Consider the following 113,223-nt stretch of genomic DNA (forward strand, 5'->3'; position numbering starts at 1 on the left):
TAGCGGCCGGCGCGCGAGGTGTCCCGGACACCTCTGGCGGCGGCGATGCCGTGGACTGCCTCGTGGAGCAGTCGCTCGAAGGAGAGTTCGGCGCCGCAGGCGGACGAGGACTCTCCGATCAGGGACTCGGGTGCGGCCAGATCGGGCAGCTCGGGGTGGTACCGCTGAATGTCGGCCCACGCCTGCGCCAGCTCTGCGGCAAGTACAGGTGGTGTCGTGCTCACGTCGTGACCAACGAGCGCGGGGCCCTCGGTGTTCCGATTCCGGGCCATCCCAAATATTTTGCACGTACCAGTCAGTCGCCGTTGATGCGTCGCGACGAGGGCGGGTGCGCTGATCTGCGGAGAAGCCGCACAGCTCGCACCAAGCCGGTACGTAGCGTCGCGTACGCCCGAGCGCGCGGAAATGGCGTACGCCCCCCGCGAACCCCCGCGCCTCCGGCGCCCGGGGGCCTCGGGGGCCCGTCGCCGGGAAGGGCCACGACCCTACCCCCGGTACGGAACGCCCGACGTGCCCGCCCGGCCGGACCGGGTGAGACTGGGACCGCGGAGCGGGGCGGCCCGACTCCGCGTACCCCTGTCCCGGCGGCGCTCCCGCACGGCGCGCTCCCACCGGCGCCCCCGCGGGCAAGCACCTCCCGCAGACCCCTGGACGCGGCGCCGGATGCGCAGTTCCCTGGCATACGGGGGAACGCAGGACGGGGAGAGAAAGGCGCGGAGCAGGACAGCGGGGGCGACTTCCGGACAGGCGGACCGGCCGGCACGACCCGGCGGACCGGCCCGCAGGACCGACCGGCACGACCGGCATCTCGGCGGATTGGGGCGCATTCCATGACACGAACGCTCGTCCGGCACCACCCTCGGACGGAGCCCTCCGCGACCGCGGACAGCGGCTCCCGGGCCCGCGACTGGGCCGAGATCCAGGAACGGATGCTGGCCCCGCTCTACGAGGCGGTGTACGCGCGCCTCGATGTGGGACCCAGCACCCGGATGCTTTCCCTGGGCTGCGGCTCCGGGCTCGCGCTGCTCATCGCGGCCGGCCGCGGGGCCCAGGTCACCGGCGTCGACACCGACCATGAACGCCTCGCCCTCGCCCGGACGCGGCTGCTGCCCGCCCCGGACGCACCGCGGTCCCCGGTGTCCTGCGCCCCACTGCTGCGGGAGTCCGTGCCCGCTCCGGACACCGTCCCGGAACCGTACGGCCTGATCACCGCCTTCACCCCGATCGGCTGCGCCGAGGGCGACGACGACGCGCTGGTGCGGGCGCTCGACGCGGCCGTGCCCTCGGCGGGCCGGCGCTCCTCCGTCGTCCTGACCGGCTGGGGGCCGCCCGAACGCTGCGCGACCGAGGCGGTCCTGCGCGTCGCCGGCCGGCTCGCCGGGCGGCCGGGAACCCCCCGGGGCGCGCGGCGGGACGATCTGGAGAACGTGGCCTCCCGGGCCGGGCTGAAGCCGGACGGTTCGGGACGGGTGGCCTGCCCCTTCGGCTACGCGGACCTGGACAGCGCCGTCCGGGGTCTGCTCTCGACCCGTCTCTTCGACGCGGCCGTGCACGCCACGGACCGCACCCAGGTCGAGAAGGAGGTCGCGGAGGCCCTGCATCCGCATCTGCGCGACGACGGCACGGTGTGGATGCCCAACGTGTTCCGCTACCTCGTCTGCACGACGTAGCCCCGGCCGAGCCCCACGGCGGCGGACGGGCGGTCCCGGCTCCGTGTCACGTCGGCGGGCCGGCGGTCCCGCCCTGCCTCACGGCGGCGGACCGGCGGTCCCGGCCGCGCCTCATTTCGACAGACGGGTGATCCCGGCCGCCCGGTAGGCCTCCGCCTCGTCGAGCGTCTCGTTCGCGAGGAGCGCCGAGGCCAGGGCGTCCAGGCGGTCCCGGTTCTCCCGCAGCAGCCGGCACGCCTCCTCGTAGCACTCGTCCACGATCCGGCGCATCTCGCCGTCCACCGCGTCCAGCGTCGCGGGCGCCGCCGACAGGCCGTAGGCCTGCTGGGCGTCGCCCGGGATCGCCGTAAGACGGCCCACCCGCTCGCTCATGCCCCAGCGGCCGACCATGCCGCGGGCCATCTGGGTCACCTGTTCCAGATCGCTCTCCGCGCCCGTGGTGATCACCCCGAAGACCACCTGCTCGGCCGCCATTCCGCCGAGCGCCCCGATGATCCGCCCGCGCAGGTACTCCTCGGTGTAGGCGTACTTGTCGGCGTCCGGCGTCGAGAGGGTGACGCCCAGCGCCCGGCCGCGCGGGACGATGGTCACCTTGCGGACCGGGTCCGCGCCGGGCTGGACCATGCCCAGCAGGGCGTGACCGCTCTCGTGGTACGCCGTCCTGCGGCGCTCCTCGTCCGACATGACCAGCGCGCGCTCCGCGCCCAGCTGCACCTTCTCCAGGGCGTCCGAGAAATCGGCGGCGTCCACCTGCGACTGCCCGCGCTTCACCGCGAGCAGCGCGGCCTCGTTGGCGAGGTTGGACAGGTCGGCGCCGGTCATCCCCGGGGTCGTCCGCGCCACCTGGGCCAGGTCCACGTCGCCGGCCATCGGGATCCGGCGGGTGTGGATCTCCAGGATCGCCTCGCGGCCGCTCCGGTCCGGCGGGCTGACCTGCACGATCCGGTCGAAACGGCCGGGCCGGGTGAGGGCCGGGTCCAGCACGTCGGCCCGGTTGGTCGCCGCGAGGACCACCACCCCCTCCGAGCCGGAGAAGCCGTCCATCTCGGTCAGGATCTGGTTGAGCGTCTGCTCGCGCTCGTCGTGTCCGCCCATGCCGGAGCCGCCGCCGCGCGCCCGGCCGATGGTGTCGATCTCGTCGATGAACACGATCGCGGGGGCCACCTTGCGCGCCTCGGCGAACAGCTCCCGCACCCGGCCCGCGCCGACCCCGACGATCATCTCGATGAACTCCGAGGCGGAGGCCGAGAAGAACGGCACCCCCGCCTCCCCCGCCACCGCCCGTGCCAACAGCGTCTTCCCGGTGCCGGGCGGCCCGGCGAGCAGCACCCCGCCCGGCATGCGGGCGCCCATCTTCCGGTAGGCGTCGGGGTTCTTCAGGAAGTCGACCACGTCGTTGAGCTCGCCCTCGACCTCGTCGATGCCTGCCACGTCCTTGAACGTGGTCCGCTTGGCGCCCTCCAGTTCCACCGGTTTCGGAGGCGCCTTCCGTCCGAAACCGCCCATCCCGCCGCCCATCCCGCCGCGCGCCATCCGCCGGGCGATGAACACCCACAGCAGGACCAGCAGCAGCATCGGTGCCAGCGAGATCAGCAGATTGGCCAGGAAGCTGCGTTCCTTGACGACCGGCTCGGCGGTGACGGTGACATCGTCCTTGACCAGCTCGGCCCAGAGGTTGTCGTCGGCGAAGGCGGGCCGCTGGGTGACGAACTTGGTGTACGTGTCGTCGGTGCCGGGCGCCTTCGCCTTCTTCTTCAGCTGCCCCTGGATGGCATCGCCCTTGGAGTAGATCTTGGAGACATTGCCCGAGGTCACCTGCTTGCTGAACTCGGTGTACGCGATCGTCCGCTCCTCGTCCCCGTTGAAGAACGAGAGCACCAGGTTGGCGATCACATAGACGGCCAGCGCGGTCAGCAGGAGCCCGCCCCAGCCGCCGGGCATCTTGCGGCCGGGGCTCGGGGGCGGCGGGGCTCCCTCGGAGCGCCAGGGCTGGTCCGTACGGTCGCGGGGAGGTACGGGATTGGTCACTCGCGACTCCTCTGCCGACGGCCTTTCAGCCGACATTAGGGGAGAAATACGGGCGAAGCCCTGCTCAGGGGCGGTCCGCTGGGCCCATGGAGGGACGTCCGGGTCTCGGCACGCCCGAGGGGGCGCCCGCCGTACGACGGACGCCCCCTCGGGGCCGGACGGGCGGGCCGCGGTCAGCCCATGAACTTCTTGAACTCGTCGGGCAGCTCGAAGTTCTGGCCGTTGCCGCCCGCCGGGAGGCCCGGAACGCCGCCCTGGGCCGCCTGCTCACGGCGGGCCGCCTCGGCCGCTTCCTCGGCCTTGCGCTTCATCGGGTTGCCGCTCTTGCGCTTGCCCTTGGCCTGCTTGACCTGCTTCTTCTGCCGGCCGGGACCACCGCCCATGCCCGGCATCCCGGGCATCCCCGGCATCCCGCCGCCCTGGGCCATCTTCGACATCATCTTGCGGGCCTCGAAGAACCGCTCGACCAGGTTCTTCACGGCGCTGACCTCGACACCGGAACCCTTGGCGATACGGGCCCGCCGGGAGCCGTTGATGATCGTCGGCTCGGCACGCTCCTTGGGAGTCATCGACTTGATGATCGCCGCGGTGCGGTCGACGTCGCGCTCGTCGATGTTGTTGATCTGGTCCTTGATCTGCCCCATGCCGGGCAGCATCCCGAGCAGCTTGGAGATGGAGCCCATCTTCCGGACCTGTTCCATCTGGGCCAGGAAGTCGTCGAGCGTGAAGTCCTTGCCCTTGCTGGACGCCAGCTTGGAGGCCATCTTGGCGGCCTCTTCCTGGCTGAAGGTCTTCTCCGCCTGCTCGATCAGGGTGAGCAGGTCACCCATGTCGAGGATCCGGGACGCCATGCGGTCCGGGTGGAAGGCGTCGAACTCGTCGAGCTTCTCACCGTTCGACGCGAACATGATCTGCTTGCCCGTGACATGGGCGATCGACAGGGCCGCACCACCGCGGGCGTCACCGTCGAGCTTGGAGAGCACCACGCCGTCGAAGCCGACGCCGTCGCGGAAGGCTTCGGCGGTGTTGACCGCGTCCTGACCGATCATGGCGTCGACGACGAAGAGGATCTCGTCCGGGCTCACGGCGTCGCGGATGTCCGCGGCCTGCTGCATCAGCTCCTGGTCGATGCCGAGACGGCCGGCGGTGTCGACGACGACGACGTCGTACTGCTTGGACCGGGCGTACTCGACCGAGTCCTTGGCGACCTGGACCGGGTCGCCCACCCCGTTGCCCGGCTGCGGCGCGTAGACCGCGACACCGGCGCGGTCGGCGACGACGCTCAGCTGGTTCACGGCGTTGGGGCGCTGGAGGTCGCAGGCGACGAGCAGCGGGGAGTGGCCCTGGCCCTTCAGCCAGAGGCCGAGCTTTCCGGCGAGCGTCGTCTTACCGGCACCCTGGAGACCGGCCAGCATGATCACGGTGGGGGCGGTCTTGGCGAACCGCAGCCGCCGGGTCTCGCCGCCGAGGATGGCGATCAGTTCCTCGTTGACGATCTTGACGACCTGCTGCGCCGGGTTCAGCGCCTGGGAGACCTCGGCGCCGCGCGCCCGCTCCTTGACCTTGGCGATGAAGGACCGGACGACGGGCAGGGCGACATCCGCTTCGAGCAGGGCGATACGGATCTCGCGCGCCGTGGCGTCGATGTCGGCCTCGGACAAGCGGCCCTTGCCCCGGAGGTTCTTGAAAGTCGCGGCAAGGCGGTCGGAGAGAGTATCGAACACGGCGCTCGTCGGTCCTCAGGGTCGGGGGCGGTCGGACAGTCCTCCCCAGGGTATCCGGACGCCGGGGAAGGCATAGCCCTCGCCCGGTTCTCGTGACGGACGTCCTCGGGGGCGGCCGGGGTCAGCCGAGCGCCTTCTCGACCTCCTGGGCCAGCTCCGCCGCCCGTTCCGGCGACAGCGGCGCCCCCTCGGCGTCCGTGACGTAGAAGGCGTCCACGGCGTTCGCCCCGAGCGTCGAGACGTGGGCGCTGCGGACCCGTACGCCGCTGCCCTCCAGCGCGTGGCCGATCCGGTGCAGCAGACCGGGGGCGTCCTGTGCGCGGACCTCGATCACGGTGGCCAGGCGGGAACCGGCGGCGGCGACGGTCACCCGGGGCGGTGGGGCCTTCATCCCGCGGCGGCGCGGATAGGCGGCCTCGCGTTCGGCCAGGCGCGCGCGGATGTCCAGGGAGCCGTCGAGGGCGCGGACGAGGTCGGCGCGCAGCCGGGCGGCCTGGGGCAGCGAGCCGTACTCGGCCGCGACCCGCCAGCTGAGCAGCAGCACCTCGCCCGGTCCGCCGAGTTCGGCGGGGAGTTCCACTGCCCGCAGATCGGCGGCGCGGACGGTGAGCCGGTGCAGGGCGAGGACGCCCGCGGCGGCGGGCAGGACGCCGGGGCGGTCCGGGAGCGCGATGAGGAGTTCGACGCCGACGGGTTCGGGGGCGCCGTCCTCGGTGGGGGTCTCCGGCCGGGTGTGCAGGGCGAGGACGGGTTCGCCGGTGCGCAGGGATTCCACGGCCAGGCGCTCGTGCTCGGCACCGGGCTCGGTGGGGCCGGGCTCCTCGGGGGCCTCCCCCGCCAGGACGGCCGCGACGCGTGCGACCAGGTCCGCGACGAGCGAGGCGCGCCAGGCGGACCAGGCGGCGGGTCCGGTGGCCAGGGCGTCGGCCTCGGTGAGGGCGTGCAGCAGCTCCAGGGTGGTGGTGCTGCCGACGGCGTCCGCCACGGAGCGGACGGTGGCCGGATCGTCGAGATCGCGGCGGGTGGCGGTCTCGACGAGCAGCAGATGGTGGCGTACGAGGGTGGCGACGACGCCCACGTCGTGCTGGTCGAAGCCGATGCGGGCGGCCATGTCGCGGGCGATGACCTCGCCGGCGACGGAGTGGTCGCCGGGCCAGCCCTTGCCGATGTCGTGGAGCAGGGCGGCGATCAGCAGGAGGTCGGGGCGGCCGACGCGGCGGGTGAGGGCACAGGCGCGGACGGCGGTCTCGACGAGGTGGCGGTCGACGGTCCAGGTGTGGACGGGGTTGCGCTGGGGGCGGCAGTGCACGCGTTCCCAGTCGGGGAGCAGCCGGGTGATCAGCCCCTCGGCCTCCAGTGCCTCCCAGACGGGGACGGTGGCCTCGCCCGCGCCGAGCAGGGTGACGAGCTCCTCGCGGGCCTCGGCCGGCCAGGGCACCGGGAGCGGGGCCGCGACGGTGGCGAGACGGCGGACGACGTGGCGGGAGAGCGGCAGCTCGGACTGGGCGGCCGCGGCGGCGGCGCGCAGGACGAGGACCGGATCGCGTTCGGGACGGGCGGTGCGGGCGAGGACGGCCTCGCCGTCGGACTCGACGACCCCGTCGGCGAGCGGGGTGCGGTCGGTGGCCGGGGCCGCCCGTCCGCCGAGCATGGCGCGCAGCCGGGGCCTCACGGAGCGGGCGCGCAGCACCCGGTTGACCTCGCGCCAGGTGACGTCGGTGGCGTACGAGACGGTGCGGGCGGCCTCGTAGACCTGACGCAACAGGGCGTCGGCGTCGAGGAGGCCGAGTGCCTCGGCGACCTGGTCCTGTTCCTGGAGGGCGAGGCGGTCGGTGGCGCGGCCGGTGCTGAGGTGGAGGGCGTCGCGGGTGTCGAGGAGGACCCGGCGGGCCTCGGCGAGTCCTTCGCGGGGGGCGTCGGCGACCCAGGAGGCGGCGACGGCGCGCAGGGCGGTGGCGTCGCGCAGTCCGCCCCGGGCCTCCTTGAGGTCGGGTTCCAGGAGGAAGCGCAGCTCGCCCTGGCGTTCGGCCCGTTCGCGGCAGAGTTCGTCGAGGGCGGGGAGGCGTTTGGGGGCCTGGTTGCGCCAGTCGGCGAGGATCGCGGTGCGCAGCGAGGCGACGAGGCCGAGGTCTCCGGCGACGGGCCTGGCGTCGAGCAGTCCGAGCTGGACCTTGAGGTCGTCGGCCGCGGCGCGGCGGGCCTCGGCCGGGGTGCGGACGGAGTGGTCGAGGGCGAGTCCGAGGTCCCAGACGGGGTACCAGATGCGGTCGGCGAGGGCGGCGACGGCCGCGGGGTCGGCGTGGCCGTCGTGCAGGAGCAGGAGGTCGAGGTCGCTGCGCGGGGAGAGTTCGCCGCGTCCGTAGCCGCCGACGGCGACCAGGGCGGCGCCCCGGACGCCGGCGTGTTCGGCCGCGGCGGCGAACAGGCCGGTCAGCCAGGTGTCGGTGAGGGAGGCGAGGGCCGCACGGCGCGGCGGCCCGGACCGCTCCTCCTGCTGGAGGAGGAGCAGCCGGGCCGCCGCGTAGCCGCTGGGTCCCGATTCCCCGGATTCGGTGGTCGTTTCGGTGCTCGTCACCCAGCTGCCCTTCCGTGTGCGGTTCAGTCGGTCAGAGTGCGTCGGGGCCGCGTTCGCCGGTGCGGACCCTGATCGCGGTCTCCACCGGGACGCTCCAGACCTTGCCGTCGCCGATCTTGCCGGTCCGGGCCGCCTTGACGACGACGTCGATCAGCTGGTCGGCGTCCTCGTCCTCGACGAGGACCTCGATGCGGATCTTGGGGACGAGGTCGACGGTGTACTCGGCGCCCCGGTAGACCTCGGTGTGGCCGCGCTGGCGCCCGTAACCGCTGGCTTCCGTGACCGTGAGGCCCTGGACGCCGAAGGCCTGGAGGGCCTCCTTGATCTCGTCGAGCCGGTGCGGCTTCACGACGGCGGTGATGAGCTTCATGCGTCCACCTTCTTGTTGGTCGGGGCGGTGGTGCCGGGGGCGGGGGACGCGGTGCGGGACGCCGCGCCACCGCCGGCGCCGCTGAAGTCGTACGCCGTCTCGGCGTGCTCGACCTGGTCGATACCGGAGATCTCGTCGTCCTCGTCGACGCGCATCCCGATCGTCCGGTCGAGCAGGAAGGCGAGGACGGCGGAGACGACGAGGGAGTAGGCGAGGACCGCGACGACACCGACGGCCTGCTTGCCGAGCTGGTCGAGGCCGCCGCCGTAGAAGAGGCCCTTGGCGTCGGACTGGACCCCGCCGGTGGCGAAGAAGCCGATGAGCAGGGACCCGGCGATACCGCCGACGAGGTGGACGCCGACCACGTCGAGGGAGTCGTCGTAGCCGAACTTGTACTTCAGGCCGACGGCCATGGCGCACAGCACACCCGCGACGGCTCCGACCGCGATCGCGCCGAGCGGGCTGACCGCGCCGCCGGCCGGGGTGATGGCGACGAGTCCGGCGACGGCGCCGGAGGCGGCGCCGAGCGTGGTGAACGAGCCGTGGCGGAGCTTCTCGTAACCGAGCCAGGCGAGCATCGCGGCGGCGGTGGCGACCTGGGTGTTGACGAACATGACCGCGCCGACGCCGTCGTCGTTGCCGAGCCAGGATCCGGCGTTGAAGCCGAACCAGCCGAACCACAGCAGACCGGCGCCGAGCATGACCAGCGGCAGGCTGTGCGGCCGCATCGGGTCCTTCTTGAAGCCGACGCGCTTGCCGATGACGAGGATCACGCCGAGGGCCGCGGCTCCGGCGTTGATGTGGACGGCGGTGCCGCCGGCGAAGTCGATGACGCCCAGCTCGAAGAGCCAGCCGCCCGCGCCCCAGACCCAGTGGGCGACCGGGAAGTAGACGACGGTGACCCAGAGCGTGATGAACAGCGCCCAGGAGGTGAACTTGACCCGGTCGGCGAGGGCACCGCTTATCAGGGCCGGGGTGAGCACGGCGAACATCAGCTGGAAGACCGCGAAGACGTAGACCGGGATGGTGTAGCCGTCCCAGAGTTCCGTCACACCGATGCCGCTGAGGCCGACGAAGTCCTGGCTCCAGCCGATGAGGGAACCGGCGTCGGTGCCGAAGGCGAGGCTGAATCCGTAGAGCACCCACAGGATCGTCACGATCCCGAGGCTGATGAAGCTCATCATCAGCATGTTGAGCGTGCTCTTGACGCGGACCATGCCTCCGTAGAAGAAGGCCAGGGCCGGGGTCATGAGCATCACCAGGGCCGAGCAGATGAGCATGAACCCGGTGTTGGCGGCGGACAGCGTCGGGGCGTCTGCTGCAAGCGTCGTGATGCCTGGGGGCATCGGCGTCTCCTCGTCGTCGGTGCGGCCGCGTGCGGGCGATGGGGGGCACATCCACGTGCGGGACCACTGGGGAAAAGGTGCGGGCCGTTATGAGCCATGAGGTTCGCCCAGCGCCGTTTCCACCGATGCCGCACGGTGTTTCGCGGCAGTGACCAAGAGGACCGGTGTGTTACGTCCCCATGAACCGCCCGTGCCGGGTCCGCGCTCGGGCCCACTCTGCGGCCCGGGCCGCATACGGTGCGGTTACGACGCACCCGTGAGGGAACGACCACACGAACCGGCCACGGCGACCACCCGCTGACCTGGCAATCGGGGGAGCCGAAGTCGGTCCGTGCGGGGTGGCCGTCGTGGCCGGGGCTGTGGTGCCGCTCAGACCGCTTCGGCGGTCTCGGGCAGCTGTTCGGTGAGGAGATCGGTGAGCCGGGCGACCTCGGGGATGTCCCCGAAGTCCCTGGCGGCGGTGTCGACGGTCTTGCGCAGCCGGGTGTTGACGCGCTCGGAGCGGACCTTCTTGGCGACGCGCAGCGCCTGCTCGGCGAGGAGGGTGGACTCCTCGGGCTCGCGCTTGAGCAGGTGCACGGTGGCGAGGCCGATCAGGTTGAGCGCGTAGGAGCGCTGGTGCTCCTCGTCCTCCTCGAAGAGCTCGACGGCCCGGCGCATCGCCGGTTCGGCGAGGGAGGCGTAGCTGGGGCTGCGGCCGGCGACATAGGCGAGGTCGCGGAAGGAGTGGGAGTTCTCCCCGTTGAGCTCGGCCTCCGAGAAGAAGCGGATCCAGTCGGGCTCGGGCTCGCCGTCGAGACCGGCGTCGAGGAAGGTGTCCTCGGCCATCCGGACGGCCCGCTTGCACTTGCTGGGCTGGCCCATGTTGGCGTAAGCGCGGGCCTCCATCGCATAGAGCATGGCCTGGGTGCGCGGGGTGGCGCAGTCGCGGCTGCCGTACTGCGCGAGGTGGATCAGTTCGAGCGCGTCGTCGGGGCGGCCGAGGTGGATCATCTGGCGGCTCATGCTGGAGAGCACGTACGAGCCGAGCGGTTTGTCGCCGGCCTCCTTGGAGGCGTGCAGGGCGAGCACGAAGTACTTCTGGGCGGTGGGCTGGAGGCCGACGTCGTAGCTCATCCAGCCCGCCAGCTCGGCCAGTTCGGCGGCGCAGCGGAAGAGGCGGGTGGCCGTGGCGGCCGGCTGCGGCTCCTGGAGCAGGTCGGTGACCTCGTGGAGCTGGCCGACGACCGCCTTGCGGCGCAGTCCGCCGCCGCACTGGGCGTCCCACTGGCGGAACATGGCGGTGGTGGATTCCAGGAGGTCCAGCTCGGGGGCGGAGAGCCGGGAGGGGCGGCGGGCGGCGGCGGGCGATTCGGCCTCGACGGCGCCGGCCCCGGCGACGGGGACCAGCCAGCGCTGCATGGGTTCGATGAGGGCGGGGCCGGCAGCGAGGGTGAGGGAGCTGCCGAGGAAGCCCCGGCGGGCCAGCATCAGATCGCTGCGGGAGAACTCGCTGAGCAGCGCGACGGCCTGCGGTCCGGCCCAGGGCAGGTCGACCCCGGCGACGGACGGGGCCTGGTGGGCGGTGCGCAGCCCCAGGTCCTCGACGGCGACGACGGAGCCGAAGCGCTCGGAGAACAGCTCCGACAGGATGCGCGGGATCGGCTCGCGCGGCTGCTCGCCGTCGAGCCAGCGCCTCACCCGGGAGGTGTCGGTGCTGATGTGGTGGGCGCCCATCTGCCGTGCTCTGCGGTTGACCTGGCGGGCCAGCTCGCCCTTGGACCAGCCGCTGCGCACGAACCATGACCCCAACAGCTCGTTCGGGCGCTTGCCTGCATTCGCATTGCCTGCGCCGCTGCCACTCACTGGAACGCCCCCATCCCGCCGAATACCTTCGCGCGAACCTCTATCAGAATGCCGTGAACCGGCGCTGCCCGTATGCAGGTTGACCGTCATCGAACAGAAATCCGGGTTGCCTCCGGCATACCCGTGGGCGCACATACTTCCATGGTTCGTGTACCGACGGTAATCCTACGATCACCCCCTCGGCGAGGGCGTCTACGGAAACGCCACCATTCGCCACCCCTTCGGATGAACGCCACCCGGGCGGGCCGCGATTCACTTGACGCAGAGCGATTGACGGTGGGCGCAGGGGTGCGCCCGGGGGCGCGCGAGTCGTCGTGCACGCCCCGGCCCGCCCCGGCCCACCCGGACCGCCACGACGGAGGAGCGTCGGACCGCGCTCCGCCTCGTAACCACCGGCGCGCCGGACCCGTTGGAGGGGGCATGGGCTTCACGATCGGCGGCATCCGTGAGATGCGATCAGGCTCACGGCGCCGCGGCCGTGCGGCCGAGGGCACCGCGGTGGCCGAGTACACCGGCCTGTGGGGCTGGGCGGTCGTCCCCGGCGCCCGCGCGGCCGGCGGGGTCTGCTCGTGCGGGGAGTCCCGCTGCCCCTCCCCCGGGGCGCATCCCCTGGAGTTCGCCCGGGAGGTCCCGGCCGGGACCACGCTGGACGCGGCGGCGCGGGCCTGGGCCGAGGTGCCCGGGGCCTCGATGCTGCTGCCGGTGGGGCGGACCTTCGACGTGCTGGACGTCGCCGAGGCGGCCGGACGGCGGGCGCTGGTCCGGATGGAGCGGATGGGACTGCCCCCGGGGCCGGTCGCGGTGACGCCGGCGGGCCGGGCGCAGTTCCTGGTGGCCCCGGGCGCCGCCGCCGAGCTGCCCCGGCTGCTGTACCGGATGGGGTGGGACGACGCGGACCTGGACCTGAGGGCCCTCGGCTCCGGCGCGCACATCACGGCGCCGCCGTCCGACCAGGGCGGCCTCGGCCCGGCCCGCTGGCTGCGTCCGCCGTCGCTGGACACGGCCTCGGCGCCGCCCGAGGCCCGGCTGCTGCTGGGCACCCTGGCGTACATCTGCCACCGTCTGGCGCCCTGCGCCTGACCGCGCCCCCACCCGGCCCGTGTCCGGCGGGACGGAACGGGAGAATCCGGGACGGCCCGGGACGGCGAGGAGCCCGGCCGCACCACCGGTGCTGCCGGGCTCCTCGTGGTGGCCGCGGGGGTCAGTCCCCGATCAGGGCGTCCACGAACGCCGCCGGCTCGAAGGGGGCCAGGTCGTCCGGCCCCTCGCCGAGGCCGATGAGCTTGACCGGCACACCCAGCTCGCGCTGGACGGCGATCACGATGCCGCCCTTGGCGGTGCCGTCGAGCTTGGTCAGGACGATGCCCGTGATGTCGACGACCTCCGCGAAGACCCGCGCCTGCACGAGGCCGTTCTGTCCGGTGGTGGCGTCCAGGACGAGCAGGACCTCGTCGAGCGGTCCGTGCTTCTCGACGACCCGCTTGACCTTGCCCAGCTCGTCCATGAGGCCGGTCTTGGTGTGCAGCCGGCCGGCCGTGTCGATGAGGACCACGTCGGCGCCCTCGGCGATGCCCTCCTTGACGGCGTCGAAGGCGATGGAGGCCGGGTCCCCGCCCTCGGGTCCGCGCACGGTGCGGGCGCCCACGCGCTCGCCCCAGGTCTGGAGCTGGTCGGCGGCGGCGGCGCGGAAGGTGTCGGCCGCGCCGAGGACCACGCTGCGGCCGTCGGCCACGAGCACCCGGGCGAGCTTGCCCGTGGTGGTGGTCTTGCCGGTGCCGTTGACCCCGACGACCATCACGACACCGGGGGTGTCCAGGCCGCTCTCGGTCTTCACGGCACGGTCGAAGTCGGTGCCGAGGAGGGTGATGAGTTCCTCGCGCAGCAGGGCGCGCAGGTCCTCGGGGGTACGGGTGCCGAGGACGCGGACGCGCTCGCGGAGCCGTTCGACCAGTTCCTGGGTGGGGGCGACGCCGACGTCGGCGGTGAGGAGGGTGTCCTCGATCTCCTCCCAGGTGTCCTCGTCGAGGTTGTCCCGGGACAGGAGCGTGAGGAGCCCCTTGCCCAGGGAGTTCTGCGAGCGGGCGAGCCGGGCCCGCAGCCGGACGAGCCGGCCGGCGGTGGGCTCGGGGACGTCGAGCGCCGGGGCGGCGGGCACCTCCTCCGGCTCGACGGTCCCGGGGGCGGCCTCGGCCGGCGGGGCCGCGACGTCCTCGATGGTGCGGCGCGGTTCCTCGCGCGGCTCTTCGGCCTCCTCGCCGACGTGAGGCTCGGCGGGAGGAGTGAGGGTCGGCGTGCTCGACGGTGCCGGGGGCAGCTGCTTCTTCTTGCGGCTGCTGACCACGAGCCCGCTGATCACGCCGACCGCGACCAGGGCGATGACTACAGCAAGGATGACGAATTCCATAACCCACCCAGTATCGGTCACGGGCGGCGGCGTGCGGGGACCGCGCGGTCCGGTCGCGCTGTGCCGCCCGGGGGACGGGCGGAGCCCTCGGCCCGTCCGGGCGGTATGAGCGCTATGCCCTGAAGGTACGCTTCCGGCCGTGGAGACCCGTGGGCTGGAGCCCGTGCCCGACAGCGAGCGCACCGGCCGGGTGCGGGCGCTCTTCCCCACCTGGGTGGCGGCCAATATGACCGTGCTGCTGCTCACCATCGGCGCCGGGTTCGTCGTGCTGGACGGACTGGCCCTCTGGCAGGTCCTGGTGGTCTCCGCGGTGGCACCGCTGGTCTCCTTCGGGCTGGTCGCCTGGATCTCGGCCGCCGGGCGCGACGGCGGGGCCCCGGGGATGGCGCTCTCCCGGGCGGTGTTCGGGCAGCGGGGCAATCTGGCGCCGGGGGCGCTGATCTGGGTGGCGCGCTGGGGCTGGGAGACGGTGAACGCGGTCACGGGGGCGTACGCGCTGCTGGCGGTGGCCGCCGTGCTCTTCGGGGTGCGCGGCACGACGACGCTGACCGTGGCGACCCTGCTCGCCTTCGTGGCGGGCAGCTTTCTGCTGTCGGGGCTGGGAGCGCGGGCGCTGCGGCTGTGCTGCACCTGGTCGGCGTACCTCTTCGGCGCGTTCAGCGTGCTGGTCCTCGCGCATCTGGCGGAGACGACGGCGTGGACGAGCGTGCTGGACCGCCCGTCGGGCCCGGTCTCGCTGATGGTCGCGGGGGTCGGCACCCTGGCGGCCGGCGGGATGAGCTGGGCGCCCACCGGGCCGGACTTCACCCGCTATCTGCCCCGGACCGCGTCCGGGCGGGCGATGGGGGCGGCGACGGTGGGCGGGGCCGGGCTGGTGATCGTGCCGATGGTGCTGATGGGGGCGGTGATGGGGGTGGGGACGCCGGGGCTCGCCCTGACCCGGGATCCGGTCGCGTTCATCGGGGAGCTGCTGCCACGCTGGCTCGCGGTCCCCTATCTGGTCATCGCCGTACTGGGCATGGTGATGATCAACGCGATGTCGATGTACTCTGCGGGCTTCACCGCGCAGACGCTCGGATTCACGGTTCCGCGCGCCTGGGCGGTCGGGGTGAACGCCGCGATCAGCCTGTTCCTGGGGGCGCTGCTGATGCTCGTGGCGAGCAGTTTCCTGGGCTCGTTCATCTCCTTCCTGCAGGTGCTGGCGGTGACGTTCGCCGCCTGGATCGGGGTCTTCGGCGTGGACCGGCTGCGGGGGCGCGTCTACGATCCGGTGGCGCTGATGGACACGACGCCGTCCGGCGCCTACTGGTACACGGGCGGCTTCGCGGGGACGGCGGTGGCCGCGTGGGCCGCGGGGCTGGTGGCGGGGCTGCTGTTCACGGGGGTGGAGTGGTTCACCGGTCCGTTCGCCACCACCTGGCCGGGCCGCAACGGGCTGGGCTGGACGGTCACGATCCTGGTCTCCGGCGGGGTGTACGCCCTGCTCCCCCGGGCCCGCCCGGCGGATCGGGCCGCACCCCTACACTTCTGACGCTGCGTCAGTTATGGTCCCCGCCCAGCCCGGCGTAAGGGGACAGCGTCATGGCCTTCACCGTCGTCCGGTTCAATCTCGTCGAGCCCGACGCCTCACCGGCGTCGCTCTCCGCCCGTTACCGCGCGGCCCTGGACATGGCCGCGTACGCGGACGAGCACGGCATCGACACCATCCAGACCGAGGAGCACCACGGGGTCGCCGATTCCTGGCTGCCCTCGCCCTTCGTCTTCGCCGGGAGCGTGTTCGGGGCCACCCGGCGGATCGCGGTCACGGTCTCCGCGATCATCGGTCCGCTGCACGATCCGCTGCGGCTGGCCGAGGACATCGCGGTCCTCGATCTGCTGAGCGGGGGCCGGCTGGTGACGGTCGCGGGGATCGGCTACCGCCAGGAGGAGTACGCGCGGGCGGGCGTCGAATGGCGTCGGCGCGGCCGGCTCCAGGACGAGCTGCTGGAGACGCTGCTGAAGGCGTGGACCGGGGAGCCGTTCGGCTACCGGGGCCGTACGGTCACGGTCACGCCGAGGCCGTACACCCGGCCGCATCCGCTGCTGCTGGTGGGCGGCAGTTCGCGGGCGGCGGCGCGGCGGGCGGCCCGGCTCGGGCTGCCGCTGTTCCCGAGCGCGCATCTGCCGGAACTGGAGGCGTACTACGACGAGCGGCGGGCGGTGCACGGCACGGAGGGCTTCTGCATGATGCCCGCGGCCGAGACCCCGCTGCTGCACGTCTCCGAGGACCCGGACCGGGCGTGGGAGACGTACGGGAAGCACTTCCTGCACGAGGCGCGCCGGTACGCCTCGTGGCAGTCGCCGGACATCCGCTCGGCCGTCCGCTCGGCGGCGACGACGGTGGACGGGCTCCGCGAGGAGGGCGTCTACCGGATCGTCACCCCGGACGAGTGCGCGGAGCTGGCCGGCCGGCTCGACAGTCTGGTGCTGCATCCGCTGTGCGGCGGAATGCCGCTGGAGGAGGGCCGGCGCAGTCTGCGGCTGTTCTGCGAGGCGGTGAAGGGCTGACCGTCCGGACCGGGCTCAGCCCATCTCCTCCAGCGCCTTGCCCTTGGTCTCCTTGACGAAGAGGAGGACGAAGGGGATCGAGAGCGTCGCGAAGCAGGCGTAGATGATGTACGTGCCCGAGAGGTTCCAGTCGGAGAGGCTCGGGAAGCTCGCGGTGATCGCCCAGTTGGCGATCCACTGGGCGGAGGCGGCGACGCCGAGCGCCGCGGCGCGGATGCGGTTGGGGAACATCTCGCCCAGGAACACCCAGACGACGACACCCCACGAGAGGGCGAAGAAGAGCACGAAGACATGGGCCGCGACGAGCGCGACCGCGCCCTCGGTGGTGGGGAGCTTGCCGTCGACGAGGTCCGCGGAGAAGGCCCACGCCTCGAAGGCGAGCGCGACCGCCATGCCGCAGGAGCCGACGAGGGCCAGCGGACGGCGGCCGACCCGGTCGACGAGGACCATCGCGATGACCGTACCGATGATGTTGATGATCGACGTCGTGAACGAGTAGAAGAACGAGTCGGTCGGGTCGATGCCGACGGACTGCCAGAGCGTCGCCGAGTAGTAGAAGGCCACGTTGATGCCGACGAGCTGCTGGAAGACCGAGAGGCCGATGCCGACCCAGACGATGGGCAGGAAGCCGAAGCGGCTGCCGAGCAGGTCGCGGAAGGTCGACTTGTGCTCGCGGCGCATCGCGGTCTCGATCTCGTCGACCCGGGCATCCAGGTCGACGTGTCGGCCCTCGACCTCCTCCAGGATCTGACGGGCCCTCTCCCGCTTGCCGACGGAGAGCAGGAAGCGCGGCGACTCGGGGATGGCGAACGACAGCACCCCGTACAGGACGGCGGGCACGACCATCACGCCGAGCATCCACTGCCAGGCCTCCAGACCGCCGATCTTTCCGCGCTGGTCGCCGTCGGCGATCTGGAGGATGCCGTAGTTGACGAGCTGGGAGATGGCGATGCCGATGACGATGGCGGCCTGCTGGAAGGAGCCGAGCCGGCCGCGGTAGGCGGGCGGCGAGACCTCGGCGATGTACGCCGGGCCGATCACGGAGGCCATGCCGATGGCGAAGCCGCCGATGATGCGCCACATCGCCAGGTCCCAGAGCGCGAACGGGAGGGCCGATCCCACGGCGCTGATGGTGAACAGCACGGAGGAGATCTGCATGCAGCGGATGCGGCCGATGCGGTCGGCGATCCGTCCGGCGGTGGCGGCGCCGATCGCGCAGCCGATCAGGGCGATGGCGATGACCTGGGCCAGCGTGCCGGAGCCGATGTCGTACCGGTCCCGGATCGCCTCGACGGCGCCGTTGATGACGGAACTGTCGTAGCCGAACAGGAAACCGCCCATCGCGGCGGCCGCCGTGATGAAGATGACGTGGCCGATGTGGTCCGGATGGGCCGAACGCGCCCCTGACGCCGGACCCTGCGGGGTGCTGGACACGTGAGGACTCCCTGGGGCCGGGCCGCGACGTCGGGCGTGGGGTGAGCTGCTCTCCAGTGGCGCACACCTTCGGCCGCCCCACCACTCGGGAACGGCCGCGCTCAGCGCAGCCGCTGACTGATCACCTTGGAGACCCCGTCGCCCTGCATCGAGACGCCGTACAGCGCGTCGGCGACCTCCATCGTCCGCTTCTGGTGGGTGATCACGATGAGCTGGGAGCTCTCCTGGAGCTCCTCCATGATCCGGATCAGCCGCTGGAGATTGGTGTCGTCGAGCGCCGCCTCGACCTCGTCCATCACATAGAACGGACTCGGCCGGGCCTTGAAGATCGAGACCAGCAGCGCCACGGCGGTCAGGGACCGCTCCCCGCCGGACAGCAGGGAGAGCCGCTTGACCTTCTTGCCCGGCGGCCGGGCCTCCACGTCCACCCCGGTGGCGAGCATGTTGTCGGGGTCGGTCAGGATCAGCCGCCCCTCGCCGCCCGGGAAGAGCCGGGAAAAAACGCCCTCGAACTCCCGGGCGGTGTCGCGGTAGGCCTCGGTGAAGACCTGCTCGACCCGTTCGTCGACCTCCTTGACGACCTGGAGCAGATCGGCCCGGGTCTTCTTCAGGTCCTCCAGCTGCTCGGAGAGGAACTTGTGCCGCTCCTCCAGCGCCGAGAACTCCTCCAGGGCGAGCGGATTCACCTTCCCGAGTTGCTGGTACGCCCGTTCGGCCGACCGGAGCCGTTTCTCCTGCTCGGCCCGCACGAACGGCCTCGGCAGGTTGCGCGGATGCTCCGGATCCTCCGGCAGCTCCTCCCCCTGCGCGGCGGGCGACGGCGGGACGAGCTGGTCGGGGCCGTACTCCGCCGTCAGACCGGCCGGTTCGACGCCCAGCTCCTCCAGCGCCTTCGTCTCCAGCTGCTCGATCCGCAGCCGCTTCTCGGCGCCCAGCACCTCGCCCCGGTGGACCGAGTCGGTCAGCTTGTCCAGCTCGCCCTTCAGCTCCCGCCCCCGGGCGCGCTCGGCGGCCAGCTCCCGTTCCCGTCCCGCCTTCGAGGCGTCCGCGGCCTGCCGCTCCTCCTCGGCCCGTACGACGGAGACCTCGACGTGCGCGAGGAGCTGCCGGGCCCCGGAAGCGACGGCGGTGGCCACCGCGGCCTCGTGGCGCAGCCGGGCGCGGCGGCGCTCGACGCGGGCGCGCGCCTCGCGTTCGGCGCGGGCGCCGCGGTCCAGGGAGTCGGCCCGCCCGGCGAGCGCCTTGACGCGTTCCTCGTGGGTACGGAGCTGGAGGCGGGCCTCCATCTCGGTCTGGCGGGCGTTGGCGCCGTCGGCGGCGAGCCGGTCGCGTACCGAGGCGTCCGGCTCCTCGTCCGCCCCGTCCCCGGCCGCCTCCTCGGCGACCAGCAGCCGTTCGGCGAGTTCCCCGGCCTCCTCCGTGGCCCGTTCCAGGGCCTCCTGGGCACGCGCGGCGGAGGCGGTCATCCGCTCGGCCTCGCCCGCCGCGCCCCGGGCCTGCCCGGCCAGCCGGCCGAGCTGCTGGGCCACGCCGGACTTCTCCCGTTCGGCGGCCCGGCGGCGCTCCCCCAGCTCCTCGACGAGCGCGGCGCGGTCCGTGCGCAGCCCGGCCGCCCGCCGCTGCGCCTCGGCCAGTTCCTCGCACCGCACGGCGAGTTCGGCCAGCTCGGCCGCCGCCTCGTCCACGGAGGCCTGGACCTCCAGCAGGCTGGGCGCGCCGGCCGAACCGCCGTGCGCGAAGTGGGCGGAGAGCACATCGCCCTCACCGGTGACGGCGGTCAGCTCCGGACGGGCGGCGACCAGGTCCTCGGCGTCCTCCAGCGTCCCGACCACGACCATGTCCCGGACCAGCCTGCGGACGGCGGCCATCAGTTCGACGGGCCCGGTGACGAGATCGGCGACGGCGAGCGCGGCCGCGGCCCCCGTGGGCCCGGTGGCACCCACCGCTGCGGCGGTGGGCGTACCGGCGGGGTGTCCCTGGGCCGCGAGGGCGGCGACGGGCCGCGCGGGGCCGCCGCCGGTCCCGGCGGTCCCGTCCGAATCCGCGCCCGGCTCCCGCTGGGGGTCGGTGGCCTGCCCGGGAAACGGCCCGGCGGGTCCGGGCCGGGGAGCGCCCTGCCCGGGGACGTGCGGTTCCGCCGAGGAACCGGGCACGCCCTGTTCCGGTACGTGCGGCTCGGCGCCGGGGCCGTCCGGGGCTCCGCCGTCATGGAGTCCGGTGGACCCGTGCCCGTCCCCGGCGCCGGGAACGCCGCCATGCCCCCTCGGGCCGCCGAGGAGCAGTGCGGCGCGGCCCGCGTCCTGCTTGCGGAGCAGCCGGATCGCCTCGGCCGCGGCGGCCGGGTCCGTCACGGCGACGGCGTCCGCCGCCGCCCCCAGGGCGGCCGCCACCGCGATCTCGTAGCCGGGGGCGACCGTGAGCAGTTCGGCGGCGGGGCCGAGCAGTCCGGTCAGCCGGTCCCGGGCGCCGAGCAGCGCCTCCGTCCCGTCCTTGCGGCGCAGCCCGAGGGCCAGGGCGTCGTGCCGGGCCGCGACCGCCGCGCGTCTGCGTTCGGCGGCGGTGACCTCCTCGCGGGCGGCGGACAGGGCCCGTTCGGCCTCCTTCAGCTCGCCGCGCGCGGTCTCGTGACGCTCGCCCAGCTCCGTGTCGTCGGCGTCCAGGCCGTCGACCTCGGCCTTCAGCTGCTCGTACTCCTCCTGGGCCGCGACCGCCCGTTCCTGGGCCTCGTCGCGGGCCTCGGCCAGCCGGTCGATCTCCGCCTGCGCGGAAGCGGCCCGGCCGCGCGCGGCGTTGACCTGGCCGTTCAGCCGGGCGAGCCCTTCGCGGCGGTCGGCCAGGGCGCGGGCGGCGTCCTTGAGGCGGCGCTCCTCGGCTGCCAGTTCCCGCTCCAGCTCCGCGCGGTGGGCGGCGGTGTCCTCCAGGGCGTGCTCGGCCGCCTCCAGCGCGGCGGTGAGCTCGGCCTCCTGCTCGCGGATGCGGGCCGCCTCGCGCTCCATGTCCTCGGGGTCGCGCCCGCGGCGCTCCTCCTCCTGGGGCGCGGTGGCGCTCTTCACCCGGGCGTCGGCCAGCGAGATCGTGCCGCGTACCCGCTCGGCGAGCTGCGACAGCTCGTACCAGGTCTGCTGGGCCCGCTGGAGCCTCGGCGTCAGCCTCCGTACCTCGTCCTCCAGTTCGGCCTCGCGCGCCAGGGCGGCGCCGAGCTCCGCCTCGGCCGCCTCGCGGCGCTGCTTGAGCGCGGCCTCGTCCGCGATCTCGCCCTGGAGCGCGGTGCGCAGGGTGACCAGGTCGTCGGCGAGGAGGCGGAGCCGGGCGTCGCGGAGGTCGGCCTGGATGACGGCGGCCCGGCGGGCCACCGCCGCCTGCCGGCCGAGTGGCTTGAGCTGCCTCCTCAGTTCGTCGGTGAGGTCCTGGACCCTGGCCAGATTGGCGCCCATCGCGTCGAGCTTCCGCAGCGCCTTCTCCTTGCGCTTGCGGTGCTTGAGGACGCCCGCGGCCTCCTCGATGAACGCGCGACGGCCCGTCGGGTCGGCGTGCAGGACGGAGTCCAGCTGGCCCTGGCCGACGATGACGTGCATCTCCCTGCCGATCCCGGAGTCGGAGAGGAGTTCCTGGATGTCGAGCAGCCGGCAGGTGTCCCCGTTGATCTGGTACTCGCTGCCGCCGTTGCGGAACATGATCCGGGTGATCGTCACCTCGGCGTACTCGATGGGCAGCGCCCCGTCGGAGTTGTCGATCGTCAGCGAGACCTCGGCCCGGCCGAGCGGCGGACGCCCGGTGGTGCCGGCGAAGATGACGTCCTCCATCTTGCCGCCGCGCAGGGATTTGGCGCCCTGCTCCCCCATGACCCAGGAGAGCGCGTCCACCACATTGGACTTGCCCGACCCGTTGGGGCCGACGACACAGGTGATACCGGGTTCGAACCGCAGGGTGGTGGCGGACGCGAACGATTTGAAACCACGCAGGGTCAGGGCCTTGAGGTGCACGCCGCCGGACTCTACCTTTCACGCTCGGTTTCGCTGATGAAGGTGCAGGGCACATCAGACGGTAAGGGAAGGGGTGTACGCCCGGGGCGGGACCTGCGCGGGCCGGAGGGGAAAAGAAAGAAGGGACGCCGAAGCGTCCCCAATGATTTCGTGTGCGGTGCCGCGTCGACCGATCCGTCGCCCCCGTTGAAGGCGTGCGTACCGGATCAATGACGCGGCGGACGAAGAAGCAGATCAGCGGCCGTGGAGCACACGTGATGCAGGTGATTCCGGCAATTGATCTTCAATGATCCGGTGACGTTCCGGCGATGATTCCCGTGCGGTTGACGCGTATGACCCGACCGGCCCCGGAAAGAAGGGGCCCTGCGGTCAGGTCAGCGCCGGCTCCGCCTGGGGTACGTCGATGTCGATGCTTTCGAGCAGCGACTGCTGGTGCTGGGCGGCGGCGTTGAGCGCGTCGTTCTCGTCCTGAATCCGTACGAGCTCGGACTCAAGATCCTGGACGCGCTGCTGGAGCCGTCGCATCTCGGCGAGAAGTCGCGGGTCGGAACCGCCGACGTAACCGAGAAGCGCCTTTGCCATGATGGATGGTCCTCCACACTGAGTGACCGACCGATGCGGTGTGGGTCGTGAGGGATTCGCACCCGCGGTGCTCGGCAGTGCTCTGTGTGCACTGCTGTTCTGCTGCCAAACAGCCCTGCCGAACAGCTGAGGTGCGCGGGGATTTCAGCGTCTCACCAAAAAGTTTGACGGTCAACACGATCACACCCCGTAGAGGCGGGCGGCCCGGGGGCGCGCGGCGGTGACGATCATGCGGCGCGACTCTCCTGCGGGGCCCTCGGGGGTCCTGGGATCATCCTTGTCGCCGCAGCCTGGCACGGCAACCGAATCTTGGCAACCATCAGGACATTCCGCAGGTCATTTCATGTGTACGCGGGGCCGGCGCCCCCGCCGTCACCCCGCGACACACGCCGGACACGGTACGGACACGAGCCCCCTGCACACCCTCCCGGGGAGCATGATCAGCGGATCGCGAAGCCCTCGTATCCACCGCGCGGCGTGTCCCAGATCTCAGTGACTCCGTCGACCCGGCCGGGAGTGTCGTCCGAGCGGAGCCAGTCGAGCAGGCGGTGGCAATTCTCACGCCGACCCTCCGCCACGACCTGCACCCGGCCGTCGTCGAGATTCAGGGCGAATCCGGTGAGGCCACCGATCTCCAAAGCGTTTGCCCTGGTGAACCAGCGGAACCCTACTTGCTGTACTCGGCCGCGTACCCATGCGGTGAGGCGCACATCTTCGTTCATGCCCGAACGCTAACCGGCCAATTGCTTTCGGAGCACTTCCCTCCGATTCCTCATGGCGTACAGTCCCCTCGCAATAGCTTCACTCGTTCGGGTGAGCAAAGGTGCGCCGACAACGGCGTCCAGATCGTCAGAAGGGCACAGCAGATGGGACGCCATCGACGCTCCGCGGCAGCTCCCGCCGCTGAACAGTCCACCGACGGGGCCGCGGGCCACGACCGGACCGCGCGCCGGGGAAAGCTCGGCGGCCTGCCGATGCGCACCGGGCTGCTCGGGGTCTCCGCCGCCGTGGCCGTCGGCGCCGTCGCCGTGGCCACCGGCCTGATACCCGGTAGCGACAGCTCCGTCGTGAGCGGTGGCCCGGCCACCGACCGGGTCCGCTCCGAGGCCGCCCCGAATCTGCTGTCGCAGGACGGGGGCCGGACCGCGCCGGCCGACCGCGCGACCTCCTCCGCCCCGGCCAGCCGGGGTACGGCGCGCGCCGAGGCGCCCGCCCGGACGGTCTCGCCCAAGGCCGCGACCAGCTCCGCGGCCCCGTCCACGAGCGCCTCCGCGAGCCCGTCGAAGAGCGCGTCCCCGACCCGGACACCCGCCGCGACCAGGCAGGCCGAGCGGTCCGCCGCCGCGACGAAGACCTCGTCCGCCCCGGCCGCGAAGAAGCCGACGGCCTCCGCCCCGGCGACGAGGAGCGCGGCACCCGCCGCCGCGCCCAGCCCGTCCACGGCCGTCAAGGCCGCCACCGCTCCGGCCTCCCCGGGCACCGCCGCCTCGGCCGAGGCCGCCGTGCTCGCCCTCGTCAACCAGGAGCGCGCCAAGGTCGGCTGCACCCCGGTCAAGGCGAACAACTCGCTCGCCTCGCTGGCCCAGAACTTCAGCGACGACATGGCCGCCCGCGGGTTCTTCGACCACACGGACCCCGACGGCAAAACCCCCTGGGACCGCGCCTCCGCGGCCGGTGTCTCGGGGCTCGGCGGTGAGAACATCGCCCGCGGCCAGGCCGACGCCCAGGCCGTGATGGACGCCTGGATGGCCAGCGAGGGCCACCGGGCAAACATTCTCAACTGCGATTACACGACCCTCGGCGTCGGCGTCCACTTCGGTGCCGGCGGCCCGTGGTGGACCCAGGACTTCGGTTTCTGAGGACGGCCGGGACCGCCCGCCGGCCCCGCCGCCCGCACCACCGGGCACGGATTCCCCGTACGCCCCACAGCCTTTCCCGCGGTTTGCGCAAACCCGTGGAAAGCGCTGTGGGGCGTACGCTGTCTCCATGCACGAGAACCCCGGCGACGAGAACGACGGAGCGGTCGACGCGCTCCTCTTCGACGTGTTCTCCCGGCGGTGCCCTTCCCGCTCCACACTGGAGCACGCCACGGGCCGCTGGGGCAGTCTGACGCTCGGCGCGCTGTACGAGGGAAGCCTCCGGTTCAACGCGCTGCGCCGCCGGGTCGACGGGGTGAGCGAGAAGATGCTCTCCCAGACCCTGCACGCCCTGGAGCGCGACGGGCTGGTCCACCGCGAGGCGCAGCCCACCAATCCGCCCCGGGTCGACTACGAGCTGACCCCGCTCGGGCGTGAGGTCACCGCCCGGCTGCTGGCCCTCATCGAGCTGGTCGAGGGCCGGATGTCCGAGGTGCTCGACGCCCGCGCGCGCTACGACACGGCGCACAGGGCACCGGCCGACGCCTCCTAGGACACGGCTCCGGGACGCGGCGGGCGCTGGCAGCGGGGGCAGAAGTAGCTCGACCGGTTCATCCAGGGGCGCCGTCGCATCGCCGTACCGCAGCGGTGGCAGGGCTCGTCCTCGCGGCCGTAGGCGTCGAGCGAGCGGTCGAAGTAGCCCGACTCCCCGTTCACGTTCACATAGAGGCTGTCGAAACTGGTGCCGCCCTGTGCGAGCGCCGCGTTCATCACGTCCCGGACGTGACCCAGCAGCTCGGCCGTCCTCGGCCTGGTCAGCGTGGCGGTCGCCCGGTCGTAGTGCAGCCGGGAGCGCCAGAGCGCCTCGTCCGCGTAGATGTTGCCGACCCCGCTGATCAGCGACTGGTCGAGCAGGGCGCGTTTGACGGTGGTGCGGCGCAGGCGGAGCGCGGTGTGGAAGGCGGCGTCGTCGAAGGCCGGGTCCAGGGGGTCGCGGGCGATGTGCGCGATGGTGTCGGGCAGTCCGTCGGGGGTGTTCTCGTGGAGCGAGAGCCCGCCGAAGGTGCGCTGGTCGACGAAGCGGAGTTCGGTGCCGGTGCTGTCGGCGAAGCGGACCCTGACCCTCAGGTGCTTCTCGTCGGGTGCGTCCTCGGGCTGGACGAGGAGCTGGCCGCTCATGCCGAGGTGGCCGAGGAGCGAGGTGTCGGCGTCGTCGAGGGGTACCCAGAGGTATTTGCCGCGCCGCATCGCCGTGCCGAGGCGCGCTCCGGCGAGCCGGGCCGCGAAGTCGGGGCCTCCGGCGAGATGGCGGCGGACCGCGCGCGGGTGCAGGACCTCCACGTCCTCGACCCTGCGGCCGGTGACCCAGCGTTCGAGACCGCGCCGGACTACTTCGACCTCGGGCAGCTCGGGCACGGTCCGGTTCTCCTGGATCAGGTGGGGCGGTGGGATTCGGGCACGGAGAACCCCCGGTGCGCGGGCGCACCGGGGGTCTCGTGGATCAGGCCGGAGCGGCGTCCGTGGACGACGGGGCGGCAGGGGTGTCGGCGGCCCCTCCGTCGGCGGCGGCCTTGGCCTCCGCCTCCCGTGCTTCCGCGGCGGCGCTGATCTCGCGCCAGGCGGACTCGGCCGCCTGCTGCTCCGCTTCCTTCTTGCTACGGCCGGTGCCGGTGCCGTACGAGACACCACCGACGCGGGCGGCAGCAGTAAAGGTCTTCTCGTGGTCGGGGCCGGTCTCCGTGACGAGGTACTCGGGGACTCCGAGGCTCTCGCTCGCGGTCAGCTCCTGGAGGCTGGTCTTCCAGTCCAGGCCGGCACCGAGGTTCGAGGACCGGTCGATCAGCGGATCGAAGAGCCGGTGGACCAGCTCCGATGCCGCGTCGAGGCCCTGATCGAGATAGACCGCGCCGATCACCGCTTCGAGGGTGTCGGCGAGGATGGAGGCCTTGTCCCGGCCGCCCGTGCCCTCTTCGCCCCGGCCGAGCCGGATGAAGGAGCCGAGTTCGAGGCCGCGGCCCACTTCCGCCAGCGCACGAGAGTTGACCACCGCGGCCCGCAACTTGGCCAGTTGGCCTTCGGGCAGGTCGGGGTGGGTGCGGTACAGCGTGTCGGTGACCACCAGACCGAGCACCGAGTCCCCGAGGAACTCGAGCCGTTCGTTGGTGGGCAGACCGCCGTTCTCGTACGCGTACGAACGATGGGTCAGCGCACGCACCAGAAGGGCGGACTCGAGGTGATACCCGAGCCGCCCTTCCAGAAGCGTGTGGGACGAGGCTGTGTTGACGTTGTCTGCCTGCTTCTTGGCGTGGGACAACTCAGACATCGGGCCTCTCACCAGCCGCTCAGACCTCGAGGACCTGGCGCTTGTTGTACGTGCCGCAGCTGGGGCACGCGATGTGCTGCAGCTTCGGCTCCTGGCAACGCTCGCACGAAACCAGGGTGGGGACCGCAGCCTTCCACTGCGACCGGCGGTGGCGCGTGTTGCTGCGCGACATCTTCCGCTTCGGAACAGCCACGGCTACTTCTCCTGCTTCTCGTCGACGCCGGTGCCGGCGCCGCCCATGTTGTCCTTCTCGCCGTCCTGAATGGTCTCGGCGAGTCCTTGCAGTGCCGCCCAACGAGCGTCGACGGCATCGTGGTGGTGACCGGGATTCTCGTCCAGCCTGACTCCGCACTCGGAGCACAGACCGGCGCAGGTCTCCCGGCACACCGGCTGCATCGGCAGTGCGAGCACCACCGCATCACGCAGCACCGACTCGAGGTCGAGCAAGCCGTCCTCGAGGAAGAACCTGTCCTCGTCGTCCTCGGCGTCGTCGACCGGGGCGGCGGACTTGCCACCGTTCCGGTCATCGGCGTCAGGGTACGAGAACATTTCCTGGAAGTCCGCCTCGACCTCAAGGCTCAGCGGCTCCAGACACCTTACGCACTCCCCCTCGGCGGCCGCACGGGCGGTGCCGGTGACGAGCACACCCTCCATGACGGATTCGAGGCGGAGCTCCAGCTCCACCGGCGCGCCCTCCGGCACACCGATGACCCCGTCGATCCCGAAGTCCTTCGGGGCGTCCACCGTGCGGGTCAGCCGCTTCATGGCACCAGGACGCCGGCCCAGCTCGTGCGTATCGAACACGAGGGGGTTGCGGTGGTCGAGGTTGCCGTTCAGGGGTCTTCCTGCTTTCGGATCGTGCGCGTCAGGGGGGTGGGGGCCGACCGGTCCGGAGTCGAAGCGGGCAGCCGGGATCGCGGACATACGCGCGACCGAAGAGCCAGGATACTGGACACACCGCCCAGCTCCCAATCCGGCCCCGTTCCCCGCCCCCGTCCCGCTCCCGGGCGCCGGGGAGCGGTCAGCGCCCCTGTTCGTACCGGCGGAGCTGGTCCAGGTCGATCATGCTGGTGTCGAAGAGGCTGGTCTCGTCCAGCGCGCCCTCGCCCTGGGGCGGGAGCTGCTGCCCGCCCTGGACCGGCTGCTGCCAGGCGTCGTAGCCGCCCTGGGCCACGGCCTGGCCCTGGTTCGGGTCGTAGCCCTGCTGCTGGTAGGCCGCATAGGGATCGGGCTGCTGCGGGTAGCCGTAGACGTCCTGCCGCACGGGCTCCTGGTAGGCGTCCTGCCGCTGGTCCCCGTAGATGTCCTGGGACTGCTGGTCCCCGTAGGCGTCCTGCCGCTGGTCCTGGTAGCCGTACGTTTGCGCGTACTGCGGCTCCGGCTGCGCCCCGTACGCGGGCTCGCCCTGCCGGGGCTGCGGGAGCGGCTGCGGGGCGGCGATCTCGGCCAGTCCGGCCCAGTGGTCCTCGTCGCTGGTGCGGCCCTGGTCGCCCGCCGCGTCCTGGGCGGCGATGTGGGCGCCCAGCTCGTCCGTGGCGACCCGGCCGTGCAACTTCTGCCGGCCCCGGCCGACGGCCTCCAGGGTCTTGGCGAGCACGGCCTCGAAGGCGCCGAGCTTGGTGTCCACGTACTCGTCGGCGCGGCGCCGGAGCGTCTCCGGGTCGGCGCTGCGCTCGGGCGCCTCGGTGAAATCGGGGTCCTCGTAGCCGTGCTCGTCGATGCCCTGGCCCCGGCCGAGCAGCTTCTCGCGGCCCCGGTCGACGGAACCGATGGTCTTGGTGAGGACGACCTCGAAGTTGGCGAGCTTGCTGTCGACGTACTCGTCCGCCTCGGAGCGGACCTCGTCGGCCTCCTGGCGGGCCTCGCCGAGGATCCGGTCGGCCTCCGCCTGCGCGCGGCGGGCGACCTCGGTGTCGGAGACGAGGGAGCCGCGCTCGGCGTGGGCGGACTCGATGATCCGTCCGGCCTCCTGGCGGGCCTGCTCGACGAGCTGCTCGTGGCCACCGATGACCTCGGCCGCCTGGGCGAGCGAGCCGGGCAGGGCCTCGCGCACCTCTTCGAGCATCGCGAGCAGGTCGGCGCGGTTGACCACGCAGGACGCCGACATGGGCATCGACCGGGCGTTCCCGACCGCTTCGACGATCTCGTCGAGCTTCTTCTGCACGTCCACCGTGTGCTCGCCACTCTCTACTGCGGATTGGAGACGGACGGGACGACTGTACGGCCAGTCGGTGCCCGCCCGACACCTGGTGACGTGCCGTCAGCGGCTCAGCGCTGGGCGAGGCGCTCGGTCAGGGCGGCATGGACCGGGGGCGGCAGCAGGTGCGAGACGTCGCCGCCCCAGGTCGCCACCTCCTTGACCAGCGAGGACGACAGGAAGCTGTAGGTCGGATTGGTCGGCACGAAGAGCGTTTCGACGCCCGAGAGCCCGTTGTTCATCTGGGCCATCTGGAGTTCGTAGTCGAAGTCGCTGACGGCCCGCAGGCCCTTCACGATCGCCGGGATGTCGCGCTGCTTGCAGAAGTCGACCAGCAGTCCGTGGAAGGACTCGACCTGGACGTTGCCGAAGTCCGAGGTGACCTGGCGGATCAGGTCGATCCGCTCGTCGACCGTGAACAGACCCTTTTTGGACTGGTTGATCATCACCGCGACATGTACGACGTCGTACAGCTTCGAGGCGCGGCCGATGATGTCGAGATGTCCGTTGGTGATGGGGTCGAACGACCCCGGGCAGACGGCGCGGCGCAACTTGGTTCCCTCGCTCTCCGGTCCGGTCATCGTGCGTCTTCGCACGGAGCGGCGGCGCGACCGTACCAAAGCGTTCCCTCGCCGTAGCGGCGGGCCCGCAGTGGTTCGAAGCCGTCCGGCCAGCCGAATTCTCCGCCTCTGGTGCTGCGTTCCACGGTGACGAGCGCATCGTCCGCGAGCCACCCCTGGGCACGGAGTGTGAGCAGGATCTCGCCAAGATCGTCGTCCGTGACGGCGTAGGGCGGGTCGAGGAAGACGATGTCGTACGGGTCGGCCGGGGGCGGTCCTGTCACGATCTGTTCGGCTTTGCCCGCCCGGACCTCGGCGCCGGGCAGGCCCAGGGTGCGGACGTTGTCGCGGACGGTGCGGACGGCCCCGGCGTCGGCCTCCACGAGCAGGGCGTGGGCGGCGCCCCGGGAGAGCGCTTCGAGGCCGACGGCCCCCGAACCGGCGTAGAGGTCGGCGATCCGCATGCCGTCGAGGGTGCCGAGGAGCGCCTGCCAGGTGGAGAACAGGCCTTCCCGCGCGCGGTCGGAGGTGGGGCGGGTGCCGGTGCCGGGCGGGACGGCCAGGCGGCGTCCGCCGGCCACGCCTGCGATCACGCGGGTCATGGGTGTCTGGTCCTCGGTTCGGGGCGGCGGGCAGGGTGCTGCGGACGCCGTGCACCCCACGATATGGCGTCGGCGGAGGCCGGGCGCCCCGGGGCGTCTCCCCGGCCCGGAGCCGTGCCGGCGGGCCTCGTCCGGACCCCTCGGGCCCGGACGGGGATCCGCCGGCGCGCGCTCAGCCCTTGTCGAGGTACTCCTCGCGCTCCTTGTCGACCAGCGCGTCGAGCGCGGTGCGCAGCTCCGGCAGGTGCTCCAGCTCCGGGTCGGCGGCGACGACGGCGGCGGCCTCCTGGCGGGCGGCTGCGATGACCTCCTCGTCGTCGATGACGCTGAGGACCCGCAGCGAGGACCGCACGCCGGACTGGGCCTGGCCGAGGACGTCGCCCTCGCGGCGCTGTTCGAGGTCGATGCGGGAGAGCTCGAAGCCGTCGAGGGTGGCGGCGACAGCGGAGAGCCGGGCGCGGGCGGGGCTCGCCTCGTGGGCCTCGCTGACCAGCAGGCAGAGCCCGGGGGCGGAGCCGCGGCCGACCCGGCCGCGCAGCTGGTGGAGCTGGGAGACGCCGAAGCGGTCGGCGTCCATGATCACCATGGCGGTGGCGTTGGGGACGTTGACGCCGACCTCGATGACGGTGGTGGCGACGAGGACGTCGACGTCGCCGGCGGCGAAGCGGCGCATCACGTCGTCCTTGTCGTCCGGCTGCATCCTGCCGTGCAGCACCTCGACGCGCAGACCGTGCAGGGGGCCCTTGGCGAGCTGCTCGGCGATGTCCAGGACGGCGAGCGGCGGGCGCTTGTCCGCCGCGGCCTCCTCCTCGGCGGACTTCTTCCCCTTCTTCTTCGCCGGGTCGTCCTCGTCGTCGCCGATGCGGGGGCAGACGACATAGGCCTGGTGGCCGTTCTCCACCTCCTCGCGGACCCGTTCCCAGGCGCGGCTGAGGAAGTGGGGCTTGTCCTTGGCGGGGACGACATGGCTGGCGATGGGTGAGCGGCCGGCCGGGAGCTGGTCGAGGACGGAGGTCTCCAGGTCCCCGAAGACGGTCATGGCGACCGTCCGGGGGATGGGGGTCGCGGTCATGACGAGCAGGTGCGGGGACCTCTTCTCCCCCTGGGAGTGCGCCTTGGAGCGAAGGGCGTCGCGCTGTTCGACCCCGAAGCGGTGCTGCTCGTCCACGACGACCAGGCCGAGGTCGTGGAACTTGACCTTGTCCTCGATCAGCGCGTGCGTCCCGATGACGATGCCGGCCTCGCCGGTGACCAGGTCGAGCAGGGCCTGCCGGCGGGCGGCGGTCCCCATCGATCCGGTGAGCAGTACGACCTTCGTACCCAGCTCGGCACCGCCCAACATGCCGCCTTCGGCCAGCTCCCCCATCATCTCGGTGACCGAGCGGTGGTGCTGCTGGGCGAGGACCTCGGTGGGGGCGAGCATCGCGGCCTGGCCGCCGGCGTCCACGACCGCGAGCATGGCGCGCAGGGCCACCATGGTCTTCCCGGATCCGACCTCCCCCTGGAGGAGGCGGTGCATGGGGTGCTCGGTGGCGAGGTCGTCGAAGATCTCCTCTGAGACCTTCCGCTGGCCGTCGGTGAGGGTGAAGGGGAGCTTGGCGTCGAAGGCGTCGAGGAGTCCGTCCGGGGCGGGCCGGCGGGCGGTGGCGGGCAGCTGGGTCTCCGTGTGCCTCCGGCGGGCCAGGGCGACCTGGAGGACGAAGGCCTCGTCCCATTTCAGCCGCTCCCTGGCCTCCGCGATGTCGGCCTTGGTCTGCGGCCGGTGGATCTTCAGCAGGGCCTCGGGCAGCGCGGCGAAGCCGCGGCCCTCGCGCAGCGCCGGGGGCAGCGGGTCGACGGCCTCCCGGGCGCTGGGCAGCACGGCGTCGACCGCCTTGGCGATCCGCCAGGAGTCGAGCTGCTTGCAGGCGGGGTAGATCGGCAGCAGCCGGCCCGCGAAGGCGTCCACGGCCTCGGCGGCGCCGCTCTCGTCGGCCGGGTCGGCGTCGAGCAGCTGGTAGGTGGGGTGGGCGAGCTGTGTCTTGCGGTTGAAGACGGAGACCTTGCCGGCGAACATGGCGCGCCGGCCCGGCAGCAGCTCCTTGTGCGGTTTGTGGACGCCGTGGCCGAAGAAGACGAGCTGGAGCCGGCCGTGGCCGTCGGTGAGCGTGACTTCGAGGCGCCTGCCGCTGCCCCGGCCTCCGTTGAACGTCAGCACCCGGGCGTCGGCGACCTGGGCGACGACCGTCACGTGCTCGTCGAGCGGGAGATCGGTCAGCGCCGTGAGCCGCCCCCGCTCCTCGTACCGCCGCGGGTAGTGGTGCAGCAGATCACCGACCGTGTGCAGGTCGAGGTGGTCGGCCATCACCTTCGCGGTGGCACCGCCAAGGAGCTTCTTGAGGGGTTCGTCGAACGCAGACACGCGATCCATTGCACACCACTCCACTGACAGACGTGCCGGGGACGCCGCCAGAACCCTGCGAAACCGCTGGTCAGATTTGTCGCCCGACCCCTAGGATCGGCTCCCACGCTCTCGTTCGCGATCGCCCCGCGGGGGATCGCCCGACCCGCGCTGTCGCAAGTCCCCCCACCGGCGCTGCGACGAATGACATCTGAGAACTCAGCGAATTCCGCGTCCTTCGACCCCGCCGCCCGGCAGCCGCACACCTTCCAGGTGGATCTGCGCGGTCTGGTCGACCTTCTCTCCCACCATCTCTACTCCTCGCCGCGCGTCTATCTGCGCGAGCTGCTGCAGAACGCCGTGGACGCCCTCACGGCCCGGCGCGCAGAACAGCCGGACGCCCCCGCGCTGGTGCGGCTGTACGCCGGGGAGGGCCGGCTGCGCGTCGAGGACAGCGGCATCGGGCTGACCGAGTCCGATGTGCACAGCCTGCTCGCGACGATCGGGCGCAGTTCCAAACGGGACGGTGCCGAGGGGCTGGCCTCGGCACGGGCGGAGTTCCTGGGCCAGTTCGGGATCGGGCTGCTCGCCTGTTTCGTGGTCGCCGCGGAGATCCGGGTGGTGAGCCGCTCGGCGCGGACGCCCGGTGCGCCGCCGGTGGAGTGGTGCGCCCGCGACGACGGTTCGTACACCGTGCGTACGCTGCCCGACGAGGCGCGTCCGGAGCCGGGCACGACGGTGCATCTGACGGCCCGGCCGGGCTCCGGCGACTGGCTGTCCGAGGAGCGGGTGCGCGCGCTGGCCCGGGACTTCGGTTCGCTGCTGCCGTACGACGTGCGGGTCGGCGACACGGCCGTCACCGAGCTGCCGGCCCCGTGGGACCGCGCGCATCCGAGCCCGGCGGCGCGGCGGGTGGCGCTCGCCCGCCACTGCCACGAGCTGTTCGGCTTCTCGCCGCTCGACACCGTCGACCTGGACCTTCCGCTCGCCGGGATCCGCGGGGTGGCGTACGTGCTGCCGTCGGCGGTGAGTCCGGCGCAGCGCGCGGGCCACCGGGTCCATCTCAAGGGCATGCTGCTCACGGACCGGGCGGACGAGCTGCTGCCGGAGTGGGCGTTCTTCGTGCGGTGCGTCGTCGACACGGACACCCTGCGGCCCACGGCCTCGCGGGAGGCGCTGTACGCGGACGAGACGCTGGCCGCGGTCCGCGAGGCGCTGGGCGAACGGATCAGGGACTGGCTGACGGGTCTGGCCGCGGGCGATCCGGAACGGCTCGCGGAGTTCCTGTCCGTGCACCATCTGGGCGTGAAGTCGCTGGCCCGGCACGACGGGGCGATGTTGCGCACGATGCTGCCGTGGCTGCCGTTCGAGACGACGGACGGCCGGCTGTCGCTGGAGGAGTTCGCCCGGCGCCATCCGGTGGTGCACTTCACCCGCTCCGTGGAGGAGTTCCGCCAGGTCGCGCCGATCGCGTCGGCTCAGGGCATCGGGGTGGTCAACGGCGGCTACACGTACGACACCGAGCTGGTGGAGGCGCTGCCCTCGGCCCGGCCGGGGACGGTGGTGGCGGAGCTGGACGCGGACACCGTCACCGCGCATCTGGACGCGGTCGATCCGCAGGAGGAGCTGGCGCTGGCGCCGTTCCTGGCGGCGGCGCGGGCCCGGCTGGATCCGCTGGGCTGCGACGTGGCGCTGCGCGCGTTCCATCCGCTGACGGTGCCGGCGCTGCATCTGGACGACCGTTCGGCCCGTCACGAGCAGGCGCGGGCGGAGGCCGAGGAGCAGGCGGACGAGCTGTGGGCGGGCATTCTCGGCTCGTTGCGGGGTTCGGCGCCGCGGGCCCGGCTGGTCCTGAACCATCTCAATCCGCTGATCCGCCGGATCGGTGCGTTGGACTCCCCGGAGCTGGCGGCGACCGCCACGGAGGCGCTGTACGGGCAGGCGCTGCTGATGGCCCAGCGGCCGCTGCGGCCCGCCGACTCGGCGCTGCTGAACCGGGCCTTCGCCGGACTGCTGGAGTGGGCCGCACCCGTCGTACCGGGGAACTCCCCCGCACACCCCCAGGAGGACGGCCGATGAGCGCCGGCACCGCGACGATCCGCCAGTCCCTGCGGGAGTTGCTGGACGAGCCCGAGGGGCCCGCCCGCAACGCCCGCGCGGAGCGGCTGCTGGCCGAGGCCGAGCAGAGCGGGGACGCCCCGCTGCTGGTGGAGGCGCTGGTCCACCAGCTGCAGGTCTACAACTACAGCTCCGAGAAGGACAAGATGTTCGTCCCGTTCGCGCGGCTGCTGCGGATGTGGGACGAACGGCCGGACGATTTCGACGCGTTCATGACCCACCATCTGTTCTGGATGTTCAAGTGGGTCTCCAGTTCCATGGTCGACCAGCCGCACATCCCGCTGGCCGCCATCGAGAAGTGGCAGGCGGAGATGGCGCACCGCTACCGCCTCGCGGGCCATTCGACACGGGCGGTGCACCAGGGCGAGCTGGAGATCGCCCGGCATCTGGGCGACATGGAGCGGGCCGGGCGGGCGTACGCCGCGTGGCAGGCCGCCGAACGCGACCGGATGGCCAACTGCCACGCGTGCGAACTGCACGAGCAGGGCGGCTGGCACGTGCTGCGGGACCGGGACGAGGAGGGGCTGGCCGCCTGGGCGCCGGTGCTGGAGGGCGAGCACACCTGTGCGCACGAGCCGCACGCGGTGCTGGCCGCCTCGCTGCTGCCGCTGCTGCGGACCGGGCGGGCGGACCGGGCCAGGGCGCACCATCTGCGCGGCTACCGGCTGGTGCGGCCGATGGAGAGCATGCGGTACGCGGTCGCGCTGCACATCGAGTTCTGCGCGCTGACCGGCAACGAGGCGCGGGGGCTGGAGATCCTGGCCGAGCGTCCGGCGTACTTCACGGACGACGGCAATCCGGGCAGCCTGCTGGACTATCTGGCCGTGACGGCCGTGCTGATGGACCGGCTGGTCGCGCTGGGGCACGGGGCGCAGCCGGTGCCCGGTCCGGCCGGTACCGAGTGGACCGCCGCGACGCTGGCCGTCGAGGCCCGCGCGCGGGCGCTGGCCCTCGCCGCCCGTTTCGACGAGCGCAACGGCAACGGGTACGTGGGCGGGCAGACCCGGGAGCGGCTGGCGCGCCGGCCGCTGCTGGACCGGCTGCCGCTGGGTGTGCGGGCGGCGCGGCCGGCGGCCGCCGCCGTGCCGGTGCCCCCGGCGCCGGAGGAGCGGTCCGAGGCGCCGGAACGGGATCTGGCCGGGCTGCTGGCCGAGGCGAAGCGGCTCTCGGACGCCCATGATCCGCAGGCCGGTCCCGCCTGGCGGGCGGTCGCGGAGCGGGACGGGAAGGACGGCGAGCCGGATGTGCTGACCGTCCACGACCGGGCGAGCATGGCGGACCATCTGGCGATGGACGGCGAACGGCCGGCCGCCGAGGGCGCGGAGCTGTTCGCGACGGCGTCCCGGTTGTACGAGGAGGCCGGCGACGCCGGGGAGGCGGTGGCGGCGCTGGCCCGGCGGGCCTTCCTGCTGTCGATGGACGGCGCCGGTGACGAGGCGGCGCGGGAGATCGGGCCGCTGGTCGTCCGGGCGCTCGCGCTGCACACGCAGGGCGCGGCCACGGCCCGGCAGGCGAGCGGGGTGCTGGTGTGCCGGGCCCGGATCGCCCGGCAGGCGCTGATGCGCGCGGAGGACGAGAAGGCCGGGGAGGCGGCGGTCGCCGCGCTCGACCGGGCGGCGCGGGAGACCCTGGAGTTCGCCGAGCCGCTGCGGGACGAGGACGGGGTGCCCTCCCGTCTCGCCGAGGTGCTGGGCTTCCTCGCGGACGTCGCCGGGTTCGGCGGCGACGGCCCCGCCGCGGCCGGGCTGTACACGCGCGCGGCCGACGAGACGGTGGCCGCGGGGCTGCCGTGGTTCGCCGTCGAGTACGAGGCGCGGGCGGGCCGGATCCAGGTGCAGCTCGGCGACCACGAGGCGGCGGAGCGTTCCGTGCGGGCGGCGCTGGAACACGGCGGGAGCCGGCTGCCGGCGGCCGGGCGGGCCCGGCTGCTGCTCCAGCTGGCCGAGACGGTGGCGGACGCGGGCCGGTTCGAGGAGGCGACGGAGGCGGGGCTGGACGCCGCGCACTGGGCGGACGAGGGCGGGGACGAGGCGCTGGGCGTCTACGCCCGTCATCAGCTGGGCGGCTGGCTGCTGCGGCTGGGGCGGGCCGCGGAGGCGGCCGCCGTCCTGGAGTCCGTGCTGCCGGACATCGACGTCGAGAACCACGGGGAGGGCATGCTCGTCCAGACGCTGTGGTGGCTGGGCGACGGGCTGATGGCGCTCGACGAGCCCCGGGCGGCGGCCGAGCACTGGCTGCGGGCGGCCGATGTCGCCCGGGGCTGGCCGGAGCAGCACGACCACGCGATGCTCGCCCAGTTGGCCGGGCAGGCGCTCTACCGGGCCGAGCTGAATCCCGAGGCGGACCTGGCCTACACCCGCGCCGGTGAGCTGTGGCGGGAGCTGGGCGAGACGGCCCCGCTGGTCCGCACCCTGCGGGTCCGGGCCTGGATCGCGATCCGGGAGGGCCTCCCGGGGCTCGCGCCCGCCCGCGCGTTCATGGCCGAGGCCGAGCGCGTCTGCGAGGAGGCCGGACTCCGCGAGGAGCTGGCGGACACCTGCCGCCAGACGGCCGAACTGATCGCCCACGCCTGCGAGGAGGACCCGGGCGAGGCCCCGGACGACCCGGCCAGGCTGGCCTACGAGGAAGCCCTCGGCCAGGTCGACCGCGCCGTGGCCGTCCTCGCCCCGGCGGGTCCGGAGGCGACGGCGCAACGGACCGCCGCGGAGCTGATGGCCGCCTGGCTGGAGGCCGACCTCGGCCGCCCGGAGGGTGCGCTGCGCCGGGCCGCCGCCGTCGTCGCCGCGTACGAGGACGTCCCGCCGGACACCGACGAGACGGCGGACGCCCGGCGCGCGGAGGCGGAGTCGCTGCGGGCGTACGTGACGGGGGCGGGGCGGTCCTGAGCCCGGACCGGACGGGTCCTGAGCCCGGACCGGACAGGCCCTGAGCCCGGACCGGACGGGTCACGGGGCCCGCCCGGCAGGGCGGGATGTCCGGTGCGGGGGCGCCGGGCGGCGGATGTCCCGGCGGCGGAGCCGGCCGGGCGTCCCGCCGGTGCCGCGAGCCGCCGCGCCCGACACCGCGCCCCGGCCCTACTCCACCCCGATCAGGAGGGGCGCGCACTGGTGGCCGCCCCGGTACACCACGGTGTCGACGGCGAGATAGCCCTCGCGGACGTGCTCCTCCAGCATGTGCGCGAGGGTGTCGGGGACGTCCTCGCCGAGGACGAGGGTGACCAGTTCGCCGCCGGCGGCGAGCATGCGGTCCAGGACCGTGCGGGCGGTGGCGGGGATGTCCTCGCCGATGACGGCGACATCGCCGTCGATGAGGCCCAGGATGTCGCCGGCCTGGCAGATGCCCGCCATGGTCCAGGACTGCCGTTCGGCGACGGCGAGTTCGGCGTAGCGGGTGGCTCCGGCCGCGGCGGTCATGGCGACCACGTCCTCGTCGAAGCTGCGGTCCGGTTCGTGGACGGCGAGGGCGGCGATGCCCTGGACGGCGGCCCGCGTCGGAACGAGGGCGACCCGGATGCCGGCGGCCCTGGCCTGTTCGGCGGCGGCGGCCGCGGTGTGGCGCAGTTCCCCGTCGTTGGGCAGCAGCACCACCTCGCGGGCGTGCGCGCGGCGGATGGCGTCGGCGAGTTCGCCGCTGGCGAGGGGTTCGCCGGGCCGGGCGAGCACGGTGGTGGCCCCGGCCTCCGCACAGAGGCCGGCGAGCCCGTCGCCGGGGACGACCACGACGACGGCGCGCTGGGCGGGTTCGGGGCGGGCGTGGCCGCGGTCGGCGGCGAAGTGGGTGATCCGGATGCGGTGCGGGCGGCCGGCCTCCACGCCGGCCTCCACCGCCGCGCCCGCGTCGTCGACGTGGACATGGACGTTCCACAGTCCGTCGCCGCCGACGACGACGAGGGAGTCCCCGAGGCTGTCGAGCCGGGTGCGCAGCCGCTCCACGGCGGCGTCCTCGGCCTCCAGCAGGTAGATGACCTCGAAGGCCGGGCCGTCCTGCGGTCCGTCGGCCGAGGGGCAGTCCAGGACCGGGGCGGGGACGGGCACCGTCGGGGCCACCGGCTCCGGGGGCTGTCCGGTGACCGCTTCGACCAGGGCGCCGAGCACCGCGACGAGTCCGCGTCCGCCCGCGTCCACGACCCCGGCCCGGCCGAGGACCGCGAGCTGGCCGGGGGTGGCGTCCAGGGCCGTGCGGGCGCCCGCGTGGGCGGCGGTGGCCACCGCCGCGACCGTGGCGTCGTCCGGGGTCCGTGCGGCGGCCTCCGCGGCGGCGGTGGCCACGGTGAGGACGGTGCCCTCGACGGGGTGGGCGACGGCCTCGCGGGCCGAGACGGCGGCGCGGGCCAGGGCCAGGCGCAGCGGGCCGGGTCCGCTCCCGCCGGCGAGCACCCCGGCCATGCCGCGCAGCAGCTGCGCCAGGATCGTGCCGGAGTTGCCCCGGGCGCCGATCAGCGCCCCGTGGGCCATGGCGCGCACCGCGTCGGCGGTGGAGGGGGCCAGCGGTCCGGTCTCGTGGGCGGCGAAGACGGCCTCGACGGCGGCCGCCGCGGATTCCACGGTCAGATAGAGGTTGGTGCCGGTGTCGCCGTCGGCGACGGGATAGACGTTGATCGCGTCGATGGCCTCGCGTTCCCGGCCCAGCGCGTCCAGCGCCCGTGAGCACCAGGTGCGCACCGCGTCGGCGTCCAGGTCGTCCGCGGTCTGCGACACCTGATGGTCCTCCTCGAAACGCGTACCGGGGCGGCGGGCTGCACCGCAGAGTAGTCCCGGCCGGCGGGCGGCCCGGCTCCAGGGGCGGGGCGGGCGGCCGCCGAACCCATGGTAGTTTCGTATCTCCGACGCAGCCGTTGTATGCTGCTTCGGTTGCCCGACGTAAGTCGGGACATTCCCCCGGTACCGCCACTTCATCCAATGAATCCGGCGTGCCGGAATTCACTGTAAGTGCATCTGAAGTTTTGGAGTGACCCGTGGCTGCCAACTGCGACGTTTGCGGCAAGGGGCCGAGCTTCGGCAACAGCATTTCGCACTCGCACCGCCGTACGTCCCGTCGCTGGAATCCCAACATCCAGCGCGTGCGTGCCGTGGTCGGGCGGACGCCGAAGCGGCTCAACGTCTGCACCTCGTGCATCAAGGCCGGCAAGGTCGCGCGCTGACGTTCCCGTCGTAGCGCAGCCCTACCGGTTGCCCAAAAAGCCGGTCCATCTCGGTGGACCGGCTTTTTGCTGTGCGCGGCTCCGGCGGCGCGGCCGCTCAGGGGGCCCGGCCGCTCAGGGGGCCCGGCCGCTCAGCGGGGGTCGCGCAGCCGCCAGGCGTGGTCGACGGGGCCGATCCCGGAGCCGAGCGGGAAGCCCGCGGCGATCGCCCCGGTGACATAGGCCTTGGCGGCCCGTACGGCCGTGGGCACGTCCTGGCCGGTGGCCAGTCCGCAGGCGATGGCGGAGGCGAGCGTGCAGCCCGTTCCGTGGGTGTGGCGGTTGTCGTGGCGGGGGGCGCGCAGCCAGTGCTCCTCGGTGCCGTCGGTGAGCAGGTCGACGGGGTCGCCCGGCAGATGCCCGCCCTTGATCACCACCCAGCGCGGCCCGTACTCCAGCAGGGCGGCCGCGGCCCGGCGCATTCCGGCCTCGTCGGTGACGGTGATCCCCGTGAGCTGGGCCACTTCGTCGAGGTTCGGGGTGGCGACGGTGGCGACCGGCAGCAGTTTCGTACGGACCGAGTCCAGCGCCTCGGCGGCGAGCAGCGGATCCCCGTGCTTGGAGACGCCGACGGGGTCGACGACGGCCGGGGCGCCGGTCCCGGCGAGCAGCGCGGCGACGGTCTCGACCAGCTCCGCGGAGGCGAGCATGCCGGTCTTGACGGCATCGGCCCCGATGTCGTCCATGACGCTGCGGTACTGGGCGCGCACGGCGTCCGCGGGCAGCTCCCAGGCGCCCTGGACGCCCCGCGAGTTCTGCGCGGTGACGGCGGTCAGCACGCTCATCCCGTGGACGCCGAGGGCCAGCATGGTCTTCAGATCGGCCTGGATGCCCGCACCGCCGCCGGAATCGGATCCGGCGACGGTGAGCACACGGGGCGGTGCGGCGGAAGATATCGGCATGGGCCGCAATCTACTGGGCGTCCTCGATGCCGCCGAAGTGGTCCCAGCCGCCGGTGCTGGTCCAGGGCGCCCCGTCGACCGTCACCTGCGGCAGCGCCGAGGGGTTGACGACCTCGCCGATCACCTTCCAGCGGGCCGGCAGCTTCACGTCCGGCGGGAACGTGGCGACGATCGCGTGGTCCTCTCCCCCGGTGAGCACCCACTGGAGCGGGTCGACGCCGACGGCCTGGCCGATGTCGGACATCTGCGAGGGGATGTCGATGGAACCGGAGCGCAGGTCGATGCGGACCTTGCTGGCCTCGGCGATGTGTCCCAGGTCGGCGACGAGCCCGTCGCTGACGTCGGTCATCGCGGTGGCGCCGAGACCGGCCGCCGCGGGGCCCGCGTGGTAGGGCGGTTCGGGGCGGCGGTGGGCCTCGACGAAGGCGCGGGGCGAGCGGAAGCCGCGGGAGAGCACGGCGTATCCGGCGGCGGACCAGCCGAGCCAGCCGGTGACGGCGACGACGTCGCCGGGCTGGGCGCCGGCCCGGGTGACCGGTTCGTGGTTGCGCAGATCGCCGAGCGCGGTGATCGCGACGGTGATGGTGTCGCCGCGCACCACGTCGCCGCCGACCACGGCGGCCCCGGCGACCTGGCACTCGTCACGGATGCCGTCCATCAGCTCGCCGGCCCAGGTGACCGGGAGTTCGGCCGGGGTGACCAGGCCGAGGAGCAGCGCGGTGGGCACGGCCCCCATGGCGGCGATGTCGGCGAGGTTCTGCGCGGCGGCCTTGCGGCCGACGTCGTACGCCGTCGACCAGTCGCGCCGGAAGTGCCGTCCCTCCAGCAGGATGTCCGTGCTGGCCACGACCCTGCGGTCGGGGGCGGTCACGACCGCGGCGTCGTCGCCGGGCCCCAGCCGTACCGCCGGGGTGGTGGTCAGCCGGGACGTCAGCTCCCTGATGAGGCCGAACTCCCCCAACTCGCCCACGGTTCCCTTCACCGAGTCTCACCTCTCATCGATGGGGCCGGACGGGCGTCCGGCCTGCTCCAGCGCCCCGGGTGCCCGCCCGGTCGTGGAGCGCGGTCGCCGGCGCGTACGGCCGGTCTTGCTGGTCACGGGCATGGTCCGGCCCCCGTCCGCGCCGCCGGACGCGCGGTCGCGGGCCCCGGCCGCGGTCGGTACCGTCAAGGAATACGTCAACCTGTGCGTTCCGTACGCCACGCTGTGGACGTCTTCCGGCCCCCAGGTCTCCCCGCGGCGCGCGACGACGCGATAACGTGGCGTCCCTTTCCCCCACATGATCCTCGTGGCCGCCCTGGAGGTTCCGTGGTACAGGCGTACATCCTTATTCAGACCGAGGTGGGCAAGGCGTCGACCGTCGCCGAGACCATCTCCAGGATTCCGGGAGTGATCCAGGCAGAAGACGTCACCGGCCCCTACGACGTGATCGTGCGTGCCCAGGCCGACACGGTCGATGAACTCGGACGCATGGTGGTCGCCAAGGTCCAGCAAGTGGACGGCATCACCCGAACCCTGACCTGCCCGGTCGTTCACCTGTAGCCCCCGTCTACGCTGGGCCGGTGACGTCTACCCGCCGCCGGCTCCCCCGCCCCGTGCTCCTCGGCCCGTCCGCCGCCCTGGTCCTGCTGGCTGCGGCGGGCTGTTCCTCGGACCCGTCGGCGTCGGTCACGGTGCCCACTCCGTCCTCGGAAGCCGCAGCCTACTGCCGTGCCCTGCACAAGGAGCTGCCGCGTTCCGTCGCGGGGCTGGAGCGCGAGGACCCCTCGCCCCGTTCCGATCTGACGGCCGGGTGGGGGGACGGGGCGATCGTACTGCGCTGCGGTGTCCCGCGCCCCGAGAAGATGAGCGACCCCCAGGCGAAGGCCGCGGAGGCGGACGGCGTCAACTGGATGCTGGAGCAGCGTGAGGACGCCGGGCCCCGGTTCACCACGACGCTGCGCAAGGCGTACGTGGAGGTCACGCTCTCCGAGGCGTACGCGCACGACGCGACGCCCCTGGCGGCGTTCGCCTCCGCGGTCAAGAAGACCGTCCCGCCCAGCCTGTAGGCGTGCGCCCGTTCGCGGGGCGCACGCCTGCAGGGGTGTTCCGCGGGTCAGCGCAGGCCGGTCGGCCGGTCCAGCGCCGCCTGGATGAGGCGGTCCACCAGCTGCTGGTAGCTGACGCCGCTCTCCTGCCACATGCGCGGGTACATGGAGATCGGGGTGAAGCCCGGCAGGGTGTTGATCTCGTTGATGACGAAGCCGCCGTCCTCGGTGAGGAAGAAGTCGGCGCGGACCAGGCCCTCGCAGGAGGCCGCCTCGAAGGCCTCGACGGCGAGCCGCTGGACCTCGGCGGTCTGTTCGGGGGTGAGCGGGGCGGGCACGATCCCGGAGGCGGCGTCGATGTACTTGGCCTCGAAGTCGTAGAAGTCGTGCGCGGTGACCGGGGGGATCTCGGCGGGCACGCTGGCGCGCGGGCCGTCCTCGAACTCCAGCACCCCGCACTCGATCTCGCGGCCGCGCAGCAGCGACTCGACGAGGAACTTGGGGTCGTGGCGGCGGGCCTCCTCGATCGCCTCGTCGAGCCCGGCGAGGTCGTCGACCTTGGTGATGCCGATGGAGGAGCCGGCGCGGGCGGGCTTCACGAAGAGCGGCCAGCCGTGCTCGCCGGCGAAGTCCACGATGCGCTTGCGGGCGGCCTGCCGGTCGTTGTCCCACTCCCGGGGGCGTACGACGACGTAGGGGCCGACGGGGAGTCCGAAGGAGGTGAAGACCCGCTTCATGTACTCCTTGTCCTGGCCGACCGCCGAGGCGAGCACCCCGGCGCCGACGTACGGCACCCCGGAGAGCTCCAGCAGGCCCTGGAGCGTGCCGTCCTCCCCGTACGGGCCGTGCAGGACGGGGAAGACGACGTCGACCTCGCCGAGCGCCTTGGGGACCGATCCGGGCTCCGTGTAGACCACTTCGCGGCTGCCGGGGTCGACGGAGAGCACGACGCCGCCGTCCTCGGACTCGGCCAGTTCGGTCACGTCCGGCATCCGCCGGTCGGTGATGGCCATGCGTTCGGGTGCGTCGGCGGTGAGCGCCCAGCGGCCGTCCGTCGTGATGCCGATCGGCAGGACGTCGTACTTCGTCCGGTCGATCGCGTTCAGGACCGCGCCGGCCGTGACCACCGAAATGCCGTGCTCGGAGCTGCGGCCGCCGAACACGACGGCCACACGCGGCTTGCGGAGCTGGTGCTCCGTGCTCTGGGGGAGGTTCTCGCTGCTCATATCGCGTTGAGCGTACCTGCTGGTACCGGTGGCGTCAGCGTGGCCGGGGCCGCCCGGGGCCGAACGGGGTCAGTGCCGTTCGGCCTTGGCGGTGCGCGACATCAGCTCCTTGACCGCGACCAGCGGCGACTTGCCCTCGTGGACGATGCCGGCGACCGTCTCGGTGATGGGCATGTCGACGTGGTGGCGCCGGGCCAGGTCGAGGACCGACTCGCAGGACTTGACGCCCTCGGCGGTCTGCTTGGTGGCCGCGATGGCCTCCTGGAGCGTCATGCCCCGGCCGAGGTTGGTGCCGAAGGTGTTGTTGCGCGAGAGCGGCGAGGAGCAGGTCGCCACCAGGTCGCCGAGTCCGGCGAGGCCGGAGAAGGTCAGCGGGTCGGCGCCCATGGCGACGCCCAGCCGGATGGTCTCGGCGAGGCCGCGGGTGATGAGCGAGCCCTTGGCGTTGTCGCCGAGCCCCATGCCGTTGGCGATGCCGACGGCCAGCCCGATGACGTTCTTGACGGCGCCGCCGAGTTCGCAGCCGACCACGTCGGTGCTGGTGTAGGGGCGGAAGTACGAGGTGTGGCAGGCGGCCTGGAGGCGGCGGGCCACGGCCTCGTCCGTGCTGGCGACGACGGCGGCCGCGGGGCGGCGTTCGGCGATCTCCTTGGCGAGGTTGGGGCCGGTGACGACGGCGACCCGCTCCGGGCCGACCCCCGTGACCTCCTGGACGACCTCGCTCATCCGCTCGGCGGTGCCGAGTTCGACGCCCTTCATCAGGGAGACCAGGACCGTCTGCGGCTCCAGGTACGGCGTCCAGGCCGCGAGGTTGGCGCGCAGCGTCTGGGAGGGCACGACGAGGACCGCGAAGTCGGCGCCGCGCAGCGCCTCGGCGGCGTCCGTGGTGGCCCGGACCGATTCGGGCAGCTGGATGCCGGGGAGGTAGTCGGGGTTGGTGCGGGTGGTGTTGACGGCGTCGGCGATCTCGGCCCGGCGTCCCCAGAGGGTGACCTCGCAGCCCGCGTCCGCGAGGACCATGCCGAAGGCCGTACCCCAGGAGCCGGTTCCGAAGACGGCGGCCTTGACGGGGTGCGTCACGTGGTTCCCTCTCCTTCGGCCCTGCGCCGCTGCTCGGCGCGGGCCCTGCGGTGGTCGTACGGCTCGGCGGGGGCCTTCTCGCCGCGCACCTGCTCCAGTTGCTCCGTGATCGCCCGCATGATGATCTCGGTCACCTCGCGGAGCACCTCGGGCGTGGCCTCCCGATCGTAGAACCGGGAGAGGTCGACGGGCGGGCCCGCCTGGACCCGGAGGGTCTTGCGGGGGAAGAGCCGGACCTTCTTCTCCTTGGCGTACGGCGGCATCGCGAGGTTGGCGCCCCACTGCGCGACCGGGATCACCGGTGCGCGGGTCGTCAACGCGACGCGGGCGGCGCCGGTCTTGCCGGCCATCGGCCACATGTCGGGGTCGCGGGTGAGGGTGCCCTCGGGGTAGAAGGCGACGCACTCCCCGCGTTCGATGGCGTCGACGGCGGCCCGGAAGGCGTCCATCGCGTTCGTCGTCTCGCGGTACACCGGGATCTGGCCGGTGCCGCGCAGCATCATGCCGACGAAGGGGGCCTTGAACAGGCCCGCCTTGGCGAGGAGCCGGGGCACCCGGCCGGTGTTGTACTGGAAATGCCCGTACGACAGCGGGTCCAGGTAGGAGTTGTGATTGACCGCGGTGATGAATCCGCCGTCGGCCGGAATGTGTTCCATTCCCCGCCAGTCGCGCTTGAACAGAATCACCAGCGGCGGTTTCGCGATGACCGCCGCCAGGCGGTACCAGAAGCCGATTCTGCGGCGGGACACTCGGACACCTTCCTCTATGGCCTGACTGTGGAGCGGACTGCTGCCTGACTACCGAGGGTCAAGTCTCGCCCCAGGCCCCTGCTCTGTCGAGAACACCGTACGCCTCGCCTTCGGGACCGACCCTCCGGGTTGTCGCACCGGCAGGCGAGAATAGGCGGCCATGCGCACCGACGGGGAGACCGCCACGAACACCGACCCGACCGGACCCTGGTCACTGGTCGTCCCGCTGAAGCCCTTGGCGCGGGCCAAGAGCAGGCTGACGCCCGCCTCGGGCCCGCTGCTGCGGCCCCGGCTGGCCCTGGCGTTCGCCCGCGACACGGTGTCCGCCGCGCTGTCCTGCCCGGCCGTGGCCGATGTGGTGGTCGTCACGGACGACGCGGCGGCCGCCGCCGCGCTGGCGGCTCTCGGGGCGCGGATCGTGCCCGATGTCCCGGCGGCGGGGCTCAACGCCGCTCTCGCGCACGGTGAGCGCGTGGTGCGGACGGGCAGGCCCCGGGCCGCGGTCGCCGCGCTGAACGCGGACCTGCCCGCGCTGCGTCCGGCGGAATTGTCCCGTGTCATCGAATTCGCCGCCGCTTTTCCGCGCGCTTTTGTGACCGATGCGGAGGGAATCGGGACGACATTTCTGTCGGCGGGCCCGGGAGTGGAATTGCGGCCCGCTTTCGGCGGTCCGTCGCGGGCCCGGCATCTGGCGTCGGGCGCGGTGGAGATCACGCTGGCGGGCATCGATTCGGTGCGCCGGGACGTGGACACCGGCGCGGACCTCCGGGCGGCGCTCGCCCTGGGCGTGGGCCCGTACACGGCGGGGCGCTGGGCCGCCGGGGTACCGGCGGCCGACAGTCCTTAGGACCGTCCCGCACGAAAGGCCCTAGGCTTCCGTCCATGCAGGCGACCTCGTACACGTACGATCCCGAGACCCGTACCGGCAGTGTGCTGCTCGACGACGGCACCCCGGTGGACTTCGACGCCGCGGCCTTCGACGCGGGCGGGCTGCGGCTGCTGCGTCCGGGGCAGCGGGTGCGGATCGAGGGCGAGGGCGCGGGGGCGGCCCTGCGGATCACCCTGGTGACGCTCCAGACCTTCTGACCCCTGCGGCGTCACGGGCCCGCGCCCGGACGGGGCCCCGGACAGCCCGCGGGCCGGGCTCCCCCGAGGGGAGCCCGGCCCGGCGCGTGTGAGGGCCCGGTGCGGCCCGGTCTCACTTCTTGCGTGCGGTGGCCTTCTTGGCCGTGGTCTTGCGCGCCGTGGTCTTCTTCGCGGGCGCCTTCTTGGCCGTGGCCTTCTTGGCGGGCGCGGTCTTGGCGGCGGTGGCCTTCTTGGTCGCCGTGGTCTTCTTCGCCGCCGCGGGGGCCGCCTTCTTCGCGGCCGCGGTGGTCTTCTTCGCCGCCGCGGAGGTCTTCTTCGCGGTGGTCTTCTTGGCTGCCGCGGTGGTCTTCTTCACCGCGGTCACGGCCTTCTTCGCCGTGGCCTTCTTGGCGGTGGCCTTCTTCGCCGTGGCCTTCTTGGCGGCGGCCTTGGCCGTCGTCCGGGTGGAAGAACCGCCCGAGAGGCTGCCCTTGGGGGCCTTCTTCACGGCGACATCGTTCTTGGGGAGCTTCTTGGAGCCGCTCACCAGGTCCTTGAAGCCCTGTCCCGCGCGGAAGCGGGGCACCGAGGTCTTCTTGACCCGCACGCGCTCACCCGTCTGCGGGTTGCGGGCGTAGCGGGCGGGGCGGTCGACCTTCTCGAACGAGCCGAAGCCGGTGACCGAAACGCGGTCACCTGCGACGACGGCACGGACGATGGCGTCGAGCACCGCGTCCACGGCGTCCGCGGCCTGCTGACGGCCGCCGAGCTTGTCGGCAATCGCTTCTACGAGCTGGGCCTTGTTCACGTCTTCCCCTTCGGAGACATTGCCGGAACGAAACTTTCCGGCTTTTTCGCACGTTAGGCAGATATATACCGCAAATCAAACACGAAACGGGCTAATCACCCTAGTGCCGCAACGAAGTCGACCGCTGCGCAGTTCCGCAGAGTCAGCCACCTTCGGGGAATCGGCCCTCGTCGAGGTCCTTCATCAAACGGTCCAGACGCCTTGCCGCATCCGGGAGATCGTGCTTCGCCGCGGCCGTGACGACCAGCAGCTTCCGGTTCAGCGCCATCCGTACGCCCTCCGGGACTTGCAGTGCACGCACTCGGGAGTGCGCTTCCTTCAATTGGTCGGCGACGTGGCCGTAAAGCTTGAGTTGGCTGTCGCGTTCCATGCACCGATTGTGCCATCTGGGGCGAGTTGTCGCCCGACGGGGTCTCAACAAGCGACTGCGCCCCCTACCAGAAGGCAGGGGGCGCAGTCCTGGAAACGCGCTGCTCAGGCGGAAATTGTACGGGGCTTGTGGGCCGGCCTGGCCGCCTCGTAGGCCGCGATGTCCGCATCGTTCTGCAGGGTGAGGCTGATGTCGTCGAGACCGTTCAGCAGCCGCCAGCGGGAGTTCTCGTCCAGCTCGAAGGCGGCGGTGATGTCACCGGCGACGACCTGGCGCTTCTCCAGGTCGACGGTGACCTCGGCGGTCGGGTCGGCCTCGGTGAGCTCCCAGATGGCGTCGACGACCGGCTGCTCCAGGACCACGGTCAACAGCCCGTTCTTCAGCGAGTTCCCGCGGAAGATGTCGGCGAACCGGGAGGAGATGACGGCCTTGAAGCCGTAGTTCTGGAGCGCCCAGACGGCGTGCTCGCGGGACGAGCCGGTGCCGAAGTCGGGGCCGGCCACCAGGACCGTGGCGCCCTGGCGCTCCGGGCGGTTGAGGACGAAGGTCTCGTCCTTGCGCCAGGCCTCGAAGAGCCCGTCCTCGAAGCCGTCCCGGGTGACCTTCTTCAGCCAGTGGGCGGGGATGATCTGGTCGGTGTCCACGTTGCTGCGGCGCAGCGGGACGGCCCGGCCGGTGTGCGTGGTGAAAGCTTCCATGATTCTCAGACTCCGGCGGGCGTACGGGCGTCGGACAGGTCGGCCGGCGAGGCCAGATGGCCCAGCACGGCGGTGGCGGCGGCGACCTGCGGGGAGACCAGGTGCGTACGGCCGCCCTTGCCCTGCCGGCCCTCGAAGTTGCGGTTCGAGGTGGAGGCGGAGCGCTCGCCGGGGGCCAGCTGGTCGGGGTTCATACCGAGGCACATCGAGCAGCCCGCGTGCCGCCATTCGGCGCCGGCGGCGGTGAAGACCTTGTCCAGGCCCTCCTCGACGGCCTGCAGGGCGACCCGGACCGAGCCCGGGACGACCAGCATCCGCACGCCGTCGGCGACTTTGCGGCCTTCCAGCACCGCGGCCGCGTTGCGCAGGTCCTCGATGCGGCCGTTGGTGCAGGAGCCTACGAAGACGGTGTCGACACCGATCTCGCGCAGCGGCTGTCCGGCGGTCAACCCCATGTACTCCAGGGCCTTTTCGGCGGCGGTGCGCTCCGAGGCGTCCTCGTACGAAGCCGGGTCGGGGACGGCGGACGACAGCGGCGCGCCCTGGCCCGGGTTGGTGCCCCAGGTGACGAACGGCGAGAGCGCGGCGGCGTCGATGACGACCTCGGCGTCGAAGACCGCGTCCTCGTCCGTGCGCAGCGTCTTCCAGTACGCGACGGCCTCGTCCCAGTCCGCGCCCTGCGGCGCGTGGTCACGGCCGCGGAGGTAGTCGAAGGTGGTCGCGTCGGGGGCGATCATGCCCGCCCGCGCGCCGGCCTCGATCGACATGTTGCAGATGGTCATCCGGGCCTCCATCGAGAGCTTCTCGATGGCGGAGCCGCGGTACTCCAGGATGTAGCCCTGGCCGCCGCCGGTGCCGATCCGGGCGATGATCGCGAGGATCAGGTCCTTGGCGGTGACGCCCTCGGGCAGTTCGCCGTCGACGGTGATGGCCATCGTCTTCGGACGGGCCAGCGGCAGCGTCTGGGTCGCCAGCACGTGCTCGACCTGGCTGGTGCCGATGCCGAACGCCAGGGCGCCGAAGGCGCCGTGCGTGGACGTGTGGGAGTCGCCGCAGACCACCGTGGTGCCGGGCTGGGTCAGACCCAGCTGCGGGCCGACCACGTGGACCACACCCTGCTCGACGTCGCCCAGCGGGTGCAGCCGGACGCCGAACTCCGCGCAGTTCTTGCGCAGCGTCTCCAGCTGGGCGCGGGAGACCGGGTCGGCGATCGGCTTGTCGATGTCGAGGGTCGGGGTGTTGTGGTCCTCGGTGGCGATGGTGAGGTCGAGGCGCCGCACCGGGCGTCCGGCCTGCCGCAGACCGTCGAAGGCCTGCGGACTGGTCACCTCGTGCAGCAGGTGCAGATCGATGAAGAGGAGGTCGGGCTCGCCCTCGGCGCGCCGGACGACGTGGTCGTCCCAAACCTTCTCCGCGAGTGTCCTACCCATCGCTTTCCCTCCGGCCGGCGTCTTCGCCGGCCCAACTAGAGATTCGGTGCGCCCCCGTCCGGACCCCCGTGCGGGGCGGTGGCTACGGGCCGTTGTGGGGCCGCCGGTACAGGTTCGCAACTTCCCCGGAAAATTGAACTTGCGTTTCACAGAGTGAGACGCGAGTATCGTCGTATGGACAACTCTAGCGGCGTCGGCGTTCTCGACAAGGCGGCTCTGGTATTGAGCGCCCTGGAGTCCGGACCGGCCACCCTCGCCGGGCTGGTCGCGGCGACCGGGCTCGCACGACCCACGGCCCACCGGCTGGCCGTGGCACTCGAACATCACCGCATGGTTGCGAGAGACATGCAGGGGAGATTCATTCTCGGCCCCCGCCTGTCGGAACTCGCGGCGGCGGCGGGCGAGGACCGGCTCCTGGCCACGGCCGGACCGGTGCTCACCCACCTGCGCGACATCACCGGCGAGAGCGCCCAGCTCTACCGCCGACAGGGCGACATGCGGATCTGCGTGGCGGCGGCGGAACGGCTGTCCGGACTGCGGGACACCGTCCCGGTCGGCTCCACGCTCACGATGAAGGCGGGCTCCTCGGCCCAGATCCTGATGGCCTGGGAGGAGCCGGAGCGCCTGCACCGCGGCCTCCAGGGCGCCCGCTTCACGGCGACGGCGCTCTCCGGCGTGCGCCGCCGGGGCTGGGCCCAGTCGATCGGTGAGCGCGAACCGGGCGTCGCCTCGGTCTCCGCCCCCGTGCGCGGCCCGTCGAACCGGGTGGTCGCGGCCGTCTCGGTCTCCGGACCGATCGAGCGGCTGACCCGCCACCCGGGCCGGATGCACGCCCAGGCCGTCATCGACTCGGCCGCCCGGCTCAGCGAGGCGCTGCGCCGCTCCGGCTGAGCCCGCGCGTCCGCCCCTTCTCCTCCAGAGGCCGCCCCAGCGTCGTGGCGGCCCCCTCCTCGCACAGAACCCCGCCGTGCCTCACCGTGCCGGCGAGCGGTGCGCGAGACGGTCCGCCGCCCGGCGGCCCCGCCCCTCGATCGGCAGTGAGCCGGTCGCCGCGGCCAGTCCGTACGCCGGCATATCCGCGTAGATGGACTCGTAGCCGCCCTCGGGCACGATGTAGGTCTCGTGCCACAGTCCCACGTGCTGCCGGGACTTCTTCTCCTTGCGGTTGATCATCGCCCACGCCTTGCGGTGCAGCATGTCCGGCGCCATCGCGTACGCGTACAGCTTCTCCTTGGACTCCCAGTACTGGACGACGTAGTACGTCCTCGGGGAGCCGGTCAGCAGGTGGTAGCCGAGCAGCCCCCGGCTCCGGTCCCGGCTCAACTCCCGCAGCATGCGCGGCATGGCGAACAGCACCGGCAGCCAGTGGTGCACGCCCCGGAAGTGGTTGATGCGCATCCCGATGAGGAGGACGACCACGTCCCCCTCGGCCGCCGCGGTCGTCCGTCCCGGTATCGGTTTCGCGAACATGTGATCCCCCTGGCTCGTTGGAGAGTGGCGCTATCCAATGGTTGGATCGTGGCACCGCCCCCGGGGCGGCGCAAGGGAGGGAACGGAATGCGGCTCTCGGAACTGAGCGGGCGCAGCGGTGTGAGCACCGCGACGATCAAGTACTACCTGCGGGAGGGGCTGTTGCCCGCGGGGCGGCGGGTGAGCGCCACCCAGGCCGAGTACGACGAGAGCCATGTGCGCCGGCTGCGGCTGATCCGGGCCCTCCTCCAGGTGGGCCGGCTCCCGGTGGCCACGGCCCGGGAGGTGCTGCACCACGCCGACGACGCCTCCCTGGGCCGCACCATGCGGCTCGGCGCGGCCCTCTGGGCGCTGCCGCACGGCCCCGACGCGGACGAGGAGGCCCCGGAGACGGCGGCGGCCGCCGCGGAGGTGGACCGGCTCCTGGAGGCCCTGGGCTGGTCGACCGCACGGGAGATCGGCGCCCTCTCCCCCTCGCACCGCTCCCTGGTGGCCTCGCTGGCCACCCTGCTCCGGCTCGGCTATCCGTGCCCCGAGGACCGGCTCGCGGAGTACGCCCGGCTGATGCACGCGGCGGCGGTGCGCGATCTGGACCTGATGGAGAGCCATCCCACGGAGACGGAACAGGTGGAGATGGCGGTCGCCGCGGCCGTGCTGTACGAACCGGTCCTCACGGCGCTGCGTCGGCTGGCCCAGGAGGAGGAGTCGGCCCGGCGCTACGGTCTGTGATCCCCGCCACCCGGGGGCCGGGCGGCCTCCGGGTCGCCCCTCACCGGGCCGGACAGGCGAAAGACCCCTCACCGGAGTGAAGGGCCTTCGCGTTCTTCTCTGTTGTACCCCCGACCGGATTTGAACCGGCGCTACTGCCGTGAGAGGGCAGCGTGCTAGGCCGCTACACAACGGGGGCTTGGATACTGCGGTGTTGCGCTGGGCTACCAGGACTCGAACCTAGAATGACGGTACCAGAAACCGTAGTGTTGCCAATTACACCATAGCCCATGGTGTTACAAGTACCCCCGACCGGATTCGAACCGGCGCTACTGCCGTGAGAGGGCAGCGTGCTAGGCCGCTACACAACGGGGGCCCTAGCGATCCTGCATCGAGAACGTGGGTGCGACCCAGATGTTCCCGCGGGAAGGATCTGTACCCCCGACCGGATTCGAACCGGCGCTACTGCCGTGAGAGGGCAGCGTGCTAGGCCGCTACACAACGGGGGCTTGTTCCTGCAACTTGCTTGTACTGCGCTGGGCTACCAGGACTCGAACCTAGAATGACGGTACCAGAAACCGTAGTGTTGCCAATTACACCATAGCCCACTGAAAATCAACCCCTGGGGGTTTCTTTTCTGTCTGCGCTTCCCGGCCGGATCTTTCGGCCCGCTCGGGCGGCGCAGAAAGAACATTACCCGAAGGTGTCCGGCGCTCCAAAACGGGTATCGCCCGCCAGCAGGCCGGGGAGCTGCGCGAGCCCGGTGATCCGTGCCAACTCGGGCCGCCCGCCGCGCCCGCGCCGGTCCAGCCAGACACCCACGAGCCCCGCGGCGATCGCTCCGGCGGCGTCGATGTCCGGCTCGTCCCCCACGTACATCACCTCACCGGGATCGAGTTCCAGGGCCTCGCAGGCGGTGTGGAAGGCGGCGGCGTCGGGCTTGGAGACGCCCAGTTCCGCGGCGCACAGGACGGTCTCGAAGCGGTCGCGCACCCCGAGCACCTCCAGTTTGCGGTGCTGGTGGTGCAGCGCGGAGTTGGACAGCACGGCGTGCCGGTGGCCGGCGGCCAGGGCGTCGAGCGCGGGCACCACGTCGGGGAACAGGGCCCAGGCGGCCTCGAAATGGGCCACGTGGCGCCCGAACCAGGCGTCGGCAGCCTCGTCGTCCAGCGGGCGGTCCAGGAACTCCCTGGCCCGGTCGCGGCGCTGGCCCTCGAAGGTGGCCTCCCCGTCCGCGAACCGCGCCCAGTGGCGCCGGGTGAGCCGGTGCCAGTCCTCGACGGCCTCCTCGGCCGTCCCGTAGCGCACGGGCAGCCCCTCCGCCGCGAGATGGTTCCGCATCCCCGTGGTGGCGGCGGATGTGTAGTCGAAGAGGGTGTCGTCCACGTCCCAGAGAACGGCTCTGATCGTCGGCATGCTCCGACCCTATGCCCGCGGACACGAGGACGGGCCCGGCGGCCGCGTGGTGCGGTCGCCGGGCCCGTGCGTCGTACGGTGCCGTGCGTTACGCGGCCAGCCTGGCCAGGGCCGCGTCCACCCGGGCCAGGGTCCGCTCGCGGCCCAGGATCTCCAGGGACTCGAAAAGCGGCAGACCGACCGTCCGGCCGGTGACGGCCACCCGGACCGGGGCCTGCGCCTTGCCGAGCTTCAGGCCGTGCTCCTCGCCGGCCGTGAGGACGGCGTTCTTCAGCGCGTCCGCGTTCCACTCGGCCTCGGCCAGCTTGGCGCGGGCGGTGGTGAGCAGGGCGTCGGAGCCCTCCTTCATCGCCTTGGCCCAGGAGGCCTCGTCCACGGCCGGCTCGTCGAGGAAGAGGAAGTCCACGTTGGCCGTGATCTCGGAGAGCACGGTGACGCGGGTCTGGGCGTGCGGGGCGATCTCGGCGAACACGTCCGCGTCGAAGGCCTCGGGGGCCCAGGGGGCGAACGGGGCGTGCAGCCACGGACCGCAGGCCTCGGTGAAGGTCTTCACGTCGAGCCGGCGGATGTGCTCGGCGTTGACGTGCTCGCACTTCTTGAGGTCGAAGCGGGCCGGGTTGGCGTTGACGTCCGTGATGTCGAAGGCGGCGACCATCTCGTCGATGTCGAAGATGTCGCGGTCCTCGGCGATCGACCAGCCCAGCAGCGAGAGGTAGTTCAGCAGCCCCTCGGGCAGGAAGCCGCGCTCGCGGTAGAGGTTGAGCGAGGCCTGCGGGTCGCGCTTGGAGAGCTTCTTGTTGCCCTCGCCCATGACGTACGGCAGGTGCCCGAAGGCCGGGGTGTCCTTGGCGATGCCCAGCTCGATGAGCGCCCGGTAGAGGGCGATCTGGCGCGGGGTGGAGGAGAGCAGGTCCTCGCCGCGCAGGACGTGGGTGATCTCCATCAGGGCGTCGTCGACCGGGTTGACCAGGGTGTACAGGGGGGCGCCGTTGGCGCGGACGATGCCGTAGTCCGGCACGTTCTCCGGCTGGACGGTGATGTCGCCGCGGACCAGGTCGGTGAAGGTGATGGCCTCGTCGGGCATCCGGAAGCGCACGATCGAGGTACGGCCCTCGGCCTCGTACGCGGCCTTCTGCTCGGCCGTGAGGTCGCGGCAGTGGCCGTCGTAGCCCGACGGCTTCCCGGCGGCACGGGCGGCGTCGCGGCGGGTGTCCAGTTCCTCGGTGGTGCAGTAGCAGGGGTACGCGTGACCGGCGGCGAGCAGCTTCTCGGCGACGTCCTTGTAGATGTCCATGCGCTGCGACTGGCGGTACGGGGCGTGCGGGCCGCCGACCTCGGGGCCCTCGTCCCAGTCCAGGCCGAGCCAGCGCATGGCTTCCAGGAGCTGCTCGTACGACTCCTCGGAGTCGCGTGCCGCGTCGGTGTCCTCGATGCGGAAGACCAGGGTGCCCTGGTGGTGCCGGGCGAAGGCCCAGTTGAAAAGGGCCGTCCGGACCAGGCCGACGTGGGGGTTGCCCGTCGGGGAGGGACAGAAACGGACGCGTACAGGTGCGTTAGCCACGCTTGATCACCTTGTTGGTGAGAGTGCCGATGCCTTCGATGGTGACGGCGACCTCGTCGCCGACGTGGAGGGGTCCGACCCCCGCGGGTGTGCCGGTGAGGATCACGTCGCCCGGGAGCAGGGTCATGGCCTCCGTGATGTGGACGACCAGGTCCTCGATGCTCCGGACCATGTCGCTCGTCCGGCCGAGCTGGCGTTGCTCGCCGTTGACGGTCGTCTGGATCGCGAGGTCGCCGGGGTCGAGGTCGGTCTCCACCCAGGGGCCGAGGGGGCACGAGGTGTCGAAGCCCTTGGCCCTGGCCCACTGCTTCTCGCGCTGCTGCGCGTCGCGGGCGGTGACGTCGTTGGCGCAGGTGTAGCCGAAGACGACGTCCTTGACCCGCTCCCGGGGCACCTCGCGGCACATCCGGCCGATGACCACGGCCAGCTCGCCCTCGTAGTGCACGTCCTGGGAGAAGGAGGGGTACTCGACGGCGTCGCCGGAGCCGATCACCGAGGTGGTGGGCTTGAGGAAGGCGACGGGGACGTCGGGGACCTCGTGGCCGAGCTCGGCGGCGTGCTCCGCGTAGTTGCGGCCGATGGCCACGACCTTGTTGGGGAGCACGGGCGGCAGCAGCCGGACCTTGTTCAGCGGGACCTTGGTCCCGGAGAGCTCGAAGTCGGCGTACGGGATGCCCTTGATGATGTCGAGGACGAGACCATCGGGTCCGTCGCCCTCGACGGCGCCGAAGGCGACATTGCCGTCGATGGAGAACCTGGCGATGCGCACGGGTTGCTGTCGCCCCTCACTTGCTGGCTGGCTGAAGACTGACGCTCCAGGCTAACGCGGTGAGGGGGGACGCCGTGCGATGCCGCGGGGCCGCCGGGCTATTCGGCGGGGGTGGCGGTCGCGGGGGCGGTCATCAGGATCGTGCGGCGCGGGTTGGCGGTCTGCGAGGGCAGTTCGACGGTGTGCTCCCGCTGCTCCGGCGTGCTCAGCGCCTCGGCGTCCTTGAGGTGCGCCAGCGTCGTGCGCCGGGGGTTGGCGGTGTTGCGGAACGTCATCGTCGTCTTCATCTGCGGTCCGGACCCTGTCGGTAGGGGCACCCCGTTCGGGGGCGCCGGTTGTCGGTTCTGCCGACCCTGTAAAGCGCCAGGCTAAACATCCGATTCCCTCCAAAGGCCAGGAAGAGACGGCGATCATCATGTGAGTTTGCTCACGAAGTGACAGACATTCGCGTCAATTCGGGCGGCCTTTACGGTCGGAGAAATCCGACATTGCACCCCTGAATCCACCATTCCGCCCCTGATCATCTCGACTGGGACACCCCCCACCCCCACCTGATTCACCCGCAATAGTCCGTTATGCCGATGATCGCGTTCCACGGCTTGTTACCCTGTCATCACAAACCGTCACGCAGGTCACGGCCCGATACCGGGGCCTTGTTGGAGATCCGGCACTGTGCTGGAATTCCACGCACCGCCGCGGGTTTCAAGCCGGCGCGCAGGGGGCGCAACGCAGCGCCGAGTGGCGGCGGGAAGGGGAAGAGCGCCGGCCACTCAAAGACCACCATGGGGCGGTAAGACGCCCCACGACGCCGACACCGTTCTTTCCGTCCCCCGACGGAGGAACGCCTGGTCCAGAGGTTGCGACGCTAGTGCAGGGACGTTTCAAGAGGGATGGCAGCGCTGCGGCGGAACAGGAGCCGCGCGGCGGGACCGACCGCGGTTCCTCGCCCCAGCACGCCCAGAACCCCGGACCGGCCGCGGCCGGTGAGAGCAGCGACCGCGACCGCCGGCCCGGCGCGACGGCGGGCGGCGAGTCCGACCCGGCCTCCGCGCTCAAGCCGCGCGGCCCGGTCAACACGGGGTCGCGCGTAGCGCTCCGCAACTGGCGCATCTCCACGCGCCTGGTCTCCCTGCTGGCCCTCCCCGTGGTCGCCGCGACCACCCTGGGCGGTCTGCGCATCAACGACTCCATGAACGACATCCAGCAGCTGGAGCACATGCAGCTGCTGACGAAGATGACGAAGCAGGCGACCTCGCTGGCCCAGGCGCTCCAGGAGGAGCGCGACCGGTCGGCGGGCCCGCTGTCCAACGGCGTCGCCGCGGACGACTTCAAGGTCACGGAGCCCCGCAAGAAGACGGACCGGGCGAAGAAGGCCTTCTTCACCGCGACCAACGACATCGGTGACACCTCCGGTGACGAGGCTCTGGAGAGCATCCACTCCAGCGTCCAGCAGATCGCCTCGCAGCTCGGCGGCATCCGCGACATCCGCAAGCAGGCGTACGCCGAGGGCAGTCCGAGTCTCCAGACCGTCGACGCCTACAGCCAGCTGATCACCTCGCTGCTGAGCCTCTCGCAGGACATGGCGCAGGCGACCAGCAGCCCCGAGATGATCAAGCGCACGCGTGCCCTGGCGGCCTTCTCCTCCGCCAAGGAGTACGCGTCGATCCAGCGCGCGATCATCGCCGCGGCGCTGCCGAACAGCAACGCCAAGGAACCCCATCTCAACCGGAACGACCAGCAGTTCGGTCTCGCCGCCCAGCGCAAGGAGGACGCGGCCCGCCGCTCCTTCGAGGCGATCTACACCACCACGGGCAAGAGCGCCGAGGAGCTGACCTCCACACTCGACGAGGGCCAGCCCGAGATCAAGGCCGCCGACACCTACGCCAAGAAGGTGCTCGACAACGCGAACGGCATGAGCAGCCCCGGCGCCCGCCGTTCGTACATGGACTGGTACGACCAGGACTCCACCAAGATCCAGGCCATGAAGCAGATCGAGGAGACGCTCCTCAGCGACATGGAGGGCAAGGCGCGCGAGCTGCGCGACCAGTCCCAGCGCGAAGCGATCATCAGCGGTGCGCTCATCCTGTTCGTCCTCGGTGTCTCGCTGGTCGGCGCCTTCGTCGTCGCCCGGTCCATGATCCGCTCGCTGCGCCGCCTCCAGGACACGGCCACCCGCGTCGCCCAGGACCGGCTGCCCGAGCTCGTCAAGCAGCTCTCGGAGTCGGACCCGCAGGACGTCGACACCTCCGTCGAGTCCGTCGGTGTCCACTCCCGCGACGAGATCGGCAAGGTGGCCGCGGCCTTCGACGACGTGCACCGCGAGGCCGTCCGCCTCGCCGCCGAACAGGCCCTCCTCCGGGGCAACGTCAACGCGATGTTCACCAACCTCTCGCGCCGTTCACAGGGCCTCATCCAGCGCCAGCTCTCGCTCATCTCCGAGCTGGAGTCGCGCGAGGCCGACCCGGACCAGCTGTCCTCGCTCTTCAAGCTCGACCACCTCGCGACCCGAATGCGCCGTAACGGCGAGAACCTCCTCGTCCTCGCCGGCGAGGAGCCGGGCCGCCGCTGGACCCGCCCCGTGCCGCTGGTCGACGTGCTCCGCGCCGCCGCGTCCGAGGTGGAGCAGTACGAGCGCATCGAACTGGCCGCGGTGCCCGCCACCGAGGTCGCCGGCCGGGTCGTCAACGACCTCGTGCACCTGCTCGCCGAGCTGCTGGAGAACGCCACCTCGTTCTCCTCGCCGCAGACGAAGGTCCGGGTCACCGGTCACGCGCTGCCGGACGGCCGGGTGCTCGTCGAGATCCACGACACGGGCATCGGCCTCTCCCCCGAGGACCTCGCGGCGATCAACGAGCGGCTCGCCTCGCCGCCCACCGTGGACGTCTCGGTCTCGCGCCGCATGGGTCTGTTCGTGGTCGGCCGCCTGTCGCTGCGTCACGGCATCCGCATCCAGCTCCGCCCCTCCGACTCCGGTGGTACGACCGCGCTGGTCATGCTCCCGGTCGACGTGGCGCACGGCGGCAAGCAGCCGGCGCCCAAGCAGGCCCCGGGCCAGCCCCAGCAGTCCTCCCCGCAGGGCGGCGGTCTGCCGGCCGGCGGCACCGCGCAGCGTCCCGGCCTCGACTCCGCGTCCCCGGCCCCCGGCGGCCTGCTCGCCGGCGGTCCGTCCGCCGCACGCGGCCAGGTCGGTGCGGGCAGCGGTCCGCGGGCGGCCCTGCCGTCCCGCGACGCCGCCCGGGGCCAGGGCCAGCCCGGTCAGCCCGGCGGCCCGTCCGAGTCCGCGTTCCCGAGCGGACCGGGCGGCAACGCCCCGCAGACCCGTCAGCCCGAGCCCCCGGCCCCGCGCCAGGGCGGCGGACTGGCCGGCGCCTTCGGCGGCGGTGCCCGGCTCGGTGCCCGCGGTCAGGGCGACAACGGCCCGGACACGAGCCGGCCGAGCCTGTTCGACCAGCGGCGCCCCGAGCAGCCGGCCGGCCCGGCCCGCCAGGTTCCGCACCCGCAGCAGGACCGGCCCGGCCAGAACACCGGTTTCCAGCAGCCCGGCGGCCCCGGCCAGGGCGGCCGTCAGCTGCCCCCGGTCGGCGGCCCGCGTGCCGAGCTGCCGGGTGGCAACCCCCAGCCGCAGCGTCCCCAGACCACCAGCTGGGGCAGCACGGAGGACCCGGCCGCCCAGCACCGCGCCCCGCTCGACGCGCCGCGCGGTCACGAGGAGCCCGAGTCCACCGGCCAGTTCCCGCGTCCGGTGACGCCGCCGCCGCTGACCCCGCGTCCGCAGCAGCCGTTCCCGCCGCAGGCCCAGGACCCCGCGAGCACCGCGCAGTTCGCCCGCCCGGACTTCTCGGCCCCGGCCCCGCAGCAGCCCTTCGCGCCGCAGCCGCAGGCCCAGGACCCCGCGAGCACCGCGCAGTTCGCCCGCCCGGATTTCTCGGCCCCGCAGCCCGGCCAGGACCAGGACCGGCCGGCACCGCGCCAGCGCGACCGCGACACGCAGGACTTCGGCGCGCCGCGTCCGCCGGTCCAGCCGCAGGGCGGCGACTTCCGCCCGCAGCCGCAGCAGCCGGAGGCACTGCCCCCGGCGGGCCCCGGCGACGGCCGTACCCCGCTGTACGACACGCTGGAGACCAACTGGTTCCACGGCCCGCAGCAGGGTGCGCCGCAGCAGCCCGCCGCGTCGCAGGCCCCGGCCTTCCCGCAGCAGTCCGGCGGGGAGCGTCCGGCCCCGGCCCAGGTGCCCGAGTCGCGCAACGAGTCCACCGGGGCGACGCCCGCCTGGCGTCCCTCGCCGAACGACGAGATCGTCCGGCAGGCGGAGCGGGTCAAGAAGCCCGCCGCGGGTGGAATTACCACGTCCGGCCTGCCTCGCCGGGTTCCGCGTGCCAATCTGGTGCCGGGCACCGCCCAGCAGCAGAACCACCAGTCCGGTCCCCAGGTGTCGCGTGCGCCCGATGATGTGCGCGGGCGGCTGACCAATCTCCGCCGGGGCATCCAGCAGGGACGTCAGGCCAACAGCAACGGCCAGTCGACCGGCAGTTTCCCTATCGGCCCCACTCACCAGCAGGAGCGTTAGTTGAGCCCGATGAGTCAGGCCGCGCAGAATCTGAACTGGCTGATCACCAACTTCGTGGACAACACCCCCGGGGTGTCCCACACGGTGGTGGTCTCCGCGGACGGCCTGCTGCTGGCGATGTCCGAAGGTTTCCCGCGCGACCGCGCCGACCAGCTGGCGGCCGTCGCCTCCGGTCTGACCTCGCTGACCGCGGGCGCCTCCCGGATCTTCGAGGGCGGCGCCGTCAGCCAGACCGTGGTGGAGATGGAACGCGGGTTCCTCTTCCTCATGTCCATCTCCGACGGCTCCTCGCTGGCCGTCCTGGCCCACCCGGACGCCGACATCGGTCTGGTGGGCTACGAGATGGCGCTCCTGGTGGACCGGGCGGGCACCGTCCTGACCCCGGACCTCCGAGCCGAACTCCAGGGCAGCCTGCTCCACTAGGCGGCCGTGCATCGGTGACACAGACGATTAGCCCAGGTACCGCAATCAACCCTCGCCCGTCAGGCCGCTTAGAGCCCCCCACCGGCCCCTTCAGACGGCAAGCCGACACCCTGCTGTCACGCCCGGAGGATTCATGACCCCGCCACCCGCCTCACCCGATCCGTACGGTGCGTTGAACCACGCACCGTACGAAGGTGAAGGCGATCAGCCGCTGGTCCGCCCGTACGCCATGACCGGCGGCCGGACCCGACCTCGCTACCAGCTCGCGATAGAGGCGCTGGTCAGCACCACGGCCGACCCCGCGCATCTGGGGACCCTGCTCCCCGAGCACCAGCGGATCTGCCATCTGTGCCGTGAGGTCAAGTCGGTGGCGGAGGTGTCGGCGCTGCTGTCGATGCCGCTCGGGGTGGCGCGGATCCTGGTCGCGGACCTGGCGGAAGCCGGCATGGTGGCCATCCACCAGCCGGGCAACGGAGAGGCCGGCGGCGCGCCGGATGTGACACTGCTCGAAAGGGTGCTCAGTGGACTTCGCAAGCTCTAGCGGCGGCGCGACCCGTGCCACCACCTCGGCGAAGATCGTGGTGGCGGGTGGATTCGGCGTGGGCAAGACCACGTTCGTCGGTGCCGTTTCGGAGATCAATCCGCTGCGCACCGAAGCCGTGATGACGTCCGCGTCCGCGGGCATCGACGACCTGACACACACCGGAGGCAAGACCACCACGACGGTGGCCATGGACTTCGGCCGCATCACCCTGGACCAGGACCTGATCCTGTACCTCTTCGGTACGCCCGGACAGGACCGCTTCTGGTTCATGTGGGACGACCTCGTCCGCGGCGCCATCGGCGCCGTCGTCCTGGTCGACACCCGCCGCCTCGCCGACTGCTTCCCCGCCGTCGACTACTTCGAGAACAGCGGACTCCCCTTCGTCATCGCCCTCAACGGCTTCGACGGACACCAGCCCTACACCCCCGACGAGGTCCGCGAAGCCCTCCAGATCGGACCCGACACCCCGATCATCACGACGGACGCGCGCCACCGCGCCGACGCCAAGAGCGGCCTGATCACCCTGGTCGAGCACGCCCTCATGGCACGGCTCAAGTAGGCACAAGTCGGTAGTGCGGTACGTCAGTTGCCGTAGTCACACGGGGGCGGACTGTGTCCTTTGACACGATCCGCCCCCGTGTTCATAACGTTTCGACAGAGAATTGCCGCACGGTCGACACACGACGCGTACGACCGGTGCCGCTGCGCTCACATGAGCCCCGCCTTTTGGCGGGGCTCGCTCTTTATGCCCGTTTTATCTGAGGTCTGGGCCACTTCGAATCGCCGATTCCGACTGTTTGGAAGGCGACAGGCAGCCGTGCTGCAATGCGACGAACTTCCGAGTAGTACGGCCCTGAACGAAACACGGCACAGCGTAGGTGCCGACGCCGAGAGGTTGTTGGTCGAGTGAGGCGTAACAACGAGGGCTCCACGGCGCAGGCTGAGCGGGGCAACTTCACCCCGCCGCCCCGTGCCGCGGTGCCGTCCGCCGAGATGTCCGAGGAGATGCCGGCCGGTGGCAGCACCAGCCGGCTGTCCCCCCGCAACTGGCGGGTGCCCACCCGGCTGAACGCGATCCTCCTGATCCCCGTCCTGGTCGGCCTGGTCATGGGCGGTTTCCAGGTGAAGGGGTCCATCGACACCTGGCAGGAGGCCCAGGACGCCGAGAAGACCGCGCTGGTCGTGCGCGCCGCCGCCGAGTACGGCCAGGCACTGCTCAACGAGCGCGACCTCACGGCCCAGCCCCTCCTCTCCAACAAGCGCGACTCCGAGGTCGTCACGCAGGCGCGTGCGACCACCGACGCGGCGGCGGAGAAGTTCGACACCGCGGTGAAGGGCATGCCGAACAAGCGGGGCCTGGACCGCCGCCTCAAGCTGTTCAGGCTGGAGGAGCCGAAGCTCCCGCAGCTGCGCAAGGCCGCCTACACGGCCGCCCTCGACCCGGTGAAGACCGAGGAGGGCTACACCCAGGTACAGCACTCCCTGATGGAGTTCTCCAACGAGCTGGGTCTGGGCACCGGCAACATCACCAGCTACGGCCGCACCGTCTACGCGATCGAGCTGGCCAAGGCTGCAGAATCGCTTCAGCGCTCGATCGGCATGCACCTCCTGGTCCGCCCCAGCCGTGAGGACGGCCTCTTCAACGACCAGGTCAAGGCCTTCGGCTCGTACAACTACCTGGAGCAGATCGCCCTCGGCGAGTTCACCTCCGGTGGTACGGACGCCGACGCCGCGCGGCTGAAGACGGTGATGTCCCAGAAGGCCGCCGAGGGCGCCGCCAAGCTCAAGACCGCCAAGCAGCAGGCCGACGCGGCGGGCGAGCCCTTCGTGGCACCGCCCACCGTCGACGGTTCGGTCTTCGACGGCATGGCCAAGGAGATCGGGCTCGGCCGCAGCCCCGAGCAGCTGAAGGCGAAGGGGATCACCCCGGAGACCTGGATGTCCGCCGCCACGGCGAAGTTCGACGGCTACACCACGGTCGAGGACGAGCTGGTCGACAAGGCGGTGACCGAGGCCGCGGAGATCTCGTCCTCGGCCCGCACCGACGCCATCGTCAACGCCGCCGTCGTGATCGTCGCGCTGCTGGCCGCGTTCGTGCTGGCCGGGCTCATGGCCCGGCAGATGAGCCGCTCGATGCGCCGGCTGCGCACCGCCGCGTTCTCCATCGCCGAGCAGCGGCTGCCCTCCCTCGTCGACCAGCTCTCGCGGACCGACCCGGGCCGGGTGGACACCCGGGTCCAGCCGATCCCGATCACCAGCCAGGACGAGATCGGGGAGGTCGCCCGCGCCTTCGACCAGGTGCACCGCGAGGCCGTCCGGCTCGCCGCCGAGCAGGCCATGCTGCGGGGCAACGTCAACGCGATCTTCACGAACCTCTCGCGCCGCAACCAGTCGCTCATCGAGGGCCAGCTGACCCTGATCACCGATCTGGAGAACAACGAGGCCGACCCCGACCAGTTGGAGAGCCTGTTCCGGCTGGACCACCTGGCGACCCGTATGCGGCGCAACGGCGAGAACCTCCTCGTCCTCGCCGGCGAGGAGCCCGGCCGCCGCTGGAACCAGCCCGTGCCGCTGGTGGACGTGCTCCGGGCCGCCTCCTCCGAGGTGGAGTCGTACGAGCGCATCGAGCTCTCCGGCGTCCCGGAGACCGAGATCCACGGCCAGTCCGTCACCGACCTCGTGCATCTGCTGGCCGAGCTGCTGGAGAACGCCACCACGTTCTCCTCGCCGCAGACCAAGGTGCGGGTCACCGCGACCCGGCTGCCCGACAGCCGCGTGATGATCGAGATCCACGACAAGGGCATCGGCCTCACCGCCGAGGACTTCGCCGACATCAACCACAAGCTGGCCAACCCGCCGACGGTGGACGCGGCCGTCTCGCAGCGCATGGGCCTGTTCGTGGTCGGCCGGCTGGCCGACCGGCACGGCATCCGGGTCCAGCTGCGCCCCTCGGGCGAGCAGGCCGGCACGACCTCGCTGGTCATGCTGCCGGACGCCATCACCCACGGTGGCGGCGGCGACGGCTCCCCCGCGCAGGACGACTTCACGGTCTCCTCGATCATTCCGCAGCAGCAGGCCTTCGACGCCGCACCGGCCCCGAACCAGCTGCGGACCGCCGCCGAACTGGGCTTCGACGACTCGCGCTACGAGCAGCCGTCGGCCGACGCCGCCCAGCTCGACCCGGTGGGCCGTTCGCTGATGCGCGAGGAGCGCCGGGCCGCGCTGGAGGCGCAGACCGGGGCCGAGCGCCCCGCCTTCCCCGAGCAGCAGCGGGAGGTCCCGCAGCAGTTGGCCCCGCAGCAGCCGTACGCGGAGGCGGGATACGGCCAGGAGGCGGCCTACGCCGGGCCGTACGCCCAGGAGCCGCAGCAGGCCGTCCAGCCCGACGGGTCCTACGGTCAGCAGCAGCCCGGCTACGAGGGCGCCTACGACCCGTACCAGGGCGCCCCCGGCTATGCGCAGGAGCCCGGCTACCCCGCCCAGGGCGGCTATCCGGAGGCTGCGTACGCGGCTCCCGAGGCTCCCGTCCAGGGCTATGGCGAGCAGTACGCTTCCCAGCCCCAGCAGGAAGAGTGGGCAGATCAGGGTGCGTATCAGGGCACTTACGAACCGGTTGCCCAGGCAGAACCGGAATCTCAGCCGAGCGCTCCCGATCCCTCGCTCGAACGCGTAGGCTTCGAGCGTTCGGGACCCGTTCCGAACGCGGGCCACGAGCTGACCGACGCCGGTCTGCCGCGCCGCGGCGCCCAGCAGCACTGGCAGCCGACCGGCCGCGGGAACCGGCGTCCCGACGCCGACGGGCAGCAGTCGCAGCGGCAGGCCGAACTGCCGCAGCGGCCCACGCCCGAGCGGACGGACGGGGACGGTTCCGACGACTGGCGCTCGGCGAACGACGAGCGCTGGGAGCGGGCCGAGAAGCTCCGCGACCCGAAGGCGGGCGGGGTCACTCCGTCCGGTCTTCCCCGGCGGGTGCCCAAGGCCAATCTGGTCGAGGGCACGGCCGAGCAGACCGAGCAGGGCGGCCCCCAGGTCTCCCGCGCCCCGGAGGACGTGCGTGGCAGGTTGAGCAACCTGCGGCGCGGCGTGCTGCGGGGACGCAACGCGGGTTCGGACACCAGTAATACCTACAACCAGGAGCGTTAGTGTGAGCCCGATGAGCCAGGCGGCGCAGAATCTCAACTGGTTGATCACCAACTTCGTGGACAACACCCCCGGGGTGTCGCACACGGTGGTGGTCTCCGCCGACGGACTCCTGCTGGCGATGTCCGAGGGATTCCCGCGCGACCGTGCGGACCAGTTGGCGGCTGTCGCCTCCGGTCTGACCTCGCTGACCGCGGGTGCCTCGCGGATCTTCGAAGGCGGCGCCGTGAATCAGACAGTTGTGGAGATGGAGCGGGGATTCCTCTTCATCATGTCCGTTTCCGATGGATCCTCTTTGGCCGTTCTCGCACACCCGGACGCCGACATCGGCCTGATTGGGTACGAAATGGCCCTTCTGGTGGACCGGGCCGGCAGTGTTCTGACCCCGGACCTCCGTGCCGAGCTCCAGGGCAGTCTTCTTAACTAATGGACACAGACCGTGCGTTTCGCGTCACCGCGCCATAGGGTGCGGTGGCGCGGACCCACTGGGATCGGGACCGGCAGGCGGAGGAGGAATCGTGGGTACACCCCCAGGCGGGCACCAGTTCAACGGTGGTCAGCAGGTACCGGGTGAGCACGGGGACCAGGGCTTCGGCTACCCCTCCGTACCCGGCAGACAGGGTGCTCCGCAGCCCTACGACCCGTACGCGCGGCCGCAGCAGCCGCAGGCTCCGCAGCAGCAGGGCCCGGACTGGCCCTCGCAGCCGCAGCAGCCCCACCGGGCGCAGCGTCCGCACCGTCTGGAGGCCCCGCAGCCGCCCCGTATCCAGCCGGTGCAGCCGCGACGGGCCCCCGAGCCCTCCGCTCCCACGGCTCCGGCCGCGCACAATCCGCTGGTTCGTCCGTACGCCATGACCGGCGGACGGACCCGACCGCGCTACCAACTCGCGATTGAGGCGTTGGTCAGTACGACGGCCGATCCGTCCCGGCTGCAAGGGCAGTTGCCCGAGCACCAGCGGATCTGCCGGCTGTGCTTCGAGATCAAGTCGGTGGCCGAGATCTCGGCCCTGCTCTCGATCCCCCTCGGCGTAGCCCGGATCCTCGTGGCCGACCTGGCCGAGGCCGGACTCGTCGCCATCCATCAGCCCGGCGGAGACGAGTCCGCCGGCGGCCAGCCAGATGTGACACTGCTCGAAAGGGTGCTCAGTGGACTTCGCAAGCTCTAGCGGCGGAGCGGCCCGCTCCACTACCTCGGCGAAGATCGTGGTGGCAGGGGGCTTCGGCGTGGGTAAGACCACGTTTGTCGGTGCCGTTTCGGAGATCAATCCGCTGCGCACCGAAGCCGTGATGACGTCCGCGTCCGCGGGCATCGACGACCTGACGCACACCGGGGACAAGACCACCACGACGGTGGCCATGGACTTCGGCCGCATCACCCTGGACCAGGACCTGATCCTGTACCTCTTCGGTACGCCCGGACAGGACCGCTTCTGGTTCATGTGGGACGACCTCGTCCGCGGCGCCATCGGCGCCGTCGTCCTGGTCGACACCCGCCGCCTCGCCGACTGCTTCCCCGCCGTCGACTACTTCGAGAACAGCGGACTCCCCTTCGTCATCGCCCTCAACGGCTTCGACGGACACCAGCCCTACACCCCCGACGAGGTCCGCGAAGCCCTCCAGATCGGACCCGACACCCCGATCCTGACCACGGACGCGCGCCACCGCGCCGACGCCAAGAGCGCGCTGATCACCCTCGTCGAGCACGCCCTCATGGCACGGCTCCGCTAGGACCTCCGGGCCGTACACACGGAAAGGGCCCCGCACTCCTCGTGGAGTGCGGGGCCCTTTCCGTGCGTGCGGGGCGCCGGGCGGGTCAGCCCTGCCAGCTGTGCGGGGCGCGGAAGCCGGGGGTGCGCTCCAGCCGGCGCCAGCCGGCGGTGTCGCGGCGGCGGACGGGGGCGTCGGCGGGCTGGGCGGCGGCGCGGGCGAGCAGGACCGCGGTGACGGCGGCCAGCTCCTCGGGGTCGGCCTGACCCCGCTCGACGCGCAGCACGGACTCGGCGGTGGCAGTACTCATGAAAGGGGTCTCCGTCTCTCGGCAGGTGTTCGCGGGGGCCGGGCAGGGTCGCTGCGGGGCCGCGGACTACTGCGGGGGGTTGCCGTGCTTGCGGGACGGCAGGTCGGCGTGCTTGGTGCGGAGCATCGCCAGCGAGGCGATCAGGACCTCGCGGGTCTCGGCGGGGTCGATGACGTCGTCGACGAGGCCGCGTTCGGCCGCGTAGTACGGGTGCATGAGCTCGGCCTTGTACTCCTTGACCATGCGGGTCCGCATGGCCTCGGGGTCCTCGGCGTCGGCGATCTGGCGGCGGAAGATGACGTTGGCGGCGCCCTCCGCGCCCATGACCGCGATCTCGTTGGTCGGCCAGGCGTAGGTGAGGTCCGCACCGATGGACTGGCTGTCCATGACGATGTAGGCGCCGCCGTACGCCTTGCGCAGGATCAGGGAGATCCTCGGCACGGTCGCGTTGCAGTACGCGTAGAGCAGCTTCGCCCCGTGCCGGATGATTCCACCGTGCTCCTGGTCGACGCCGGGCAGGAAGCCGGGCACGTCCAGAAGAGTGATGATCGGGATGTTGAAGGCGTCGCACATCTGCACGAAGCGGGCGGCCTTCTCGGAGGCCTCGATGTCCAGCACACCGGCCAGGGACTGCGGCTGGTTGGCGACGATGCCGACGACCTGGCCGTCGAGCCGGGCCAGCGCGCACACGATGTTGCGCGCCCAGCGCTCGTGGACCTCCAGGTAGTCCCCGTCGTCGACGAGCTCCTCGATCACCTTGTGCATGTCGTACGGACGGTTGCCGTCGGCGGGCACGAGGTCCAGCAGGGTGTCACCGCGCCGGTCGGCCGGGTCGTCGCTGGGGACGACCGGCGGGTTCTCGCGGTTGTTGGAGGGCAGCATGCCGATCAGGTAGCGGACCTCGGCGATGCAGGTCTCCTCGTCGTCGTACGCGAAGTGCGCGACGCCGGAGGTCTCGGCGTGGACGTCGGCGCCGCCGAGACCGTTCTGCGTGATCTCCTCACCGGTGACGGCCTTGACGACGTCGGGGCCGGTGATGAACATCTGCGAGGTCTCACGGACCATGAACACGAAGTCCGTGAGCGCCGGACTGTAGGCGGCGCCGCCGGCGCACGGGCCGAGCATCACACTGATCTGCGGGATGACACCCGAGGCCTTGGTGTTGCGCTGGAAGATCCCGCCGTACCCGGCGAGCGCGGAAACACCCTCCTGGATACGGGCGCCCGCGCCGTCGTTCAAGGACACCAGCGGTGCACCGGCCGAGATGGCCATGTCCATGATCTTGTGGATCTTCGTCGCATGGGCCTCACCGAGCGCCCCGCCGAAGATCCGGAAGTCGTGCGCGTAGACGAACACCGTCCGCCCCTCGACCGTCCCCCAGCCGGTGACCACACCGTCCGTGTACGGCTTCTTCGCCTCCAGGCCGAAACCCGTCGCCCGGTGGCGGCGCAACTGCTCGACCTCGTGGAACGAACCCTCGTCCAGCAGCAGCGCGATCCGCTCGCGCGCCGTGAGCTTGCCCTTGGCGTGCTGGGCCTCGGTCGCGCGGTCACTGGGTCCGCGGCGGGCCTGCTCACGCAGTGCCAGCAGTTCGGCCACACGGCCTCGGGTGTCGCTCGGCTCGCCCTGGGTTTCGTCCACAACGGTCATGTACTGACCCTACGAACCCGACCAAGAAAACGCCGCCGTCGACTCTGCACAGTCTCCTGACCTGTTTCCTGGTGGAGCCTGACAGAACCCTTGAGCCATGCAGGCGAAGTACCAGCCCGTACCGGTTCTCGTTTGTGGGGGTTCCACAAGCGTTCACTGTGGTCTGCCGCACACCCCGGTCAGCCGGGGAGCGTCCCGGGGCTGGGCGTCCTGGACCCGCTGGACGTCCCGGAGCCAGGTGCGGACCGGTTCGCCGGGGTGGGCCATGGTCAGCAGGACCGCCTCGTAGAACGCGTCGCGGACGACCGCCGGCATCACGTCCGAGGCGTCCAGGCAGAGGGGCACCCGCTGGTCCGTGAAGCGTCCGCTCACCTCGCGGTCGACCGGGCCCGTCTTGGGCGCGACGGCCGCGTTGGCCGAGAAGACCCCTCCGGTGCGCCCCCACGCCTCCTGGCCCTCCTTGGAGGCGAGCCGCCTCAGCATCTCCCGGGCCTCGGGGCTCCGGCCGAAGAGCGCGGCGAAGTCGGCCGCCACCTCGTGGCCCTTCACCGTATACGGTCCGCCGGGGAGCAGGGCCGCGGAGTCCACGAAGGCCGCCCGGTCCCGGAGGCCGCCGTAGAAGGCACGGGCGAAGGAACCCTGGTGTTCCAGGTCGCAGCCGCCCGCGAAGAGCAGTCCGTGGCCGCCGTCCGGGCCGCGGTGGTCGGCGCGCAGCATGCCGTGCACGGTCGCGAGCTCCGGATCGGGGTCCTGGGCCAGCAGGCCGGCCCAGGCGGTCCAGGCGTCCACCACCGGGTCGTCGGTCCACTTCAGGTCCCCGGTCGCCCAGCGCGCGTACAGCACCGGGCCCGCGCGCTGGAGGATCAGGTCCTCGATCCAGTCGCTGCCCGGCCAGCCGGACGCCCCGTCGTCGACCATGCCCATGCACCACGAGGTGAGCGGGGCGGGGCCGGTCGGCGGGGCGGAGTCCTTCCGGTACCAGACGACGGACTTCAGGTCGGCCTTGAGCGGCACCCAGAGGTCGCCCGGTACGCGCGCGGCCCGGGGCCGCCACGGATTGCCGTACTCGGCGGGGTCGTACAGCCCCTTCAGCGGCTGGAGCCGCCGGTCCACCGCGTACTCGACGAGGTCGCCGATGCCCGGCAGGATCGCGATGTCCGGCGGATCACCGGCCTGGACCTCGGCGAGCAGCACCTCGCGGGTGGCCGCGGTGCCCTGGTAGGCGTACGGGATGCCGAATCCGTCGAGGACCTCCTTGAAGCGGCGTTCCTGGTCTCCGGCCCACGGACCGAGGATGGTCACCTTCACCTCCGCGTCGCTGCCGCCGGGGGCTCCGAGCCCGCAGCCGGCGGTGGCGGTGAACAGGGTGAGGACCAGCAGGAGCAGGCGCAGGCGCCGGGTCATCCGGCCCTCCAGTAGTCGGCGGCGAGCCGGCGGCCGATGCCGGCGACGGGCAGCAGCACGATGAGCGCGGAGCCGCCGAGCGCCCCGTAGTACGTCATGGACTGCCGGTCGCGGGCGGCCAGCCGGACGCGCAGGGTGCGGGAGTGGTCGGTGACGTACCTCTGGTCGCGGGCCAGGGCCTTGACGTCCCGGGCCAGCTCCTTCGCGTCGCGCGTGAGGGGGTCGGTCGCGCGGGCCCGGTCCTTGGCCTCGCCGGCGCGCTGTTCGATGGCGGTCAGCCCGTGGCGGGCCTCGTCCAGCCGCTGCTGGGTCTGCGCGGTGACCCACAGGGGAACGACGGCGAGCGCGACGGCCACCAGCAGCGCGGCCAGCAGGAAGGGGTCGAGGCTGCGCCCGCAGCGGGTGCGCAGCAGCCACAGGGCGCTGAGGCAGATCAGGGCCAGGGCCAGCAGGGCCAGTTCGGCGACGGCCCAGCCGGCGCGCTGGAGGGGGCCGAGCGAGCTGGTCAGGGCGACGTGCCGCATCTGGTGCTCCTGGAGGACGTCCAGGCGGGGCACCACGCCGGTGTCGGGCCGGGTGAGGATCGTCTGCGCCTCGGAGAACTTCAGCGCCTGCATCGCGTCGTCGTGGACGTATTTGACGGCCGCGGGGGTGATGGAGCTGTTGTACGAGGTGAGCAGGCCGTTGTTGACCGTCTCCAGGACGCCCCGGCCGCGTTCCCCGTCGAGCTGGATGTCGGAGAGCCGGGAGAGGCCCTGGTCGGCGGCGGCCAGCTGGCTCTCGTACCGTGCCCCGGCGCCGACCACCTCGTCGATGCCCAGCGCGTGGGAACTCCTCGCCTCGGCCTGGGCGCGGAGCAGGGCGAGCTGGGTGGCGGCGACGCCCTGGACGGCGGGGGCGCCTCGGGTGCGCATGTCGCCCGCGGCGTCCTGCACCTCGCGGTAGGAGACGTACAGGGCGGTCAGGGCGACGAGGGCGGTGACGAGGGCGAGGAGCAGATGCCGTTCGAGCAGCCGGCGGGTGCGGGAGAGGCCCTGGCGGCGGGTCGGCAGGCGCATCACAGCCTCCTTCCGCAGGCGATGCAGTAGCGGGCGCGGGGGCCGCCGGGGCGGCGGCAGTCCGGGCAGGGGCGGGGCGTGCCGCCGGCCGGGCCGGACAGCTCCAGCCGGTGGCCCGTGGCGAGGTCCAGCCGGCCGCGGCGCACGGTCCCCCGGTCGACGGCCGGGGCGAGCCGGACCACGCCGTGCGCGCCGTCCACGATGTCGGCGACCTTGCGGACGACCTCCAGCACCCAGTCGGCGCCCATCTCGGTGGCGAGCCGGACGGCGGTCCCGAAGTGCTGTTCGGCCTCGCTCCGGCTGAGCGGGTCGAGGGCGGCGTATCCGCGGTCGAGGGCGGTGCGCATCCGGGTGGCGGCGTTCATCGCCTGGAGCGTCTCGCCCCCGCCGCCGGCCGCGACGGCGACGCCGGGCGGCAGCCAGCGGACCACCAGCGGGGCCGTGGTGTCCGCGATCCGCACGCTGACCAGTTGCAGGAGTTCGCCGAGCGGATCGGTGCTCGCGTCGGCGTGGACGGTCAGCAGGTAGTCGCGTACGCCGGGTTCCCAGCGGTGGGTGGGGAAGAGGGTGCGGCGGGGCTCCCCGGGCGGGTGCACGGGGGTGAGCCGCTGGGCGTGCGGGGCGGTCTCGGCCAGTTCCACCGCGCGGACCGCCGGGCGGGCGGTGACGACGAGGGGGAGTTCGGGGCTGCGGACCCTGCGCAGCCGCCGGACCGCCTCGGCGACGGCCGGGGCGAAGCGGTCGGGGGTGTGCGCGGCGTCCCCGTACAGCGTCTCCACGACGGCGAGCAGGGGCGCGGGGTCCCAGTCGCCGCCGACGGCGAGCACATCGGCGGTGAACACGCCCGCGCAGCGGTCCAGTTCGGCGCGGAGGGCGTCGTGGTCGGCCGGGTCGTCGCCGCTTCCGTCGGTGATCAGCAGCAGATGGCGCAGGGGCAGCGGGCGTTCGGCGAACAGGGTGCGGGCGGCGGCCAGCCAGGTCCGGTAGCCGGGCGGCGGCCGGTCCCCGGAGGCCGGGGCGACGCTTCCCGCGCTGAAGGCGGCGCGCCGCTTCTCCCGTGTACCGGCCAGCGCCCAGCGGTCGCCCAGCGGATAGCAGCGGGCCGGTTCCCCGTGCGCGTCGGCACCGCCGAGGACGGCGAACGAGACGCCGTCGGGCAGTCCGCGCAGCGCGGCGGCGAGGGCGGCGGCGGCCGGTTCGCGGCGGGCCGCGGAGACGTCCAGGGCGAGGACGAGTGCCACGTCGAGCGCGGGCATCTCGTCGCGGGGGCCGGTTCCGGTGGCCTCGACCCGCAGATGGGCCTCGATCCGGGCGGCGTGGTGCGGCTGCTGGTCGCGCCGCACGTCGAGGAAGACGCCGAAGTCCAGCCCGGTCGGCGGGGCGGTCGCGTCCATGGGGCTGCCTCCAGCGGTGACGGGACGGGGGTGGGCCGGGCGGGGTGGTCCGGGGCGGTGGGGACCCGGGTCAGAGGCCGGTCTGGGGGCGGACGGCGTGCGAGAGGTCGATGAACCGCTCGTACTCGGCCCGGCGTTGCCGCTGCCGGGCCAGCCGGCGGTAGCACTGCTCCAGTTCGGCGCGGACCGCCCGTTCGCCGGGCACCGGTGGGGGCGGCAGTCCGGCGCGGAGCGGGCCGGGCCGTGTCCGGGGGGTCCCGGGCGGACCGGCGGTGGTGAGGAGGGCGTCGAGTTTCCATTCGTACAGCTCGGTCCGCAGCAGCCAGGCCGGTTCCTCGCCGGTGATCACCGGGGCGGGGGCGCGCGGGGAGAGCGCGGCGAGGCAGGCGTCGATCTCGGCCGTCCCGGGCAGCGGCCGGTCCCCGGCGGGGAGCCGGGCGGCGCGGACGCGCAGGGCGGCGACGCGGGCGACGGTGTGGTCCCGCGACTCGTCCGGGACCTGGTCGAGGACGGCGACGGCCGCCTCCCGGTCGCCGCGTGCCAGGGCGGCCCTGGCGAGGCCCAGGGCGGCGCCGACGTGCGAGGGGTTGCGGGCGTGCACGGCCCGGAAGAGTTCGTACGCGGACGGGCCGGGGGCGTCGGGGCGGTGGGCGGCGAGCTGTTCGGCGCTGTAGGCGAGGGCGAGCTTGGCGGCGTACTCGCCGGGCAGCGCGCGGTGCACGGCGGAGAAGTGCTCGCGGGCCGCTTCGAGCATCGCGGTCCGGTCGTCCAGGACGTCGGCGCTGCGCAGGGCGACGAGTCCCCAGTGCCAGCTGAGCCGCCACTGGCGCACCGGGCCGGGGCCGGGGATGGCGGCGGCGGCCTGGACCTGTTCCCGGGCGGCGGTCAGGGCGTCGGCGCCGTCCTGGCCGAGGAGCAGCCGGGCGTTGTGCAGGCAGACCTCGACCGATGGTTCGCCGTGTTCGGGCTGGGTGAGCGGCTGGCCGGGGTCGTAGCTGCTGACGCCGAAGCGGGCGGCCCGCGGATCGTGCGGGTAGGGCCGGGGCACCGGCAGCCGGCGGGCGATCTCGGTCGGGGTGGGGAGCCCGGGGTCGAGGGCCGGGGCCCGGGGCGTGGTGCGGCGGCCGGGGAGCGGGCGGTCCAGCCAGTGCGGGTAGCCGGGGACCGAGCCCAGCCGGGCGCCGAGCAGTTCGGCGGAGGGCGTGAAGTGGGCGGAGGGCTCGGGCTGGTCGCGTTTGCCGCGCAGGGCGCGGATCTCGCGCAGGACGCCGCGCAGTTGGCCGGCCATCTCCTCGGCGGAGCCGAAGCGGCGTTCCGGGTCGCGGGCGGTGGCCCGTTCGACGACGAGCCGGAAGGAGCTGATGCCGAGGCCGGGGACGTCGTCGCCGACGGCCCAGCCCGCGAGTTCGGCGAGGGTGACGCCGACGGTGTGCAGGTCGTGGGCGACGGTGAGGGGGGCGCCGGCCTCTGTCTCGGGGGCGGCGAACCGCGGGGTGATGACGGGCGGCGGGTCGGTGGCCCCGGCCCTGCGGAGGCCGCCGAGGTCGATGACCTTGATGCCGTCGCGGTGGTGGATGACGTTGGACGGCTTCATGTCGCCGTAGAGGAAGCCCATGCCGTGCAGATGGGCGAGGGCCTCCAGGATCTGGCAGCCGTAGGTGAGGACGTGCTCGATGTCGAGGACGAAGGCGCCGGTGCGGGTGGCCTCGACGACGGCGGAGAGGGTGCGGTCGCCGACGTCCTCCATCACGATGTAGCCGCCGGAGACGGTGCCGTCCGGGTTGGGGCTGGAGACGAAGTCGCGGATCTGGACGATGCGTTCGTGCCGGATGGCGACGAGGTTGCGGCGTTCCTCACCGGCCTGGGCGGCGCCGCGTTCGGCGTAGCGGTTGAGGAGGCCCTTGACGGCGACCAGGTCCTCCAGGTGGGTGTCCTCGGCGAGGTAGACCCAGCCCTGGCCGCCGTGGGCGATGGGGCCCCGGATGCGGTACTGGTCCTGGAGCGGGGGGTCGTCCTTGGACAGTTCGGGCCGGTAGGAGTAGGGGGCGCCGCACTGCGGGCAGTACCCCTCGTCCGGTGGCGGGGCGGCGGTGTACGGCGGGACGAAGGCGGTGCGGCAGGCCTCGGCCGAGCAGGTCATCACGATGCGTACGGGCCGGTCGGCGGCGGCCAGCCGTGCGGCGACGGTGCCCGGGTCCATCGGCGGGAGTTCGAGCAGTCCGGCGGGGCCCTGGAGCGCGGGGGCGGTGGCGAGCGGGGGCGGTCCGGGGGCGGTCTCGCCCCGGCCGCAGGTGTCGCAGTGGCCGGTGGGTTCGACGGCGCCCTCGCAGGGGGCGCCGGTGAAGCGGCGGTGCGGGCAGGGGATCCTCATCGGCGCCCCGGGGCGGGGCCGGTGCCGGGCCCTTCGAGTCCGGAGGTCCCCGCGGGTCCGGGCGGGTCGAGGTCGTCGCGTAACTCCCGTAACAGCCGCTTCAGGGCGTCGAGCCGGTCGTGCGGGCCGGGCAGCAGGCGCAGTTCGCGCAGCCGGTGGCGGCGGGCGGCGGCGGTGACGGCCGGGCGCGGGGGCAGGGAAGCGGTGTCGACCATGGAGTGCAGCCGGGACCACTCCCGTTCGGCGCGTTCGGCGCGGCGCAGCAGGTCCTCGGCGCGCTCCTCCAGGGCGGGGACCAGCAGCCGGTCGGCCACCTCGTCGAGTCCGGCGCCGGCCGGGTCGCGGAAGACGATCAGCAGCCGGAAGCCGAGGGTGCGCACCCGGGCCAGCAGGGGCACCAGGGCGGCGGGTTCGGGGGCCCGGTCCAGGCCGACGACGGCGAGGACGGGGCCGGTGGCGGGCCGGCCGCCGTCGGTGCGGTCGGGGGCGGGGCCGCCCTCCAGGAGCCAGTCGCGGTAGGCGTTGCGCTGGTGGCGGGGCGGGCGCAGTTGGGCCACCAGGGTCTCGACGAGTTCCTCGGGCCGGGTCCGGCCGCCGTGGAAGACGAGGTGGGCGCGGTGCAGCTGGTGCTGGAGGGCGCGGTCGCGGCCGGTGTCCGGGGGGACGACGCCGAAGCGCACGGCGGGCTGTCCGGTGCCGGCGAACCACTGCCGCAGCCGCTCCTCCAGGCCCGCGTCCCAGCCGTCCGGCCCGCTCAGCTCGGCGACCAGCGGGACCAGCGCGGCGATGCGGTCGACGGGGATCATGTAGGAGAACGCGAGGTCGTTGTCGGTCGGCAGGTCCAGCTCCAGATCGCCGCGCCAGCTGACGACGAGGCCGACGACCTGCTCGGTGCCGGGGCGCGGGCCCCGGGTCTGGACGGCGGCGCCGCTGAAACCGGGCCGGACCACTTCGGCGTTGGACCCGGCGTCGAGTTGCACCAGATCGCCGTGGAGGCCGCTGATCCGGCCGGCGAGCCACATGCCGTCGTCGAAGGACTGGGAGTAGCCGCCGATCCAGACCTCGCCGCCGCGTTCCAGGGTGCGGACGAGGCGGGCGGGGGACGCCTGCGGGCGGGGGCTGTCCAGGGCCAGGACGGCGATGTCCTCGCGGTCGGGCCCCTCGCGTCCGGGCAGCCAGCCGTCGGGGGCGACCCGGGCGCCGACCGGGGGCACGGCCTGGTTCTCGGCGAACTCGACCCACATCCGGGCGTCCGGCTCGCCGACGACATGGGCGCAGGTGAGCATCCGGTCCTGGGTGAGGAGCACCCCGGCCCCGCACACCGGCCCGTCCGGTCCGCCGTGGCGCAGTCGCAGCCGCCAGTCCGCTCTCAACTCCCCCATAGCCACCGAGAGTACGCGTGCACGGGCCGTGGTTCCCAGACTCCGTACGCGGGACCCCCGGAGGGGGTGTCGTCCCCCCGGGGGTCCCGTGCTCAGCCTCCGCAGTGGAAGCGGGCGTCGCCCCAGTCGGCGTGGTCGTTGCCGTTGCCGTCCCCGGCGTCGTCGACGACCAGGTCGACGTACTTCGCCCCGGTCACGTCGGCGGTGAGCGACCAGGCCCCGTCCGCGGCCCGCAGGACCGGGGACGTCACCTTCCGGGTGCCGTCCGCCGCGACGGAGAACCGCACGCTGCCAGCGGACTTCTGTACGTCGTCCACCCCGACCTCGGCGGTGAACGAGGTGCACCGGCCGCCCAGGTAGTAGCGGATGCTCGCCGGGGCGTGGCTGCCCAGGCCCTTGGTGTAGACGGTGCCGTCGACGGTCAGCGGGGTGCCGTCGCCGGTGCCGGTCTCGCCGTTGGACAGATCGCGTTCGACCGGTCCCCAGCCGTTGGTGGACGCCGTCCAGTCCAGGTCACTGGCCCAGCTGTCGGTGGTGGGCGGCGGCGGAAGGGTGCGTACCGAGGTCTGGGCGCCGAGCGTGCGGGACTCGCCGCCGGTGGTGTACGCGGCCTCGGCGCTCAGCGTGTACGTGCGGTAGGGGGCGTCGACCGGCGGGGTGACCCGCCAGCTCGCGGTGGCCTTCGCGCCGGCCGCGACGGAGTCGAAGGTGACGGCGCCCGCGGGTTCGGCTGTCCAGCCCTCGGGGAGGGCGAGGGTGACCGAGACGTTGGTGGCGGCGGTGGCCTCGTGGTTGGTGAAGCTCGCCGTCACGGGGGTGGCGGTGCCGGGCTCCAGGGTCTCGGCGCCCGGGTCGAGGGTGAGGGTGCCGCAGGCGGCGCGTTCACCGGCGGGGGCCTCGCCCAGGTCGGTGACGGTGAAGTCGTCCAGGACGAAGTCGGCGCCCTCGGGGGCGTCGCCGCGCTTGCGCAGCCCGGTCCAGGTGTCGCCGCAGCCCGCGGTGACGGTCTCGGTGAAGCGGCCGGTGGTGTGCCGGGCGCCGATGGCGGTGGTCCGGGTCTCGACCGAGGACGGGGTGCCGTCGGCGGTGATCCGGTCGTAGCCGTCGACCCATTCGTAGGCCCCGGCGTGGCTGGACTGGTAGGAGTACTCCACCCTGTAGCGGTGGCCGTCGGTCATCGGGACGGTCCAGGGGGCGGTGCGGTAGACGAGCCCGGTGTTCTCCTCGTGGGCCTTCAGCGACTCCTTGCCGCCGAGGACGTCGTCGACGAGCTTCCCGTTCCAGCCGGCCTGGGTGTACGGGGCGTGCAGCTGGGAGATGCTGGTGCGGGGGTCGGTGGAGCCGCCCGCGTCGCCCTTGAGGAAGGGGCCCCAGCCCTGGTCGACGTGTTCGAAGTCCTCGTGGACGACGGTGCCGGCCGGGGCGGCGGCGGGTGCGTCCGCGACGATGCGGACGTCGTCGGCGCGGACGGTGGCGCCGCTGCCGGCGGCGGCCTCGATCCGCAGGGTGGTGCGCCCGTTCGCCGGGGCGGTGAAGACGACCCCGGCGCGCTGGAAGTAGGTGCCGTGCCAGTCCGAGGCGGCGACGTAGTCCTTCGCGGTGGAGCGGTCCACGGCGACGGTTTTCCCGCCGGCCGACAGGGTGGTGTGCCGGGTCTTCCCGGGCTGGACCTCGATGAGCGCGGAGGCGGTGTAGCGGGCGCCGGGCGTCAGTCCGTCGATCCGCTGCGATACGGCGGCGGTCGCGGTGCCGGAGAGCTTCGCGCTGTTGCGGCCCTGTCCGTCGGTGTCGCGGGCAACGGTCCCGGTCTTCGTCCAGGCGCGCAGGCCGGCGTCGTTGAAGCCGGGGTCGGCGACGGGGGTGCCCTCGCCCCAGGCGGGGTCCGCGGCCGCGGGTGCCTGGTCCGGGTAGAGGACGTAGGGCTGTCCGGCCTCGGCGGTCAGCGTGATCCGGCCGTCGACGGGCCGTACGGTGCCGGTCTTCACCCGGCCGTTGTCGGTGAGCCGGTAGACGGTGTAGCGGCCGGTGGAGGGCACCTGCCAGGTGGTGGTGCCGCCCTTCTGGCTGTAGTGGTAGAGCTTCTTGCCGCCGTCCCACGGCAGCAGGTAGTCGGTGCCGCTGAGGACCGTGCGGCCGTGGTCGTGGAAGGTGCGCTTCCCGTCCTCGACGGTGCCGGTGACCCCGCCGGTGAACGTGATGTCGTTGCCGTTCCAGCGGATGATCTTCTGCTGCTGGAGGTACTTGGCGGGCAGATCGCGCTGCCAGACGTTGGCGTAGAAGGCGTTCCAGTCGGTCTCGCCGGTCCAGCCCTCGAACTCCTCGATGGCGCTCTGGCCGAGGACGGGGTCGTTGTTCCAGACGTCCTTCTCGCTGTTGCGGATGAACCGGATGATCCGCGAGTTGAGGCCCTTGTTGGTGGCGCCGCCGTAGTCGAGGTCGTTGGCCCAGTGGGACCAGAGCGAGCCGCGCTCGAACTTGTCGGCCCATTCGCTGGAGACGTTCCAGCCCTGCTTCTGGAGGGACCGGAGGGTCTTGTCGGCGATCCAGCCGTGCGTGTAGTAGACGTCGATGTACAGCATGCCGAGGTTGCTGTCGGTCTCGTCGCGGAGCTGCTGGAAGCGCTTGGCCAGGTCGCCGCTGTTGAGGTCGCGGCGCTGGTCGATGTAGTAGCTCTGGTTGAGCCAGTTCCAGCCGGGTTTCGACTTGTCGACGAGGGTCTCGTCGAACGCCTTCGCCTCGGGGTAGGCCTCGGTGGCGTTGACGTGGACGCCGAAGCCGGCGCCCCACTTCTTTCCGGCCTTCAGGAGCTTGTTGAGGTCCTTCAGCCCGCCGGCGCGCTTGTTGTAGTCGCCGCCGTAGTCGGGGTGGGCGGAGTCGTGGCCCTCGGAGGCGTAGCCCTTGAGCAGGGCGAACTGGCCCAGTCCGTCGGTGGCCAGGGAGATCCGCTTGACGTCGTCGAGGGTGCGCAGGAAGGGGTGGGTGGCCTGGCTGGCGAAGTTGAACGGGATGTGGGTGATGACCCGGTCCGCGGTGTCCTCGCTGCCCGGGGCGGTCACGCCGATGGTCCGGAAGGCGACGGCGCCGTCCTGCCAGTCGACGGTCCGGTCCCCGTTGGCGTCGGGGGTGACGACGATCTTGGCCCAGGGCAGGTCGTCGCCGCTCTCGGGCTGCGGCGCGCCCTCGCCCCGGTAGGTCCACTGGCCGGACCACACGCCGACGCGGGTGGTGCCGTCGTCGTCCTTGCAAGCCTGGTGCCAGAAGCGGGCGTCGTCGCCGCCGGTGGCGCCGGAGGGCTTGTCGTACGAGGAGTTGGACTCGACGGCCGCGGCCAGGGAGCCGGTGTTGACGATCGCGTAGGTGGCGCCGAGCGGGGCGGCGTCGGCCGGCGTGGCGTCGGTGACCTTCGCGAAGACGTCGGCGGTCCGGGTGGAGTCCGGGTCGAGCTTCGTGAAGGCGGTGGCGGCCCCGGGGTCGGTGCCGGCGACGGAGACGAGGTCGTGGCCGGGGATGTCGAGGGTGGACAGGCGGAAGGCCGCGGTGTCGCGGACGGCGGTCACCTTGAAGGTGGTGGCGCGTCCGGAGACGGTCAGCGAGGCGTCGATCTCCACACCGGGCAGGTCCGCGAAGACCAGGGTGTAGCGCGCGGCCGAGCCGGTGATCACGGGGGCGCCCTTGAGGTGGACGGGGTGCGCGGTGCCGTTGAGGGTGACGGCGGTGACCGGGCGGGTGCTGCCGGTCAGGACGGCCCCGGTGGCCCGGTCGGTGTACGCGAGGACGCGGGGGAAGTCGTCGGCGACGGCGACGGAGAGCTGCGCCGATCCGATGACCGGGGCGTCGGCCGGTACGGCGGCGCGGGCCGCGGCGGGCGAGGGGGCGGCGGCTGTGGCGGGCAGAGCGGTTCCCACCAGAGCCAGGACGGCGGCTGAGGCGGCGGCTGCGACGCCCGCCGAAGTGAATCGTGGCGACATGGGCTCTGCGTAGTCGTCCTGTCCGCGCACCGTCAACGACGGACGGCTCCGAGGGCCGCTCCAGTCCAACAACCGCGCCGCGTAAGTCCAAGTGGCCCGGCTGGGAACCGCCTTCGCCCCCGTGTTCGGTTCCTGATCACGGCGGATCGGACAGGGCACCATCACCCCGCCAAGTACCGTTCCTCATCATCGAGTTGTGAAGACTCCCGGTTTTTGAGAGCGCTCTCAGTCATAAGTCTTGACGGCCGTGGCGGCTCTCGCGAAAGTGGTGCGCACCGCGGACGCCTCCCCGGACGACAGCGCCGTCCGCATCCCCCACACCCCGGAGTCGCCTTCATGATTTCGCGCAGAATGTTCCTCTCCGGCGGCCTCGCCGCCTCCGCCACCGCGCTGACGTACCCCGTATGGGGCAGCGCTCTGAGTCCGAGTGCCTCGGCCTCGGCCGCGACCTGCGAACTGGCCCTGGTGAACCGCTCGTTGCCGGGCCGCGTCAACGCGTACGTCACCGGCCACGAACAGGGCACCGACCGCTGGGTGCTGCTCCGCGCGGACGGCGGGGTCTACCACCCGGACTCCCCCGCGGCGCCGCAGACCCCGCTGCCGGTCGACTGCGCGATCCCGCTGAACGCGGCGGGCGGGGCGCCGGTCGTCCTGACGCTCCCCCAGATGTACGGCGCCCGGGTGTACTTCGTGCGCGACGACACCCTCGACTTCTTCCTCAACCCGGGCCCCGCCCTGGTCGAACCGGCCTTCTCCACCGCCACGGACCCCAACTACGGGCGCACCTGGTCGTTCTGCGAGTTCACGTTCAACCCGCAGCAGCTGTACGCGAACATCAGCTACGTGGACCTGGTGACGGCACTGCCGATCGGGCTGACCCTGGAGGGCGACACCACGCACACGGTGGCCCCGCTGCCGGACGGCGCGGTGGACCGGATCGCGGACCAGCTCATCGCCCAGGCGGCGGCCGACGGCCAGCCGTGGGACCGGCTGGTGACCCGTGGCGCGGACGGCCGCGTCCTGCGGGTCATCTCGCCGCAGAACCTGATGGCGCCCTTCTTCGACCGTCCGGACCAGATGCCGTTCCGCGATCTGTTCACGGCGCAGATCGACCAGGTCTGGGAGAAGTACCGCTCGACGGACCTGCGCATCGACCTCCAGGGCGGGCGCGGCCTCCGCACGGGCCGGGTGAGCGGCGACCTCCTGACGTTCGACGGCGGCCACACCTTCACCAAGCCCGTCTCCAAGGACGTCTTCACCTGCAACCACGGGCCGTTCACCAACAACCCGGCGGACAACGACGACAAGAAGGCGCTGCTGGCCCGGCTGGCGGCCGGCTTCAACCGCTCGATCATGCTCAGCCACCCGGACCAGCCGAACGGCACCTCGGTGGCCGACTACTACCAGGGCGCGGTGACCAACCACTGGTCGAGGATCGTCCACGCCAACAGCCCGATCGGCTACGCGTTCCCCTACGACGACGTCCGCCCCGACGGCCAGCCGGACGTCTCGGGCGCCGCGAACGACGGCAACCCGAGGCGCTTCACGGTGGCCGTGGGGGCCTGACCGCCTCCGGACATACCGGTGCCCCCGTCCCGGGACGGGGGCACCGGTATGTCCGGAGGCGGTCAGCAGCCGCCGCAGTTGTAGTACGTCACGTCCCAGTGGTTGCCCTCGTCCGCGTAGATGTTGCCGGAGCCGGACTTGTACTGGGGCGCGCCGTCGCCGCGCAGGCCGATGTAGCTGAAGACGCCGTGCACGTAGTTGGTGAGGCAGGTGGTCTTGCCGAAGTCGAGCTTGTAGCCGTTCCAGTGCGAGTACGTGCCACTGGCGTGGCCGGTCTCGGTGCCGCCGGTGATGTTGAGGGCGCAGCCGGTGGCGCTCTTGAGCGTCTGGGCGCCCTGGGCGGTGGCCAGGTTGAGCTGGTCGAAGGAGGTGCAGGTGGAGACGTTGCGGTTGGAACAGCCTCCGGAGGACGACCAGGTGATGCCGGAGGAGCTGAACCGGGCGGTCGCCTGGCTGTGCGTGAGCTTGGTGACGGCGTAGGCGTCCGTCGTACCGCTGACGACACCGACGCCGGGGGCGAAGAGCGCGCCGAGGACGAGGGCGAGGGCGGTCAGGACGGGGCGCAGCGTCATTCGGGACACCATGGGGGGTCTCCTCCTCCTGTGCATGACAAAGATGGCGGCTCGATACTGCCCGAGTTCTACGCGCGTCCGCCAGAGGGCGGGCGGTGACGGTCACGTGAACACGGGCCCGCCCCGCCCCCTCGGCCGGACCCACCCCCATAACAACAGGAACCCTAGATGTTGAACTTTGAACAAGATGGGTCTACAGTGAATCTCGTTGAAGGTTAAACAACTACGACGAGCCCCCGCTCGATCGCGTCCCCGAGGAGGAGCCATGGCTCTGTTCAACCGCAAGAACACCACCGCCCCCGCCGCGACCACCCCCGTCGCCGTCGACCCCGCCCTGGCCGCCCTCACCGGCGACTACACGATCGACCCGGCGCACAGCAGCATCGGCTTCACGGTCCGCCACGCGATGGTCACCAATGTGCGGGGCACCTTCGGTGAGCACGAGGGCAGCCTGAAGCTGGACGGCAGCGACCCGGGCGCCTCCACCGCCTCGATCGACGTCAAGATCGCCAGTGTGGACACGGGTATCGCCGACCGCGACGGCCACCTGGTGAGCGGCGACTTCTTCGACGCCGAGAAGTTCCCCCTGATGACCTTCCGCTCGACCTCGGCCGAGCAGCTCGGCGGCGACAAGTACCGCGTCACGGGCGACCTCACCATCAAGGACGTCACCCGCCCGCTCGCCATCGACCTGGAGTTCAACGGCTCCGCGACCGACGTCTACGGCAACGAGCGCGTGGGCTTCGAGGGCAGCGCCGACATCCTGCGCTCCGACTGGGGCCTGACCTGGAACGCGGCCCTGGAGACCGGCGGCGTGATGGTCAGCGACAAGGTGAAGCTGAACTTCGACATCTCCGCGATCAAGGCCGCCGCCTGATCCTCCCCGGAACCGAGCGCCCGCCGTCCGCCCCTACGGGGGTGGGCGGCGGGCGCTCGGCGTTTCCTTCTTGCGACTCTGCATCACGATGTAGTACTTCTTATACATGAGCGAGCAGGTGCACAACAGGCTGGCGGTCGTCCGCGCGGAACGCACGGTGTCGCGGCAGGCCCTGGCCGAGGCGGTCGGCGTCCACTACCAGACCATCGGCTACATCGAGCGCGGGCAGTACAACCCGAGCCTCGATCTGGCCCTGCGCATCGCCGAGTTCTTCGGCCTGCCGGTGGAGGCGCTGTTCTCCTTGCGACCGTTCCGCCCGCTCACGGACGAGGTGTACGGGAGGAAGCGATGACGACCACGGCCAGGACCGCGCCCACGCGCTACGACCGGCGGATGTTCGCCCTGATGAACGACGGCCGGGCGAGCGCCCTGTACGCGACGGCCGCGCGCCGCCGCACGGCGGTCGCCGCCCATGCCGCCCTGACGGCCGGGGGTCTGGCCGCCGGGATCCTCTCGTACACCGGCGACCGCGCATGGCCGCCGTTCGTGCTGCTCGCCCTGGTGCTGCCCTGGTGCGTGGCCACCGGCGTCCTGAACGGCGCCACGCGCGGCCTGCTCGAACTGCGCACGCCCGTGCTCGACGAGCGCCAGGTCCGGGAGCGGGACCGGGTACGGGCCCGCGCGCACCGGCTGACGACGCTGCTGCTGGCCGTCGCCCTCGGGGTCGTGGCCGGCGGTTCCTGGGCCGGTCGGGTGGAGGCCGCCGCGCTGCTCGTGCCCGTGCTCGCCACGGTGTTCGTCGCCCACTGGCTGATGCCTCTGTGGGTGGCGGGGCTGGCGGTACGGGACGAGCCGGAGCCGGACGAACTGGGCTGAGGTCTCACGGCTGCGGGCCCGGGGCCCGCACGGCGGGCGGGGTCCACCCGCTCCGTAGCGGCGACAGGAGGACGGGCACGACGCTCACCGTCATGCCCGCCGCCCCGGCCCACAGCGTTCCCCGGGCGCCGAGCACCGTGCCGGCGGCGCCGCCGAGCAGTCCGCCGAGCGGGATGCCGCCCCAGGACACGAAGCGGACGGTCGCGCTCGTCCGGCCGAGGAGCCGGTCGGGGGTCAGGGCCTGCTGGAGGCTGGACTGCGCGACGACGCGGACGACCCCGCCCAGCGAGAGCGCGGCCAGTCCGGCGGCGGCCGCGCAGACGCTCCAGCCGGGCCGCGCGAGCGGCATGAGGGCGGTGAGCGGGCAGGTGGCCAGGGTCGCAGCCCAGACGACCCGGCCCTGCCCGATCCGCCGCGCTGCCACGCCCGCCGTCAGCGCCCCGAGCAGCGCGCCGCACCCCATGCCCGCGAAGATCAGCCCCATGCCGAACGCACCGAGGGCGATCTCGCGTTCGAGGAAGACCAGCAGCATGCTCTGGTACATCACCAGGCACAGGTTGAACAGGGAGTCGCCGAGCATCACCGCCCGCAGCACGGGGTGCCCCAGGACGAACCGCAGCCCCTCCCCGATCTCCGCCGCCAGCCGGCGGCGCCCGCCCGCGCGCGGCGGACGCCCACCCGTCCGCAGGGTGAGGGCCAGTAGCCCGGACAGGGCCATGCCCATCGAGCCGGCCAGCAGGGTCGCGGGGGCTCCGACGAGTGCGACGAGGGGGCCGGCGAGTGCCGGTCCGCCGATCGAGGTCACCGAACGGACGGTGGAGAGCCGCGCGTTCGCCTCCACCAGCCGGTCGCGCCCCACCACCTGGGGCAGACAGCTCTGGTACGCGACGTCGAAGAAGACCGTCAGCACCCCGTGGACGAGCGCGACCGCGTACAGCCACTCGATCGTGAGGAGCCCCGCCCACCACGCCGACGGTACGGACAGGAGCACGAGAGCCCGGCCCAGGTCGGCGCGGACCATCACGGACCGCTTCCCCGCCCGGTCCACCCACGCCCCGGCGGGCAGCCCGACGAGCAGCGATCCGGCCGTCGTCATCGCGGTCAGCAGCCCGACCTCGAAGGCGCCGGCCCGCAGCGCCGTGAGCGCGACCAGCGGCAGGGCGAGGAACACGACCCGGTCGCCGAGCTGGCCGAAGGCCGTGGCGGCGAAGAGCCGCGCGAAGTCCCGGTCGCGCAGCACCCCGGGGCGGGCCGTGCGCGGAGCGTCGGTGCCTCCGCCCCCGTCCTCGCACCTGCGGGCGGACTCCGAGGTCCCGCTCATGAGCCGGACGGCCGGGACGGTCCGGACCCCTGGGAGATCGGTGAGGCCGGGGAGTCAGGCGAGTAGGGCGAGTGAGGGGAGTCCGGGGACGGGCGGGGCGCCTCGGCCCCGAACTCGTAGACGACCTCCCGCCGCGCGTCCGGGACGACCAGGTCGGCCGTCTCCACCGGGCGCCCGTCCGTCGCGTAGATGGTGCGCTCGATCCGGAGGACGAGATCGCCGGCGCCGATGCCCAGCAGGTGGGCCTGGGCCCGGGTGGCGCGGGCCGGGCGGGGGATCTCGACGACGGTGGAGACGGTGATGCCGATCGCGCGCATCCGCGCGACCACGCCCTGCCCGGCGAGGGGGCCGGCCTCCGGCAGCCGGACCGGTGTCCCGTCCGTGAGGGCGGCCGGTTCCCAGGACTCCGACAACTGGACGGGCTGCCCGCCGGCCAGGAACTCGTAGCGGGTGCGGACGCACGGCTCGCCGGGTGCGACGGCCAGGCGGGCGGCGATGTCCTCGGGGGCGGGGACCCCCACCCGGCTGTCCGCGTCCCAGGAGTCCGCCGCGCCGCGCTCCCGGGGATCGGGCCGTGCGGGCGAGGCCCGGCGCCGTTCGCGGTGCCGGGAGCGGACGAGGCGCAGCCGCTCGCGCGGAGTGGTGACGTAGGTGCCGGATCCGGTGCGCCCCTCCAGGAGACCGTCGACGGCCAGCCGTTCGACGGCCCGCTGCACGACGTTCCGCCCGACCCCGTACTCCTCGGCCAGCCGCGCCCGGGACGGCAGTCGCCCGCCGGTCCCCCACTCCCCCGCGAGCACGCGTGCGCGCAGCTTCTCGGCCACGGCCAGGTAGGGGGCTTCTCGGGGCACGGCGGACCTCCGCATCGTCCGGGACGGGATGACGCCGGGCCCCGGACGCCGGGGCCCGACGCGTGGGAAAGCTACTGCACCGCCCGGAAGCTGATGCAGTAGCTTTCCCGCCCGTCGCCGGGTCAGCCCATGCTCTTCGCGCCGTCCAGCGATTCGCGGATGATGTCGGCGTGACCGGCGTGCTGGGCGGTCTCGGTGGCGATGTGCATCAGCACCTGGCGGACCGACCACTCCTTGCCGGGCTCGTTCCAGGGCGCCTTCGGCAGCGCGTGGCGCAGGTCGAGGTCGGGCACGGTGGCGACCAGCTCGTCGGTCCGGCGGGCGGCCTCCTCGTACGCGCCGAGCACCCCGGCCAGCGTCTCGCCGGGCAGCATCCTGAACTCGTCGGCCCGCCGCGCGAAGTCCTCCTCGGTCATCTGCGTGAAGTCCGGCATCGCGGAGGCCCCCTCCACGGCGAACCCGGCCCAGGACCGCTCCACCGAGGTGACGTGCTTGATCAGGCCGCCCAGACAGAGCGCGCTCGCGGTGGTCCGCAGCCCGGCCTGCTCGTCGGTGAGGTCGCGGGTGGTGAAGCGGAGGAAGTGGCGCTGCTTGGCCAGCATCTCCAGCAGGTCGGCGCGCTCGCCGGTGACCGCCGGGGCCTCGTTCTCGGTGCGGTTGATCGTCTGGCTCGCGGTCATCGTTCTGCCTTCCGTCGGTGCCTGTTCCCTCGAACAAGAACCACCGTAGGCGGGCTATAGGCCAGGCCATGTCCTATACGGGAGGGGGTGCGGTCGCTTTCCCGCGACCGCACCCCCTCATCGCCGCCACCTGCTGATCCACCGTCAACGACGGCGTACCTTCAGGGCGTTGTCGGTACGGGTGACGGGGTTGCCGTCCGGGTCGTTCTGGACGCGCTCGTGCTCGGCGCTGAGCAGGACGTCCCATTCGCCCTCGGGGAGTTCGAGGGAGGCCAGCACCTCGTCGGTGGTGGGCAGTTCCATGTGCGCGTGGTCGTGGTCCCACGGCGGGAAGCCCGCGTGGCCGACGATCAGGAGGACTCCGCCGGGGGCGACGGCCCGCGCGGCGCGGCGCAGGATCTCCTCGCGGGGCAGGTCGCCCATGGAGTGCAGGAACTGCGCGGAGACCAGGTCGAACTCCCCCTCGGGGAAGGTGACCCCGAGGTCGTGGAACTGCCAGTCGATCCGGTCCGCGACGCCCGCCTCGGCCGCGTGCTCGGCGGCCCGGCCCAGGGCGACGCGCGAGATGTCGGTGGCGGTGACCTGCCAGCCCCAGCGGGCCAGCCAGACGGCGTCCGCGCCCTCCCCGCAGCCGAGGTCGAGCGCCCGCCCCGGGGGCATGCCCTCCACCTCGCGGACGAGGACGGCGTTGGGGTTGCCGCTCCAGATCCGGTGGCTCTCTCGGTAGCGCTCGTCCCACATCTCGGCGTCGGACGGCTGTGCGGTGTGGTCGGTGGTCATCGGGTTGCCCCCTCCAGTCCGTGGCGACGGTCTCCCGTCACCTTCTCGCACACCTCGCGCTCGGCGCGGGCGGAGAAGGGCGCGCGGCGGGCCTCGACCGCGCGCCGGGTGTCGTCGGCGATCAGGTCGCCGTTGATGGCGGCCCCGGCCTTGAGCCCGGCCGCGGCGGCGACGATGACCTGGTCCATCAGGCTGGCGACGTTACCGGCCACCCACACCCCCGGCACCTCGGTGGCCCCGGCCGGATCGGCGGCGATGTACGTCCCCAGGGTGTGCCCGCCCGCCTCCAGCGGTACGGGGCGCAGGCCCAGCCCCTCCAGTACGCCGGAGCGCGCGGTGAACCGCGGCTGCACGACCACCGCGTCCCGCGGTACGACGCGCCCGCCGGCCAGCACCACTCCGGTGACGCGGCCACCGGACGCCTCCAGCCCGGTCACCTCGCCGTCGACCACGGCGATCCCGCGCGCGGCCAGCTCCTCGTACTCCTCCTCCGTCGGCTCGTACGCGTCGCGGAGGAAGAGCGTGACGTCCGCGCTCCACTGCCGCCACATCAGCGCCTGGTGGACGGCCATCGGCGTGACGGCGATGATGCCGATCGCCGCGTCCCGCACCTCCCAGCCGTGGCAGTACGGGCAGTGCAGCACGCCCTCGCCCCAGTGTTCGGCCAACCCCGGCACCGCCGGCAGCTCGTCGGTCAGCCCGGTCGTCACGAGCAGCCGCCGGGCGGTGACGGCCGTGCCGTCCGCCCGTACGACCCGGAACCCGTCCCCGTCGGCCAGCCGCTCCGCCGAGACGGCCTCACCCTCCTCCACCTCGACCCCGTACCCGGCCACTTCCTCGCGCCCGATCGCCAGCAGTTCGGCGGGCGGGGTGCCCTCCCGGCCCAGGTAGTTGTGCATGTGCGAGGCGGGCGCGTTGCGCGGGCTCCCCGCGTCGATCACCAGCACCGACCGCCGGGCCCGCCCCAGGGCCAGCGCCCCGCTGAGACCGGCGGCCCCGCCGCCGATCACCACCACGTCGTACGTACGCGTCTGCGTGTTGCTCATCCGAAGCACCTCCATCTACGAGAGATGGTGCGCACTCACCCCGGATTCGGCAAAGATCATTGCCGGAACGGCAAACTCACACCAGACGATCTTCCCCGGCTTCCGCTCCCCCACCCCCCACGCGTCCGCCAGCGCCGACACCAGCACCAGCCCCCGCCCGCCCTCGTCGTCCCCGGCCGGCAGCGGCCCGCCCGGCCGCACCTCCGGCACCTCCCCGTCCCCGCTGTCGTGCATCTCCACGCGGAGCCGCCCGCCCTCCCGCTCCCAGAACACCCGCACCCGGAACCCGCGCCCCGGCGGCACCCCGTGCACGAGCGCGTTCGTCGCCAGTTCGCTCACACAGAGCACCACTTCATCGGCATTCACTTCGCACGCCCATGCGTCCAGCGCCGCCCGCACGAACCTCCGTACGAGCGGGATCGACCTGCGTTCCCGCCGGTAGAACGCCTCGCGGAAGCAGGGAAGTTGAGTTGTCTCGTTCACGAGACGAACATCACACACCGTCACTACGGTTGATCAGTGCGTCAGGTCGTACAGGTCGCCTGTACGGCCTCTGACGGGTCAGCGGGAACCCGTTACGGGGAGAGGTTCGGCATGCAGTCGGCAAAGAACACCAAGCGCGTCACGTCCTGGCATCTCATCGGTGCCCAACTCGCCATGTTCCGCAAAGCGGCGGGCCTCACGCAGGCCGCCCTCACGGAAAGGCTGAATGTCGGCGAGGACACCATCGCGTCCGTGGAGCAGGGGCGGCGGCCCCTTCAGCTCGATCTGGCGATCCTGCTCGATGAGTTGCTGGATACGAAGGGGGCGTTGGCGGTCGCGGTCGCGCGGGTGCCGCAGAAGGAGCGGTTTCCCGCGTTCGTCCACGACTTCATCGATTACGAACAGGAAGCGCTGACGCTGCTCTCGTACCAGAACCAGGTGGTCCCCGGCCAGCTCCAGACCGAGCCGTACGCGCGGTTCGTGTTTTCGTGCCTCTACCCTCCCATCGAGGAGGACCAACTGGAGGAGTGGGTCGCCGCACGACTCGACCGGCAGCGGCTGCTCACCCGCAAGCCTCGCCCGATGCTGCACTTCATCCTGGAGGAGAGCATCTTGCGCAGCCGGATCGGAGATCCGGCCGTTTTACGGGAGCAGATCAGGCACCTTCGCGCGTGTGCGGAGCTCCCCTTCGTCGGCTTCCAGATCATGCCGATGACGACGCTCGGTCATGCGGGTCTCGCAGGCCCCATGGTGTTGCTGGAGACACCAGACCACGATCATCTCGCTTACATCGAAGGTCAGTTGACCAACGTGCTGCACGATGACCCGGACGACGTCAGTGTGCTCCTGCAGAAGTATGGGATGCTGCAGTCGCAGGCGCTCTCCCCTGCGGAGAGCGTGCGCCTACTGGACAGACTGCTTGGAGAGACATGAACCGCGCAGCACACCGCACTGGCCTCAACTGGTTCAAGTCCAGCTACAGCAGCGACCAGGGCGGCGACTGCGTAGAGGTCGCCGCCCACCCCGCCGCCGTCCACGTCCGTGACTCCAAGGTCGCCGACGGCCCCGTGCTGACGGTCCTCCCGCGCGCGTGGGCGGCGTTCCTCGCGGCGAGGGTTACGTCAGCAGGCTGCTGAGGAACGGGACGAGCCGGTCGGCGATCAGCCGGTCGTCCCGGGCCGAGGCGTGTCCGTCGCATCCGAGGAAGTCCAGGCCGGACGTGTCGAGGTACCAGTAGTGGACCCCGCTGTCCCCGGCGTCGTTGCACGCCTCGACCACCTGCCGGACGTGCTCGGCGTTTCTGTCGAAGCCGACGGCCACGAGGGCGGTGGCGGGACCGTAGCGCGTGCGGAGTGTGCGTAGGAAGGCGCCGTAGGAGGCGCGGTAGGCGGCGGCGAGGGTTTCCGGGGTCCACGGCTCACCGGGCGTGAGGTCGGTGAAGTCGTTGGAGCCGAGGTTGACCACCACGATCTGGGGGCGCCACGTCCCCGGGTTCCGCCAGACGTCGCCGTCCACGCTCAGCAGAGCCCGGTCGTAGTGCGTCCGGTAGGTGAGGTCCGGGCAGATGCCGGCGACGTTGCGCACCATGCCGAGGCCGGAGAGACCGTTGATCTGGTAGTCGGCGTCCAACTGGCGGGCTGCCAGCGCACCGTGGCTCACGTCGGTGTTGGTGGTCCGCTTGAGCTGTTCGGGATCGCAGACGCGGGTGCCCGAGACATTGCCGTAGCCCACGGTGAGGGAGTCTCCGATGAATTCGATCTGGCGGTCCCTCGGCGCCGGTCCGTTCAGTACGGCACCTCCGGGCGCGGCGACGAAACCTCCGAACGTGCTGATGTCCCCCGGGGTGTCGTTGCGTTTGACGACCCGGACCGTGTGCTCACCGTCCCGCAGGCCGTCGACCCAGTGCGTGGTGTCGCCGGGCGTGACCAGGGTGGCGACGGTCGCCCCGTCGACCTGGACGTCGTAGTCGGCGGCGGCGCAGTCCAGCACCACTCCGACACCCGTCCCGCGGAAGCGGCCCTCGAAGTACACCCCGGGCCAGCTGAACTGCACAGCCTCGCCACGGGGCTTGACCCGTCCCACGGTGTGCACCTGCTCGAAGAAGCTCGTCACGAGCACCCGCTCCACCGCACCGGGCGCCGCCGGACGCCCTCTCGTCCCGGTTCCGGGGCCCTGTCTCCGAACGTCATCCCGCGTGCCCTCTCTCCGGCCCTGTCGCGCATCGGTGGGTCACGGCTGAACGTCCGTCGTTCCACCCCTGCGCGTCAACCGACTTACTGATCGCTTCGCCGCGCGTCCGAGCCGCCGACTGCCCATTGCTCGGGGCTTGTTGAGAAGGACGAGGCCGGCGATGGTGACGAGTCCGCCGAGCACCGCGACGGGGCGCGGTTGCTCTCCGAGCCAGAGGTAGGAGACGGCGAGCGTGACCGCGGGGACGAGGTGGAGCGCGGCGGTGGCGGCGGTGACGCTGAGCCGGGCGACGGCGTAGCCCCAGATGACGAACCCGGCCGCCGAGGGCAGGAGGCCGAGGAAGACGACCGCCGCCGTCGTACCGGCCGGGGCGCCGAACGCGGCCCGGACGGTGCTGGGGGCGAGGGGGACGAGAAGGGCGGTTCCGGCCCACATCGCGTAGGAGGCGACTTCGAGCCCGGTGTAGCGGTGCAGCAGGGGCTTGATCGTCAGGTTGTAGACGGCCTGGCTGCACGCGGCGGCGAGGACGGCCCATGCCGCGGCCGTGTATCCGCTCTCCTTGCCGGACACGCCGACGAGAGCCGCGCCGGCGAGCGCGACGAGTGTTCCGCCGGCCCTGGCCGGGGTGAACCGTTCACCCAGGAAGCAGGCCGCCAGTACGGCGCTCATCGCGGGGACGGCGGCCACGATCAGGCTGGCGGTGCCCGCGGGCACATGGACCTCCCCCCAGTTCAGCAGGAGCTGGTAGGCGCTCATCCCGGCACCGCCCGCGAGGGCGATGCGCCAGAGATCGGCGCGCTCGGGGCGGCGCACTCCCAGCGCCGGGGCGACGGCCGCGAGCGCGAGGGAGGCGACGGCAAGGCGGAGGAAGGACAGCTGGGCCGGTCCGTAGCCCTCCAGCGCCACCCGGATCGCGGGGAAGGCGGTGGCCCACAGCAGCACGGTGGCGGCCAGGGCGAACAGAGTCTTGTTGAACTTCACCCTGTCGACCCTGCCCGGTCATATACATTAGGTCCAGTTACCTTTTTCTTGCTGATCAGGTAGGAGATCTTTCTTGTTGGATGTCCGCCGACTTCGCGTACTGGTCGAGTTCGCCTCGCAGGGCACGGTTGCCGCCGCAGCCCGTGCCCTGCACCTCACCGGCCCGGCCGTGTCCCAGCAGCTGGCCGTGCTGGAGAAGGAAGCGGGGGTGCCACTCCTGGAGAAGCGGGGACGCACCCTCCACCTCACCGGCGCGGGGCAGCGTCTCGTGGACCATGCGCATGTCCTCCTCGGCAACCTCGCCGCCGCCGAATCGGATCTGGCGGCACTGCGCCAGGGCGAACGCGGCACGGTCCGCGTCGCCGCCTTCGCCTCCGCCGCCCGCACGATCGCCCCCGCCCTCTGGCCCGAGCCCGGCACGCCACCGGACCCGGCGGAGCCCGCCGTGTTCCTGGTCGAACACGAACCCGATGCCGCGGAGGCCGCCCTCGGGCGCCGCGAGGTCGACATCGCGGTCACCCACTCCTACAGCCTGCTTCCCCGGCCGCTTCCCGCAGGATGCGAGCGGACGGCTCTCTTCGAGGAACCCGTACATCTCGTCCTGCACCCCGCCGACGCCGCCGACCACCGACTCGCTCCCGGAGCACCGGCAGATCTGCGCCGGTTCGCCGATGCCCCGTGGCTCCTCCCCGGCCCCGAGACGGCCTGCCACGAGATGACACAACGCGCCTGCGGGGCCGCAGGCTTCGTTCCGCGAGCCGTGGCGGTGGCGGGCGACTTCGCCGTTCTGACGGCCCTGGTCGCCCGACGCGCAGGAGTCGCCCTCATTCCCCGCATGGCGCTGCCGGCGCCCGGACCGGACCTGAGCATCCACACCCTGCGCGTGCCGGTCCACCGGAGCGTCCATGCCCTCCATCGCTCGGGTACGGGTGGGCAGCCCGGCATCCGGCACGTTCTCGACCGCCTCACCGCGCCCCTCGACGGCTGAGGTCCACGGCTCACGCGGCGCGGGTCGCCGCGAGGTAGATCCGGCGGGTCGGGATCTCGTTCTCGTACGCCTCGCGGACCGTGCAGGTGTCGACCCGGAAGGACGCGTTCCCGGCCGCGCGGCGGAGCTCGTACTCCGTGAACTCCGCCCAGTAGACCCGCAGATCGCTGCCGAGTGGGTCGTCGATCACACCGTCGTGCGTGCCTTCCTTCGCCACGACGAGGAGCTGGCCGCCGGGGCGGAGGGCCGTAGCCCAGGCGGCGAGGGTGGCGGGGAGTCCGGCGCGGGGCTGGTCGTGGAGGGAGTAGTAGGCGACGAGGCCGTCGAGGGGTTCGGTGAGGGTGCGGTGGTCCTGGACGGCGAACCGGCAGTCGGGGCGTTCGCGGCGGGCGAGGGCGACGCAGCGCGGGGAGAGGTCGATGCCGAGGACGTCGAGGCCCCGGTCCGTCAGGAACTGAGTGACGTGGCCGCAGGGGCCGCAGCCGGCGTCGTACACCCGGCCGCCCGGGACGACCCGCCCGGCGAACGCGTCCAGGGCCTCCAGGTCGAATGGCTTGCTCTCCAACTCGTCCCGGAACAGCCGGAGATAGTGGTCGGCGCGGGCGTCCCAGGTGCGGACGACATCGGCGGCGGAGCCGGGAACGGGCGCGGGGGGCGTCGTGGACGTCGTCTCTGGCATGGCCCCAACCTACGGCTTCGTACGGGGCCGGGGCGGAGAGATGCGCGGCGCCCCGCACGGGGCCGGGAAGCCCAGGGGTGCCGTGCGGGGCGCGCGTTCACAGGGCGGGGGTCGTCAGACCACGGTCATGGTGTACGTACCCGTGCCGTTCTGCCGGCCGCTGGAGTACTGGCGGATCTGCTCTCCGTCGGCGTAGCGGTCGTGGCCGGCCATGGAGCCGGAGTACTTGTTCTGGATGCCGACCTTCGTGCTGCCGGGCACGTCACGGTAGATGTAGAAGCGCTGGAGATCGTCCTCCACGCAGGAGGCCGTGGTCAGGACGCCCAGCTCCTGGTTGGCGGCGGCCGCCGGGACGGTGGCGCATCCGCCGTTGCCCCAGTTCCACAGGGATGCCTCGACGACCCCGTTGGACTCCGTGACGTTGCAGAGCTTCCAGTTGTCCAGGTGGGCGCTGAGGAAGTTGGATTCGCGCAGGCGGATGCCGTCGCCGGGCAGGAGCGGTGCGCTCCAGTTGAGGGGCTTGCCGGGGACGTCGATCTTGTAGACGGCGGCCTGGCAGTTCAGGGCGGCAAGCGGGGCGGGGGCCGGGGCCGGGTTCGCGGGGGCCTGTGCGGTCCGGGCGCCGACGGCCCGCTCGGCGGCGGCCTGCTCGGCCTGCGCCGCCTTCCTCGCCTCGGCGGCCTTCGCCGAGGTCACCTCACCGGCCGGGTGGGTCGCGGTGGCGAGGGCGGAGCCGCAGTCCAGCAGGTCCTGCGCCTTGCGCATGATGCTGTCGGCGGGAACGGCGTCCTCGCAGCGCACCGCGCCCTCTTCGAGGGTCGTGAAGGTGGTGAAGCTCCCGGCGCCGCCGCCCTCGACCCACTTCAGGGCCCAACTGCCGTCGGCCTGCTGGGCGCGGTTGCAGTTGAGGCTGCCGTAGGTGCCGGTGACCTTCTTGGTCCCCTTGTAGAGGCCGTAGTAGCCCGGACTGGCGAAGTTCCAGGTGACCTCCGTCGCCGCGGTGTTGGTGGAGGTGTACTCCAACTGCACGTTGAGGCCCACGGTCGCGCCGGCCTTCGTGAGGGCGAGCTGGGGGAAGGCGCCTTCGACGTTGCCGGAGGCGTTGGCGCCCACGGTCACCTTGACGACCGTCTGCACGGTCGTGGTCACCTTCTGGGTGCCGGTCGAGCCCTCGGTGACGTACCAGCCCTTGAAGTGGGTGATGACCGGGGTCACTTCGGTGGTCTTGATGTACGGGTGCCGGGTGCCGAGATCCGCCGCCGTACAGGCCCCGCCGGGCTCGGCATCCGCCGAGACGGCGGGTGCGGCGGCGGTCCCGGCGGGCGCGGCGGCGGCCGGTGGGACGGCGAGTCCCACGGTGGCCACGGCGGCCGAGGCGGCACAGGCCATGAGTGTCTTCGCTAAGCGGCTGACGGAGCTTGTGGGGCGCATCGTTGCCTTTCCTCCTGGCTGTGTGTGTTCGGTCCGCAGCCGAACGTAGCGGCCGGGGCGGTGGCGGTGTGAGCCCCCAACGGGCCAAAGGGCGATCATGGAGGGGCTTATTCCGCGCCTCGGGTCGCCGGAGCGCCCGTGCGAGCCCGCGCATAGGGTGCCCGCATGACCACCGCACTCCGCCTGGAGAAGATCACCCCCGACAACGTCGACTCCGCCATCGCGCTCAAGGTGCGTGCGGATCAGGAACACCTGGTCGCCCCGGTCGTGAAGTCCCTGGCCGAGGCGTACGCGTACGGCGATACGGCCTGGCCCCGCCTCATCCTGGACGGCGACCGGCCCGTCGGCTTCCTGATGGCGTTCTTCGACATCCCCTTCGGCGGCGGGGAGAGCGATCTGCGCTCCGGACTGTGGCGGCTGAACGTCGCGGCGGGCGAACAGGGGCACGGCTGCGGCCGGTTCGCGGTCGAGTCGGTGGCGGCGGAAATCCGGCGGCGCGGCGGGACCGCCCTGACGACCACGTGGCATCCGGGTGAGGACGGTCCGGAGCGCTTCTATCTGCGGCTCGGGTTCCGGCCGACCGGCGAGATGAGCGGGGGCCAGCGAGTCGGGGTGCTGGACCTGGGCAGAGCCGGGTCCGCCGCCCGGAGCCGTACGACCCCGTAGGCCCCGTAGGCCCCGCAGGCCCCGGACGCCACACCCGTCCGGAGCCGTACGAGCCCCGTCGGCCCCGGCTGCCACACCCGTCCGGAGCCGTACGGCGCCCGGTCGGCACACCCGCGAGCCCGTACACCCGCGTGCCCGCTCACCGGCCCCGGCCGGCCCCGCCTACAGCCCCGTCCGCAGTGCGTTGACGCGTGCGGCGGCCGCGTCGAAGCGGGCGCCGTCGAGTCCGCCGGAGGCCAGGGCCTCGCTGAGCGCGGTGACCGCAGTGTCGCCCTGGGAGACGCTGCGCGAGGAGCACAGCACCAGGTCCATGCCCGCGGAGGCCGCCGCGACCGCGCGCTGCGCGGTCGTGCCGAAGGACTGGAGCGCCCCGGCCTCCAGGGCGTCGGTGATCGTGACGCCCGTGTAGCCGAGGCGGTCGCGCAGTTCGGAGACGACCGTCGGGGAGAGCCCGGCCGGGCGGGCGGGGTCCAGGGCGGAGTAGATCGCCCACGAGAGCATGACGAGCTTCACGCCCGCCGCGACGGCGTCCCGGTACGGCGCCTCGTCCACCCCGCGCAGTGTGGCCGCGGACGTGGTGAGCGTGACGGAGCGCAGGTCCGTGTTCTGGCTCGCCGAGGCGGGGCCGAGGCCCGGGAAGTGCTTCGCGGTGGCGGCGACCCCGACGTCCTGCTGCGCGCGGATGAACGCCGTACCGCAACTGGCCACCGCGGCGGCCGACTTGCTGTAGGAACGCTCGTACTGGTCGGTGAAGTCACCGGTCTTGCGGTACACGTCGAGGACCGGCGCGAGGTTGACGTTCATGCCGACGCCCGCGAGGTTCATCCCCGCGCCGCCGCCGGTGAAGTCGGCCCACTGGAGGGGGTCGGCGGAGGCGCCGACGTCCTTGGCGGACATCACCGGCTCTCCCGGCAGCCGACGGACCACGCCGCCCTCCTGGTCGGTCATCAGGAGCAGCGGGGCCTGCACCGGGGAGTTGGCGTGCGCGGCCTTCATCGAGCGGACGACGCCCTCGATCTGGGTCAGGTTCTCGATGTTCTCCCCGAAGAAGATCACCCCGGCCGTGCGCCCCTGCTCGATGGCGTTCATCAGCGAGGCCGGAGGGGTGAGCCCGGGGTAGGAGTGGATGACGCACTGCCCGGCGCGCTGCTGGGGGGTCAGGGCGGCGACGGCGGCCGGGGGGCGGGCGGCCTCCGGGGGCCGTACGGCTTCCGGTTTCCGTGCGTTCTCCGGAGACCGCGCGTGCTCCGGCGTCCGTGCGGCGGCCTGCGCGGCGGCGGTCGCTCCGAGTCCGCCGGCCAGGGCCGCGGCTCCGGCGGCGAGGGCGGCGCGCCTGCTGAGGGGTGGCGTGGGGTCCATGGGTGCTCCGTAAGTTGTCAGGCGGCAGTGCTCCACACGCGGGCCCGGCGTGGACGCCGTGGGAGGCGTACACGAGGGGGGAACGGGCCCGGCTCCACACGCGCGGGCCGGAGCGGCCGGGGTGATTCGGCCGCTCCGGCCCGCACGCCTCTCGCACGGGTCCGCCGCGCCCCGAGGGGCAACGACGTCCCGTGTCACACCGTCACGGGGTGTTGTTGGCCAGGGCGAGCAGCCGGGAGCGGTCGCCGCCGAAGCGGTCGCGGTCGACGGCGCCGGAGATGCCGCTCACCGATCCGGTGGAGCTGTACTGCCAGACCGTCCAGTACGGGAAGCCCGCCGGGATGGTCGGGTTGGTGGCCGTGGTCCAGTGGGCGACCCAGAGCGGGCTGCGGGTGGACATGCCGGTCCAGCCGCCGGTGCAGGTGTTCCACCAGCTGGGGCTGGTGTAGATCACGACGTCACGGCCGGTGCGGGACTTGTACGTGTTGTAGAAGTCCAGGATCCACTGGCGCATGGACGCCTGCGAGTAGCCGTAGCAGGTGCCCTCGATGTCCAGGACGCCCGGCAGCGTGAGGTTGTCGCGCGACCAGCCGCCGCCGTTGCCCGCGAAGAACGTGGCCTGGGCGGCGCCGCCGGAGACGTCCGGGCGGGCGAAGTGGTAGGCGCCCCGGATCACACCGGCGTAGTAGGCGTTCGGGTAGTTGGAGTTGAAGTTCGGGTCCTTGTAGGTCAGGCCCTCGGTGGCCTTCATCCAGGCGAACTCGATCCCGGCGCCGCGCACCGAGGTCCAGTTGATGGAGCCCTGCCACTTGGAGACGTCGATGCCGAGCGGGTTGGCCTTGACGGTGACCTCCGGCTGGGCGTCGAGGCGCAGCTGCTTGGTGTCCGGTCTGAACGCCTGGCCGTCCGGGAGGTAGCCGACACCCATGTATCCCTGGCCGAGCGGGATGGGGTCGTGCTTGGCGGGTGCGGCCGTGGCAGTGCTGGACATCAGTCCGAGGAGCAGCGCGGCGCTCGTGCCGAGGACACCGGCCAGGGTGAGGCGTCGGCGGGCGAGGGTGAGGGAACGCGGGGTGGTCCGGGAGAACAAGGCGGCCTCCTGCTGGGTGGGGGGGCGGATACCGCGACAGGCCCGACCGGCCGCACGTTTCGTCCTGATCTACGCGCGTCCAGTTGTCGCGAACACGACACAGTGAGCCACAGGCCCGGGGGTCCGGTAAAGAGCGCCTGCCTCCCATTAGTGGTCTGGACCAAAGGCCGGTCCGGTGAGCTGTACAAACGACCGGTGGGCGGCGGAACTTTTCCGAACTGGCGGCGGAACCTCGCGCCGGGGCTTTCCCGAACCGGCTGCCGCTCCCCACGTGCGAACGGGTGACTGCCGCCCCGCGGCCGGACCGGACTCGCCGCCACTCCCCGTACGCGAACTCGCCCTCACCGCCCCGCGCTCGAACTGGCGGCCACTCCCCCGCACTCGATCGGGTGGACGTGCCCGCGCGGACGTGGCTCGGGGCCGTAATCGGGCACGGCGGGCGCGATCATGCGGCGGTGATCTCTTCCATTCGGACGGCCCGCCGTCCCAAGTCCCCGCTCCTGGCCGGGTTCGGCGGCACCCTCGCCCTGCTGACCCTGCTCCCGGTCGTGCCCGCCACGGCCGCCGCGCCCGCGCAGGACGCCTCGCCGCGTGTGGTCACCCCGGCCGAGCGCAGGACCTCCGCGTACCTCGACTCGCTCCAGGGCAGGCCCGCCGCGCTGAAGGCCTTCTTCAAGGCGCTGCCCAAGGGCGGCGACCTCCACAACCACCTGTCCGGTGCGGCCACCACCGAGTACCTGATCAAGCTCGCGATCGACAAGGGCCTGTGCATCGACGCGACGATGACGGCGGTGGCGCCGCCGTGCGGCCCCGGCACCCGCCCGGCCGCCGACGCGCGGACCGACGCGGCGTTCCGCCAGGAGATCGTCCGGGCCTGGTCCATGCAGGACTTCCCGGCCGGCGAGTCGGGGCACGACCACTTCTTCGACACCTTCGGCAAGTTCGGCCTGGCGACCTGGGACCGGGGCAAGCTCCTGGCGAACGTCGCCAACACCGTCGTCGCGCAGAACCAGTTCTACCTGGAGACGATGGTCACCCCGGCCTCGGACAGCGCCAGGGCCCTGGCCGAGAAGGTGGGTTACGACGCCGACCTGGCCGCCTTCCACCGCAAGCTGCTGGCCGGCGGGCTGAACAAGGTCGTCGACGAGGCGGTCCGCGAGGCCGACGAGGGCGACGCGGACTTCCGCCGCACCGCGCACTGCGACACCAACCGCCCCGACCCGGGCTGCCGGCTCCCCGTCCGCTGGATCTCCCAGGTCTCCCGCGGCAGCACCCCGGCCCGCGTCTTCACGCAGATGGCCGTCGGCATGCGGCTCGCCGAGCGCGACCCGCGCTTCGTCGCCGTCAACCTCGTCCAGCCCGAGGACTGGGACAGCTCGCTGGAGAACTACAGCCTCCAGATGCGGATGCTGAAGTACCTGCGCGGCCAGTACCCCGGCGCCCACCTCACCCTGCACGCCGGTGAGCTGGCCCCCGGCCTCGTCAAGCCCGAGGACCTCACCTTCCACATCAACGAGGCCGTCCGCGTCGCCGGCGCCGAGCGCATCGGCCACGGCGTCGACCTCGTCCACGAGGACAACTGGCGCGGCCTCGCCCGCACCATGGCCCGCCGCGACATCGCCGTCGAGGTCCCCTTCTCCAGCAACAAGCAGATCCTCGGCATCGCGGGCGCCGACCACCCGTTCAACGCCTACCGGCGCTACGGGGTCCCGATCGTCCTCTCCACCGACGACCCCGGCGTCTCCCGCATCGACATCAGCCACGAGTACCAGTACGCCTCCGAGACGTACGACCTCGACTACCCCACCCTCAAGGACCTGGCCCGCGCCTCCCTGGAACACGCCTTCCGCGAGGGCCGCAGCCTCTGGGCCGCAGGCTCCGCCCGCACCGGCTACCGCATGGTCCCCGCCTGCGCCACCAGCCGCCCCGGCGCCGGCAACCCCACCCCCCGCTGCCTCGACTTCCTCTCCGACAACCCGAAGGCGGGCATGGAATGGCGCCAGGAGGCGGCCTTCACCGCCTTCGAGCGCGCCCACGGCGGCCGCCGCTGACGCATCCCCCCTTCGCCGGGCCGCGGGGCACTGTCCCTGCGGCCCGGTGGTGCGTCCGGGCCCACCCGCGATCACGTCCGCACCGGGATCGGCAACGCCGCAGCACTCAGGGCCCCTTACGGGATCGGCATCTGTCCGGATTCATACGGTGAGACCGAGGGCAGCAAGGGGCCTTCGATCGTCGCGCGCGGTGTGGCGTAGGACGGCGGCGAAGGTGTCGGAACTCATCGCCGCACGGGGATCCTGTCCGAACGGAGTGTCGGCCCGTCCCCCTTGCCCGCGTCGAGCAGCAGCGCCGCGACCGCCTCCGGGTCCTCGCGCATGGCGTCGTGGCCAGTGGGCAGGGTGTGGACGCGCCACCCGGGGTCGGTCAGGAGCCGGTCCCGGAGTCCGGTGAACGGGGTGCGGTCCTCCCAGCCCGCGCAGTACACGAACTCCCGGCGCGGGACGCGGGCGTGGGCGCCGGTGAGGCGGACCGTCTGGAGGAACGAGGCGAGGGGGTGGGGGCGGCGGCGCGGGTCGCCGCGGTGGCCCGGCGGGGCGACGGAGTAGCCCGTGTCCGCCGCCCCGGCCGCGAAGACCTCCCTGAAGTGCGCGTTGGTCGAGGACCAGCAGGAGTCGCCGTCGTCCGGTACGTACGCGTCGAGGTGCACCAGCCGGGCGACCCGGCCGGCCGCGCGGTCGGCGGCGGCCGCGACGACGAGCCCGGCGTAGCTGTGGCCGACGAGGGTCACCCCGGTGGCGCCGGTGCGGTCCAGGAGCCGCAGGACGTCGGAGGCGTGGGTGTCCAGTCCGGCGGTGGCGACGACGGCGGGCTCGTCGTCGGGGCGCAGGCCGGTCAGGGTGAGGGCGTGCGCGGTGTGGCCGGCGCGCTCCAGGAGCGGGACGACGTGCTCGTACGCCCAGGCGCCCTTCCACGCGCCGGGGACCAGGACGAATACGGTCATGGCTCTCTCCTTCCGCAGGGGTGCGGGCGGATGTCCCGTACCCCTGCCGAGGAGTCTCGCCGGGGTGAGCGGTGGCGTGGTAGCGCTACGATGCCAGGCTGTGCCTGTTCCCCGCCACGACGGTGAGTCCCCCGGTCCCGTCTCGTCCGTCTGGCCGTCCGGCGGGCGTCATCTGTGGCCGTCCGGCGGTGCGAGCGCCGAGCGCGCGCACGGGCGGGGTCATCTCGTGTACGCGGCGGCCGGCGTCCTGACCGTCCGCACCGGGCGCGGCACCTGGGTCGTGCCCGCCAACCGGGTCGCCTGGATCCCGGCCGCGTTCCCCCACCGGCACCGGGCCCACGGGGACACGGACATGCGGATCGTCTTCCTCCCGCCGTCCCTCGCACGCCTCGTCCCGGACCGCCCGGTGGTGTTCCTGGCCTCGCCGCTCGCCCGCGAGGTCCTGCTCGCCCTGACCACCCCGGGCGAGGGCGGCGAACCGCCGACCCGCGCCCCCGCCGCCCTCGCCCGGCTGCGCCGGGTCCTCGTCGACGAACTCCGGGAAGCGCGCGAACAGCCCCTCCACCTGCCGGAACCCCGCGACGACCGGCTGCGCGCCCTCGCCCGGATCCTCTCCGCGAACCCGGCCGACACGACGTCGCTCGCCGGTCTCGGCAGGGCCGTCGGGGCGAGCCCCCGCACCCTCAGCCGGCTGTTCCGCGACGAACTGTCCATGACCTTCTACGAATGGCGCACCCAGCTCCGCGTCTGCCACGCCCTCGTTCTCCTCGCCGAGAACCACGACACCACCCGCACCGCCCACGCCTGCGGCTGGACGAACCCGAGCGCCTTCATCCAGGCGTTCACTTGCCTCGTCGGCACGACGCCGGGGCGACACCGGGCGGGAGCTGTCTGAGCCCCATGCGCATACGGCGAAACGGGCCGGGCGCAGCGGCGACTCGGACACGTTGGTTCCGGACGTCCGGTCCGGTCCCACGCCCCTGAACGGTCGTTGGTTCCCTCGTCGAGGCCAGGGGTCCTGTCACGTGTGGGCCCGTCGTGGATCGAGGGCGTCCATCAGACCGCGGACGTTCGCGGAAACCGTCCGCCAGGAATCCTCCTCCCCCAGGAAGGCGACTGCCGGTTCGGTGGACGACCGCCCGTAGTCCAGCGCGAAGAGGAGGTCGGGTCCGAGGTTTCCGATGATCACGGTCCTCAGCCGCGGCATACGGCCGGGCGAGGCAGGCTCCGCGGAGGTCCCGGCGTAGCACCGCAGGATCTCCTCGTCGAGTTCCTCGCGCCACCACCGCGTCATTCCGCGCATGCCGGAGAACGTGTGGAACACGGGACGGACCGGGGCCCGGCCGAACACGGCCGCGATCCCGGGGGAACGGGCCAGCTCCATCCACCTGCCGTCCTCGACCGCCGCGACCAGGCAGGCGGGCAGCGGCATACCGAAAACGGACGTACGGAGCTCTGCGGCGCGGTTCATCCGGTCCTCATCTGTGCGGGCACGCGAAACGGGCGGGCGGCCATTCTCGCCGCCCGCCCGTTTCCCCCCGTCAGGCGGCCCGATAGGCCGCCCGGTACCGGGCCATCGCGCCGGTCAGGTCGCCGGTGAGGGCGAGGTGGTCGGCTTCGGCGAAGGGCTTGGAGAAGGCCTCGGTGAAGGTGCCGTCCGCCTTCTGCTGGACGAGGAGCCGGGCCTGGGTGGCCAGGGCGCGGCCCGCGTCGGTGTGGGCGAGGCCGGCCTTTTCGGTCAGGCGGGCGGCCAGGGCGAGGGCGGTGAGGGTGAGTTCGCCGCCGGACGGGGGCTTCTTGAGGGTGGTGAGGCCCCAGCCGTAGGGGAACTGGGGGTCGTAGGAGGAGTCGCCGACGTTGATGGGGAGCTGGTCGACGGACCTGGGCCAGGTGACGGGGAGCTGTCCGGTGAAGGGGCGCTTGCCGTAGAGGACGTCGGCGACGCCGTCGCCCTCGGTGCCCGGCAGCCAGGAGGCCACCAGGGCGTCGATGTCGCCCAGCCGGTCGCCGATGAGCTGGGGGCGGCCGGAGACGATGAGGACGGCGCACTTCATCGCGGCGCAGACCTTGTCGACGGCGGCCTTGTCGGCGGCGGAGAGTTCGAGGTCGTGGCCGTTGCCGACATCGCCGACGCCCTCGGCGTACGGGGTCTCGCCGACGACGACCACGCCGACGTCGTAGCCGGTGGTGTCGGCGGAGGCGTCCTCGGAGTAGGTGACGGAGGCGGCGTCCTTCTTCATGGCGGAGAGGATCGTGGTGCCGGGGGTGATGTCGCCGGAGGAGCCCTGCCAGCTGACGGTCCAGCCGCCCGCCTGGTTGCCGATGTCGTCGGCGTTGGAGCCGGCGACGTACACCTTCTGGGAGGACTTCAGCGGCAGGACGCCGCCGTCGTTCTTCAGGAGGACCTGGGACTCGGCGGCGGCCTGACGGGCCACGGCGCGGTGTTCGGCGGAGCCGATCCGTTCCAGGTTGGCGGTGTCGGCGTAGGGCTTCTCGAAGAGGCCGAGCCTGAACTTCTGGGTGAGGATGCGGGAGACCGCGTCGTCGATGCGGGACTGCGGGATGCGGCCCGCGGCGACCTCGTCCTGAAGGGTCGCGGTGAACTCCTGGTACGCCGTCGGGACCATGATCATGTCGAGTCCGGCGTTGATGGAGGTGCGCACGTCGCTCGCGTAGTCGCCGGGGATCTGGTCGATGGCCTTGTAGTCGCTGATGACGAAGCCCTCGAAGCCCATGCGGTCCTTGAGGACACCGTTGATCATCTCGGCGTCGGCGTGCATCTTCACGGGGCCCCGGTCGTCGCCGATGATGTCGAGCGAGGAGTAGGACGGCATGACCGTGCCGACGCCGCGCTTCACGGCGTCCTCGAAGGGGGCGAGGTGGACGGCCTCCAGCTCCTGGCGGGTGACCTTGGTGACGCCCTGGTCGATCGGGTACGAACCGGTGGTCGAGGAGCCGTACTCCGTACCGCCGTCCCCGACGTAGTGCTTGGCGGTGGCCAGGACCTTGTCGTTGCGGGAGAGGTCCTTGCCCGTGGCCGCGCCCTGCATGCCCTGGATCACGGTCTCCAGGGACTTCACGAGCGCCGGGTCCTCGCCGTAGGCCTCGTAGGAACGGCCCCAGCGTTCGTCGCGCGAGACGCAGAGGCAGGGCGCGAAGTCCCAGGGGACGCCGGTGGCCCGCACCTCGTTCGCGGTGACGGCCCCGGTCCGCTCGGCGAGCTTCGGGTCACGGGTGGCGCCGAGGCCCACGTTGTGCGGCATGATCGTCGCGCCGACGAGGTTGTTGTGGCCGTGCACCGCGTCCACGCCGTAGATCAGCGGGATCTGGAAGCGGGTGGCCTGGGCGCGCAGTTGATAGCCGTCGACCATCTTCGCCCATGCCTCGGGGGTGTTGGGCGTGGGGACCGAACCGCCGCCGGAGAGCAGCGAGCCGAGGTCGTACGCGGCGATGTCGCCCTGCGAGGCGAGCGCGTTGCGTTCGGCCTGGGTCATCTGACCGGCCTTCTCGGCGGGCGACATCCGGGCGAGGAGATCGGCGACGCGCTGCTTCACGGGCAGTTTCGCGTTCTGGTACGGCAGTCCGTGGGCGTCGATGACGACCTGCGGGTTCTCCTTCGGCGGCCGGGCGCCGGTGACGGTCAGCTCCAGCGGAACGGTCTTCGCGGAGGCGGCCCCGGTGACCTTCTTCGTGGTGACGGTGACGCGGTGGGTGGTGCCGGACGGGGTGCCCGCGGGGAAGGTGTACGTGCCGGTGACCGGGGTGTAGTCGGTGTCGGCGGCCGCCGTGCCGCCCTTGGTCGTGTAGGCGACGGTGACCGGTTCCTCCAGCGGGGCGGACCCGGTGGTGGCGACCGAGAGGCCGATCTCCGCGGTGCCGCCCTGCTTCACGGGGTGCACGGCCGCGTCGGTGACCACGCTCGCCTTCAGGGCGGCGTCGGCCTTCCCGTACAGCTCGATGCCGTCGAGGGCGAACGTGCCGGGGCCGCCCGGCGGGAGGGTGAGGGCGTAGCCCCACATCTCGGTGAGGCCGAGGACCTGGTCGATGCCGCCGACGGGCTGGTAGTCGGTGCGGTAGACGAAGTCGGCGAAGGGGATCTCGACCTGGTGCCAGCCCTCCCAGTCGTCGGTGAAGGAGGTGGTCCAGAGTTCGGAGGCCTCGCCGTGGGCGCCGCCGTCCTTGATCTCGAAGCTGATGCGCTTGCCCGAACCGGGCGGCAGGGGTGCGGTGTTCTGGCCGTACCACCAGAAGCGGACGCCCTTGTGGGCGGACCAGTCGTGGGCGGGTCCGGCGGCGGCGTAGTCGTGGCTGAAGCCGCCGTAGCCGCTGATGTCGTAGCTGCCTTCGAGGACCTTGGCGCCCTCGGGGGCGTCCGCGCGCTCGGCCAGGGCGAGCGTGGGCGGGTCGTCGGCGTCCCCGCCCCAGGTGAAGATGCCCTCGGCCGGCTGGGCGGCGAAGGGGACCTCGCCCTCGAACCGGTCGACGGCGACGGGGGCCGGTTCGTCGGCCGGGGCCGCCGAACCGGGGGTGGCGCCCGCGAGCAGTCCGGCCAGGACGGTCGCGACGGCCAGGGCGGCGGTCGCGGGTCTCGCCCTGTGGCGGGTGCGTGATGGCATGAACGGCTCCTTCGTACGGTGGCCGCGCGCTCCGCGGCGGGATGCGGTGCCGTGGAGCGCGCGGCGGTGCGGGTGGTACGGGAAGGTGACGTGCCTGTGGGGGGTGTGGGGGTGTGGGGGGTGGTTCTGGGGGCGCCCGGCCCCCTCACGGGCCGGGCGCCGGTTCGGTGGGGTGCTTCTATCTGCGCGGCTCCGATGGGTGCTTCGTCCGCGCGGCTCCGGTGGGCTACTTCTTCTGTTCGACCCTGACCCAGTCGATCTCCGCCTTGATGCCGCCCTGGGCGACCCGGTCGACGCTGGACTGCGGCAGGCCCCAGTAGGGCTGGGTGACCTTGTTCCAGCCGGCCGGGTAGGCGCCGCCGAGGGCGAGGTTGAGGATCACGTACTGGTTGTGGTCGAAGACCCACTGGCCACGGGTCGACTCCAGCTTCTGGCGTGAGGTCGTCTGGACGACGCGGTCGTCGACGGTGAACGTCATGCCCTCGGGCGTCCACTCGACGCCGTAGGTGTGCCAGGCGTCGGCGCGGCCCCCGTCGGGGTACGTCTGCTGCTTGCCGATGTTGCCGTCGGCGGAGTAGCCGGGGCCGTGCAGGGCGGAGCTGGTCCAGTCGCCGTAGCCGATGTTCTCCATGATGTCGGTCTCGCCGGAGCCGGGCCAGGAGACCTTCGGGTCGTCGACGTTGCTGCCGAGCAGCCAGAAGGCGGGCCAGAAGCCGTCGCCGACCGGCAGCTTCATGCGGGCGCTGACCTTGCCGTAGGTGAAGTCGAACTTGGTGTTGGTGTCGATGCGGCCGGAGGTGAAGTCGAAGGTGCCGTTGGGCGTCTGGGTGCAGCCCTTGCAGTAGTTCGACTGGAGGATTAGGGAGCCGTTCTCGGTGCGGATGGTGTCCGGCGAGTCGACGTACGCCTGGGATTCGCCGTTGACCGGGCCCATCTCCGTGCCGGTGCGGACCACGCGCCACTTGGTGCGGTCGAGGCCGGAGCCGGTGAAGTCGTCGAAGAAGGTGGTGGTGTAGGCGCCGCCCGGGTTCTTGGGGAGGGCCGGGTAGGCGGCGCTCGCGCTGCCGCCGGTGCCCCACACCTGGAACTCGTAGAGCGAGTAGCCGAACTGGGCGGTGGCGGGCGCGGGGTTGTAGAAGGAGCGGCGCTCCACGCCCAGCATCCGGACGTAGCGGCCGGTCGCCGGGGTGGGCAGGGTGACGGTGTCGTGGCGTCCGACGGCGTCGCCCGGTGCCTTGACGTCGGCGCGGCGGGCGGCGACGTCGGCGGCGGACGGCTGGTAGACGGTGCGCCAGGTGCGGTTGTCGTCGGAGACCTGGATGCGGTAGTCGACGGCGTAGGCCGCCTCCCAGTACAGGTCCACGGTGTCGATGGTGGAGGTGGCGCCGAGGTCGACGCCGACCCAGCGGTCGGCGTTCCAGTCGCTGGACCAGCGGGACCGGTCCGCCTTGAGGTCGGCGGGCCAGCCGCCGTCCGTGACGTAGGCGGGCGAGTTGCCGGCGTGCTGGTAGAGGTCGCCGTACGCGGGGTGGTTGAGGGCGAGGTTGGTGCGGGTGGTGGAGGCGGGGGCCTGTTCTCCGCCGTACACCTTGAAGGAGTACAGCGAGTAGCCCCAGGCGGTGGCGCGTTGGACGCCGCGCATCCGGACGTAGCGGCCGGTGACCTCCTGGGGGTAGGTGTGCGCGGTGACGCTGCCGCCGGTGCCGTCGTCCTCGGTGTAGAAGGGGGTCCAGTCGGTGCCGTTCCTGGACACCTCAAGGACGTACTTCTTGCCGTAGGCGGCCTCCCAGTCGAGGGTGACGCTGCTGATCCGGATGACGGAGCCGAGGTCGACGCGGATCCAGGCGTTGTCGGCGAAGTCGCTGGACCAGCGGGTGGCGCCGTCGCCGTCGGCCGCGTTTCCGGGGCCGACGGCGTCGTTCTCGCTGCCGGATGCGGTGACGGAGGCCGGGTCGGCGGCGTGGGCGGCGGCCGCCCGGTCGGTGTCCCAGGCCGCGGCCACCGCCGCCGGCGCGGGGGCCGGGTCGGCGGCGAAGGCCATGGGGGCGGCGAGGGCGATCAGAGCGGCGGTGGTGGCTGCCAGGGTCGTACGAGAGGGCATGGTGGGGTTCCCGTTCGTATCCGTGGGGGTGGCGCGGCCACGCGCGGCGCGGCTACGCGTTGCGGGTGAGGTGGATGGTGTCGCGGTACCACTTGGCGCTGTCCTTGAGGGTCCGCTGCTGCGTGTCGTAGTCGACGCGGACGATGCCGAACCGCTTGTCGTAGCCGTAGGACCATTCGAAGTTGTCCATGAGCGACCAGGCGAAGTAGCCCCGGACGTCGGCCCCTTGGGCGCGGGCGTCGGCGACGGCGGCGATGTGGTCGGCGAGATACGTGGTGCGGTCCGCGTCGTGGATCTCGCCGTCCTCGGAGACGGTGTCGTCGAAGGCGGCACCGTTCTCCGTGACGACCGTCGGGAGGCCGTAGTCGTTCTCCAGACGGACGAGCAGGTCCGTGAGGGCGCCGGGGGTGATCTCCCAGTCCATCGCGGTGCGCGGCAGATCGCGCTCCACCTGCCGGGTGACGGGCAGGCCGTCGGCGTCGGTGGTGGCGCCGTCCTCCGTGGTGCCGGAGAACAGCGCGCCCCGGTAGAAGTTGACGCCGAGGACGTCGAGGGGGGTGGAGATGGCGGCCAGGTCGCCGTCCTCCACGGGGAGCGCGATGCCCTGGGCTGCGAGGTCGGCGACGACGTCCTCCGGGTAGGAGCCCTTGACGACGGGGTCCAGGTAGAGGCGGGCGCCCATCCCGTCGGCGCGGCGGCAGGCCTCGGCGTCCTCGGGGCTGTCGGTCTCGGGCGTCGCGGTGCCCAGGTTGAGGGTGATGCCGAGCTCCAGCGCGTTGCCCCGGGCCCCGGCCTGTTCGCGCAGGTACTGCGCGGCGAGGCCGTGGCCGAGGAGCAGGTGGTGCACGGCCTGCACGGCCTCGCCGAAGTTCTGCCGGCCCGGGGCCTGGTTGCCGTAGGCGTAGCCGAGCATGGCCGAGCACCAGGGTTCGTTGAGCGTGGTCCAGTGCATCACCCGGTCGCCCAGCGCGTCGTAGGCGAGCGCGGCGTACTCGGCGAAGCGGAACGCGGTGTCGCGGGCCGGCCAGCCGCCCGCGTCCTCCAGCTCCTGCGGGAGGTCCCAGTGGTAGAGGGTGATCCACGGGGTGACGCCCTTGGCGTCCAGCTCGTCGACGAGCCGCTTGTAGAAGTCGAGGCCCTTCTGGTTGGCCGGGCCCCGGCCGCCCGGCTGGATGCGGGGCCAGGCCAGCGAGAAGCGGTAGGTGTCGACGCCGAGGTCCGCGATGAGCGCGACGTCCTCGGGCATCCGGTGGTAGTGGTCGCAGGCCACGTCGCCGTTCTCGCCGCGCACGACCATGCCCGGCACCCCGCAGTACGTGTCCCAGATCGACGGTGTTCTGCCGTCCTCGGCCGCCGCGCCCTCGATCTGGTACGCGGCGGTGGCGACGCCCCAGCGGAAGCCCGCGGGCAGGCCCGGGACGGCCTGGGCGGCGATCTCGCGGGCGTAGGACTGAGGGGTGACGAGGTTCATGGTTCTCCTGAGGTGTGCGGTGCGGTCGACGGGCCCCGGTGGCTGCGCCCCGGGCCGGTCCGGCCCTGACCCGCCGGACCGGCCCGGGGTCATCCCTGGGCGGCGGCGGCCGGTGCGGCGGCGGTGGCCGGGAGGCCCCGGTGGAGCCAGCAGGCCACCGAGCGGGAGCCGTCCGTGCCGTCCGGTGCGGCGAGCACCGGGACATGGGTGTCGCAGCCCTCGGTCCGCTTGGCGCAGCGGGGGTGGAAGGCGCAGCCGGCCGGCATCGCGGACAGGTGCGGGGGCGAGCCGGGGATGCCGCTGAGTTCGCGGCGGGGGCCGTGGAGCGCGGGGAAGGAGTGGAGCAGTCCGGCGCTGTAGGGGTGGTGCGGTTCCCGGTAGATGTCGGAGGCGCCGGCCTGCTCGACGATCCGGCCGCCGTACATGATCGCGATCCGGTCGGAGAACTCGATGAGGAGGGAGATGTCGTGGGTGATGAAGACGACCGAGAAACCGAGTTCCTCGCGGAGCCGGACGAGCTGGCGCAGGATCTGGCGCTGCATGACGACGTCGAGCGCGGTGGTGGGCTCGTCCATGATGACGATCTCGGGTTCCAGGGCGAGCGCCATCGCGATCATCACGCGCTGGCGCATGCCGCCGGAGAGCTGGTGGGGGTAGGCGCCGAGCCGGTCGGCGGAGATGCCGACCAGGTGGAGGAGTTCCCGGGCGCGTGCGGTGCGCTCGGCCTTCCTCATCTCGGGGCGGTGGGCCTGGAGGACGTCCGTGAGCTGGTTGTGGACCGTGTACACCGGGTTCAGGGAGTTCATCGCGCCCTGGAAGACGATGGACAGCTCCTGCCAGCGGAAGGCCCGCAGTTCGGCGGCGGACATGGCGAGGAGGTCCAGGGCCTCGCCGTCGCGCCGGTGGTAGTGGACCTCGCCGCCGGTGATCACGCCGGGCGGGGAGAGCAGCCGGGTGACGGCGTAGGCGAGGGTGGACTTCCCGGAGCCGGACTCGCCGGCGAGGCCGAGGACTTCGCCGCGGTGCAGGGTGAGGTCGATGTCGCGCAGGGCGTGCACGGCGTCGGCGCCGGTGCCGTAGTCCACGTCGAGGCCGCTGATGGTGAGGACGGGCTCGCTCATGAGCGGGTCTCCTTGTGGCGCGGGGTGCCGGTACGGGTCACCGGGGTGAAGCCGACGCGCATCCTGACCTTGCGGGAGCCGCCGGTCTCGGTGCGCAGCCGCGGGTTGACGAACTCGTCGATGCCGAAGTTGATCAGCGCGAGGGACATGCCGAGCAGGGCGATGCAGAGCCCGGCCGGGACGAACCACCACCACGCGCCCTGGGCGAGTGCCTGGCTGGACTGCGCCCAGAACAGGACGGTCCCCCAGTTCCAGTTGGAGATGTCGGCGACGCCGATGAAGGCCAGGGTGATCTCGGAGAGGATCGCGAAGATGACCGTGCCGACGAATCCGGAGGCGATGACCGCGGTGAGGTTGGGCATCACCTCGAAGATGATGATCCGCCAGGTCGGCTCGCCGGTGGCGCGGGCCGCCTCCACGTAGTCGCGGCGGCGCAGCGACAGCGTCTGGGCGCGCAGCACACGGGCGCCCCAGGCCCAGGAGGTGAGGGCGATGACGACCGCGATGAGCAGGTCGCCGGCGTCCGTGACGAAGCTGGCGATGATGATGATCAGCGGCAGTCCGGGGATGACCAGGAAGACGTTGGACAGCAGCGACAGCACCTCGTCGGCCAGTCCGCCGAGGAAACCGGCGGTGACGCCGATCAGCACGGACAGGGCGGTCGCGAGGATGCCCGCGACGAAGCCGACGACGAGCACGCCCCGGGTGCCGACGAGGATCTGCGAGAGCACGTCCTGACCGGTCTGCGTGGTGCCGAACCAGTGCGAACCGGAGGGCGGTTGCAGCAGGTCCTGGCTCATGGTGTCGGGGTCGTACGGGGCGACCCACGGGCCGACGATCGCGATCAGCACGAAGAAGAGCAGGATGCCCAGTCCGATGACGGTCTTCCGGCCCCGCAGGAAGCGGAAGCGGCGCCTGCTCGCTGCCGGGGTCTCGGCGGCGTCGAGTACGGCGGTCTCGGTTGCGGTGACGGCCACAGCCCTACGCCTCCCTTCGGGTACGGGGGTCGAGGAGCATGTAGAGGATGTCGGCGAGGAGGTTCGCCGCGAGGACGGCGAGCGTGATGATGAGGAAGATGCCCTGCATCAGGGGGTAGTCCTTGGCTCCCACGCCCTGGAAGAGCTGGTAGCCGATGCCCGGGTAGTTGAAGACCATCTCCACCAGGAGCGTGCCGCCGACGATGAAGCCGAGCGAGAGGGCGAAGCCGGAGATGTTGGGCAGGATCGCGTTGCGTGCCGCGTAGCCGAACATCACCCGGCGCTCGGAGAGCCCCTTGGCCTGGGCGACCATGACGTAGTCCTCGCTGGACACCGTCACCATCATGTTCCGCATGCCGAGGATCCATCCGGCGACCGCGCTGAGGACGATCGTGCAGCCGGGCAGCACCCCGTGGTAGAGCGCGCTGGAGATGAACGGCCAGTCGAAGGCCGGCACCAGCCAGTTGTCGTAGCCGCCCTCGAAGGGGAAGAGCGACCACTTCGTGGCGAACAGCCAGATCGCGATGAGCCCGAGCCAGAAGTACGGGATCGACGAGATGAACGTGGTGACGGGCAGCAGGT

At 72.3% G+C, this 113,223-nt stretch carries 97 protein-coding genes and 5 tRNA genes (2 of these 102 cut by a window edge); 33 read left to right on the forward strand and 69 right to left on the reverse strand.

Translation table 11 applies throughout. From position 1 onward, the window contains the following. On the reverse strand, positions 1-224 hold the 5' end (the start) of the coding sequence (locus ACFVDM_RS25105; RefSeq protein WP_097867061.1) for a hypothetical protein. 370 nt of this gene lie to the left of the window's left edge; 224 of the gene's 594 nt are visible here — the first part of the coding sequence; it begins with the start codon at positions 222-224; its stop codon lies off the left edge, out of view. 606 nt (positions 225-830) lie between these two features. On the opposite strand from ACFVDM_RS25105, the gene ACFVDM_RS25110 reads away from it, so the two are divergent. Then, positions 831-1,670: a class I SAM-dependent methyltransferase gene (locus ACFVDM_RS25110; RefSeq protein ID WP_383644236.1), complete on the forward strand. Its 840-nt coding sequence runs from the start codon at positions 831-833 to the stop codon at positions 1,668-1,670. A gap of 111 nt (positions 1,671-1,781) precedes the next feature. On the opposite strand, the gene ftsH is transcribed toward ACFVDM_RS25110, so the two are convergent. The 6 genes from ftsH to ACFVDM_RS25140 form a co-directional block, all read right to left on the reverse strand. After that, positions 1,782-3,698: an ATP-dependent zinc metalloprotease FtsH gene (gene ftsH, locus ACFVDM_RS25115; protein WP_383644240.1), complete on the reverse strand. Its 1,917-nt coding sequence runs from the start codon at positions 3,696-3,698 to the stop codon at positions 1,782-1,784. Between the two features lie 173 nt (positions 3,699-3,871). Then, positions 3,872-5,422 carry a signal recognition particle protein gene (ffh, locus tag ACFVDM_RS25120; protein WP_383644243.1) on the reverse strand — a complete coding sequence of 517 codons (1,551 nt, stop codon included), beginning with the start codon at positions 5,420-5,422 and terminating at the stop codon, positions 3,872-3,874. Positions 5,423-5,543: 121 nt separating this feature from the next. After that, positions 5,544-7,997 carry a [protein-PII] uridylyltransferase gene (locus ACFVDM_RS25125; RefSeq protein ID WP_383644246.1) on the reverse strand — a complete coding sequence of 818 codons (2,454 nt, stop codon included), beginning with the start codon at positions 7,995-7,997 and terminating at the stop codon, positions 5,544-5,546. A 31-nt stretch (positions 7,998-8,028) separates the two neighbouring features. After that, entirely contained in the window at positions 8,029-8,367 is a 339-nt protein-coding gene (locus ACFVDM_RS25130; protein ID WP_383644249.1) for a P-II family nitrogen regulator, read from the reverse strand. Continuing rightward, the gene (locus ACFVDM_RS25135) at positions 8,364-9,713 is read right to left on the reverse strand and encodes an ammonium transporter (protein WP_383644252.1); all 1,350 of its coding nucleotides are present in this window, start codon (positions 9,711-9,713) and stop codon (positions 8,364-8,366) included. Before ACFVDM_RS25135 ends, ACFVDM_RS25130 begins: the two co-directional genes overlap by 4 nt. Before the next feature lie 369 nt (positions 9,714-10,082). Next, the gene (locus tag ACFVDM_RS25140; RefSeq protein ID WP_383644255.1) at positions 10,083-11,558 is read right to left on the reverse strand and encodes a hypothetical protein; all 1,476 of its coding nucleotides are present in this window, start codon (positions 11,556-11,558) and stop codon (positions 10,083-10,085) included. A gap of 420 nt (positions 11,559-11,978) precedes the next feature. Here ACFVDM_RS25140 and ACFVDM_RS25145 point away from each other — a divergent pair, with 420 nt between their 5' ends. Continuing rightward, positions 11,979-12,638 carry a bifunctional DNA primase/polymerase gene (locus tag ACFVDM_RS25145; protein WP_383644257.1) on the forward strand — a complete coding sequence of 220 codons (660 nt, stop codon included), beginning with the start codon at positions 11,979-11,981 and terminating at the stop codon, positions 12,636-12,638. A 121-nt stretch (positions 12,639-12,759) separates the two neighbouring features. On the opposite strand, the gene ftsY is transcribed toward ACFVDM_RS25145, so the two are convergent. Continuing rightward, entirely contained in the window at positions 12,760-13,962 is a 1,203-nt protein-coding gene (ftsY, locus tag ACFVDM_RS25150) for a signal recognition particle-docking protein FtsY (protein ID WP_383644260.1), read from the reverse strand. Positions 13,963-14,101: 139 nt separating this feature from the next. On the opposite strand from ftsY, the gene ACFVDM_RS25155 reads away from it, so the two are divergent. Further along, positions 14,102-15,493, forward strand: coding sequence for a purine-cytosine permease family protein (locus ACFVDM_RS25155; RefSeq protein WP_383644263.1), 1,392 nt, complete (start codon positions 14,102-14,104; stop codon positions 15,491-15,493). Positions 15,494-15,543: 50 nt separating this feature from the next. Then, positions 15,544-16,509 carry an LLM class flavin-dependent oxidoreductase gene (locus ACFVDM_RS25160; RefSeq protein ID WP_383644266.1) on the forward strand — a complete coding sequence of 322 codons (966 nt, stop codon included), beginning with the start codon at positions 15,544-15,546 and terminating at the stop codon, positions 16,507-16,509. A gap of 15 nt (positions 16,510-16,524) precedes the next feature. Here ACFVDM_RS25160 and ACFVDM_RS25165 read toward each other — a convergent pair whose 3' ends face one another. The 4 genes from ACFVDM_RS25165 to ACFVDM_RS25180 all read right to left on the reverse strand — a co-directional run bounded on the left by ACFVDM_RS25165 (position 16,525) and on the right by ACFVDM_RS25180 (position 23,230). Further along, complete coding sequence (locus ACFVDM_RS25165; RefSeq protein WP_383644269.1) at positions 16,525-17,943, reverse strand: sugar porter family MFS transporter; 1,419 nt, start codon at positions 17,941-17,943, stop codon at positions 16,525-16,527. A gap of 101 nt (positions 17,944-18,044) precedes the next feature. Beyond that, a complete protein-coding gene (locus ACFVDM_RS25170) occupies positions 18,045-21,926 on the reverse strand; it encodes an AAA family ATPase (protein ID WP_383644272.1) in 3,882 nt (1,293 codons plus the stop codon). A gap of 369 nt (positions 21,927-22,295) precedes the next feature. Further along, complete coding sequence (locus ACFVDM_RS25175; RefSeq protein ID WP_383644275.1) at positions 22,296-22,508, reverse strand: hypothetical protein; 213 nt, start codon at positions 22,506-22,508, stop codon at positions 22,296-22,298. Between the two features lie 440 nt (positions 22,509-22,948). After that, positions 22,949-23,230: an acylphosphatase gene (locus ACFVDM_RS25180; RefSeq protein ID WP_026242487.1), complete on the reverse strand. Its 282-nt coding sequence runs from the start codon at positions 23,228-23,230 to the stop codon at positions 22,949-22,951. Between the two features lie 144 nt (positions 23,231-23,374). Between ACFVDM_RS25180 and ACFVDM_RS25185 the strand changes: the two genes are divergently transcribed. Both ACFVDM_RS25185 and ACFVDM_RS25190 read left to right on the forward strand, forming a co-directional pair. Continuing rightward, positions 23,375-24,367 carry a CAP domain-containing protein gene (locus tag ACFVDM_RS25185; protein WP_383644278.1) on the forward strand — a complete coding sequence of 331 codons (993 nt, stop codon included), beginning with the start codon at positions 23,375-23,377 and terminating at the stop codon, positions 24,365-24,367. Positions 24,368-24,494: 127 nt separating this feature from the next. Further along, complete coding sequence (locus ACFVDM_RS25190) at positions 24,495-24,917, forward strand: winged helix-turn-helix transcriptional regulator (RefSeq protein ID WP_383644281.1); 423 nt, start codon at positions 24,495-24,497, stop codon at positions 24,915-24,917. Here ACFVDM_RS25190 and mutM read toward each other — a convergent pair. From mutM to recG, 8 genes are all read right to left on the reverse strand, one after another. Next, a complete protein-coding gene (gene mutM / locus ACFVDM_RS25195; RefSeq protein ID WP_383644284.1) occupies positions 24,914-25,780 on the reverse strand; it encodes a bifunctional DNA-formamidopyrimidine glycosylase/DNA-(apurinic or apyrimidinic site) lyase in 867 nt (288 codons plus the stop codon). The genes ACFVDM_RS25190 and mutM overlap by 4 nt on opposite strands. 85 nt (positions 25,781-25,865) lie before the next feature. Further along, positions 25,866-26,687, reverse strand: coding sequence for a ribonuclease III (gene rnc, locus ACFVDM_RS25200; RefSeq protein WP_383644287.1), 822 nt, complete (start codon positions 26,685-26,687; stop codon positions 25,866-25,868). A 19-nt stretch (positions 26,688-26,706) separates the two neighbouring features. Next, complete coding sequence (gene rpmF, locus ACFVDM_RS25205; protein ID WP_003965982.1) at positions 26,707-26,880, reverse strand: 50S ribosomal protein L32; 174 nt, start codon at positions 26,878-26,880, stop codon at positions 26,707-26,709. Between the two features lie 2 nt (positions 26,881-26,882). Next, complete coding sequence (locus ACFVDM_RS25210; protein ID WP_383644594.1) at positions 26,883-27,491, reverse strand: YceD family protein; 609 nt, start codon at positions 27,489-27,491, stop codon at positions 26,883-26,885. A gap of 217 nt (positions 27,492-27,708) precedes the next feature. Continuing rightward, positions 27,709-28,857: a cell division initiation protein gene (locus ACFVDM_RS25215; RefSeq protein WP_383644290.1), complete on the reverse strand. Its 1,149-nt coding sequence runs from the start codon at positions 28,855-28,857 to the stop codon at positions 27,709-27,711. A gap of 98 nt (positions 28,858-28,955) precedes the next feature. Then, positions 28,956-29,435 (reverse strand): pantetheine-phosphate adenylyltransferase, encoded by a 480-nt coding sequence (gene coaD, locus ACFVDM_RS25220; RefSeq protein ID WP_383644597.1) that lies wholly within the window; start codon positions 29,433-29,435, stop codon positions 28,956-28,958. 26 nt (positions 29,436-29,461) lie between these two features. After that, a complete protein-coding gene (gene rsmD / locus ACFVDM_RS25225) occupies positions 29,462-30,046 on the reverse strand; it encodes a 16S rRNA (guanine(966)-N(2))-methyltransferase RsmD (protein WP_383644293.1) in 585 nt (194 codons plus the stop codon). Positions 30,047-30,218: 172 nt separating this feature from the next. Beyond that, a complete protein-coding gene (recG, locus tag ACFVDM_RS25230; protein ID WP_383644296.1) occupies positions 30,219-32,456 on the reverse strand; it encodes an ATP-dependent DNA helicase RecG in 2,238 nt (745 codons plus the stop codon). A gap of 174 nt (positions 32,457-32,630) precedes the next feature. On the opposite strand from recG, the gene ACFVDM_RS25235 reads away from it, so the two are divergent. Then, positions 32,631-34,505 carry an HSP90 family protein gene (locus ACFVDM_RS25235; RefSeq protein WP_383644299.1) on the forward strand — a complete coding sequence of 625 codons (1,875 nt, stop codon included), beginning with the start codon at positions 32,631-32,633 and terminating at the stop codon, positions 34,503-34,505. Then, positions 34,502-37,429, forward strand: coding sequence for a tetratricopeptide repeat protein (locus ACFVDM_RS25240; RefSeq protein ID WP_383644302.1), 2,928 nt, complete (start codon positions 34,502-34,504; stop codon positions 37,427-37,429). The genes ACFVDM_RS25235 and ACFVDM_RS25240 overlap by 4 nt, the downstream gene beginning before the upstream one ends. Positions 37,430-37,618: 189 nt before the next feature. Here ACFVDM_RS25240 and ACFVDM_RS25245 read toward each other — a convergent pair whose 3' ends face one another. Then, positions 37,619-39,241: a DAK2 domain-containing protein gene (locus ACFVDM_RS25245; protein WP_383644305.1), complete on the reverse strand. Its 1,623-nt coding sequence runs from the start codon at positions 39,239-39,241 to the stop codon at positions 37,619-37,621. A gap of 257 nt (positions 39,242-39,498) precedes the next feature. On the opposite strand from ACFVDM_RS25245, the gene rpmB reads away from it, so the two are divergent. After that, entirely contained in the window at positions 39,499-39,684 is a 186-nt protein-coding gene (rpmB, locus tag ACFVDM_RS25250) for a 50S ribosomal protein L28 (protein WP_003965989.1), read from the forward strand. Positions 39,685-39,815: 131 nt separating this feature from the next. On the opposite strand, the gene thiD is transcribed toward rpmB, so the two are convergent. Next, positions 39,816-40,625 carry a bifunctional hydroxymethylpyrimidine kinase/phosphomethylpyrimidine kinase gene (gene thiD / locus ACFVDM_RS25255; RefSeq protein ID WP_383644308.1) on the reverse strand — a complete coding sequence of 270 codons (810 nt, stop codon included), beginning with the start codon at positions 40,623-40,625 and terminating at the stop codon, positions 39,816-39,818. Positions 40,626-40,635: 10 nt separating this feature from the next. Next, positions 40,636-41,607: a thiamine-phosphate kinase gene (locus tag ACFVDM_RS25260; protein WP_383644311.1), complete on the reverse strand. Its 972-nt coding sequence runs from the start codon at positions 41,605-41,607 to the stop codon at positions 40,636-40,638. A 327-nt stretch (positions 41,608-41,934) separates the two neighbouring features. On the opposite strand from ACFVDM_RS25260, the gene ACFVDM_RS25265 reads away from it, so the two are divergent. Then, entirely contained in the window at positions 41,935-42,168 is a 234-nt protein-coding gene (locus ACFVDM_RS25265; protein WP_383644314.1) for an Lrp/AsnC family transcriptional regulator, read from the forward strand. Positions 42,169-42,188: 20 nt separating this feature from the next. Continuing rightward, on the forward strand, positions 42,189-42,674 hold the full coding sequence (locus ACFVDM_RS25270) for a DUF3515 domain-containing protein (RefSeq protein WP_383644317.1): 486 nt from the start codon (positions 42,189-42,191) through the stop codon (positions 42,672-42,674). A gap of 47 nt (positions 42,675-42,721) precedes the next feature. On the opposite strand, the gene ACFVDM_RS25275 is transcribed toward ACFVDM_RS25270, so the two are convergent. The 3 genes from ACFVDM_RS25275 to ACFVDM_RS25285 all read right to left on the reverse strand — a co-directional run bounded on the left by ACFVDM_RS25275 (position 42,722) and on the right by ACFVDM_RS25285 (position 45,708). Beyond that, the gene (locus tag ACFVDM_RS25275; RefSeq protein WP_383644320.1) at positions 42,722-43,879 is read right to left on the reverse strand and encodes a D-alanine--D-alanine ligase family protein; all 1,158 of its coding nucleotides are present in this window, start codon (positions 43,877-43,879) and stop codon (positions 42,722-42,724) included. Between the two features lie 69 nt (positions 43,880-43,948). After that, on the reverse strand, positions 43,949-44,959 hold the full coding sequence (locus ACFVDM_RS25280) for an NAD(P)H-dependent glycerol-3-phosphate dehydrogenase (RefSeq protein WP_383644323.1): 1,011 nt from the start codon (positions 44,957-44,959) through the stop codon (positions 43,949-43,951). Then, positions 44,956-45,708 (reverse strand): lysophospholipid acyltransferase family protein, encoded by a 753-nt coding sequence (locus ACFVDM_RS25285; protein ID WP_383644326.1) that lies wholly within the window; start codon positions 45,706-45,708, stop codon positions 44,956-44,958. Before ACFVDM_RS25285 ends, ACFVDM_RS25280 begins: the two co-directional genes overlap by 4 nt. A gap of 160 nt (positions 45,709-45,868) precedes the next feature. On the opposite strand from ACFVDM_RS25285, the gene cofC reads away from it, so the two are divergent. Together cofC and ACFVDM_RS25295 are read left to right on the forward strand one after the other, a co-directional pair. Beyond that, complete coding sequence (cofC, locus tag ACFVDM_RS25290; protein ID WP_383644329.1) at positions 45,869-46,555, forward strand: 2-phospho-L-lactate guanylyltransferase; 687 nt, start codon at positions 45,869-45,871, stop codon at positions 46,553-46,555. A gap of 35 nt (positions 46,556-46,590) precedes the next feature. Beyond that, positions 46,591-46,794, forward strand: coding sequence for a hypothetical protein (locus ACFVDM_RS25295; protein ID WP_383644332.1), 204 nt, complete (start codon positions 46,591-46,593; stop codon positions 46,792-46,794). A 112-nt stretch (positions 46,795-46,906) separates the two neighbouring features. On the opposite strand, the gene ACFVDM_RS25300 is transcribed toward ACFVDM_RS25295, so the two are convergent. The 4 genes from ACFVDM_RS25300 to leuC form a co-directional block, all read right to left on the reverse strand. Continuing rightward, positions 46,907-47,581, reverse strand: a complete 675-nt coding sequence (locus ACFVDM_RS25300) for an HU family DNA-binding protein (protein ID WP_383644335.1) — start codon at positions 47,579-47,581, stop codon at positions 46,907-46,909. 142 nt (positions 47,582-47,723) lie between these two features. Then, a complete protein-coding gene (locus ACFVDM_RS25305) occupies positions 47,724-47,951 on the reverse strand; it encodes a hypothetical protein (RefSeq protein ID WP_383644338.1) in 228 nt (75 codons plus the stop codon). A gap of 104 nt (positions 47,952-48,055) precedes the next feature. Then, entirely contained in the window at positions 48,056-48,649 is a 594-nt protein-coding gene (leuD, locus tag ACFVDM_RS25310) for a 3-isopropylmalate dehydratase small subunit (protein ID WP_383644341.1), read from the reverse strand. Between the two features lie 5 nt (positions 48,650-48,654). Further along, positions 48,655-50,079: a 3-isopropylmalate dehydratase large subunit gene (gene leuC / locus ACFVDM_RS25315; RefSeq protein ID WP_383644344.1), complete on the reverse strand. Its 1,425-nt coding sequence runs from the start codon at positions 50,077-50,079 to the stop codon at positions 48,655-48,657. A gap of 174 nt (positions 50,080-50,253) precedes the next feature. Here leuC and ndgR point away from each other — a divergent pair, with 174 nt between their 5' ends. Beyond that, entirely contained in the window at positions 50,254-50,970 is a 717-nt protein-coding gene (gene ndgR / locus ACFVDM_RS25320; RefSeq protein ID WP_026237628.1) for an IclR family transcriptional regulator NdgR, read from the forward strand. An 81-nt stretch (positions 50,971-51,051) separates the two neighbouring features. On the opposite strand, the gene ACFVDM_RS25325 is transcribed toward ndgR, so the two are convergent. Then, the gene (locus tag ACFVDM_RS25325; protein ID WP_383644347.1) at positions 51,052-51,549 is read right to left on the reverse strand and encodes a DUF4188 domain-containing protein; all 498 of its coding nucleotides are present in this window, start codon (positions 51,547-51,549) and stop codon (positions 51,052-51,054) included. 87 nt (positions 51,550-51,636) lie between these two features. On the opposite strand from ACFVDM_RS25325, the gene ACFVDM_RS25330 reads away from it, so the two are divergent. Then, positions 51,637-52,278, forward strand: a complete 642-nt coding sequence (locus tag ACFVDM_RS25330; RefSeq protein ID WP_383644350.1) for a MerR family transcriptional regulator — start codon at positions 51,637-51,639, stop codon at positions 52,276-52,278. Between the two features lie 105 nt (positions 52,279-52,383). Here ACFVDM_RS25330 and ACFVDM_RS25335 read toward each other — a convergent pair. The 9 genes from ACFVDM_RS25335 to ACFVDM_RS25375 form a co-directional block, all read right to left on the reverse strand. Continuing rightward, positions 52,384-52,456: transfer RNA gene (locus ACFVDM_RS25335), tRNA-Glu, on the reverse strand. 20 nt (positions 52,457-52,476) lie between these two features. Continuing rightward, positions 52,477-52,548: transfer RNA gene (locus tag ACFVDM_RS25340), tRNA-Gln, on the reverse strand. Positions 52,549-52,560: 12 nt separating this feature from the next. Then, positions 52,561-52,633: transfer RNA gene (locus ACFVDM_RS25345), tRNA-Glu, on the reverse strand. A gap of 60 nt (positions 52,634-52,693) precedes the next feature. Beyond that, a tRNA-Glu gene (locus ACFVDM_RS25350) sits at positions 52,694-52,766 on the reverse strand. A 27-nt stretch (positions 52,767-52,793) separates the two neighbouring features. After that, positions 52,794-52,865: transfer RNA gene (locus ACFVDM_RS25355), tRNA-Gln, on the reverse strand. Positions 52,866-52,950: 85 nt separating this feature from the next. Beyond that, complete coding sequence (locus ACFVDM_RS25360) at positions 52,951-53,673, reverse strand: HAD family hydrolase (RefSeq protein WP_383644354.1); 723 nt, start codon at positions 53,671-53,673, stop codon at positions 52,951-52,953. Positions 53,674-53,761: 88 nt separating this feature from the next. Continuing rightward, the gene (gene gltX / locus ACFVDM_RS25365) at positions 53,762-55,234 is read right to left on the reverse strand and encodes a glutamate--tRNA ligase (RefSeq protein ID WP_383644357.1); all 1,473 of its coding nucleotides are present in this window, start codon (positions 55,232-55,234) and stop codon (positions 53,762-53,764) included. Continuing rightward, positions 55,227-56,003, reverse strand: a complete 777-nt coding sequence (locus tag ACFVDM_RS25370; protein WP_383644360.1) for a fumarylacetoacetate hydrolase family protein — start codon at positions 56,001-56,003, stop codon at positions 55,227-55,229. Before ACFVDM_RS25370 ends, gltX begins: the two co-directional genes overlap by 8 nt. 98 nt (positions 56,004-56,101) lie before the next feature. Further along, positions 56,102-56,290, reverse strand: coding sequence for a hypothetical protein (locus ACFVDM_RS25375; protein WP_383644363.1), 189 nt, complete (start codon positions 56,288-56,290; stop codon positions 56,102-56,104). 581 nt (positions 56,291-56,871) lie between these two features. Between ACFVDM_RS25375 and ACFVDM_RS25380 the strand changes: the two genes are divergently transcribed. From ACFVDM_RS25380 to ACFVDM_RS25415, 8 genes are all read left to right on the forward strand, one after another. Then, a complete protein-coding gene (locus ACFVDM_RS25380; protein ID WP_383644366.1) occupies positions 56,872-60,570 on the forward strand; it encodes a nitrate- and nitrite sensing domain-containing protein in 3,699 nt (1,232 codons plus the stop codon). Between the two features lie 9 nt (positions 60,571-60,579). After that, the gene (locus ACFVDM_RS25385) at positions 60,580-60,993 is read left to right on the forward strand and encodes a roadblock/LC7 domain-containing protein (protein WP_006127850.1); all 414 of its coding nucleotides are present in this window, start codon (positions 60,580-60,582) and stop codon (positions 60,991-60,993) included. A 133-nt stretch (positions 60,994-61,126) separates the two neighbouring features. After that, on the forward strand, positions 61,127-61,534 hold the full coding sequence (locus ACFVDM_RS25390) for a DUF742 domain-containing protein (RefSeq protein ID WP_383644369.1): 408 nt from the start codon (positions 61,127-61,129) through the stop codon (positions 61,532-61,534). Further along, positions 61,515-62,096 carry an ATP/GTP-binding protein gene (locus ACFVDM_RS25395; protein ID WP_376688983.1) on the forward strand — a complete coding sequence of 194 codons (582 nt, stop codon included), beginning with the start codon at positions 61,515-61,517 and terminating at the stop codon, positions 62,094-62,096. Before ACFVDM_RS25390 ends, ACFVDM_RS25395 begins: the two co-directional genes overlap by 20 nt. A 347-nt stretch (positions 62,097-62,443) precedes the next feature. Then, positions 62,444-65,680: a nitrate- and nitrite sensing domain-containing protein gene (locus ACFVDM_RS25400; protein WP_383644372.1), complete on the forward strand. Its 3,237-nt coding sequence runs from the start codon at positions 62,444-62,446 to the stop codon at positions 65,678-65,680. A 10-nt stretch (positions 65,681-65,690) separates the two neighbouring features. Next, positions 65,691-66,104 carry a roadblock/LC7 domain-containing protein gene (locus ACFVDM_RS25405; protein WP_018102439.1) on the forward strand — a complete coding sequence of 138 codons (414 nt, stop codon included), beginning with the start codon at positions 65,691-65,693 and terminating at the stop codon, positions 66,102-66,104. A 91-nt stretch (positions 66,105-66,195) separates the two neighbouring features. Continuing rightward, positions 66,196-66,843: a DUF742 domain-containing protein gene (locus ACFVDM_RS25410; RefSeq protein WP_383644375.1), complete on the forward strand. Its 648-nt coding sequence runs from the start codon at positions 66,196-66,198 to the stop codon at positions 66,841-66,843. Beyond that, on the forward strand, positions 66,824-67,405 hold the full coding sequence (locus tag ACFVDM_RS25415) for an ATP/GTP-binding protein (protein WP_014048542.1): 582 nt from the start codon (positions 66,824-66,826) through the stop codon (positions 67,403-67,405). Before ACFVDM_RS25410 ends, ACFVDM_RS25415 begins: the two co-directional genes overlap by 20 nt. Positions 67,406-67,490: 85 nt before the next feature. On the opposite strand, the gene ACFVDM_RS25420 is transcribed toward ACFVDM_RS25415, so the two are convergent. The 8 genes from ACFVDM_RS25420 to ACFVDM_RS25455 all read right to left on the reverse strand — a co-directional run bounded on the left by ACFVDM_RS25420 (position 67,491) and on the right by ACFVDM_RS25455 (position 80,921). Then, positions 67,491-67,694, reverse strand: coding sequence for an acyl-CoA carboxylase subunit epsilon (locus ACFVDM_RS25420; RefSeq protein ID WP_383644378.1), 204 nt, complete (start codon positions 67,692-67,694; stop codon positions 67,491-67,493). A gap of 66 nt (positions 67,695-67,760) precedes the next feature. Then, positions 67,761-69,344, reverse strand: a complete 1,584-nt coding sequence (locus tag ACFVDM_RS25425) for an acyl-CoA carboxylase subunit beta (protein ID WP_383644381.1) — start codon at positions 69,342-69,344, stop codon at positions 67,761-67,763. Between the two features lie 153 nt (positions 69,345-69,497). After that, positions 69,498-70,748: a carbohydrate ABC transporter substrate-binding protein gene (locus ACFVDM_RS25430; protein WP_383644384.1), complete on the reverse strand. Its 1,251-nt coding sequence runs from the start codon at positions 70,746-70,748 to the stop codon at positions 69,498-69,500. Then, positions 70,745-71,806 carry a hypothetical protein gene (locus ACFVDM_RS25435; RefSeq protein ID WP_383644385.1) on the reverse strand — a complete coding sequence of 354 codons (1,062 nt, stop codon included), beginning with the start codon at positions 71,804-71,806 and terminating at the stop codon, positions 70,745-70,747. The genes ACFVDM_RS25430 and ACFVDM_RS25435 overlap by 4 nt, the downstream gene beginning before the upstream one ends. Next, positions 71,806-73,200: a hypothetical protein gene (locus ACFVDM_RS25440; RefSeq protein WP_383644388.1), complete on the reverse strand. Its 1,395-nt coding sequence runs from the start codon at positions 73,198-73,200 to the stop codon at positions 71,806-71,808. Before ACFVDM_RS25440 ends, ACFVDM_RS25435 begins: the two co-directional genes overlap by 1 nt. A gap of 70 nt (positions 73,201-73,270) precedes the next feature. Continuing rightward, a complete protein-coding gene (locus tag ACFVDM_RS25445; RefSeq protein WP_383644391.1) occupies positions 73,271-75,571 on the reverse strand; it encodes a tetratricopeptide repeat protein in 2,301 nt (766 codons plus the stop codon). Further along, positions 75,568-76,953 carry a serine protease gene (locus tag ACFVDM_RS25450; RefSeq protein WP_383644394.1) on the reverse strand — a complete coding sequence of 462 codons (1,386 nt, stop codon included), beginning with the start codon at positions 76,951-76,953 and terminating at the stop codon, positions 75,568-75,570. Before ACFVDM_RS25450 ends, ACFVDM_RS25445 begins: the two co-directional genes overlap by 4 nt. Positions 76,954-77,045: 92 nt before the next feature. Further along, entirely contained in the window at positions 77,046-80,921 is a 3,876-nt protein-coding gene (locus ACFVDM_RS25455; RefSeq protein ID WP_383644397.1) for an endo-alpha-N-acetylgalactosaminidase family protein, read from the reverse strand. Between the two features lie 336 nt (positions 80,922-81,257). On the opposite strand from ACFVDM_RS25455, the gene ACFVDM_RS25460 reads away from it, so the two are divergent. Further along, positions 81,258-82,487, forward strand: a complete 1,230-nt coding sequence (locus ACFVDM_RS25460) for a glycoside hydrolase family 64 protein (protein WP_383644400.1) — start codon at positions 81,258-81,260, stop codon at positions 82,485-82,487. Between the two features lie 62 nt (positions 82,488-82,549). Here ACFVDM_RS25460 and ACFVDM_RS25465 read toward each other — a convergent pair whose 3' ends face one another. Then, positions 82,550-83,071 carry a hypothetical protein gene (locus ACFVDM_RS25465; RefSeq protein WP_383644403.1) on the reverse strand — a complete coding sequence of 174 codons (522 nt, stop codon included), beginning with the start codon at positions 83,069-83,071 and terminating at the stop codon, positions 82,550-82,552. Between the two features lie 253 nt (positions 83,072-83,324). Between ACFVDM_RS25465 and ACFVDM_RS25470 the strand changes: the two genes are divergently transcribed. The 3 genes from ACFVDM_RS25470 (at position 83,325) to ACFVDM_RS25480 (ending at position 84,812) form a co-directional block, all read left to right on the forward strand. Continuing rightward, entirely contained in the window at positions 83,325-83,936 is a 612-nt protein-coding gene (locus ACFVDM_RS25470; RefSeq protein ID WP_383644406.1) for a YceI family protein, read from the forward strand. A gap of 106 nt (positions 83,937-84,042) precedes the next feature. After that, complete coding sequence (locus tag ACFVDM_RS25475) at positions 84,043-84,288, forward strand: helix-turn-helix transcriptional regulator (protein ID WP_383644409.1); 246 nt, start codon at positions 84,043-84,045, stop codon at positions 84,286-84,288. Next, positions 84,285-84,812 carry a hypothetical protein gene (locus tag ACFVDM_RS25480; RefSeq protein WP_383644412.1) on the forward strand — a complete coding sequence of 176 codons (528 nt, stop codon included), beginning with the start codon at positions 84,285-84,287 and terminating at the stop codon, positions 84,810-84,812. The genes ACFVDM_RS25475 and ACFVDM_RS25480 overlap by 4 nt, the downstream gene beginning before the upstream one ends. A 4-nt stretch (positions 84,813-84,816) precedes the next feature. Here ACFVDM_RS25480 and ACFVDM_RS25485 read toward each other — a convergent pair whose 3' ends face one another. From ACFVDM_RS25485 to ACFVDM_RS25510, 6 genes are all read right to left on the reverse strand, one after another. Then, complete coding sequence (locus ACFVDM_RS25485) at positions 84,817-86,133, reverse strand: MFS transporter (protein WP_383644415.1); 1,317 nt, start codon at positions 86,131-86,133, stop codon at positions 84,817-84,819. Beyond that, positions 86,130-86,984, reverse strand: coding sequence for a GntR family transcriptional regulator (locus ACFVDM_RS25490; protein WP_383644418.1), 855 nt, complete (start codon positions 86,982-86,984; stop codon positions 86,130-86,132). The genes ACFVDM_RS25485 and ACFVDM_RS25490 overlap by 4 nt, the downstream gene beginning before the upstream one ends. 122 nt (positions 86,985-87,106) lie before the next feature. After that, a complete protein-coding gene (locus ACFVDM_RS25495; RefSeq protein ID WP_383644421.1) occupies positions 87,107-87,664 on the reverse strand; it encodes a DinB family protein in 558 nt (185 codons plus the stop codon). A gap of 144 nt (positions 87,665-87,808) precedes the next feature. Next, on the reverse strand, positions 87,809-88,444 hold the full coding sequence (locus ACFVDM_RS25500; RefSeq protein WP_383644425.1) for an SAM-dependent methyltransferase: 636 nt from the start codon (positions 88,442-88,444) through the stop codon (positions 87,809-87,811). Then, the gene (locus ACFVDM_RS25505) at positions 88,441-89,490 is read right to left on the reverse strand and encodes an NAD(P)/FAD-dependent oxidoreductase (RefSeq protein WP_383644428.1); all 1,050 of its coding nucleotides are present in this window, start codon (positions 89,488-89,490) and stop codon (positions 88,441-88,443) included. Before ACFVDM_RS25505 ends, ACFVDM_RS25500 begins: the two co-directional genes overlap by 4 nt. 15 nt (positions 89,491-89,505) lie before the next feature. After that, positions 89,506-89,973 (reverse strand): ATP-binding protein, encoded by a 468-nt coding sequence (locus ACFVDM_RS25510; RefSeq protein ID WP_383644431.1) that lies wholly within the window; start codon positions 89,971-89,973, stop codon positions 89,506-89,508. Between the two features lie 111 nt (positions 89,974-90,084). Between ACFVDM_RS25510 and ACFVDM_RS25515 the strand changes: the two genes are divergently transcribed. After that, positions 90,085-90,906, forward strand: coding sequence for a Scr1 family TA system antitoxin-like transcriptional regulator (locus ACFVDM_RS25515; protein WP_383644434.1), 822 nt, complete (start codon positions 90,085-90,087; stop codon positions 90,904-90,906). Beyond that, positions 90,903-91,109, forward strand: a complete 207-nt coding sequence (locus ACFVDM_RS25520; RefSeq protein WP_383644437.1) for a DUF397 domain-containing protein — start codon at positions 90,903-90,905, stop codon at positions 91,107-91,109. The genes ACFVDM_RS25515 and ACFVDM_RS25520 overlap by 4 nt, the downstream gene beginning before the upstream one ends. Here the strand turns inward: ACFVDM_RS25520 and ACFVDM_RS25525 are convergent. Together ACFVDM_RS25525 and ACFVDM_RS25530 are read right to left on the reverse strand one after the other, a co-directional pair. After that, the gene (locus ACFVDM_RS25525; RefSeq protein ID WP_383644440.1) at positions 91,090-92,085 is read right to left on the reverse strand and encodes an SGNH/GDSL hydrolase family protein; all 996 of its coding nucleotides are present in this window, start codon (positions 92,083-92,085) and stop codon (positions 91,090-91,092) included. The genes ACFVDM_RS25520 and ACFVDM_RS25525 overlap by 20 nt on opposite strands. Positions 92,086-92,202: 117 nt before the next feature. Then, a complete protein-coding gene (locus tag ACFVDM_RS25530) occupies positions 92,203-93,144 on the reverse strand; it encodes a DMT family transporter (protein ID WP_383644443.1) in 942 nt (313 codons plus the stop codon). Between the two features lie 73 nt (positions 93,145-93,217). Between ACFVDM_RS25530 and ACFVDM_RS25535 the strand changes: the two genes are divergently transcribed. Further along, entirely contained in the window at positions 93,218-94,132 is a 915-nt protein-coding gene (locus tag ACFVDM_RS25535) for a LysR family transcriptional regulator (protein ID WP_383644446.1), read from the forward strand. Between the two features lie 10 nt (positions 94,133-94,142). Here ACFVDM_RS25535 and ACFVDM_RS25540 read toward each other — a convergent pair whose 3' ends face one another. Together ACFVDM_RS25540 and ACFVDM_RS25545 are read right to left on the reverse strand one after the other, a co-directional pair. Next, a complete protein-coding gene (locus ACFVDM_RS25540; protein ID WP_383644449.1) occupies positions 94,143-94,811 on the reverse strand; it encodes a class I SAM-dependent methyltransferase in 669 nt (222 codons plus the stop codon). A 114-nt stretch (positions 94,812-94,925) separates the two neighbouring features. Then, positions 94,926-96,200 carry a hypothetical protein gene (locus ACFVDM_RS25545; RefSeq protein ID WP_383644452.1) on the reverse strand — a complete coding sequence of 425 codons (1,275 nt, stop codon included), beginning with the start codon at positions 96,198-96,200 and terminating at the stop codon, positions 94,926-94,928. Positions 96,201-96,407: 207 nt separating this feature from the next. Between ACFVDM_RS25545 and ACFVDM_RS25550 the strand changes: the two genes are divergently transcribed. After that, the gene (locus ACFVDM_RS25550) at positions 96,408-96,908 is read left to right on the forward strand and encodes a GNAT family N-acetyltransferase (RefSeq protein WP_383644455.1); all 501 of its coding nucleotides are present in this window, start codon (positions 96,408-96,410) and stop codon (positions 96,906-96,908) included. A 162-nt stretch (positions 96,909-97,070) separates the two neighbouring features. Here the strand turns inward: ACFVDM_RS25550 and ACFVDM_RS25555 are convergent, their stop codons facing one another. Beyond that, a complete protein-coding gene (locus tag ACFVDM_RS25555; RefSeq protein ID WP_383644458.1) occupies positions 97,071-98,267 on the reverse strand; it encodes a glycoside hydrolase family 3 N-terminal domain-containing protein in 1,197 nt (398 codons plus the stop codon). A gap of 202 nt (positions 98,268-98,469) precedes the next feature. Beyond that, positions 98,470-99,258 carry a GH25 family lysozyme gene (locus ACFVDM_RS25560; RefSeq protein ID WP_383644600.1) on the reverse strand — a complete coding sequence of 263 codons (789 nt, stop codon included), beginning with the start codon at positions 99,256-99,258 and terminating at the stop codon, positions 98,470-98,472. Between the two features lie 554 nt (positions 99,259-99,812). Between ACFVDM_RS25560 and ACFVDM_RS25565 the strand changes: the two genes are divergently transcribed. Next, entirely contained in the window at positions 99,813-101,408 is a 1,596-nt protein-coding gene (locus tag ACFVDM_RS25565; RefSeq protein ID WP_383644461.1) for an adenosine deaminase, read from the forward strand. A gap of 224 nt (positions 101,409-101,632) precedes the next feature. On the opposite strand, the gene ACFVDM_RS25570 is transcribed toward ACFVDM_RS25565, so the two are convergent. After that, positions 101,633-102,355 (reverse strand): alpha/beta fold hydrolase, encoded by a 723-nt coding sequence (locus ACFVDM_RS25570; RefSeq protein ID WP_383644464.1) that lies wholly within the window; start codon positions 102,353-102,355, stop codon positions 101,633-101,635. A gap of 100 nt (positions 102,356-102,455) precedes the next feature. Here ACFVDM_RS25570 and ACFVDM_RS25575 point away from each other — a divergent pair, with 100 nt between their 5' ends. Beyond that, positions 102,456-103,250 carry an AraC family transcriptional regulator gene (locus tag ACFVDM_RS25575; protein ID WP_383644467.1) on the forward strand — a complete coding sequence of 265 codons (795 nt, stop codon included), beginning with the start codon at positions 102,456-102,458 and terminating at the stop codon, positions 103,248-103,250. 126 nt (positions 103,251-103,376) lie between these two features. On the opposite strand, the gene ACFVDM_RS25580 is transcribed toward ACFVDM_RS25575, so the two are convergent. From ACFVDM_RS25580 to ACFVDM_RS25610, 7 genes are all read right to left on the reverse strand, one after another. After that, positions 103,377-103,826, reverse strand: a complete 450-nt coding sequence (locus ACFVDM_RS25580; RefSeq protein ID WP_383644470.1) for a hypothetical protein — start codon at positions 103,824-103,826, stop codon at positions 103,377-103,379. Between the two features lie 70 nt (positions 103,827-103,896). Further along, a complete protein-coding gene (locus ACFVDM_RS25585; protein ID WP_383644473.1) occupies positions 103,897-106,971 on the reverse strand; it encodes a glycoside hydrolase family 3 N-terminal domain-containing protein in 3,075 nt (1,024 codons plus the stop codon). Between the two features lie 226 nt (positions 106,972-107,197). Further along, complete coding sequence (locus tag ACFVDM_RS25590; RefSeq protein ID WP_383644476.1) at positions 107,198-109,072, reverse strand: discoidin domain-containing protein; 1,875 nt, start codon at positions 109,070-109,072, stop codon at positions 107,198-107,200. Between the two features lie 52 nt (positions 109,073-109,124). Next, positions 109,125-110,543, reverse strand: coding sequence for a GH1 family beta-glucosidase (locus ACFVDM_RS25595; RefSeq protein WP_383644478.1), 1,419 nt, complete (start codon positions 110,541-110,543; stop codon positions 109,125-109,127). An 89-nt stretch (positions 110,544-110,632) separates the two neighbouring features. Next, positions 110,633-111,664 carry an ABC transporter ATP-binding protein gene (locus tag ACFVDM_RS25600; protein ID WP_383644481.1) on the reverse strand — a complete coding sequence of 344 codons (1,032 nt, stop codon included), beginning with the start codon at positions 111,662-111,664 and terminating at the stop codon, positions 110,633-110,635. After that, the gene (locus tag ACFVDM_RS25605; RefSeq protein WP_383644484.1) at positions 111,661-112,641 is read right to left on the reverse strand and encodes an ABC transporter permease; all 981 of its coding nucleotides are present in this window, start codon (positions 112,639-112,641) and stop codon (positions 111,661-111,663) included. The genes ACFVDM_RS25600 and ACFVDM_RS25605 overlap by 4 nt, the downstream gene beginning before the upstream one ends. A 4-nt stretch (positions 112,642-112,645) precedes the next feature. Next, a protein-coding gene (locus ACFVDM_RS25610; RefSeq protein ID WP_383644487.1) for an ABC transporter permease crosses the window boundary here: on the reverse strand, positions 112,646-113,223 show its 3' portion. 403 nt of this gene lie beyond the right edge of the window; 578 of the gene's 981 nt are visible here — the last part of the coding sequence; the start codon falls outside the window, past its right edge; its stop codon occupies positions 112,646-112,648.

It is taken from the genome of Streptomyces sp. NPDC057682 (assembly GCF_042799575.1).
Taxonomy (GTDB): Bacteria; Actinomycetota; Actinomycetes; order Streptomycetales; family Streptomycetaceae; genus Streptomyces.

What these genes read in the sequence shown, in the direction of transcription:
- ACFVDM_RS25110 (WP_383644236.1), top strand. Translation starts at nt 831, where the DNA reads ATGACACGAACGCTCGTCCGGCACCACCCTCGGACGGAGCCCTCCGCG.
- ACFVDM_RS25130 (WP_383644249.1), bottom strand. Translation starts at nt 8,367, where the DNA reads ATGAAGCTCATCACCGCCGTCGTGAAGCCGCACCGGCTCGACGAGATC.
- ACFVDM_RS25135 (WP_383644252.1), bottom strand. Translation starts at nt 9,713, where the DNA reads ATGCCCCCAGGCATCACGACGCTTGCAGCAGACGCCCCGACGCTGTCC.
- ACFVDM_RS25145 (WP_383644257.1), top strand. Translation starts at nt 11,979, where the DNA reads ATGGGCTTCACGATCGGCGGCATCCGTGAGATGCGATCAGGCTCACGG.
- ftsY (WP_383644260.1), bottom strand. Translation starts at nt 13,962, where the DNA reads ATGGAATTCGTCATCCTTGCTGTAGTCATCGCCCTGGTCGCGGTCGGC.
- ACFVDM_RS25160 (WP_383644266.1), top strand. Translation starts at nt 15,544, where the DNA reads ATGGCCTTCACCGTCGTCCGGTTCAATCTCGTCGAGCCCGACGCCTCA.
- ACFVDM_RS25175 (WP_383644275.1), bottom strand. Translation starts at nt 22,508, where the DNA reads ATGGCAAAGGCGCTTCTCGGTTACGTCGGCGGTTCCGACCCGCGACTT.
- ACFVDM_RS25180 (WP_026242487.1), bottom strand. Translation starts at nt 23,230, where the DNA reads ATGAACGAAGATGTGCGCCTCACCGCATGGGTACGCGGCCGAGTACAG.
- ACFVDM_RS25185 (WP_383644278.1), top strand. Translation starts at nt 23,375, where the DNA reads ATGGGACGCCATCGACGCTCCGCGGCAGCTCCCGCCGCTGAACAGTCC.
- ACFVDM_RS25190 (WP_383644281.1), top strand. Translation starts at nt 24,495, where the DNA reads ATGCACGAGAACCCCGGCGACGAGAACGACGGAGCGGTCGACGCGCTC.
- rnc (WP_383644287.1), bottom strand. Translation starts at nt 26,687, where the DNA reads ATGTCTGAGTTGTCCCACGCCAAGAAGCAGGCAGACAACGTCAACACA.
- rsmD (WP_383644293.1), bottom strand. Translation starts at nt 30,046, where the DNA reads ATGACCCGCGTGATCGCAGGCGTGGCCGGCGGACGCCGCCTGGCCGTC.
- recG (WP_383644296.1), bottom strand. Translation starts at nt 32,456, where the DNA reads ATGGATCGCGTGTCTGCGTTCGACGAACCCCTCAAGAAGCTCCTTGGC.
- ACFVDM_RS25235 (WP_383644299.1), top strand. Translation starts at nt 32,631, where the DNA reads ATGACATCTGAGAACTCAGCGAATTCCGCGTCCTTCGACCCCGCCGCC.
- ACFVDM_RS25240 (WP_383644302.1), top strand. Translation starts at nt 34,502, where the DNA reads ATGAGCGCCGGCACCGCGACGATCCGCCAGTCCCTGCGGGAGTTGCTG.
- thiD (WP_383644308.1), bottom strand. Translation starts at nt 40,625, where the DNA reads ATGCCGATATCTTCCGCCGCACCGCCCCGTGTGCTCACCGTCGCCGGA.
- ACFVDM_RS25275 (WP_383644320.1), bottom strand. Translation starts at nt 43,879, where the DNA reads ATGAGCAGCGAGAACCTCCCCCAGAGCACGGAGCACCAGCTCCGCAAG.
- cofC (WP_383644329.1), top strand. Translation starts at nt 45,869, where the DNA reads ATGCGCACCGACGGGGAGACCGCCACGAACACCGACCCGACCGGACCC.
- ACFVDM_RS25295 (WP_383644332.1), top strand. Translation starts at nt 46,591, where the DNA reads ATGCAGGCGACCTCGTACACGTACGATCCCGAGACCCGTACCGGCAGT.
- ACFVDM_RS25305 (WP_383644338.1), bottom strand. Translation starts at nt 47,951, where the DNA reads ATGGAACGCGACAGCCAACTCAAGCTTTACGGCCACGTCGCCGACCAA.
- leuD (WP_383644341.1), bottom strand. Translation starts at nt 48,649, where the DNA reads ATGGAAGCTTTCACCACGCACACCGGCCGGGCCGTCCCGCTGCGCCGC.
- leuC (WP_383644344.1), bottom strand. Translation starts at nt 50,079, where the DNA reads ATGGGTAGGACACTCGCGGAGAAGGTTTGGGACGACCACGTCGTCCGG.
- ndgR (WP_026237628.1), top strand. Translation starts at nt 50,254, where the DNA reads ATGGACAACTCTAGCGGCGTCGGCGTTCTCGACAAGGCGGCTCTGGTA.
- ACFVDM_RS25325 (WP_383644347.1), bottom strand. Translation starts at nt 51,549, where the DNA reads ATGTTCGCGAAACCGATACCGGGACGGACGACCGCGGCGGCCGAGGGG.
- ACFVDM_RS25330 (WP_383644350.1), top strand. Translation starts at nt 51,637, where the DNA reads ATGCGGCTCTCGGAACTGAGCGGGCGCAGCGGTGTGAGCACCGCGACG.
- ACFVDM_RS25360 (WP_383644354.1), bottom strand. Translation starts at nt 53,673, where the DNA reads ATGCCGACGATCAGAGCCGTTCTCTGGGACGTGGACGACACCCTCTTC.
- ACFVDM_RS25375 (WP_383644363.1), bottom strand. Translation starts at nt 56,290, where the DNA reads ATGAAGACGACGATGACGTTCCGCAACACCGCCAACCCCCGGCGCACG.
- ACFVDM_RS25385 (WP_006127850.1), top strand. Translation starts at nt 60,580, where the DNA reads ATGAGTCAGGCCGCGCAGAATCTGAACTGGCTGATCACCAACTTCGTG.
- ACFVDM_RS25390 (WP_383644369.1), top strand. Translation starts at nt 61,127, where the DNA reads ATGACCCCGCCACCCGCCTCACCCGATCCGTACGGTGCGTTGAACCAC.
- ACFVDM_RS25405 (WP_018102439.1), top strand. Translation starts at nt 65,691, where the DNA reads ATGAGCCAGGCGGCGCAGAATCTCAACTGGTTGATCACCAACTTCGTG.
- ACFVDM_RS25420 (WP_383644378.1), bottom strand. Translation starts at nt 67,694, where the DNA reads ATGAGTACTGCCACCGCCGAGTCCGTGCTGCGCGTCGAGCGGGGTCAG.
- ACFVDM_RS25425 (WP_383644381.1), bottom strand. Translation starts at nt 69,344, where the DNA reads ATGACCGTTGTGGACGAAACCCAGGGCGAGCCGAGCGACACCCGAGGC.
- ACFVDM_RS25430 (WP_383644384.1), bottom strand. Translation starts at nt 70,748, where the DNA reads ATGACCCGGCGCCTGCGCCTGCTCCTGCTGGTCCTCACCCTGTTCACC.
- ACFVDM_RS25435 (WP_383644385.1), bottom strand. Translation starts at nt 71,806, where the DNA reads ATGCGCCTGCCGACCCGCCGCCAGGGCCTCTCCCGCACCCGCCGGCTG.
- ACFVDM_RS25440 (WP_383644388.1), bottom strand. Translation starts at nt 73,200, where the DNA reads ATGGACGCGACCGCCCCGCCGACCGGGCTGGACTTCGGCGTCTTCCTC.
- ACFVDM_RS25445 (WP_383644391.1), bottom strand. Translation starts at nt 75,571, where the DNA reads ATGAGGATCCCCTGCCCGCACCGCCGCTTCACCGGCGCCCCCTGCGAG.
- ACFVDM_RS25450 (WP_383644394.1), bottom strand. Translation starts at nt 76,953, where the DNA reads ATGGGGGAGTTGAGAGCGGACTGGCGGCTGCGACTGCGCCACGGCGGA.
- ACFVDM_RS25455 (WP_383644397.1), bottom strand. Translation starts at nt 80,921, where the DNA reads ATGTCGCCACGATTCACTTCGGCGGGCGTCGCAGCCGCCGCCTCAGCC.
- ACFVDM_RS25460 (WP_383644400.1), top strand. Translation starts at nt 81,258, where the DNA reads ATGATTTCGCGCAGAATGTTCCTCTCCGGCGGCCTCGCCGCCTCCGCC.
- ACFVDM_RS25465 (WP_383644403.1), bottom strand. Translation starts at nt 83,071, where the DNA reads ATGGTGTCCCGAATGACGCTGCGCCCCGTCCTGACCGCCCTCGCCCTC.
- ACFVDM_RS25470 (WP_383644406.1), top strand. Translation starts at nt 83,325, where the DNA reads ATGGCTCTGTTCAACCGCAAGAACACCACCGCCCCCGCCGCGACCACC.
- ACFVDM_RS25475 (WP_383644409.1), top strand. Translation starts at nt 84,043, where the DNA reads ATGAGCGAGCAGGTGCACAACAGGCTGGCGGTCGTCCGCGCGGAACGC.
- ACFVDM_RS25480 (WP_383644412.1), top strand. Translation starts at nt 84,285, where the DNA reads ATGACGACCACGGCCAGGACCGCGCCCACGCGCTACGACCGGCGGATG.
- ACFVDM_RS25485 (WP_383644415.1), bottom strand. Translation starts at nt 86,133, where the DNA reads ATGAGCGGGACCTCGGAGTCCGCCCGCAGGTGCGAGGACGGGGGCGGA.
- ACFVDM_RS25495 (WP_383644421.1), bottom strand. Translation starts at nt 87,664, where the DNA reads ATGACCGCGAGCCAGACGATCAACCGCACCGAGAACGAGGCCCCGGCG.
- ACFVDM_RS25500 (WP_383644425.1), bottom strand. Translation starts at nt 88,444, where the DNA reads ATGACCACCGACCACACCGCACAGCCGTCCGACGCCGAGATGTGGGAC.
- ACFVDM_RS25505 (WP_383644428.1), bottom strand. Translation starts at nt 89,490, where the DNA reads ATGAGCAACACGCAGACGCGTACGTACGACGTGGTGGTGATCGGCGGC.
- ACFVDM_RS25515 (WP_383644434.1), top strand. Translation starts at nt 90,085, where the DNA reads ATGCAGTCGGCAAAGAACACCAAGCGCGTCACGTCCTGGCATCTCATC.
- ACFVDM_RS25520 (WP_383644437.1), top strand. Translation starts at nt 90,903, where the DNA reads ATGAACCGCGCAGCACACCGCACTGGCCTCAACTGGTTCAAGTCCAGC.
- ACFVDM_RS25540 (WP_383644449.1), bottom strand. Translation starts at nt 94,811, where the DNA reads ATGCCAGAGACGACGTCCACGACGCCCCCCGCGCCCGTTCCCGGCTCC.
- ACFVDM_RS25545 (WP_383644452.1), bottom strand. Translation starts at nt 96,200, where the DNA reads ATGGCCTGTGCCGCCTCGGCCGCCGTGGCCACCGTGGGACTCGCCGTC.
- ACFVDM_RS25550 (WP_383644455.1), top strand. Translation starts at nt 96,408, where the DNA reads ATGACCACCGCACTCCGCCTGGAGAAGATCACCCCCGACAACGTCGAC.
- ACFVDM_RS25555 (WP_383644458.1), bottom strand. Translation starts at nt 98,267, where the DNA reads ATGGACCCCACGCCACCCCTCAGCAGGCGCGCCGCCCTCGCCGCCGGA.
- ACFVDM_RS25560 (WP_383644600.1), bottom strand. Translation starts at nt 99,258, where the DNA reads ATGTCCAGCACTGCCACGGCCGCACCCGCCAAGCACGACCCCATCCCG.
- ACFVDM_RS25570 (WP_383644464.1), bottom strand. Translation starts at nt 102,355, where the DNA reads ATGACCGTATTCGTCCTGGTCCCCGGCGCGTGGAAGGGCGCCTGGGCG.
- ACFVDM_RS25580 (WP_383644470.1), bottom strand. Translation starts at nt 103,826, where the DNA reads ATGAACCGCGCCGCAGAGCTCCGTACGTCCGTTTTCGGTATGCCGCTG.
- ACFVDM_RS25585 (WP_383644473.1), bottom strand. Translation starts at nt 106,971, where the DNA reads ATGCCATCACGCACCCGCCACAGGGCGAGACCCGCGACCGCCGCCCTG.
- ACFVDM_RS25590 (WP_383644476.1), bottom strand. Translation starts at nt 109,072, where the DNA reads ATGCCCTCTCGTACGACCCTGGCAGCCACCACCGCCGCTCTGATCGCC.
- ACFVDM_RS25595 (WP_383644478.1), bottom strand. Translation starts at nt 110,543, where the DNA reads ATGAACCTCGTCACCCCTCAGTCCTACGCCCGCGAGATCGCCGCCCAG.
- ACFVDM_RS25600 (WP_383644481.1), bottom strand. Translation starts at nt 111,664, where the DNA reads ATGAGCGAGCCCGTCCTCACCATCAGCGGCCTCGACGTGGACTACGGC.